A 113,306-nucleotide genomic window follows, 5' to 3' on the forward strand; every position below is an offset into this window, starting at 1 on the left:
GTCGCGGTGCATGATGCTGCCGTCGAACAGATAGCTGACAGTGGCAAGCCCGATATGCGGATGCGGGCGAACGTCCATGCCCCTGCCGGCGATGAACTGCATCGGGCCGAAATGATCGAAGAAGATGAAGGGCCCGACCATCTGCCGCTTGCCATGCGGCAGCGCGCGCCGCACCGCAAACCCGTCGCCGAGGTCGCGGGTGCGCGGCACGATGACGAGTTCGAGCGCGTCGCAGGTTTTGGGATCGCCGAGCACGGGATCTTCAGACGGTTGCCAGCTCATGGGGGACTCCTTTGTTCTTTCGACGATCATACTCTATCCGTCGTCCCGGCCAAGCGAAGCGCGAGCCGGGACCCATACTCCGTGTCCTATCGTTCAACGCAAATGGAAGATATCATTCTAACAACTAATAACTATGGCTATGGGTCCCCGCCTTCGCGGGGACGGCATGGGAGGATGTTGAAATAATGATCGCTCCACTCAGGCCCGGCGTCACGCCGGCGCACAGCCCCGTCATCGAGACCGAACGGCTGCGGTTGCGGCAATGGCAGGGCAGCGACATGGCGCCGTATACCGCGATGCTGTCCGATCCCGGCACCGCGCGCTTCATCACCGTCGACGGCAAGCCTGTGATCGACGAGATGACCGGCTGGCGTCATACGGTGGTGATGGCCGGACACTGGGTCATCCACGGCGCCGGCATGTTCGTGGTCGAGGAAAAATCGTCGGGCCAATTTGCCGGGCGAGTCGGGCCGTGGCGGCCGCCGGGCTGGCCCGGCTTTGAAGTCGGCTGGGGCATCGCCAAGGAATTTCGTGGCAAAGGTTATGCGGTGGAAGCGGCTCGGGCCTCGATCAACTGGTCGTTCGCGACCTACGACATCGACCGCATCGTTCACTGCATCGACTGCGAGAATGTCGGCTCGCAAGGCGTGGCGCGCAAGCTCGGGGCCAAAACCGAAGGCGAGATCGAATTGTTCGGTCATGTCGCCGACCTCTGGGTCACCCACCGCGCGACGTGGCAAGGTTAGCACTAAGCAGGTTGGCGCTTTAAATTGAACGTCCTGAAATTGAACGTTTTAGCGAACTGCACTAACTTCATCAGGCGCGGATGACCGCGCAACCGGACTGAGTCGATGCCGCTTGCGACCCTCGATATCGCCTTGCGCGGCGCCACGGTGGCGCTGCTGCTGGTGCTCGCCGCGTCGCTGTTTCGCGGGTTCGGCACCGTGCTCGCCGGACGGCTGGCCGCGGCGTTTGCGTTGGGCTCGGTGGCGCATGCGGTGAGCTACTCGATCGGATCGATATCGCAGGTCACGATCGCGCATGCGCCGCTGATCGCGCTGTCGACCGGCAATGTCGTGGTGTTCTGGCTGTTCACGCGCGCGCTGTTCGACGAGACCTTCAGGCTGCGCGCGTGGCATGGGCTGGTGTGGGCGGCGGTGGCGGCGTTCAGCTTCGCCAATTGCCTGTGGATCGCGCCGGCCCACGGCGGCAGCGTGCGGCTGTCGATCGTCGCGGTCAATCTGATCGCGCTCGGCTTCATCATCCTGGCCGTCGCGCAGACCATCGCCTCCTGGTCGTCGGATCTGGTCGAGCGCCGCCGTGGCGTCCGCGTCTTCATCGTCGGCGCCGCCGCGCTGTATGGCGGGCTGAATGCGATCCTGCAGATTCTCTGGTCCGGCGGCGGCTCTGAGGCCGCCAACACGGTGAATTCGGTGGCGCTGGCCGCCGTGGTTGCCGCAATCTCGTTTGCGATGATGCGCGTCGACGGCGCCGAGCTGTTTCCGGCCGCGCCTGAGGCGCAAACAGAGCCGGTCGGTGCGGATGCGGGTGCGGATCAAAAACTGGTCGATGCGCTGATGCGGCTGATGGCGGACGAGCGGATCTACCGTCATGAAAATATCAGCATCGGCACGCTGGCGACCAAACTGAAAATTCCCGAATACCGGTTGCGGCGGCTGATCAACCAGCGGCTCGGTTATCGCAATTTCAATGTGTTCCTCAATGCGCACCGGATTGCCGAGGCGAAAGCAGCACTCGCCGATCCCAGCCAGGCCGAAGTCCCCGTCATTACCATTGCGATGGACGCCGGATTCCAGTCGCTCGGGCCGTTCAACCGTGCCTTCAAGGCGACCACCGGCGTGACGCCATCGGAATATCGAAAGCTGAAGGCCAGCGCGACCTAACCTTATTTCATTGTAATTATTGAATTATTTCGGAATCGGCGAGGCGCGTCAACATTCCGGCTACGGCGATTTCCAAATCCGGCGAGCGGCCCGCCGCACTTCGTCGTCAATGGCCGGCACGCGCTGATGCGTCATGCCGGAGAGCCCCAAATGCCTCAAATGACCCGACGAAATCTCATCCTGATCCTCGCCGCCACCACGGCGCTCGGCGCGCTGGCGATGTCCGCCGCGCGGGCCCGCGATGTGCCAAAGGTCGCGACCGGCTTCATGGCCAATATCCTCTGTTCGGAAACCTTCGTGTCGGGCCTTCAGCCGGAAAAGACATTGTCGGAAACTACGGATGCGATGCCGGGCGCCAACCTCATCGCCTGGGCGATGGATTACAGGGTTGATCGCGCGCGCCGCGATGTCACGGTGAACTTGTTCGGCCTCGGCAAGAGCCACGCGGTCCATCGCGAGGGCCTCGGCTGCTATCTCGATCATGGCGATGCGGTCGCCGAAGTCTCGGTGCCTTCAGCCGATCCCAGGCAGCCGGCACTGTTGCCCGATATTGCAGGTCCAGCTGTGGTCACGCCAGCAACGCCGCAATTGGCCTCAGCGCTCGATCGCGCGTTCGCCGAGCCGGAGCAGCCGCCGCATCGCCACACCCGCGCGGTGGTGGTGCTGAAAGACGGTCACGTCGTCGCCGAACGCTATGCCGAGGGCTTTGGCATCGATACGCCGATCCTCGGCTTCTCCGCGACCAAGTCGGTGATCTCGGCGCTGACAGGCATTCTGGTGCGCAAGGGCGCGCTCACGCTCGACAAGCCTGTGCCGGTCGCGGCATGGCAGGGCGCCGCCGATCCGCGGGGCGCGATCACGGTCGATCACCTGCTGCGTCACACCGCTGGGCTCGCGATCGGCAGTTCGCTCGAGGCTTCGCTCGGTGCTGCGTTCGAGCCGGTCAATCGCATGAAGTTCATGGAATCGGACATGGCCGGTTATGCCGAGAGCCTCGATCTCGCGACGCTGCCGGGCAGCGTCTGGAATTACAATGACGGCAATTTCGTCATTCTCTCGCACCTGATCCGCAATGCGGCTGGCGGCAAGGCCGCCGATGTCATCCGCTTCGCGCGACAGGAACTGTTCACGCCGCTCGGCATGCGCAACGTCACGATCGAGTTCGACGCGTCGGGCAATCCGGAGGGGTCGAGCCAGATGCTGGCGAGCGCACGCGATTGGGCGCGCTTCGGCGCTCTGTATCTCAACGATGGTGTGGCCGGCGGCAAGCGCCTCCTGCCGGAGGGCTGGGTGAACTATTCGGCCTCGCCGACCAAAAATGCCTGGGTCGGCTACGGTGCCGGCTTCTGGACCAATCTCGGCGACAGCTTTGGTGCGTCCTACCGCGTCGAGCACGGCTGGCCGCGCGATGCCTTCTTCGCCAAGGGCACGATCGGGCAATACGTGATCATCATCCCGTCGGAGCGGCTGGTGATCGTGCGTCTCGGCCGCTCGCCGAACTGGCCGCCGGAAGCCGACGGCGTGTTCGATCTCGTGCGCGACGTCGTCGCCGCGACCGGCAACAAGCCCAGGCTGGCAGGGAGTAATTGACGGACGGCTCTATTGCCGGCCGAGCTGGGTCGCCGTCGCGACGCGGTCGAATCGCTCGAGCGAGAGGATCGCGTCGGCGAGCTGGTCGGCGCGGCCGTTCAGCACCGGGCGAGCCAGCGTGAGGAATTTCTGCTGCATCGCCTGCGCGTCCGGAAACGAATCCGGCTCGCCGGACGGGTCGGCATAGAGCCGCTCATGCACGCCGTCATCGGTGGTGATCGACACGCGCGCGCCGAACGGATGGGTGCGGCCGATCTCGAGGCGATCGTCCTGCACCACGTCGAACTTGTCGGCCAGCGCATTGACGGCGGCGTCGCCGAGCCGCTCGTAATCGTCCCAGCCGAACCGGCCCTGGTCCAGCGCCAGCGCGCCGGTGAAGAACATCGAGAACTGTCCGCCGACGATCGAGGTCGGATGGCGCTTGGTGGCCGCGTCGCCCGTCAGCGTGATGCCGTTGCGATGCAGGCCGATCTCGACGCGCTTGACTTGGTCCGGCGTCAGGTTGTGCTCCCGGCGCATCGCGATCAACGCATCGAGGGCGGCATGGGTATAGCGGCAGCTCGGATAGGGTTTTACGCCGATCCTCAGTGTCTCGTAAGTCTTGCCGAGCCCGGCGGTCGCCTTGTCGGGATGCGCGTTGTCGGTGTAGCCGACCAGCAGGCCATGCTTGCCCTCGACGGATTCGGACGAACCGACGAAATCGTTGCGCGCCAGGGTAGCGGCGATCACGCCGTTCATCGCGGCGGCGCCGACCTGGTAGCGCTTGTTCCAGGCGCCATTGACCAGAAATTGCAGCGAGCCCGCCGCCTGGCTGCCGGAAACGCCGAAGGCCGAGATGATCTGGTCCTTCGACAGGCCGAACAGCTTTCCCGCCGCCGCCGCCGCGCCATAGGTACCTGCGGTCGCGGTCGGGTGAAAACCTTTCGCATAATGCGAAGTGGGATCGAGCGCGTTGCCGAGCCGGCAGCACACTTCATAGCCCGCCACGATCGCGGTCAGCACGTCGCGGCCGGAGGCGCCGACCATTTCACCGACGGCGAAGGCCGCCGGCACCACCGGCGCGCTCGGATGCAGCGAGGAGTCGGCGTGGGTGTCGTCGAAATCAAGCGAATGGCCGAGCGCGCCGTTGAGCAAAGCGGCGACCGCGGGCGTCCAGGTCTTGCTGTCGCCGAACACGGTGGCCTCGCCCTTGCCGTCCAGCGCCAGCGCCTCGAGCATTTTCAACAGCGATTCCGTCGATTCCGCGTCGCGCCGTGCCCGGATCGTGCTGCCGAGGAAGTCGAGCGTCAGCACCTTGGCGCGCTCCAGCACCTCACGCGGGATATCGGTAAATTTCAGGTCGGCGACATAGGCTGCCAGCGTTGCGGTTTCATGGGCCATCGTGTTTCCTCGATTTTACTAAACAGGGTAGGCGGGCTGAATTGACCTTTCAAGCCGCCATTGGGCCCGGGCATCAGCTATGCTTGGGGTCGTGTACCATGGATAAGTCGGCAGGATCTGGAACGCGGCGCATGATGGCCTTCGTAAAACGCATGCTCGGATCGCTCTGGGCCCGTAAAGTGCAACTGGCGCTCGCGGTCAGGATCGCGGTGGCGGCTGTTGCCGCCTACGTGGTCGCGGTCGCATTGCATCTGATGCTGCCGCTGTGGGCGGTGCTGACATCGCTGATCGTCAGCCAGATGAGCGTCGGCCGGTCGCTGAAGGCAACCCGCGACTATATGCTCGGCACGATCGGCGGCGCGATCTATGGCGGCTCCATCGCGGTGCTGATCCCGCATTCAGGCGAGGGCAGCTTGCTGGCGCTGCTGGTGTTGGCGGTGACGCCGCTGGCCTTCATCGCCGCCATCAATCCAAGCCTGAACTCCGCGACGGTGACCGCTGTGATCGTGCTGCTGGTCCCGACCATGAACCATGCCAACCCGCTCGATTCGGCGTTCGATCGCGTCATCGAGGTCACCGTCGGCGCGCTCACCGGCTTGCTGGTGTCGTTCCTGGTGCTGCCGTCACGGGCGATCAGCCAGATCCGCGCCAACGCGGCGACGTTGCTGGACCTGCTCGCCGCTGCCTTCGCCGAATTGCTGGCGGGGCTGACGCGCGGCCTCGACAACGATGCCCTGCACCGGATTCAGGACGGCATCGGCACGGCGGTGACCGGCCTGCACGCGATGGGCACTGAAGCCGAGCGCGAGCGTGCGGCGCATCTGTCGGGCGGCCCGGACACCGGCCCGTTGCTGCGCACCATCCAGCGGCTGCGCCACGATGTCGTGATGATCGGTCGCGCCAGCGTGGTCCCGCTGCCCGCGAATGTGCAAACGCGTCTGGCGCGGCCGCTGTCCGATATCAGCACGGCGATCGTCGACTTCATGCGCGCGGTCGCCGCATCCCTGCGTAGCGGCAGTGGCAGCGGCACGGTGGAGATCCAGTCCGTCGATGACGCGCTACATGCTTACGCGGCTGAAGTCGCCGCCGTGCGCAGCGAGGGCTTGATCCGCGGCCTGCCCGGCGATGTCGCCGAACGATTCTTCGCGCTGGGATTCTCGCTGGAGCAGATGCGACAGAATCTGAACGATCTCGACCGTTGTCATGATGAGTGGTGCGGAGCACAGCTTACGAAGCAGGCCGATACGAAGAGCTAGTTCACGGCGAACGACGCTTCAGGCCCTCCAAGCGGATTAAGGATGTGTTCGGCTCAGCCGGCAACCTGGCGCAGCAAGGTCGGCGCGATCAGCCGGTGAAACGGCATGATGATGGTAAGGTAGGTCCGGCCGAACCAGTTATGGGTCTTGACCAGTGTGGTGAGGGTGACCTGCCTGACGCCTTCGGGGGCGGTCACGTCGATCACGACGCGAAAGTCGAGATGGCTGTCGTTGAAGCCGGCGATCAGACGATCCGGGGTTTCGCTCAGCACCGGAAAGATCCCGATCATGCCCCTTGGCGCCGGCGCGCCCTCGCCGGAAGGCTTCAACCCCAGCGGCGACACCACAAAATTGCGCAGCGACACCAGCGCGTCCACCCAGCGCGGCTGGCTCGCCAGCATGCGCTCCGCGGCATGCCGCGCATCCAGATTGCGGTCTCCGGTTTCGACACGGAAGGCATCGGCGAATTGCGCGCCGGCCAGCAGCGCATCGGTGTCAACTGCCGGTGTGATTTCCTGAACTGTCATTGGAAGACCAGCTTGCGCGCCAGGAAGCGAAACCGCAAGAGCAGAAGCGTGGCATAAACCGCGGTCCCGACCGACAGCCCGATCCAGACGCCGACCGCGCCCAACGGCGTGTGGAAGGCGAGCCACCAGGCGCTGGGGAAGCCGATCAGCCAATAGCTGATGGTGGCGAACACCAGCGGCAGGCGGGTGTCGTTCATGCCGCGCAGCGATCCGGCGGCAATGGTCTGGATGGCGTCGGCGACAAAGAAGGTCGATCCGACCAGCAGCAATGTCGCGGACAGCTCCGCCGTGGCGTCGGTGCTCTCGCCGAGAAAAATTGTCGCGATCCCGAACCGGCTGAGAATCACGGCCAGTGTTAGAGCTGCGCCGATGGCGATGCCGAGCCATGTCGCCACCAGCCCGGCACGGCGAACCCCGCTCGCATCGCGGCGGCTGATGGCGTGGCCGACCCGCACCGTGGCGGCAATGCTGATGCCGAACGGCACCATGAACAGGATCGCGGCGACCTGCAGCGCGATCTGATGCGCCGCCAGTGCCGTCATGCTGATCACGCCCATCAGAAGCCCAGCGGCGCCGAACAGGCCGTATTCGAGCAGGAACGAAATCGAGATCGGTGCACCGATCACGACGAGTTGCCGCATCAGGCCCCAGTCGACGCGCCAGACATGCCCGAGGGCGTGAAATTTCCGGAACGGACGGCGGCGCGCGACAAACCACAGCGCCGCCAGCAGCGTGCCGAAATTGACGATCGAGGTCGCGAGCCCTGCACCGAACAGCCCGAGGTTCGGCAGGCCGAACGCCCCGTACAGCAGCAGATAGACCAGCAGCGCATTGGCCGGGATCGCGGCCAGCGTGATCCACAGGATCGGCTCCGGCCGGTTGACCGCGCTCATGAAGCCGCGGATCGCCAGAAACCACAGGGCGGGCAGGATGCTCCATGTCAGCCCGAGCAGATATTGCTGCGCCAGATTGGCGGCCACCGGCGACTGTCCCAGCATCAGCAGGATCTGCTCGCCGCGGAACGACAGCGCCATCATCGGCAGTGCGATGAACAAAGCGGCCCACAGGCCGACGCGGAGCGAACGGCGGATGCCGTGCGGATTGCGGGCGCCGAACGCCTGCGCTGCCAGCGGCGCGACAGCGGAGACCAGCCCCATGCCAAAGGTGAAGCTGACGAAGTAGACGGTGTGCGCCAGTGACGCTGCGGCCACGGCCTCGCTGCCGAAGCGGCCGATCAGGGCAATGTCGGTCGTCATCATCGCGATCTGCCCGAGCTGCGTCAGCGCGATCGGGACGGCAAGCTTCAGCGTCTCGCCGAGTTCGGCGGCGAGATGATGGCTGCCCGTCATCGCGGCAGTCGGCGCGATCGATGCAGTTTCGATTTTGTCTGATAGGGCCATACGAAAAACACCAGCATTGTCGCGCGGTATCGCCGCGGTTCATTCCGCCGGTGCCGGTCTGTTTAACGGATAGCGCAAAGCGTGCAATCACGATTAATTGCGAAAACTAGGAAATTACAGCGGGCATTCGGACCGTCGCACGGAGACCCGTCGCGCCGGCGGAAGCGACGTTTTGAACGGTTACGACGCCACCAAGATTGTCGACGATCCGCTTGACGATCGACAAGCCCAGCCCGGAGCCTTCGCCCTGATGCCGGGTCCCGCGAAAAAACGGTTCGAAAATGCGATCGAGATCCTCCGGTGGGATTCCCGGCCCGGTGTCCTCGACCGTGAGCGTGGCGCCATCGCGGCCGCACTGTACGGAAATATCGATCTTTCCGCCCCGAGGTGTGTGCCGAAGGGCATTGTCGAGAATATTTCGGATCAGGATCTCGATCATCAGCGGCTCGGCATCAATCCGGCACGGCTGAATTTCATCGAAACCCAGATCGATTCCTTTTTCCGCCGATTCCGGCAGCAGGTCGGCGACGACGTTGCGCGCGCAGCGGTCCAGCTCGACCACAGCCGCCGGAACAGCCGGGTCGAAGTCGTGGCGCGCAAGGGTCAATAGTTGTTCGAGCAGGCGGCTGGTGCGCCGTGCCCCTTGCTTGAGCGCATCAAGGCGTTCCGCGCTCTCCTGCGACAATACGACCTGGTCCAGGTTTTCGGCCTGTAACGTCAAGGCGGTGATGGGCGTTCGCAATTCGTGCGCGGCGTCGGCCATGAAACGGCGCTGGCGCTCGACCATGACTTGAATGCGTCGCAACAGGCGGTTGATCGAGGCGATGAAGGGCCGCAACTCCTGTGGCACGCCGTCAAGCGCCAGCTCCTCGAGATCGTCCGCGCGCCGGGTGTCGAGTGTTTCCGCGATGCTGGTCATCGGGCGCAACGATTGGCGGACCAGGATGGCGGTCACCAGCAACATCAACGGGACAAGCAGCAGCAGCGGGACGACGGTATGGAAGGCGCTCGCGGTTGCAATCTCCTCGCGCACGGAAGTGGGTTGTCCGACCATGACCCGGCTGCCGTCGGCCCTGGTGCGGATCAACACCCGCCATCGCTCGCGTCCGCGCGCGACATCGCGGAGGCCGTCGTCGAGCGTCAGCAGTAGTCCGCCCGCAGCCGCATTGTCGCTGCGCCTTCCCAATTCCTCGATGACCAGCCGGTTCTCGGCGTCGACGCCGTTGCCGGGCGCCGCTGGCGTCATCTTCGTTTCAAAGCGACCGTCGATCGCCAGCGCTGCAATCTGGGTCAGCGTGGCATCCTGCATTTCGATCGCCTCGTCGAAGGCGTAGCGGAAAGCGAAGAAGCCGGCCGCGGCGCAGGTCACAGCGACCATGGCCGTCAGTCCGACAAAAAGGCGGCCACGAAGCGAGGGGGTCATGAAGGCTTGTCCACCATCCATCCGACGCCCCGGACATTCCGGATAACCTGCGGCCCAAGCTTCTTGCGGATGGCGTGGATCAGGAACTCGACGGCGTTGCTTTCGACCTCCTCGTTCCAGCCGTAGATCGTCCGTTCCAGTTCGCCGCGCGACAAGATGCTGCCGGGCCGCATCAGCAGCGCCTGGAGAAGTGCGAACTCCCGCGCCGTCAGCGCTGCCGTTTCGTCCCGGTGCGATGCCGTGTGCGTGGCGGGATCGAGCGTCGTTTCGCCGTTGCTCAGGATAGGCGAGGCGCCGCTGCCCTGCCTGCGCAGCACCGCGCGCATCCGCGCCAGCAACTCGCGGATTTCAAACGGCTTCACCAGATAATCGTCGGCGCCGAGGTCGAGCCCTTCGATTCGGTCCTCCAGTCCGTCTCGCGCCGTCACGATGATGACGGGCAGCCGTTCACGCTTCGCGCGAAATTGACGCAATACCTCGCGGCCGTCGGCGAGCGGCAGCCCGAGGTCGAGCAGCGCGACGTCGTAACTCTCGATCCCGGCAGCCTCGATTGCGGTAACGCCGTCGGTGACCCAATCGACCGCGTATGCGGCATCCTTGAGCGCCTGCACCACGGCGGCCCCGATCATCCGGTCATCTTCCACGACGAGCACGCGCATCAGGGGCCTTTCCATCAACCCGTCAGTGTCCGGCGCGACACTTAGGAGGAGCTTAGCGCCGCCTGTGGGCCGGCTCGAGCGATTTCCGGAACAAGACCGGCCGCTAAGTTGCTCCTAAGTCGCCCGCTTCAGGTTGCTCCGGCGAATGCGCAGGGTGATCCCTGAAGGAGAACGAGCGTGCCGGAACCGAAGATTTTGAGAGAGCCGATGCTGAACAAGGTTCCGGGTATCACGCTCGCATTCTGGATCATCAAGATCATGTCCACAACCGTCGGAGAAACCGGCGCGGACTATCTGGCGAAGAACGTCGGTCTCGGAACCGTGATGACGGACGCCATCATGGCGTCGCTGCTGACGGCAATGCTGGTCGTTCAATTGTTGAAGCGGAGCTATGTGCCCTGGGTCTACTGGTTGACCGTCGTCCTGGTCAGTGTGGTCGGTACGCAGATTACGGATGCGCTGACGGACGGGCTCGAAGTCAGTCTGTATCTCAGCACCACGGTGTTTGCCATGGCGCTCGCGGCCACCTTTGCGGTCTGGTACGCGAGCGAGCGGACGCTGTCGATCCATACGATTGTTACGACCCGGCGTGAGTTGTTCTACTGGGCAACGATTCTGTTCACCTTCGCGCTGGGTACCGCCGCCGGCGACCTCGCGACAGAGGCACTCGGTCTGGGGTTCAATGTCGGCGTTATCGTGTTCAGCGCCGTTATCGCCGCGCTTGCCGCCGCCTGGTACCTCGGCGCCAATCCGGTCCTGACGTTCTGGTTGGCTTATATCGTCACGCGGCCGCTGGGCGCATCGCTCGGCGATCTGCTGTCGCAGTCGCGCGAATATGGCGGACTCGGGTTCGGTACGGTCTCCACCAGCGCCATCTTTCTATCCGTCATTATCGTGCTCGTGTCGTGGATCAGCTGGCAGACGCCGGCCGTCGAGCAGCGCGGGGACGGTTATCGCGTGTGATGCTTGAACGTTTCAAAAAAGGAGAAGCCAAATGAAGAAGACCTGTCTCGTGGCCGCGACCATTATCCTGTCGATGGCGAACGTGAATTTTTCGAAGCCGCCGCTCCAGCGCGTAACCTTCATTGCGGACGTCGAAGCGGCGATGTCGTCGAAGCTCGGCGACCTGACCGCGTTCCGGACCATCGCGGTCGATACGTCCGCGCTGGTCGATAAGGGCGATCTGGCTGCCGCCAAGACCCGGGTCAAGGATCTCGAGACCAAATGGGATGACGCCGAAGCAGGGCTGAAGCCGCGTGCGGCCGCCGATTGGCACATCGTGGACAAGGCGATCGACCGGGTGCTGTCCGAACTTCGCGCCGGCACGCCCGATGCGGCGAAGTGCAAGGCGGCGATCGCCGATCTCCTGAACGTGATGGACTCGGTCGGAAAGACCTGAGCCAGCCGACGTTGAAGACCGGGTGGACAGGCCATGCAAACAAGGTAACCGATGCCATATGAAAATAGCGACACCATCGCCAAGGTCCCCGCCGTCACGCTCGGCTTCTGGATTATCAAGATCATCGCGACGACACTCGGAGAGACGGGCGGCGACGCGGTTTCGATGACGCTGAATTGGGGCTATGCGCTCAGCAGCGCCTTGTTTATCGGCCTATTCGTTGTTGCCGTCGCCGCCCAGATTGCCGCGAAGCGTTTCCATCCCTTCCTGTATTGGGCGGTGATCATCGCGACCACCACGGCGGGGACGACGATGGCGGATTTCGCCGATCGCTCGCTCGGCATCGGATATCCCGGCGGGGCGCTGATCCTGTTCGGTTGTCTGATGGCATCCCTCGGCGTCTGGTACTGGCAGGCCGGATCGATCTCGGTCGAAACGGTCGCCTCACCGAGGATCGAAATGTTCTACTGGACCGCAATCCTGTTCTCTCAGACGCTCGGTACGGCGCTCGGCGACTGGATGGCCGATACCAATGGGCTGGGATATGAACGCGGCGCGCTCGTGTTCGCGATCGGATTGATCGCCGTCGCCGTCGCATATTTCTTCACCGAGATTTCCCGCACGCTGCTGTTCTGGGCCGCCTTCATCCTGACGCGGCCACTCGGCGCCACCGTCGGCGATTTTCTCGACAAGCCGCTCGCGAACGGCGGATTAGCCTTCGGACGCTTTTATGCGTCGGCGATCCTTGCCGCGCTGATCGTGGGGTTGATTGTGCTTCTGCCGCAGCGAGCCGGAAGGCATCCGGCGACTGTTTCCGAAACTTGAACAGGTGGCGCCGGATCGCTGCTTCGGTCAACCCGCGCCGAGGGCCAAAGCGAGATGGTAGGCGAGAAACGACCCGGCATAGGCCAGCGCCAGCATGTAGCCGAAGGTGACGGCCATCCATTTCCAGCTGCCGGTCTCGCGGCGGATCACCGCGAGCGTCGACGCGCATTGCGGCGCAAATATATACCAGACCAGCAGCGACATCGCGGTGGCGAGGCTCCAGTTGTGGGCAAGGACCTCGCCGATCCGGTCGGCGGCTTCCTTGCCGCCCTCGATCGCGTAGACCGTTCCCAGCGCCGCGACCGCGACTTCGCGGGCGGCCATGCCGGGGATCAGCGCGACCGCGATCTGCCAGTTGAAGCCGAGCGGCGCCAGCGCAGGCTCGATGGCATGGCCGATGATGGCGGCGAGGCTGTAATTGATGGCAGGACCTTCCGCGCCCGCCGGCGGCTGCGGGAACGACGCCAGAAACCAGATCAGCACCATCATCGAGAAGATCGTCGTTCCCGCGCGGTACAGGAACGCCTTGGCGCGCATGTAGATGCCGAGCGCGATGCTTTTGGCGCGCGGCAATTTGTAATCCGGCAGCTCCATCATGAACGGCGAGGGCTCGTAGTCCCGTCCCATCACGAATTTGGCGACGAACGATACCGACAGCGCACTGGCGATGCCGGCGGCGTAGAGGCCGAACATCACCAGGCCCTGAAGATTGATCAGGCCAAGCACCTCGCGTTGCGGAACGAAGGCGGAAATGATCAGCGTGTAGACCGGGATCCGGGCCGAGCAGGTCATCAGCGGCGCGATCAGGATCGTGGTCAGCCGGTCGCGACGGTTGTCGATGACGCGCGCGGCCATGATTCCGGGAATCGCGCAGGCAAAGCTCGACAGCAACGGGATGAAGGCGCGGCCATGCAGCCCGGCGCCGCCCATGATGCGATCCATCAGGAACGCGGCGCGCGCCATGTAGCCGAAATCCTCCAGCATCAGGATGAAGAAGAACAGGATGATGATCTGCGGCAGGAATACGATGACACTGCCGACCCCGGATATGACGCCGTTCTGCACAAAACTCTGCAGCAAGCCGTCCGGCAGGATCGAATGCGCCAGTTGGCCGAGCCCGGCGAAGCCCTCCGACAGCGATTCCATCAGCGGCTGGGCCCAGCTGAAGACGGCCTGGAACATGACGAACAGGATCGTCAGCAGGATCAAGAGGCCGGCGACCGGCTGCAGCACCACGGAATCGATCCGGTTGGTCAGATTATCGGGCTTCGCAGGCGCCGAGACGCAGGCTGCAATAATCCGGTCGGCATCCCGTTGCAGCGCGCGGAGTTCGGACGTCGAAAGCGGCCGCCAGGTATTGGAGGTGACGCCGACGGGGGGCATTGGCGCGAAGGTGTCGAGGCGCTGCAACAGCTCGGCGGTGCCGCCCCTGCGGACCGAAACCGCTGTCGTCACGGGGATGCCGAGTTCCAACGTGAGGCGATCGGTATCGATCGTGATGCCGCGGTGGCGCGCCAGGTCGAACATGTTGAGAACCAGCAGCATCGGCCGGCCGACGCGCTTCAGCTCCAGAACCAGGCGGATGCTGAGGCGGAGATTGGTGGAGTCGGCGACACAGACGATGCAGTCGGGCGCGGCTTCGTCCCGTCTGCCGAGAACCACGTCGCGCGTGATTTCCTCGTCCGGACTGCGGCCCCGGAGCGAATAGGTGCCGGGCAGGTCGACGATCGCGACGCTGCGCCCGGCCGGCGTCACAAACGCCCCCGATTTTCGCTCGACGGTCACGCCCGGATAATTGGCGGAGCGCTGCCGGCTGCCGGTGAGGGCGTTGAACAATGCGGTCTTGCCGCTGTTCGGCGTTCCGACCAGTGAGAGATTCAGCGGTGTGAGTTGCGCGTCCATCGGATCAATCGACGAGTACAGCCATCGCCTCGCGCCGGCGGATCGCAACGGTTGCGTTATTGACGCGAACCGCGATCGGGTCGCGGCCGAACATGCCTTCGTGAAGCACCTCGACCCGCGCATCTTCCACGAAGCCCATCTCGATCAGGCGGCTTTCCAGTTCCACGGGCGCCAGCACGGAAGCGCAAGCGGCGGCGTCGATGGCGCGTATCCGGCCGATGAAGCCGCGCTGGGCCTGTCCGAGCGACAAGGTCTTGGTCATGGAGTGGGCTCGATGTCGATGGAGGATCTGGAGCGTAGATAGGCTAATTCCGGGTGCAGCGTGCGACCGCACCGGCTCCGTAATTTAGAATCCCTATAAGTTAAGACGGGAATATTCCGATGAAGCGGCATTTGGCGCGCATTTGCCGGAATCCGTGGCTGCGCTTTAATGGCTGTCGCGCGCCGGCACGCGGGTGATCCGGGCGCCCAGCGCATTGAGCCGCTCCTCGATCCGTTCATAACCGCGCTCGATCTGGTCGGCGTTGTTGATGGTCGAGGTGCCCTCTGCGGCCACGGCGGCCAGCAGCATGGCCATGCCGGCGCGGATGTCGGGCGACGTCATCAGCGCGCCGCGCAGCCGGCTCGGGCCCGCCACGATCGCCCGGTGCGGATCGCACAGCACGATGCGCGCGCCCATCGAGATCAGCTTGTCGACAAAGAACATCCGCGACTCGAACATCTTCTCGAACATCAGGATGACGCCGTCGCACTGGGTCGCGGTGACGATCGCGATCGACATCAGGTCGGCCGGGAACGCCGGCCATGGCTGATCCTCGAGCTTTGGAACATGGCCGCCGAAATCGTCGTGGATCTTCATGGTCTGGCCGGACGGCACCACGAGGTCGTCGCCTTCGACGCCGCAGACGATGCCGAGCCGCTCAAAGCCCATCCGGATCGAGCGCAGGTGCTCGACGCCGGCCCGCGCGATACGCAGCGGCGACCGCGTCACCGCCGCCAGCCCGATCAGCGAGCCGACCTCGATATGGTCGGGCTGGATCACGTAACGTGCGCCGCCGAGCTTCGCCGGGCCGTGTATGATGATGGTGTTGGTGCCGATGCCCTCGATCCTGGCGCCGAGCGCAACCAGGAAATGGGCAAGGTCCTGCACATGCGGCTCGGAGGCGGCGTTGCGCAGATGGGTGGTGCCGTGGGCGGCGACGGCGGCGATCAGTGCGTTCTCGGTGGCGGTGACGCTGGGCTCGTCGAGGAAGACGTCGGCGCCCTTGAGGCGGGTGGCGCGGAATTCAAGCCGGTGGGTCGCGGTGACGGTCGCGCCGAGCTGTTCGAAGGCGAGGAAATGCGTATCGAGGCGGCGGCGGCCGATGACGTCGCCGCCGGGCGGCGGCAGCGCCACCTCGCCGCAGCGGGCCAAGAGCGGCCCGGCCAGCAGGATCGAGGCGCGGATGCGCGCGCAAAGTTCCGGATCGAGATCGGCGGCGCGGACATCCTTGGCATGGATCTCCAGCGTATTGCGTTCCAGCCATTCGGCGGACGCGCCGACCGAGCGGATCAATTCGACCAGCGTCTCGGTATCGCGGATACGCGGAACATTCTCCAGCGTGACCTTGTGCTCGGTGAGCAGAGCCGCGGCGATGATCGGCAGCGCGGCATTCTTGTTGCCGGACGGCTCGATCGTGCCGCCAAGCCGGTGGCCGCCTTCGACGATGTATTGAACGGGCGCCACGGGTGCTCGGTGCCTCACACGTCGACGGTGGCGCTGAGCGAATTTTCCTGGATGAAGTCGCGTCGCGGCTCGACCACGTCACCCATCAGCTTGGTGAAGATGTCGTCGGCCTCGTCGACCTCCTTGATCTTGACCTGCAGCAGCGAGCGCTCGTTGGTGTCGAGCGTGGTGGTCCAGAGCTGTTCCGGGTTCATCTCGCCGAGGCCTTTGTAGCGCTGCAGCGTCACGCCCTTGCGCGCGGCGTCGGTCACCGCCTCAAACAGGCTGACCGGGCCATAAATGGCGATCTCCGCGTCTTTGCGGCGCAGAATTCCGGTCCGCGGATAAACGTCTTGCAGCGTCTTACGGTATTCATGGAGCTTACGCGCGTCGGCCGACCCAAGGAACGCATCGTCGATAAGGGCGACATCCTTGACCCCACGCACTGTGCGTTCGAATGCGAAGCCTTGCCCTTCCACGAACTGTCCTGTCCAGCCTCGTTCAACTTCATCGGCTTGGCTGTCCAATCGCGTCGCCATGTACCGCGCGGCGGCACCGGCCTTTTCCGGATCGCTGTAAATTTCCTTGCCAAACATCCCAGCGATAGCGGCCTGTTCGACCACCTTGCGATTATAACGGCTGTGCAGATTGTTCAGGATGCCACGGATGATGCGCGCATCTTCCACCAGCGACCGGAGGTCCTGGCCGGCGCGTTCCGAGCCGGTCGCCGGCCTGAAAACACAGTCGTCGAGGCCGGTCGCGATCAGGTAGTCCTCCAGCGCGCGCTCGTCCTTCAGGTACTGCTCGGACTTGCCGCGGTTGACCTTGTAGAGCGGCGGCTGGGCGATATAGAGGTGGCCGCGATCGATCAGTTCGCGCATCTGCCGGTAGAAGAAGGTCAATAGCAGCGTGCGGATATGGGCGCCGTCGACGTCGGCGTCCGTCATCACGATGATCTTGTGGTAGCGCAGCTTGTCAGCGGAGAAGTCGTCGCTGATGCCGGTACCGAGCGCCGTGATCAGCGTGCCGATCTGCTCGCTGGAGAGCATCTTGTCGGTGCGGACGCGCTCGACATTGAGGATCTTGCCGCGCAACGGCAGCACCGCCTGGAATTCGCGGTTGCGGCCCTGCTTGGCGCTGCCGCCTGCCGAGTCGCCCTCGACGATGAACAGCTCGGATTTGGCGGGATCCTTTTCCTGGCAGTCGGCGAGCTTGCCGGGCAGCGAGGTAATGCCGAGCGGGCTCTTGCGCGTCAGTTCGCGCGCCTTGCGGGCGGCTTCGCGCGCGGCGGCGGCCTGGATCACCTTGCCGACGATGACCTTGGCCTCAGACGGATGTTCCTCGAACCACGCCGCCAGCGCCTCGTTGAGGACGTTCTCGACCACCGGGCGGACTTCCGAGGAAACCAGCTTGTCTTTGGTCTGCGACGAGAATTTCGGATCCGGCACCTTCACCGAAAGCACGGCGGTGAGGCCTTCGCGGCAATCGTCACCGGTCAGCGCGATCTTTTCCTTCTTGGCATTGGCCTCGGCATAGCCGTTGACCTGGCGGGTCAGCGCGCCGCGGAAGCCGGCGAGATGGGTGCCGCCGTCACGCTGCGGGATGTTGTTGGTGAAGCACAGCACGTTCTCATGGTAGCTGTCGTTCCACCACAAAGCGGCTTCGACGCCGATGTCGTTCAGCTCCGCACGGACCATGATCGGCGCGGGCACGATCGCCTTCTTGTTGCGGTCGAGATATTTGACGAATTCCTCGACGCCGCCGACATAGAGCATCTCTTCGCGCTTCTCGACCGCGTGACGCATGTCGGACAGCAGGATCTTGACGCCGGAATTCAGGAAGGCAAGCTCACGCAGGCGATGCTCCAGCGTCGCGAAATCATATTCGACGTTGGTGAAGGTCTCGGTGGAGGCAAGGAAGGTCACCTCGGTGCCGCGCTTGCCGTTGGCGTCGCCGACCTCGACCAGCGGAGCGACCGCATCGCCATGGGCGAACTGGATGTAGTGCTCCTTGCCGTCACGCCAGACCCGCAGTTCCAGTCTGCTCGACAGCGCGTTGACGACGGAGACGCCGACGCCGTGCAGGCCGCCGGAAACCTTGTAGGAGTTCTGGTCGAATTTTCCGCCCGCATGCAACTGGGTCATGATGACCTCGGCTGCGGAAATGCCTTCGCCCTTGTGAATACCGACGGGAATGCCGCGGCCGTCGTCGCGCACGGTCACCGAGTTGTCGGCGTTGAGGATCACTTCGACGGCGCTGGCGTGGCCGGCGAGGGCTTCGTCGATGGCGTTGTCGACGACTTCGTAGACCATGTGATGCAGGCCGGAACCGTCATCGGTGTCGCCGATATACATGCCCGGTCGCTTGCGCACGGCGTCGAGACCCTTCAGCACCCGGATCGATTCCGCGCCGTACTCAACGGGAATGGGATGCTCAGTGTCGGCAGGGGTCTGCCGGGCAGGTTCTGTCATGTGAGGCCTTCGAGGGTATCCCGAATCAGCTGCGCAAGATGAGGCGCTGACGGGTCTATTTGTGCCATGAAAGGAGCATTGCGCCTAGCCCAAAGTCTCCATCCACAAGTCTTTGAATAAATAAGACTATTTTGCTGTTTTTCAAGGCGCCAAAAGGCCGATTCTGAGAGCTCCGAAAAGCCCGATTCGCGCGCTCACGCGCGGCGGCTGACCTGGCCCGATTCCACGTCGAAAATCTCGCCGGAGGCGCCGATGTCGGCAAAGGCCGCGGGGTCGGCGCCGGTCATCCAGACCTGCGCGCCGAGTTTTGTGAGCTCGTCGAACAGTGCCCTGCGCCGGTTCGGGTCGAGATGCGCCACCACTTCGTCGAGCAGCAGCAGCGGCACGATGCCGGTCATCTCGGCGACCAGCGTGGCATGGGCCAGCACCAGCCCGATCAGGAGCGCCTTCTGTTCGCCGGTCGAGGCATCGCGGGCCGGCATGTTCTTGGGCGCGTAGACCACTTCGAGATCGGTGAGGTGCGGGCCGTCCAGCGTGCGTCCGGCGGCGGCGTCGCGGGCGCGTCCGGCGCGCAAAATCTCGCGGTAACGATCCTCCACCGCGGTGGCGGGCTCGTTGACCAGTGCATTTTCCATCCAGCCGTCGAGCATGATCTGCGCCGACGGAAAGGCGGAATCCTTGCCGCGCTCGCGCAGCATCGCCGCGAGTTTCGTCACGGTCTGGCCGCGGGTGGCGGCGACCGCGACCGCAAGCTCGGCGGTTTCGCGTTCGATCGCGTCGCACCAGTGGTCGTCGTAATTGCGGACCTCGAGCAGCCGGTTGCGCGAACGCAGCGAGCGCTCCAGCGCCGACACCCGGCTGGAATGCTCAGAGTCGATCGCCAGCACCAGCCGGTCGAAGAAGCGCCGCCGCTCGGAAGCGGCCCCCATGAACAGCCCGTCCATCGCGGGCGTCAGCCAGACCATGCGCAGGTGATCGCCGAAGGCGGTCGCCGAACCCACCGGCTCGCGGTCGATGCGGCAGCGCCGGCTGGTGGAGGCCGCTTCCGCGGCCGGCGAATCGATCCCGGTGCCGAGCGTGGCGAGCCCGAGCGCGCCCTCGACCTCGGCGGATACCGCCCAGGAGCCGTCGCCCTGGTTGTCGGCGACATCCTCCAGCGTTGCACGCCGCAAGCCGCGGCCCGGCGACAGAAACGAGATCGCCTCCAGGCAATTGGTCTTGCCGGCGCCGTTCGGCCCCACCAGCGCCACGACGTCGCCCCGCGCCTGCACGCTCGCCGCCCGATAATTGCGGAAATGCGTCAGCGTCAGCTTGTGAATGCGGGAGGGGGTCATGTCACGTGTCATTGCCGGGCTTGACCCGGCAATCCATCGTCCGCGTTAGCGGACAATTTCTTCGTATAAATCTCGCCAATCGGGATTGCCCGCGACGATCAAATCGATTTTCCACTCGCGCGACCAATGCTTGATGTTTTTCTCGCGTTGAAGGGCGACGGCAATCGATTCGTGCGCTTCGAAATATACCAGCGTCTTGATGCCATATCGCTCGGTAAAGCCGTCTGCCAGACCTTCCCGGTGTTCGTAGACGCGCCGAACCAGATTGTTCGTGACACCGATATACAGCGTCCCGCCGGGCTTACTGGCAAGAATGTAGACCCAATAGCTCATTTGATTGGATGGATTGCCGGGTCAAGCCCGGCAATGACAGAAGATCACACCCGCATCGGCATCAGCACGTAGAGCGCGCCCTTGTTTTCCTTGTCCTGCACCAGCGTCGGCGAGCCGGGGTCGGCGAGGCGGAGCACGGCGACTTCGCCTTCGATCTGGGCGGCGATGTCGAGCAGGTAGCGCGAGTTGAAGCCGATATCGAGCGCGTCGGAGGCGTATTCGACCTCGAGCTCTTCGGTGGCGCTGCCGGAATCCGGGTTGGTCACCGACAGCACCAGCTTGCCGGGCGAAAGTGCCAGCTTCACGGCGCGGCCGCGTTCGCTCGAAATCGTCGAGACGCGGTCGACCGCGGCTTCGAAATCCTTCTTGTCGACGATCAGTTCCTTGTCGTTGTTCTGCGGAATGACGCGGCCGTAGTCCGGGAAAGTGCCGTCGATCAGCTTCGAGGTCAGCACCACATTGCCGATGGTGAAGCGGATCTTGCCCTGCGACAGTTCGATGGTGACTTCGGCCTCGTTGTCCTCGATCAGCCGCTGCACCTCGCCGACGGTCTTGCGCGGCACGATCACGCCGGGCATGCCGGTCGCGCCCTTGGGCAGCACCAGATCGATCTGCGCCAGACGGTGTCCGTCGGTCGCGACGCCGCGAAGCGTCGCCGCCTTGGCGCTGCCGGCGGCATGCAGATAGATGCCGTTGAGATAATAGCGGGTCTCTTCGGTGGAGATCGCAAATTGCGTGCGGTCGATCAGCCGCTTGACGTCGCTGGCTGCCAGCGCGAACGAATGCGTCATGTCGCCGGCGGCGAGATCCGGAAAGTCGCTCTCGGGCAGGGTCTGCAACGTGAAGCGCGAGCGGCCGGCCTTGATCGCCAGCACCGAACGATCGCCGTCGGCTTCCAGCACGATCTGGGCGCCGTCCGGCAGTTTGCGGACGATGTCGTAGAACATGTGCGCCGGCACCGTGGTCGAGCCGCCGGTCGCGGTCTCCGCCGCCAGCGTCTCGGTCACCTCGAGGTCGAGGTCGGTCGCCTTCAGCGACAGCTTGGCGTTTTCGGCGCGGATCAGCACGTTGCCGAGGATCGGGATGGTGTTGCGGCGCTCGACCACGCGATGGACGTGGCCCAGCGATTTCAGGAGTTGCGCGCGTTCGACGGTGACCTTCATTGCAATACCCGCCAGATACCTAAGATGGAAAAGCCGGGCGGCCCTCAAGGCACGCCGCGGCGTTGGAATCCCGGAAAACCCGATCCATGTCGGATCCGATCAAGCCTCCGGGGGACCGCAAGGTGGCGCGGATGGCCCGCCGGTGCAAGGGAGACGGAGCCCCGTTCCCCACTTTTGGGGCGGAAAACCGGCAAGGAAAACCTGCCCCGCCCCTGCCCAACTCGGCTTTACCCGAGTTGGGCAGCATAATTATCGAAGTCGGATAAATCCGACTTCGATGGGGCCGGGGCCGGAGAAGAATTCATTCCTGCAGTTGCCGCTTCAGCGACTCGACCTCTTCGGACAGCGACACATCCTTGGAAACCAAGGCCTCGATCTTGCGCACGGCGTGCAGCACCGTGGTGTGGTCGCGGCCGCCGAACCGGCGTCCGATTTCGGGCAGCGAGCGCAGTGTCAGGGTCTTGGCCAGATACATCGCGACCTGACGCGGCCGCACCACGTTCGCGGTCCGCCGGGAGGACAGCAGGTCCGAGCGGCTCACATTGTATTGCCGGGCCACCACCCGCTGGATGTCCTCGATCTTGATCCGCTTCGGCTCCTGCGGACGGACCAGGTCGCGGACCTCGCGCTCGGCCATTTCCAGGGTCACCGGCGTGGCGTTGAGCTTGGAATGGGCGAGCAGGCGGTTGATGGCGCCTTCGAGGTCGCGGCCATTATGGGTGATGGTGCGGGCGAGATAATCCAGCACCGCTTCCGGCACGTCGAAGCTCGCATGATGGGCGCGCGCCGCCGCGACGCGCGACTTCAGGATTCCGAGCCGCAGCTCTTCGCCGAGCGATCCCATCTCCACGACTAGGCCGCCGGCGAGCCGCGAGCGGACGCGGTCGTCGAGGCTTTCGAGGTCGGACGGCGGCCGGTCGGCGGCGATCACGACCTGGCGGCCGGCATCGATCAGCGCATTCAGCGTGTGGCAGAACTCGGCCTGGGTCGACTTGCCCTGCAGGAACTGCAGGTCGTCGATGACGAGCACGTCGATGCCGCGCAGTGCCTCCTTGAACGCCAGCGCTGTCTGGGTTTTGAGCGCAGCGACGAAGCCATACATGAACTTCTCGGCGGTGAGATACAGCACCTTGCGCTCGCTGCCGGAGTTGCCGGCCCAGGTCACGGCCTGCAGCAGATGGGTTTTGCCGAGGCCGACGCCGGCGTGAATGTAGAGCGGGTTGAACATCACGGCATCGCCGCGGCGCCCTTCGGCGACTTGGCGCGCCGCCGCATGGGCCAGCGTGTTGGAGCGGCCGATCACAAAACTTGCAAAGGTCAGGCGCGGATCGAGCGGCGAGCCGCCGAGCGCATCATGGCTGGCGGACACCGGCGCGGTCGCGGTCGAACGCAATTCCGGCGCAGGACGGCCGTCGGCGCGCTCGACGCGGCGCTGGTCGGATGGCGCGGGAGCCTCCTTGACGGGGGTCGCGCAGCGCATCGCGGTGCGCACGGTGAGATCGATCCGATGTACTTCCGGCATCTCGGCCTGCCAGCAGGTCAGCACGCGATCGGCGTAATGCGCCTGAATCCAGCTCTTCAGGAACCGGGTCGGAACCGACAGATGGACGCTTTCATCCTGCACCGCTTCCAGGTCCATGCGCGCAAACCAGCTCGTATAGACGTCCTCGCCGACACTCGTCCGCAGCCGTCCCTTCACGCGCGTCCAGCGATCCTGTTCCATATTTGTCATTTGCTTGAGAACTTTTCTGAAAGAGTAAAATGGTAATTGCCAAAACGCCTTGCAGGTTCCTTGCAGGGTTCCTGCCAGACATGACCTCAAGCGGGGCTGTCTCCGGACATAGATCGAGCGCTCGGCGAAATCGCCGTCGCTCAGATTTCAAGCTGGAGAAGAAGCGTCCGCTGGGTCAGCGCGTACTCGACGGTCTTTCCGGAGTTCGCGCCGGGGGCTGATTGAAAACGATGTTAGAGGATTCTGAAACGGTCTCGTTCGAAATGAGAATTTCGACTGCTGTGATGATTCCGTAAAGCATATTGCCTCCCCCTCTCGCCGCGAGAGCGCGCGACGAGTTACCAGATCGAAAGTGTTTTCAAAGTCAGTCTGCCGCCACCGAACATTCATGTCCGACGCTGCCGCCGCCGCGTAACCTCAGTCTGTCGTCTTCAACACGTTCACGAGCTACGCGTTCCCAGTCGTACCTGTTGCCGGCAGTGGCGCCATCGAGTGCCATCTTCAGAGTGGCTTATCTCTCTTGTCCGGAGCGCGCGAACCGCGCGCGCTACGCTCGAGAAATCTAGACACAGAACTGCCGTCCTCATATTGCTATGAGTTACCAACTTAGCACCGCTTGGAAAGCGTCGCTAACGCGCACACCGCCGCCGATTTGCACGTCCGCTCTTGGGTCCCAAACCGCGCTGGTCAGGAGAGCCTTGAGCGTCGCGAACGAGTAAGGAATACACCAAGCACGATTTCTGACAATCCGTGATTCGACGTTGTCGCTCGACTCTTCGCCAGTGTTGCAACGCTGCAATTGCGAGCTTCCACACCAAGTTTTTGAATCAGCGCACAGAATCGCTCATCGTCAGTCATCGTGACAATTTTCGCTGCACCCGCAAAAAATTTTAAGAAACCGTTACAATCGTGGTTACCGGGAGCGGTTTTCAAAACGCTTGAAGCTGCTATGTGGATAAGTGACTAGCGAGACGAAGTTTTTTGCGATTGTTTTTCAGGGTAACCCCTACCGCGCGTTGTTGGCCTGCAGGCAGCGAGCGCTGATCAATTGCGGCAACGGCGCGCGTAATTTTTTTGCATGTGCGCACAGCACAGCCGGTGCAGAAGATGCACCTCGTAGAAATACGGGAGCGAGAGAAATATGACACGCCACCCACGGCGCGGCAACGGAACAGTCTCTTGAAAAAAAGAAAAGCCCGGCGAAGCCGGGCTTTGACGAATGTCTATTTCTGTCAGTTTACTACGCGAGCCTGGCGATAACCTCGCCGGCGATCACTTCGCCAGCTTGGCGATCTGGTGCGTCAGGCGCGACACCTTCCGGCTGGCATTGTTCTTGTGAATGATGTTGCGCTGCGCGGCCTGCATCAGTTCCGGCTCGGCATGCTTCATGGCCTTCAGTGCTGCATCGCGGTCGCCGCTCTTGATCGCTTCCTCGACGGTGCGCACCGCGCCACGCATCTGGGTACGGCGCGACTTGTTGATGATGGTGCGGCGGGCAATCTTGCGGGTCGCCTTTTTTGCGGAGGTGGTATTGGCCATGTTCTCAACTATCCTTCGGCTGTCATCGCTCGGGTGGTCGGGCTGGAGCGCGCCGGCCGTTCAAATGGTGTGATCGACGTTGTGTTTGTTCAGGGCGTATTTGCAGCGTGTTCTTGAAGATCTGTGCGTTCTTGAGGATGCCATGCGCGGGAGCCAAAATGCTTCCCGACCGGCGCTGCTCAAAGAACAGCGGCGGCGGGATTGCGCCCGCCGCCATTGGGGGTCTTATAGAGGGCGCGTCCTGCACCGTCAACGGTTTCCGGGTTTCCCAAGCGAGCGGAAATCCGGCCGGAAACGGGGCATAAGATGCTGATGAGGTTGAATTTCTCAGGTTGTCCCGGTATTGGGCTGCAAGCCTTCCCGGCGCGACAGATATAAGGTGACGCATGATCCGCGGTTTCTTCCGGCTTATCGGCCTGCTGCTTCTGGCCGGCGGATTCATCTTCATGGTCTATGACGGGGCCCGCTTTGTGGCCGACCAGACCCTGCGTTTCACCCGGTTTGGCCAGTTCTGGAACGATATTCACCAGTCCAGCCAGCAGGCGTTCCGGACCTGGGTGGAGGGCCACGCGCCCTGGCTCTGGAACAGCGTCGTCAAGGTTCTGCTGGACCAGCCGGTTTTCGCCGTGCTGGGCGTGGTTGGTATCCTGCTGATGATCCTGTTCCGGCCCCGCAAGCCGTTGATCGGCTATTCGCGGGACTGACCGGACGTCACCAGTCTCGGGTAACGTGGCTGCCGCAACAGGCGTAAACACCTGTATAGAAGTCAGCCGGCCGGCGCGGTCGCCGCGTCCGCCGATGTCCCGCCTGGAGGTACTCCATGTTGTTCATGCGCAAGACCACCGCGTTGCCGAGCGCCGCCGAGGCGCTGCCGGGCCGGGCCGCACCGATCGCGACCGCCACCACCCACTTCGTCAATGGCCGCAGGTTGCAGCCGCCTTATCCCACAGGCCTCGAACAGGCGGTGTTCGGGCTCGGCTGTTTCTGGGGCCCGGAGCGCAAGTTCTGGGAACTCGGGGACGGCATTTATACGACGGCCGTCGGTTATGCCGGCGGTCACACCCCCAATCCGACCTATGAAGAGACGTGCTCGGGCCGCACCGGTCACACCGAAGTGGTGCTGGTCGTGTTCGATCCGAAGAAGATCTCCTACGAGCAGTTGCTGAAGACGTTTTGGGAAAATCACAACCCGACCCAGGGCATGCGCCAGGGCAACGACGTCGGCACCCAGTATCGTTCCGCGATCTACACGCTCAGTGACGCGCAGCGCAAAGCGGCTGACGCGTCGAAGGCGACCTATCAAAAGGCGCTGGCGGCCAAGGGTGTCGGCGCCATCACCACCGAGATCGCACCGTCAGGCGAATTCTATTTTGCCGAGGATTATCATCAGCAATATCTCGCCAAGAATCCGTCGGGCTATTGCGGATTGGGCGGCACCGGCGTGTCGTGCCCGATCGGTGTCGGTGTCACCGCCTGATCATTGCTGCCTGCCTCGCCGCGCAAGCGCGGGGCGAGGGAGTCCAACGCCCCCCGCGCCGCCCGCAAAAACCCTTTGTTAACCATAACCGGTGCAAGACTGGGGCGGTCTCGCTTTGAGGGATGGCTCCGGTGCGGGTTGCGCGCGCGTTTCGATTATCGATCACTGCGACCATGACCGCGCTGGCCCTGTCAGGATGCATGCGCACGGCCGGACCGGTTGCGGTCGCGCCGCAAGGCGATCTCGATTCGATGGCCTATGGCCAGCTGTACGACCCGGCGCCGCAGGCGGTCGCGATGGATTCCGGCGGTGGCGGCATCAGCGCGCTTCGCTCCGCCTTCGCCGCCACTCCGCGCGGCTTTTCGGCGCCTCCGCCCGCCCAAGTCGCCTATGTCGAGCCGATGCCGGTGGCCGCGCCGGCGCGATACGACGCGGTCTATCATCTCGATGCCGGCGATAAGCTGCGCGTCATGGTCTACGGACAGGAAGGCCTCACCAATACCTACGCGATCGACGCCGGCGGCTCGATCACGATGCCGCTGATCGGCTCGGTGCCGGCGCGTGGCCGCACCACGGCGGGACTGGCGTCGGAGATATCGGCCAAGCTGCGCCGCGGCTTCATCCGCGATCCCTCGGTCGCCGTCGAAATCGAATCCTACCGGCCGTTCTTCATCCTCGGCGAGGTGGCAGCTCCCGGGCAATATCCCTACGTGCCGAACATGACGGTCGAGAGCGCGGTGGCGATCGCCGGCGGCTTCTCGCCGCGCGCCCGCCGCGACAGCGTCACGGTGACCCACTCCGATGCATCGGGAACCGGTCGCTTCGTGGTGCCGCCCGGCACCTCGATCAGCCCCGGCGATACCGTGCTCGTCGGCGAGCGCTGGTTCTAGATTCTACGACGCTGTCATTCCGGAGCGATGCGCAGCATCGAATCCGGAATCTCGAGATTCCGGGTCTGGTCCTGCGGACCATCCCGGAATGACGACTACGTCGTCACTTCAAATGCTTCGCAAAGAATTCCAGACTGCGCGGCCAGGCGATGTCGGTGCTGGTCTTGTCGTAGCTCGCCCGTTCGTCGCAGTGAAAGCCGTGCTGCGCGCCGGGATAGATGAAGACCTCGACATCGGGCCGCTTGGTCTTGATGGTCTCGACATCGGTCAAGGGAATGCCGGCATCCTTCTCGCCGAAATGCAGTTGGGTCGGGACCTTCGGCTTGTCATCGGCGAAGCGAACGACGGCGCCGCCGTAATAGCCGACGGCGGCCGACAGGCCCGAAAGCTTGGTGGCCGCGACAAAGGCGATGCTGCCGCCGAGGCAGAAGCCGACGATGCCGACCGGCCCTATGCCCTTGACCGCGTCAATAGCCGCCTGGGTGTCGAGCAGCATGGCGGCCCAGTCCGGATTGGCGACGAACTTGCGCGCGTTCGCGACTTCGTCCGGCGTATAGCCGCTGGTGAAGTTCGGCTCGATGCGGTCGAAGATCGACGGCGCGATGGCGACATAGCCGGCGGCAGCCAGGCGATCGCACACCGAGCGGATGTGGTGATTGACGCCGAAAATCTCCTGGATTACCACGATGGCCGCCTTCGGCGCGCCTGCGGGGTCGGCGCGGTAGCCGCCCAGTTCAAATCCGTCCGAAGCCTTCAGCCTGATATCCTGTCCCACGGTTCATCCATTTGCGTTTGAGTTGCACGAAGTCGATTGCGTGTGAGGCTTTGGGGGCGGGGCTACTGCCACATCCAGTTATGACCCCAGTCGCCCTTCCAGCCGGCGAGCCTGCCTTTGCGGAATTGCAGGTAGAGCCGGTCCTTCTTGTAGAACAATCCGCTGCCGCCGATATTGCGGAACGTCAGGTAGATTTCCTCGCCCCGGCGGCCGCTGACGTAATTGAGCGGGGTGCCGAGCGCGCGGGCCGCGGTTTCCTCGTCCATGCCGAATGCCAATGGCGTGTTGTTCGACAGCGTCGCGATGAAGGGCGGCGGGTAGGGGCCACCGACCGGCGGCAATTGTTGCGCGAAAGCGGGCGCAGAGAGGCCTGAGATCAGCAACACGGCTGCGGCGGCAAACGCTCTCATGATGCGGCCTTTTCGGCGAGCTTGGCGTCGAGCCCGTCGAGGAACGGCAGCACCGCCTCGATGAAGGCCTGCGGCTGGTCGATGTTGACGGCGTGGCCGGCGGCCGGGACCACCACTTTCTGCGCGCCGGGAATCTTCGCCGCCATGTAGTCGGAGGCGGCAAGGAACGGCGTGTCGTCGGCGCCGACCACAACCAGCGACGGCACCTTGATATCCGGCAGCGATTCGATCACGCGGGCATCGCGCTGGGTCAGCATGCCGCGCGCGGCATGCGCGAGGCCGGATGCGTCGCGATGGGTGACGCTGGAACGTTCGCGGCTGGCGGATTTCAGAACCTCGAGGCCTTCCCGATCAAAACGGTCGCCGGTGTCACGGGCGCGCTTGTTCCAGACCTCGCGGGCGTCGTCCTTCTTGAAGCCGGGGCCGGTGTCGATGATCAAGAGCGCGCGCGCGCGATCGGGATGGGCGCGGTAGAACGCCAGCGACATGTAGCCGCCAAGCGAAAGCCCGCCGACGATAGCTTTTTCGGCGCCGACCTGGTCGAGCAGGGCGGCGATGTCGCCGACCGTCAGCGCTTCGCTATAGGCTGCGGGATCGCTGGGGTAATCCGACTGGCCGTGGCCGCGCATGTCCCACAACACGAGTTTGTGATGTTTCGACAAGGCCTCGATCTGGCCCTGCCACATCGCGGAGGTCGACGAATAACCATGCGTCAGCAACAGCGGCGGGCCGGAGCCGTGCACCTCGTAATAGATGTCGACCCCGTCACGGTTGAGCTTCGGCATTGCGCGTTCCCACGAATTTTTTCCGGATAATTCTGGCCATAATTCCGGCCTGCCACCATCCTAGCGCGATCCATTCGCCGTTGGGAAATGCAGAAACGGAAGACGATGCCTGCGCCGGCGGATTTGATTGACAAGCCCGTAACCAAATCTTGCCGCAGCGCACAACTCAAAATCTCAAAATTATATTCTCTTCGAACGATTCCAAATCGCATTGCCTCCCGATGGGATCGGTATCATTCTGCGCGCCAACTGGCATCGACCCGGTGGGTGCCAGCCAATACCCAAAAGTGAGTTGCCGCCGTAAGCGGCTTCCAACACCGGAAGGGGAAGCGCAAATGCCTAATCTGAATATCAACGGGCGGAATATGTCCGTCGAGGCGGCCAACGATACGCCGCTGCTCTGGGTCATCCGCGAACAATTGCAGATGACGGGCACCAAATTCGGTTGCGGCGCCGGCCTGTGTGGCGCCTGCACGGTTCACGTCAACGGCGAAGCCGTTCGTTCCTGCCAGACCTCGGTCAGCGACGCCGTCGGCAAGAAGATCACCACCATCGAAGGCCTCAGCGCCAAGGGCGATCATCCGCTGCAGAAGGCCTGGATTGCCGAGCAGGTTCCGCAATGCGGCTACTGCCAGTCCGGCCAGATCATGCAGGCGGCTTCGCTGCTCTCGAAGAATTCCAATCCGACCAAGGATGAAGTGGTTGCGCATATGGACGGCAATCTGTGCCGCTGCATGACCTATTCGCGCATTCAGAAGGCGATCATGCGCGCCGCTTCCGAAATGCGTACCGCCTCCAACGCCGGCACCGAGCGGAGGGCAACATGAATACGCACGTGAAAATCGCACAGGACAAAGTGACAAGCGAACCCGCCGATCTCAGCCGCCGTTCGTTCCTCGTCGGCTCCGCCGCTGCCGGCCTCGCGCTCGGCTATTCGGCCGTGCCCGGCCTGTTGGGCGCCGACCGGGCGCTCGCCGCCGCCAGCAATTTCGATCCCAGCGTCTGGTATTCGATAGCCCCCGACGGCATCGTCACCGTGACCTGCGGCAAGGCCGACATGGGCCAGCACATCGCCTCCACCATGGCCCAGATCGTTGCCGAGGAACTCGGGTCGAGCTGGAAGGACATGCGGGTTCAGCTCGCCTCCAACGATCCCAAGTTCAACGACCCGGTATTGGGCGCGCAGATCACCGGCGGTAGCTGGTCGACGATGATGAACTTCGATGCGATGAGCCGCGCGGGTGCCGCGGGGCAGATCGCCTTGACCGAAGCAGCGGCAGCCTCGATGGGTGTGCCGGCGAGCGAGCTCGTGGTGCGCGAATCCACGATCACGCATCCGAAGTCGAAGAAGACGATGAGCTTTGCCGACATCGTCAAGAGCGGCAAGATCACCAAGACCTTCACGCCGGACGAGTTGAAGGCAATCAAGCTGAAGACAGCAGATCAGTACACCATGATCGGCGTCTCGGTGCCGCAGCTCGACATTCCCTCCAAGACCAACGGCACAGCCAAATACGGCATCGACGTCATGCTGCCGGGCATGCTGTACGGCCGCGTGGTCACGCCGCCGGTGCGCTTCGGCGCCACCGTGAAGGCGGTCGACGACAGTGCGGCCAAGAAGGTGCCGGGCTTCGTCAAGGCGGTCACGCTCGACGACAAGACCGGAAGCACCACCGGCTGGGTAGTGGCGGTGGCCAATACCTATACCAACGCGGTCAAGGCGGCGGACGCGCTGAAGATCACCTATGACGGTGGTCCGAACGCCAAACTGTCGAGCCAGTCGCTGCTCGACGAGGCCAAACGACTCCAGGCGCTGGATGATTCCGGGCTGTTCTTCGTCAAGGACGGCGATACGGCGGCAGCGTTCGGGACGGCGGCCAAGGTGATGGAGGCGGAATACACCACCAGCATCAACATCCACGCCCCGCTGGAGCCGATGAACGCCACCGCGCAGTTACAGGGCGATATCTGGCACATCTATTCCGGCAACCAGTTCGCGACGCGCTCCGGCGCGATTGCAGCGGGGGCGGCCGGCGTCGATCCCAAGTTCGTCGTGATGCATCAGATGTGGCTGGGCGGCGGCTTCGGCCGGCGTCTCGACGCCGACATGATGGTGCCGGCGGTGCAGGCGGCGAAGGCGGTCGGCAAGCCGGTCAAGGTCATCTATTCCCGCGAAAACGACATGACCATGGACTATTCGCGGCCGCTGACGTTCCAGAAGGTCAAGGCAGGTCTCGACGCCGACGGCAATCTGATCGCGCTCAACCACGACGTGGTCAGTGCATGGCCGACCCAGCGCTGGGGCATTCCTGACTTCCTGACGCCCTCGGTCGACAAGAAGGGCGGTCTCGACGGCTTTACCGTGAACGGCGCGGACTTCTTCTACTCCGTGCCCAATCACAACGTCCGCGCGATCAAGAACGAGATGGCGCACAACGCCACCCCGTCGGGACAGCTGCGGTCGGTGGCGCCGGGCTGGACCTTCTGGGCGGTCGAAAGCATGATCGATGAGCTCGCCAATGCCGCCGGAAAAGATCCGGCGCAGTACCGCATCGCGCTGCTGGACGGCAAAGGCAAGAACGACGGCGGCGCGCAACGCCTGCGCAACACCCTGCTGGCGGCGATGGGCATGGCCGGCTACGGCACCAAGCAATTGCCGAAAGGTGAAGGCATGGGCGTGGCCTGCGTCTCGTCGCAGGAACGGGCGACCGCAAGCTGGACCGCGTGCGTGGCCCATGTTGCGGTGGCGCCTTCCGGCGAGGTCAAGGTCAAGAAGCTGACGGTTGCCACCGACGTCGGCACCCAGGTGCATCCCGACAATATCCGCGCCCAGGTCGAGGGCGCGGCGCTGTGGGGACTTTCGCTCGCTTTGTATGAAAAGGCGACGCTGAAGGATGGCGGTATCGAACAGACCAACTACGATACCTACACGCCGCTGCGGATGAGCCAGATGCCGGAAGTGGCCGTCAACGTCATCGCCAATGGCGAGAAGGCCACTGGCGTGGGCGAGCCGGCCGTCACGGTCATCGCGCCCGCGATCGGCAACGCGATCTTCAACGCCTGCGGCGCGCGCATCCGCTCGCTGCCAATCACCGCGGAAGCGGTGAAGGCGAACATGAAGGCGTAAGGCGCCGCATTATCGAACAAGGACGATCCGCCGGAGGCCCTGCTTCCGGCGGATTTTTTTGTGCCCCGGCCCGTGACGATGCCCGAGACCGTCATTGCGAGGAGCGTAGCGACGAAGCAATCCATTCTTTCTTTGCTCGGTGAGATGGATTGCTTCGCGGAGCCTGTCATCGGGCGCGCATTCGCGCGACCCGTTGGGTCGCAATGACGGGGAGGGGTAGGTGAGGTTCCCTAAAATTGTAACGACTACGCTATCCCGGCGTTGACGATGCCTCTTAAGCCGCAGGGAACCCCTTGTCGGGTAGCCTCTGCCGGTCATCACCGTGAGGCTTTGGGGTCCCATGTCAGCTCAACCCAACAAGATTCCGACCAAACGCCGGCTTCTGCTGGCCTCGGATCGGAGCGATCAAAGCAGCGAACTGGCCAGCATTCTGCAGGCGGTCGGCCAGGTCGACACCATCTCGACCTCGGCTATTCCCGAATCCCCCTCGCGCGATCTGTCCGGGATCGTGGTCGACATCAACCTGCGCTCCGCCGAGAGCGTGCAGCTCGTGCGCAACAAGCTGCGGGCCGATGCCTACCGCGAGATGCCGCGGCTGTTCGTGCTGGCGGACGCGCTTCACCACGGATCGATGCAGGCCTGGGCGCTCGGCGCCACCGATACGATCGCGCGGCCGTTCGATGCGCAGGGTATCCTGCAGCGGATCCGCGCCGCATTTCCGGACACCGAAAGCTATGACGAAACCGATCGCGGCAAGGCGCTGAATCGCGGCGTCGAGGCGGCGCATGGGGTCTTGGTCAGGATCTTCAACCGGCTTCCGGCCGGCGAACCGCTGAAATTCAGCGACATCGTTGAGGCCGAGAACAAGATCATCAAGGCGATCAAGCATTCCTCGCTGCGGGAATGGCTGACGACCGTTGGCTGCCACCACACCGACACCTACCGGCACTGCCTGTTCGTCACCGGCTTTGCGGTCGCGTTCGCGCAGCATCTCGGCATGCGCGAGGACGACCAGCGCCGTCTGGTCCGCGCCGCCCTGCTGCACGATGTCGGCAAGGCGTTCATTCCCGTTGAAATCCTCGACAAGCCGGATCCGTTGACCCTGGAAGAGATGGAAGTGATGCGCCAGCATCCGCGCCGTGGCTTCGACGCGCTGACGGCGCAGGGCGGCTTCCCGCCGGAAATGCTCGACGTGATCCTGCATCACCACGAACTCCTTGACGGCACCGGCTATCCCGACGGCCTGAGCGGCAAGGAAATCAGCGACATCGTGCGCCTGACGACGATCGTGGACATTTACGCCGCACTGGTCGAGAAGCGCGCCTACCGGCTGCAGTTCACCCACGCCAAGGCGTTCGCGATGATGGAAGAAATGGGCGACAAGCTCGACCAGCATCTGCTGCATGCGTTCCGCCCGGTGGCGTTCGGGCATTATTGAGAAGCGGGCGCTTGTTCGCGCAAGTCCCGATCAGCCGCTCAACGCAAGTATTTTGGCTTTTCACCCGGCTAGCTATCGGGGATCATCGGCGCGCATCGCGCGATGACGGACGATGGCAGGCGGGGAAGACCGATGGATACGACGGCGACCTTGAGCGGCAATGTCGACATTCCCGCTGACATCGCGGCGACCCTGGTCGATCCGGCCGCCTATGCCGATCATCGTATTCACGACAGCTACCGCTGGCTTCGCGCCAACAATCCGCTCGGGATCGCGCGGCCCGAGAAATTCGATCCGTTCTGGGTCGTCACCAAGCATGCGCATATTCAGTCGGTCAGCCGCCAGAACGAGCTGTTCCACAACGCCGATCGTCCGACCACGCTGATGACGCGGGCAGTCGAGGAGCGCGTCCGCAAGATCACCGGCGGGCCGAACCTGGTGCGCTCGCTGGTGCAGATGGACGCGCCCGATCACCCGAAATACCGCGCGCTGACCCAGGGCTGGTTCATGCCCGCCAATCTCGGAAAGTTCGAGGCGAGGGTGCGCGAGATCGCGCGTGCCACGGTGCAGCGAATGCTCGACAAAGGCAACGCTTGCGATTTCGTCGCCGACGTCGCGCTCGGCTACCCCCTGCATGTCATCATGGAGATCCTCGGCGTGCCCGAGAAGGACGAGCCGCGAATGCTCAAGCTGACGCAGGAGCTGTTCGGCCCGCAGGATCCCGATACGGCGCGGATCCGCGAAGCGCTGACGGCGGAGCAGTTCTCGGCGATGATGCAGTCCGTGGTGAACGATTTCGGCGCCTATTTCCGCGGGATTACCGAAGACCGCCGCCGCAACCCGCGCGAGGATCTCGCCACCGTCATCGCCAATGCCAAGATCGGCGGCGACTACATGCCGGATCATGACGCCACCAGCTATTACATGATCGTCGCGACCGCGGGCCACGACACCACGTCGTCCTCGACCGCCGGCGCGCTATGGGCGCTCGCCGAAGACCCCGCGCAGTTCGAGCGGGTCAAGGCCAATCCCGACCTGATCCCGGGGTTGGTCGACGAGGCGATCCGCTGGATGACACCGGTCAAGCACTTCATGCGCTCGGCGACCTCAGGTACCGAACTCGGCGGCCGCAAAATTGCAAAAGGCGACTGGCTGATGCTGTGCTACGCGTCCGGCAATCGCGACGAGGACGTGTTCGAGGAGCCCTACCGGTTCCGCTGCGACCGCAAGCCGAACCGCCACGTCGCGTTCGGATACGGCGCGCATCTCTGCCTCGGGCAATATCTGGCGAAGCTCGAGATGAAGATCCTGTTCGAGGAACTGCTGCCGCGGCTGAAATCGGTCGCGCTCGACGGCGAGGTCAAGATGACGCAGGCGTATTTCGTCAACGGCCCGAAGAAGCTGCCGATCCGGTTCGAGGTGAATTGAGTTTTGCTCCGTCATTGCGAGGAGCGTTAGCGACGATGGATTGCTTCCGCCTTCGCTCGTTGAGCTACGGCGGACAAGTCGTTGGCTCGCAATGATGGAAGGTTGTCTTGCGGGCGCGCTACCCCAGCATCTTCCGCAGTTCCGCCTTCGCCACCTTCTCCAGCGTCGAGCGCGGCATTTCATCGACAAAGCGGATCTCGCGCGGCACCTTGAAGTCTGCCAGCGATTTGCGGCAGGCGGCCATGACGGTGTCATGCAGATCCCCGGGCGCGTCCGCGACACCCGCAGCCGGAATGATGAACACGACCGGCACCTCGTCCAGCATCGGATGCTTCTTCGCCACCACCGCGGCTTCGCGCACGCCGGGCACCACCGCGATCACCTGTTCGATCTCGGACGCCGCGACGTTCTCGCCGCCGACCTTGAGCATGTCCTTGGCGCGGTCGCCGAACTTGATAAAGCCGTCGTCGAGCAGCGTGACCCGGTCGCCGGTGATGAAATAGCCGTGTTCGTCGAAGCTCTCGGTCGTGGCTTTCTCGTTGTGCAGATATTCCGCAAACAGCGACAGGCCGGGAATGCCCTTGATCAGCAGATTGCCGGTGTCGCCAAGCTGCGTCGGCTTGCCGTCGTCGTCGGTGACGCGGATCGAATATTCAGGCGCCGCGCGGCCGATCGACATCGGCGTATTGGGCTGGTCGACCTCGCCGATGATGCCGTGGGTGATGGTCTCGGTCATGCCCCACCAGCCGATGGTCTTGATGCCGAACGCGGCGAACGGCGGCGGATCGTTCACCGCCGTGCCCCAGAGCCGGAATTTGTGGTTCTTCGGAATGTCTTGCTCGAGCAGCGCCTTCATGCAGAACGGGATCGTTGAGGTCCAGGTGCAGTTGTGTTCCAGCGCCACGCCCCAGAACCGGCTGGCGGAAAACCGTGGCTGGATCACGCAGGATCCGCCGACCCACAGCGTCGCCAGCATCGAATAGGCCAGCGCGTTGGTATGAAACAGCGGCAGATAGGTCTGGTGCACGTCGGTCGCATGCAGGTCCTCATGCGCGGCGTTGATCTTGCCGCCCCACAGCGCGTTGGCATGGGTCCACAGCACCGCCTTCGGGCGCGACGTGGTGCCGGAGGTATATTGCACGCTGCACGGGGCCATCGGATCGGTGGCGCGGCGCGGCCGGTCGGCGCTGTCGGCGAACAGGGAATCGAAGCTGTCGCCGCGCGGCGCGCTGATGGAAGGCGCGCTGCCGGCGTCATGCGAGGTCACGGCGATCCAGCGCAGGCCGCGGCAATTGGCCGAGATCAGTTCGGCATAAGCAGGCTGCGTGATGGCGGCGACCGCGCCGCAATGGCTGGCGAAATACTCTATTTCCGCCGGCGCCGAGCGGGTGTTGGTGGTGACCGCGATGGCGCCGAGCTCGACGCAGGCGAACCACGACAGCATGGCCTCGATGCAGTTGTCGAGATGGATCAGCACATATTCGCCGGGCTTGACGCCGCGTTTGACCAGGCCTGCGGAAAGCCGGCCGACACGCTCGTGAAATTCGCCGTAGGACCAACTCCGCGCCGGCGCCTCGAACGGCGCCCAGATCAGAAAGGGATGGTTGCGGCGACTCTCGCTGCGCATCCGCAGCAGCCACGGCACGTCGAGCCCTGCGAATGGTCCGACGACACCCGGCGCTGGCTGTGAAATGGACATGGTTCCTCCCGTGCAGCGTTGGAGCGGCTGCCTTGGTTTTTTGCTTGGGAGTAGTTCTGCCATTGGATGGCGCGGGGAGCAAATCTGATTGGGCGCGGCCCTCTCTCCGCGTCATTGCGAGCGCCAGCGCAGCAATCCAGACAGTCTTACCGCGCGGCGGTATGGATTGCTTCGTCGCTCCGCTCCTCGCAATGACGGGGTGTCGTTCAGCCCACCCCACCCTCATACGACGAAATCTCGATCAGGCTGCCGTCGGGATCCCGGCAATAGACCGAGCGCAGCGTGCCGCGAGCGCCCTGTTTGGCGACCGGGCCTTCCTCGATCGCGACGCCATTCGCCTCCAGGTGCGCGACCACCTGGTCCGGGGTACTGGCGGTCAGAAAGCACAGGTCGTCGCTTCCGGCGGTCTCGTGGTCGGCCGTGAACCACTCGACCTTGTCGGCGCCGCGCGGCCGCACGTTGATCTTCTGGTTGCCGAACACCAGCGATGTTCGCGGGGTCTTGCCCGGGCCGGGATCGAACACCTTGACTTCCATGCCGAGGATCTTGCGATACCACTCGGCGGAGCGCGCCACGTCGGACACGTTGATCACGAGATGGTCGAGTGCGTTCACCTTGACGGACATGCCCTAATCCTTTCGTCGCGGTCGCAAGCGCATGTGTCGCACTGGCCGCGTTTGGGTTTGTTTGTTACAACGCCGCCCACGATCGATTCAATAGAACGGACCGGGCTCTGAACCCGGCTTTTAGGGAGAAAATTCATGATTTCACGCCGCGCCGCGATCTGCCTGACGGCTATCGGCCTTTCGGCATTCGCCTCCATCGGCAGCGCTACGGCCGCGGATTATCCGACGCGGCCGGTGCGCTTCGTGGTCGGCTACCCGCCCGGCGGCGCCACCGACATCATCGCGCGGCTGATCGGCCAGCGGCTGTCGGAGAAGCTTGGCCAGCAATTCGTGATCGAAAACAAGCCCGGCGCCGGCAACAACATCGGTACCGAGAGCGTCGTCAATGCCGAGCCGGATGGTTACACCGTGCTGCTGGTCAACCCGGCGAACTACATCAACGCCTCGCTGTACGCCAATCTGAAGTTCAATTTCGTTCGCGACATCGCACCGATCGCATCCTTCAATCGCGTGCCGAACGTGATGACCGTCAACAAGGACGTGACGGCCAAGAACGTTGCCGAATTCATCGCTTATGCGAAGGCCAATCCGGGCAAGGTGAACATGGCTTCCTCCGGCAACGGCACCTCGGTGCATCTGTCCGGCGAAATGTTCATGGCCATGGCCGGCATCAAGATGCAGCACGTGCCGTATCGCGGTGCTGCGCCGGCGATCACCGACATGCTCGGCGGCCAGGTACAGGTGATCTTCGACAACATGCCGTCGATCATCCAGCACGTCAGATCCGGCGCGCTGCGCGCCCTGGCGGTGACGACGACGGAGCGGTCGTCGCAACTGCCGGATACGCCGACGGTCGCCGAAACCGTTCCCGGCTACGAGGCGAGCGCGCTGTTCGGGATGGGGGCGCCGAAGAATACGCCGAAGGAAATCATCGCCAAGCTCAACACCGAGATCAACGCGATCCTGGCCGAGCCTGACATGAAAAAGCGCCTGGTCGAACTGGGCGGCGATCCGCTGATCCAGACGCCGGAGAAGTTCGGCGCCGACATCGCCGCCGAGACCGAGAAGTGGAAGAAAGTCATCGAAGGCGCCAACATCACCAAAGTGGAGTGATTTTCCCGCGGAACATTGCGATCGCCGCGGGGTTTTACGTGAAAAGCCCCGTGGCTTTCCTGCTTCAGGCAAAGGAGATCGATCATGCGCAATGCGATGGTGGCGATACTGACATTGTCCGCGGCGCTGGCCGCAACGCTCGCCGGCCCCTCGCCGGCGGTGGCGTACGATTATCCCTATTGTCTTCAGGGCCGTGGCATCGGCATTCCCGGCGAATGCGCCTATACGAGCTACGCCCAGTGCATGGCCTCGGCGTCGGGACGCGCGCTGTATTGCAGTATCAATCCGCGCGTCGCGTTCGCGCAGCAGCGGCGTGGCCGGGCCTACGGTCCCTACCGGGACTATTGATGCATGCCGGGTGCGGCTACGTGACCAGTAGCAACCGGCGCTGGTTCGGGCATCCTGTTGTCGCGGCTGAGCGCAAGCTTCGGCCGTCTAGAGAACGCTGACGGCGCAATCCGGTCCCCCTGCTGGATTGCGCCGTCGCGGGCATTTCGCGTCATTACGAAACGCCGTGGAGGAACGCCGATGTCGTATGTTGATGGCTTCATCGTCGCTGTACCGAAGAAAAGCCTCGCGGGCTACGCGCGCATGGCAAGGAAGGCCGGCAAGATCTGGCGCGAGCATGGCGCGCTGGACTACCGCGAATGGGTCGCCGAGGACGTCTAGATCGGCAAGCTCACTTCGTTCCCGCGCAGCGTCAAGCTCAAGCCGGGTGAGACCGTGGTGTTCTCCTGGATCACCTACAAGTCGCGCGCCCAGCGCGACCGGATCAATGCCAAGGTGATGGCCGACCCCAGGCTCAAGTCGATGATGGATCCGAAGGCGCTGCCGTTCGATGCCAAGCGAATGATCTATGGCGGGTTCGAAAATCTGGTGAAAGTATAATCACGGTTGCCGCGGGCTATCCGTGTGCCGTCGGGCGGAATTGCCGCGCCGCATCAAGCCTGCGGATAACTGGCCGCGGTTGCTGGACGGCGGCCCCCGCAACGCAATATATCCTGACCTTAACGACTGCGCAGAACAACAAAAAGCGTTGCAGTCCGAAGGCGTAGGCGTGAGCATACAGGTTGCTATTCTGAAGGTCTTGGCTAGTCACGGCAACGGCCGAGCCTCGCTTGCTTCCCTCAAACGGGACATTGTCATTCTGACCGCCAGTGGCAGTGACTGGAGCGCGCGGCTCAAGCGTCTGGCGGCGCGGGTTCCGGCCATCGATATTTTCGGCAGCGGCTATGTGCTTCGTGATGACGAAGGCTGGGAAATCACGGCCGCGGGGCGGGATTTCCTGCGCGCGCTCGAAGCCGTGACCCAGGATAACCGGGCGGCTGAAATCGAACTGCCGGCATCGCACCCGCCGGAAGCTGCAGGATGTCCGCCCGGTGAACTCATTGTGGTCGGTCATCGGTTCAAGAGCCGGCTGCGGCGGCACGATGCGGCGTTGGCGGCTCCGGTCACGTTTCCGGGCGCCGGCGCCGCGCGCGAGGAAAGCGTCTCAAAGCAAAAATAAAGGCTGGCTCCGACGCCGCCAGAATCCGGAAGTCATGGTAGATTTCCGCAAAATCCGGATGGCGCCCTCCGGGCCATCATGGTTTCATGCCGCCAACGTCCATGTCGAAGCTCCCGCATCCTTCCCCTGCCAAGCGAAACGCTGCTGACGCGGCGCTTGAGCGTGCGACGCTGGCGTTGCAGATGGGACGGCCCGGTGAAGCGGAACGGCTTGCCGAGGGCGTCCTGAGGGCGAACCGGAGCAGCAGTGCCGCGGCCGTCATCCTGGGCCAGGCCCTCCTGACCCAGAACCGACCTGGCGAGGCCATCACACCGCTGGAGCGGGCGGCACGTCGCAGCGACGACCCGAAAATCGAAACGCTGCTTGCTGCGGCGCTCGCCGCCGCCGGGCGCCGCGACGAGGCGCTCGACCAATTGCGCCGGACCACCGCCAGACGTCCGCCGTTTCCGCCCGCCTTTCGCGAATATGCCGATCAACTGGCGAGGGCCGGACAGTTCGACGAGGCCATTGCGGTTGCCAAAACCGGCCTTCAGCTCACGCCCGACGTCGTCGAGTTGCAGGTCGACCTCGGGCGGCTTTACCTCGGTTGTAACGACCGCGTCCGGGCCCGCAGCATGCTGTCGCAGGCGCTCGCCGCGGCGCCGGGACGACGGGACATTCAAGCGGTACTGGCGCGCGTGATGGTTTTCGACGGCGAATATGCCGCCGCAGCCGATATCTATCGGCATGCATTGGCGCTGCAGCCTGACGACGCCATGACGCGGGTCGATCTCGGGATGTGCCAACTGGAGCTGGCGGATCGGAGTGCCGGTGAAGCCAGCCTGCGCGCGGCCACGCGCGGCAGGCCGGAGACGCTGGGCCGGGCGATCAACTCGCTTGCCTCAGCGTCGCATGGCCGTTTCTTCTTTCGGCCAAGCGCCGCGGTCAAGTTCCTGGGCGGTTAGGCCCCGGAGTTTTCGGCGCCAGGGAAACGATCAAGCCCGGAACTGCCGCCGATAGAGACCCGGTTCGCGATTGATCGCCGTCGTGAGATCGTGGGCGCGCTGGGCTTCCTCCGTCGTCAACGGCGCCGTGCGTACCACGGAAGCTTCTCGCTTGATCGCCAGGCATTGCGCCACCGGGGTGCCCCTCGGCAGCACGCCGCTGAAGTTGATGTCGTGCCAATGCGCCGGAAAGTGCACCCAGTTATCGTGGTAGCGATCGCAATCGACGATGCCGGTGAGGGTGGTAAACGGCAAATCGAAACGATTGAACGGATGCGTGAACAGCACCGCATAGCCATCCGGGGCTTCGATGGTCCAGAGGTTGCTGAACTTGATCAGGGACCGGTCCGCCGCAAACAGCGGCGTCCCTTCCAGTTGGCTGGAATCATGGAACCCGATCGGCGAACGCGGATAGCTCACGGCGCCGCCTGGCGGAAAATCATTGTCCCAGGTGACCTCGCCGTTCTCGAACCTGAGATCGCAGATCAGCGGGATCAAAAACCCCAACGTCATGGCATCGACGAAGGGCGGGCAGCGCTTGACGGTGTTCTCTTCGCGGCCATTGATGGCGTTGAAGGCCTGGGCCGGCATCGTCTTGAGCCAGCCGGGAACGCCTGATGACGCCGGTATTGGCCGCGGAATCAAACCCTCGAGTTCCGCGGGACAGCGGAACGTCAGGGTGACCGGTCCCGTATTCGTATCTTCGGTGTGATCTGACACGCGCTTGCTCGTGGTTGGAGCCGTATTGCTCCGTCTCGGTTGCGCGAAAGTTAGCACGCGGATCGTTGGAGATGCACGCGATTTGGATCGTCGGCGTTTTCAAGGCGGCGTAGAACCCATCAGGTGAGGAGCAGGGCCATCCCCGGATCGCCCTTTTCCATCGCCCGCCGGTAGGCCGGGCGGGCGCCGATGCGCGCGAGATAGCCGAGGATATTGCGGCAGCGCGCCAGGTCGTAGGGCAGGAAGTAGCGCATGGTGGTGAGCGAGAAGCCCATCATGATGTCGGCCGCCGTGAATTCGCTGCCGGCAAGATATTCCGCCTCGCGCGTTCGCGCATCGATCAGATCGAAGGCGCGGTCGACCCGCGCTTTGGTGGCGGCGAGGATCGGATTGTCGGCCGCGAGGTTCAGCCGGTTCAGGATCATGTTGCGTCCCATGTTCGCCTGCAGCGTGCCGTTGGCGAAGTGAAACCAGTACAGATATGCCGCGAAGTCGGGGTGATCTGCGTTCAAGGCGAGGCGGCCATGGCCGTATTTCGCGATGATGTAGTCGACCACGGCGCCGGATTCGGCCAGCACCAGATCGCCGTCGGTGATAACAGGCGCGGCGCCGATCGGATGCAGCGCCTTGTAATCGGCCGGGGCCAGCATCGTCACCGGATCGCGCGCGTAGCGCTTCAATTCATAGGGAATCTCCAGCTCCTCACACAGCCAGACGATCCGCTCGGATTGCGATTTGCCGAGGTGATGGACGGTGAGCATTCGATTCCCCTTTGCCGGCATCGAGCGGCGCGGACCGCAGCGTTCGCGTCAGTTCGGCTGCGCCTGCGCCTCAAGATGCCGGCTGTAGCGCGACATGGCAAAGCAAAAGACGAAATAGATCAGCGCGACGAACAGATACACCTCGACGCTGAAGGGTTGCCAGGCGGGATCGATAATGGAGGTCTTGGCCGTCGTCAGCAGATCGAAGATGCCGATGATCAGAACCAGGCTGGTATCCTTGAAGAAGGCGATGAACGTATTCACCAGCGGCGGGATGACGTGGCGAATGGCCTGCGGCAGGATGATCAGACCGTTCTTCTTCCAGTACGAGAGCCCGAGCGCGTCGGCAGCGTCGTGCTGCCCTCGCGGCACCGCCTGCAGCCCGCCGCGGATCACTTCGGCCAGATAGGCGCCGGCAAACAGCACGAAGGCGATTTGCGCCCGGAGCAGTTTGTCGATGTTGACGCCGTCGGGCAGGAACAGCGGAAACATCACGCTGGCCATGAACAGCAGGCTGATCAGGGGAACGCCGCGGATCAACTCGACATAGAGTATGCAAAGCGAGCGGATCGCCGGAAGTTTTGAGCGGCGCCCGAGCGCCACCAAAATTCCGAGCGGAAAGCCGAAGGCGAGCCCGAAGGTGGCGAGGATCAGCGTCACCGGCAGGCCACCCCAGCGGTCCTGGGAAACAAAGGGCAGCCCGGGGACGCCGCCCCACATCAACAGGCCGATCACGACCAGCGCGGCCGCCCACACCAGCACCAGCTCCTTGCGCCAGAAGCTGCGCCGGCTCGACACAAGGAACAGCGCGATGAATGTCAGCGTCGCCAGCGCCGGGCGCCATTGCTGATCGAACGGGTAGGTGCCGAACAGAATGAATCGATATTTTTCCGGGATCACCGCCCAGCAGGCGCCGAGGCCACGGATCGAGCGGCAAGCGGCGGTCTGGTCGCCGGGCACGGTAAAGACCGCATTCCAGAAGCCCCATTGCACGAGGCTTACGAGCGCCTTTGCCAGCAGGCCAATCAACAACAGGGAGACGATGGTCGAGGCGATCGAGCCGAACAGATTGGCGCGTAACCAGAAGATGATCGGGCCTCCGGGCGGCGGCCTGCGGGTGCGCGGCCGGTCGACGGGCAGCGAGCTTTGCGGAATATCCGTTACCGAGGTCATGGGATCAGCGCTCCACCAGCGCGATGCGCGCATTGTACCAGTTCATGAAGAAGCTGATGCCGAGGCTGATGGTCAGGAACACCATCATGATCAGCGCGATCGCCTCGATGGCCTGGCCGGTCTGGTTCAGCGTGGTGTTGGCGATCGACACCACGTCCTGGTATCCGACCGCGACCGCCAGCGACGAGTTCTTGGTCAGGTTCAGGTACTGGCTTGTCATCGGCGGAATGATGACGCGCAACGCCTGCGGCAACACGATGCGCTGAAGCACGAAGCTCTTCTTCAGGCCGAGCGCGTTGGCGGCATCCCACTGCCCCCTCGGCACGGCCTGGATGCCGCTGCGCACGATCTCGGCGATGAAGGCCGAGGTATAGGTGACGAGCGCGATCAGAAGCGCGAAATATTCCGGCGCCAGGGTCAGTCCGCCGACGAAATTGAAGCCGCGCAGTTCCGGCATCGTGATGGTCCAGGATGCGCCCAGCGCAAACGACAGCAGCGCCGGCCATCCCGCGACCAGCGCGAGCGCGTAGGGCCAGAGGTGGCGGGGCTTGCCGTCGGCGAGCTGCCGCGCAATCAATTGCCGCCGCACCAGATGGAGTACAATCAGGCCGGCCACGGCGGCGGCGATCACCCAGAGGTTCGCTTCGTCGATCGGAATCGAGGGCAGCACCAGGCCCCGGTTGGAAAGGAAGATGCCTTCGATCGGCTTCCAGGCAGCGCGCGCCGCCGGAAGCCCCTGCATCAGGACGTACCAGAACAACAGTTGCAGCAGCAGCGGAATGTCGCGGAGCATCTCGACATAGACCGCGGCCAACCGCGACAACAGCCAGTTCCTCGACAGCCGCGCGATCCCGATCATGGTGCCGAGCACGGTCGCCAGCACGATGCCGATGACGGCGACGCGCAGCGTGTTGACGATGCCGACGAGGAAGGCGCGCAGATAGGTATTCTTCGGGCTGTAGGCGAGCCAGGAATCCGCAATCGGCATTCCCGCCTCGCGGCCGAGAAAGGCAAATCCGGTCGAGATCCGGCGTACCGACAGGTTATGAAGGGCGTTCGACCAGAGCCAGGCAATGACCGCGACGGCGATCCCGACCACCACGATCTGCCAGACCAGCCCGGTGACCTGCTGACGGTTCAGCGATAGGCGCAGCGCGCGGCGGCGAGGGAATTCGGGCGTGGAGGTCGTCACAGCACAAGGATCCTTCTTGAATGCAGCGATCTTCGGCCATGCGCTTTTTGGCGCGCGTTTCATATGTTGCACCAAAACGGGATTTGTGCAACATATGTTTCATGGCGCAGCCGCTTCCGAAATCCTCGCCTTTGACCGAATTATGCAGCGCGCTGCCGTCGCTGCCAATGCGGCTGCAGCAGGTCGGGCGGTTTGTCGCCGCCAATGACTATGACGCGACCACGCGCTCGATGCGCGATTTGGCCGCCGAGGCAGGCGCCGATCCCGCCTCCTTCACCCGCCTGGCCAAGGCGCTGGGCTATTCGGGCTGGGACGAATTACGCGCGGCGCTCACCGAGGCGCGCCGGCCCGCGCAACCTTCGCCGTTTTCCGCGCGGACCCGGGACCGGCGGCGCGGCCCCCATTCCGATATCTCCTTGATCACCGGCAAGCTCGATGCAGAGGCGGCGGGACTTTCGCGCATCTCGGCCGGCTCCGTCGCCAATGCCGCCAAGGCTCTGCACGCCGCGCGCCGGATCTGGATCGCCGGCTTTCGCAGCTGCCGCAGCGTTGCCGAACTGCTCAACTATCAGCTTCGGCTGTTTCGCGCCGACGAGGTGCAGCTGGTCGGCGGCTCCGGTCCGGAAGATCTCGACCTCGGCGCCTTCCGCGCCGGCGACGCGGTCGTGGTGATTGGTTTCGCGCCCTATTCCACCGCAAGCGTGCTGTCGGCGCGCGCCGCGCATGGTTCTGGAGCCACTTTGATTGCGATCGCCGATACGATCGCGGCGCCCATGGCGGAGGGGGCCGATCATCTGCTGCTGTACGAGGCGGCCTCGTCGCCGGGGTTCTTCCCCAGCCTGACCGGCGCGGTCGCCATTGCGCAGTCGCTCGCCGCCGTCACCTTCATGCTGGGCGGTACGGGTGCCAAACGGCGTCTCGAAGAGACCGAAGGCCGGCTGGCTGCGATGTCGCAATATGTTGCGGAGAAAGGTTGATCATCATGGGCGCCGCCAAGAGCCGGGTGCTGCACCGAAGTCTGCGCGAAACCCCGCCGAAGGCCGTCGGCGGCGACGGCGTCTGGCTGATTGCCGAGGACGGCAAACGCGTTCTCGATGCCTCCGGCGGCGCCGCCGTGTCCTGTCTCGGCCATCAGCATCCGCGGGTGCTCGAGGCGCTGTCGCGGCAGGCCTCGAAGCTGGCCTATGCCCATACCGGCTTTTTCTCGTCGGAGCCGGCCGAGGCGCTGGCCGAGAAGATCGTCGGCGATGAGCCTGGTGGATTAGCTTACGCCTATTTCGTCAGCGGCGGCTCTGAAGCGATCGAAGCCGGCATCAAGCTGGCGCGGCAATATTTCATCGAGAGCGGTCAGCCGCAGCGCCAGCGCTTCATCGCGCGACGCCAGAGCTATCATGGCAATACGCTGGGCGCGCTCAGCGCCGGCGGAAACGCCTGGCGGCGCGAGCCCTATGCACCGCTGTTGTCGCAGGCGTTCAGCCATGTGACACCGGCTTTCGCCTATCGTGAAAAGCGCGACAGCGAGTCCGAGACGGATTTCGTGGCCCGGCTGGCGGCGGAACTGGAGGCGGAATTCCAGCGGCTCGGTCCCGATACCGTAGCGGCGTTTATCGCGGAGCCGGTGGTGGGTGCGACCGCCGGATGCGCGCCGGCGCCGGAGGGATATTTCCGTGCCGTTCGCGACATCTGCAATCGGCACGGAGCGCTCCTGATTCTCGACGAAGTGATGTGCGGCATGGGCCGCACCGGCACGCGCCATGCGTGGGAGCAGGAAGGCATTGCGCCCGATATCCAGGCCATCGCCAAGGGCCTCGGCGGCGGCTATCAGCCGATCGGCGCGATGCTCGCCAGCGATCGCATCATCGACACCATCCGGCAGGGTTCGGGTTCGTTCCAGCACGGCCACACCTATCTGGCGCATCCGCTGGCCTGCGCGGCGGCGCTGGAAGTGCAGCGCGTGATCGATGACGAAAACTTGCTCGACCGGGTCAAGGATCTCGGCGGCCAGCTCGAGCGGCGGCTGACCGAACGCTTCGGCAATCACCGGCATGTCGGCGATATCCGCGGACGCGGCCTGTTCCAGGCCATCGAACTGGTGGCCGATCGCGCCAGCCGTGAACCGTTCGATCCCGCGCTCAAGCTCAACGCGCGGATCAAGGCCGCCGCCTTCGAGCGTGGCCTTGCCTGTTACCCCGCGGGCGGAACGGCGGACGGCCGCCGCGGCGACCACGTGTTGCTGGCGCCGCCTTATATCTCGACATCTGACGACATCGACATGATCGTCGACCGGCTGGGCCAGGCCGTCGACGCTGCGTTGAAAAGCATTGGTCACTAGGAGGAGCAGAATGAAGAGAATTGTCATCGCTACAGGTTTGCTCGCCGCGTGCAGTTTCGCAGCGTCGGCGGCAACGCTCGATACGATCAAGCAGCGCGGCACGCTGGTGTGCGGCGTCAGCGCCGGCTTCGCCGGATTTTCCACGCCGGACTCGCAGGGCAATTACAAGGGGCTCGACGTCGATTACTGCCGCGCTTTGGCTGCCGGCGTGCTCGGCGACGCCAGCAAGGTGCGTTATGTCGCACTGACGGCGCAGAACCGCTTCACGGCGTTGCAGTCCGGCGAAATCGACGTGCTCTACCGCAATTCCACACAGACCTATCTGCGCGGCGTCACGCTCGGCCTGCGGCAGGGACCGGTCAATTTCTATGACGGCCAGGGTTTCGTCGTCAGGGCCGACAGCGGCGTCAAGGATCTCAAGGGGCTGAACGGCGCCACCGTGTGCGTCGCGCAGGGCACCACCCACGAGGTCACGCTCGGCGATTACGGCCGCGCCAACGGGATCGAGTGGAAGCCGCTGGTGTTCGATCGCACCGACACGATGCTGCAGACCTTCTTTGGCGGGCGCTGCGATGCCATGACCCAGGATGCTTCGGCGCTCGCCGGCTCGGTCACGACCCAGGCTTCGAATCCGGCCGACTACACCGTGCTGCCGCAGACCATCAGCAAGGAACCGCTTGGGCCATTCACCCGCAGTGGCGACGACGTCTGGACCGACATCATCGCCTGGCTGCATTACGGCCTGATCGAGGCCGAGGAACTTGGCGTCACCGCCGCCAATGCGGACGAAATGACAAAGTCCACGACACCCGCGATCCAGCGCCTGCTCGGCGCCGCCGGCGATCTCGGATCGCGGCTTGGCCTCGACAACAAATGGATGCTGCAGGCGATCAAGGCCGGCGGCAATTACGGCGAGATGTTCGAGCGCAATGTGGGCAAGGCGAGCCCGCTGAAGCTCGACCGCGGCCTGAATGCGACCTGGACCAAGGGCGGTTTGATGTACGCGCTCCCGTTCAAGTGAGGTGACGGGCTGAGAAGCCCGTCATTCCGGGGCGCGAAGCGAACCCGGAATCTCGAGATTCCGGGTCTGGTCCTTCGGACCATCCCGGAATGACGAGCCCATTAATAGCGCAACGGGTTGACTCCCGCTGCGCCGCCGCCATTACATGCCCGACATGCGCATCACCCTCGTTCACGCCCTGAAACATTCGATTGTGCCGATCGAGGCCTCGTTCGCGAAACTTTGGCCGGATGCCCGGCTGATGAACCTGATGGACGACAGCCTGTCTGCCGATCTCGCACGCGACGGCGGGCTTTCCGACGCCATGACCGAGCGCTTCCTCGGGCTCGGGCGCTACGCGGCCGGCACCGGTTCGGACGCTATACTGTTCACCTGTTCCGCCTTCGGCCCCTGCATCGAGGCCGTCGCCCGCGCCCACGCGCCGATGCCGGTGCTCAAGCCCAACGAAGCCATGATCGAGCAGGCCGCCGCCAAGGGCCGCAGGATCGGCCTGTTGTCGTCGTTCCCGCCGACGCTGGCGTCGATGCCGCGGGAGTTTCCGTCTTCGATCCAGATCGTGCCGAAGCTCGTGGAAGGCGCCATGGCAGCGCTCGACCGCGGCGACCGCGCGACGCATGATCGGCTGGTCGTGGAAGCCTCAAAGGACCTGCGCGACTGCGACCTGATCGCGCTTGCCCAATACAGCATGGCGCCCGCCGCCGAGCAGGTCGCCGCGGCAACCGGACGCCCGGTGCTGACAACGCCCGACAGCGCGGTGATGAAGCTGAAGGAAATGCTTTCCGTCAGCTAGAGGGGAACGCGAATGACAGTGCGGCTCAGCCGGCGCGACACGCTGTTGTTCACGGGAGCCTTTGCCGCTGCCGGCGCAATCCCCGGCCTGTCCGCTCCGGCCATCGCCGCACCGCTCCGCAGCAGCGACATCGACGCCATGCTGAAGGCGCGGGTCGATGCCGCCGAGGTGCCGGGCGTCGTCGCCATGGCCGCGACGAAAGATGCTGTGATCTACCAGGGCGCCTTCGGCACGCGCGCCATCGGTACGAAAGTCTTGGGCGCGCCTGCCGCGATGTCGCTCGATACCGTCTTCAGTATCGCGTCGATGACCAAACTGTTGACCTCCGTCGCCGCCATGCAGCTGGTCGAACGCGGCAAGCTCACGCTGGACGAACCGGCGGCACGGATCGATCCGACGCTGGAATCGCCGCAGGTGCTCGACGGCTTCGATGCCAAAGGCATCCCGCAACTGCGCACCTCGCGAAAGCCGATCACGCTGCGCCATCTGCTGACGCACACCTCCGGATTCAGCTATCAATTGTGGGATGCGAATGTTCTTCGCTACGGCAAGGCCGCCCGCGGCAATCCGGCGCTGCCGCGCACGCCGCTGATGTTCGATCCGGACACCAGATGGGCCTATGGCGGCAGTCTCGATCGGGTCGGCCGTCTGGTGGAAATCGTCAGCGGACAAACGCTGGATCGCTATGTCCTCGATAACATCACGGGTCCGCTCGGCATGCATGACACGGCCTACGCGATCACGGACAAGCAGCGTGCGCGGCAGGCGAGCCTGCACGTGCGCAAACCGGATGGAACACTCGCGGCGCAGCCTTTGGTGAAGCAGGCTGAGCTGAAAGAGTTTTCCGGCGGCGGTGGTATCAAGTCGACAGCGCCGGATTACCTGACATTGCTGCAGGCGATTTTGAATGGTGGCGGGCTTCCTGGAAAAAGAATCCTTCGGCTGCAGACGGTGGAACAGATGTCCACCAATCAGATCGGCGATATCGATGCTGGCATCCTCAAGACGACAAATCCGGCATTGTCCAATGACGTCGACTTCTTTCCCGGCGTCCGCCTGCGCTGGGGGCTCGCAGATATGATCAACACCGATCCGGTGCCGCGGGGCCGTGCGGCAGGCAGCCAGACCTGGGCCGGTCTGTACAATACCTATTACTGGATCGATCCGGCGTCGCGGATCGCGGGTGTGATCATGATGCAGATCCTCCCCTTCGCCGACCGGCGTGCGCTCGATGTCTATCGCCAGTTCGAGCGCGGCATTTACCGCAGCACCAAGCCGGCCTGAACGGTGCGCGAGAAGCGCGACCTCAGGCGGCTTTTTTCTTGGCAGGCTTTTTCGCCGGCTTCTTCGCGGCGGCCGCCGCCTCTTCCTCTGCGTTCTTGATCGCCCGGGCGTAGCTGTCGGCAGTGTTTTCCGCCGAGATTTGCAGCCGCTTGGCCGCGGCGGCGCCGAGCAGCATCGTGCTCCTGGCGACCAGCCGGAATTGATCCCGGGCTTCCTTGGTCTTGGCCTTGGCCGCGCGGGCCATGATCTGATCGCGCCGCTTCTTGGCGGCGGCCATCAGGCTCTTGTTCTGCGCCTTCGCGATTTGCCGGATGACGACGTCGAGATCGGCTTCAGCCATTGTTACTCACTCCTTGCCGCACCATGCAAAGGGGGCATGAATTACTGCCGTGCCACGTTCGGCGGAAATGGGCAATATTGCCGCATCGCTTCGGCGCCGCGCGCGCTGCGCGGCATCGGCTCCCGGCGGGATAAAACAAGAACGGCCGTGTGATTGTACTACCCGTCAATTTACGATAAACGCGGCCGCTTGCCCGAAGGGGCCGCACCCTCGTGACGTTCTGGCACTGTCTGTGGAAGAGAGATCATGGCGCGCAACATTCTGATCCTTGGGGCCTCGTACGGCTCATTGCTGGCAACCAAGCTATTGATGGCGGGTCACAACGTCTCGCTGGTTTGCCGCAACAAGACCGCCGAACTCATCAACCGCGACGGCACCGAAGTTCGCATCAAGCTGCGTGACGAGGCCGTGCACCGGGCGATCTTCTCGCGCGACCTGCCCGGCAAACTGGACGCGGTCACGCCCGGCGACGTCGACGTTTCCCGTTACGATCTGGTTTGTCTGGCGATGCAGGAGCCGCAATACGCCAATCACACCGTGCGCGTGCTGATGGTCAAGATCGCGGAGGCAAAGCTGCCTTGTCTGTCGATCATGAACATGCCGCCGTTGCCCTATCTCAAGCGAATCCCGGCGCTGGCCGGAATGGATCTCGAAGAGGCCTATACCAACGCCCAGGTGTGGGAGCGTTTCAAGCCGGGGCTGGTGTCGCTCTGCTCGCCCGATCCGCAGGCCTTTCGCCCGCCGGAAGAGGCGGCGAACGTGCTTCACGTCGGCCTGCCGACCAACTTCAAGGCTTCGATTTTCGAGGACGAGGCGCATAACCGGGTGCTGCGCGAACTGGAAGCCGACATCGACGCGGTGCGGCTGGACGGCCACGACGTTCCGGTCAAGCTCAAGGTGTTCGATTCGCTGTTCGTCCCGCTGGCGAAGTGGTCGATGCTGCTGACCGGCAACTACCGCTGCATCACGCCGCACGAGCCGCAGTCGATCCGCGACGCGGTGCATGGCGATCTGAAACTCTCGCAGTCGATCTACGACCACGTCGATACGGTCGCCCGGCGTCTGGGCGCCGACCCGCAGGACCAGGTGCCGTTCGCGAAATACGCCAAGGCGGCGGAAAGCCTGCTCAAGCCGTCGTCGGCGGCCCGCGCCGTCGCCAGCGGCGCGCCCTTCATCGAGCGTGTCGACCTCTTGGTGAAGCTGATTTCGCACCAGCTCGGCGCAGCCAGTGCAGAGATCGACCGCACGGTCGAGATCGTCGATCAAAAGCTGAACGAGAAGATCGTGGTGGGCGGTTCCAGCGCGGTGTGAGGGGGCGGCGTCCTTGTCTCATCGCCAAGCGGGTGCGTGGAATCCTTCCGCGACTGCTTGCCAAACCGGCAGCGCGGTAGCCGTTCCCATTTTGCGATAATTGAAAAGTGCAGCTGATTTGCCCGACGGGTCGCGTGTCGGCTCAAATCGCCGGTTCCGGCGGCCGCCGGCTACTTTGCATGGTGTTGTTTTCGATATTTTTGGGCGAGAGCTACGGCGTCACAGTGAGACACCCCGCGTGAAGGCGCATAGGCCGGCGAGGCCGCCGCAACAAAATGGCGCACCACGGCCGATGAAGATGGGCACTATTGTTTTGCCGTAGCCCTATGATGCAGCGTCCTGGTTGCGCGCTCCAAATCGCCAGGACTGCGATAGACTGCGATCTGGCACTTCGCCCTCGCGGGCAGCTTTTGCCTCGGACGGGGCGGTCACGAGCATTGCCAGGGTCATGATCGGGTTTCATACTCTGGCATGAGCCGGAGGCGCACCTCGACCAGCCAACCTGACGGTGCGACCAACCCGAACAAATGCAAGAGACAATACCGGGCTACTGGAAAGCGGAGAGACGGCGATGCTGTTTCGTCTCGCATTTGCTCTTGTGTCGATGACGGCGCTGCTGGTCAATCCGATTGACGCCGTGTCGCAGGACATGCTGCGCAGCGTCGATCTCAACAGTCCCGAAATGTCGACATCGGAGATGACGCGCGCCGAGGTCGAGGCGCTTCTCAAGGCGGCGCCTCAAGACGCTGCGGGCCAACGCTCTGCAGATTTGCAAGGAAAGCGGCTCTCGCACCTCGATCTCTCGGGCCTCGACTTCTCCGGCGGCAATCTTCGCCTCGCAAAGTTCATCGGGACCAGCCTTAAAGGCGCGCGCTTCGATCGGGCCATCCTGAACCAGGCTTGGCTGATCGACGCCGATTTGACGGATGCGTCTCTCGCAAAGGCATCGCTGCTCGGCACACAGATGCAGCGCGCCAGGCTTGGCGGCGCCGATTTGAGCGGCGCTCGCATAACCGCAGATCTTTCCGGTGCCAGCCTGATCGGGGCCAAGCTTGCGGGCGCCGATTTGAGCGCTGACATGCGCAACCAATCGATGGGCCTGATGCGTGGCGTACTCAGATCCGCCGATCTTAGGAATGCGGATCTGAACGGCGCCAATCTCTCGCGCGCCGATCTCGAATTCGCGAAGCTGCAGAACGCGAATTTGGCGAATTGCGATCTCAACCACGCTGACCTTGCGGGAGCCGACTTATCCGACGCCAATCTCGCCGGCGCCGATTTCACCGGGACCGACCTTGCGTCGGCCCTCTTGCCGAGCGCGGCCGCGCTGGCCCAGACCCGCAATCTAGACAGGGCCCGGAACTTGAACTTGGCGCGGCGCCCACGGTAGCGATTGGGGAATTACGGTGAATTACGGTGACAGTGCACCAAACTATTGTGAATCACGGCTCGACGACGAGCCGCCGCCCGCCTTTCACCTGCTGGCTGCCTTCAATTTCCATCGGCAGCTCGTCCTCAACGGTGTACCCACGCGGAATAGGATCGCATCGATGAATTGAGGCTGTCACGATGCAGCGTCCGATCATCGGTGAGGGAGTTTCGCCTGACGCCACACCAAACAGCGGGCGTTGCGCCCCGCGGTCGTTTGAACGGATTTTGGGATGGTGAAGCCGTGCAGCTGATTTGCCCGACGTGTCAAGTATCGGCTCAAAGCGTCGGTTCCGGCGACCGCCGGCTACTTTGCATGGGGTTGTTTTCGATATTTTTGGGCGGGAGCCACGGCGTCCCGGCGTCACAGTGAGACGCCCCGCGTGAAGGCGCATCGGCCGGCGAGGCCTTCGCCGCAACAAAATGGCGCACCCGACACGATTCGAACGTGTGACCTTTGCCTTCGGAGGGCAACGCTCTATCCAGCTGAGCTACGGGTGCAACAGGGCTTCATTTAGCCGATTGGCCGGGCAGGGGCAACGGCCCTGCGGGGCTGATTTGGGAGGAGCAAGGCTCCAAAAGGCAAAGGTCACACGTTCGAATCGTGTCGGGTGCGCCATTTCACGACGGGGCACGCCACCACGCCCTTCCCGCGGCGGCGCCCGGGTCACGAATGATTCCGGCGTCGTGCGGCTCGCCAGGGCGTGAGCCGCGGAATCCAGCGCGGGACGTTGGCCCGGAAATCCTCGTACTCCGTTCCGAACCTGCGAACGAGCGCCGGCTCCTCGTACCCCACGACAAACGCGTGGAAGGCGAGCCACACCAACACACCGTACGCAAGAAGGCGCTGGTCGCCGAACAAGGCCGCTTGGCCAAGAATGACGGCGACAAGGGCAACGTAAATAGGATTGCGCACGTAGCGATAGAGACCCGTCACCACGAGGTTCTGCGTCGGTGCGATCGGCGCCGGCGTGCCCAATCCTTGCAGCGCAAAGCGTGCAAACGAGTCGACAAGCCCGGGTAGACCGGCGACGATCAACAGGATCCCGACGGCGCGCGTCGCGTCGAGATCGAAGAAGGGCGGCCGAAACTCCCAACGCGTAATCCACCATGGAACGAGCCCCGCCACCGAACTGGGCGCAACTGCAAAGAAGAGGGCAGAGCCCAATACCGCGATCGTTTTCGGCACGGCGCCTCCTTCCCGTCCTGTCGCAAGGTTAAAGGCCGCCATGTCCGGGCAGCGCATTCAACGGAAGTAGGCGGTGGCCCCATCCAAAATCCGGGTGATCATCATAGCAGCATTGGTGGCTCACGTACGCCCTCGGCAGCAGTCGAGCAAAATTGATCGTTGCATCATAGCGCTACGGCGGAGCAATAGTGCCCATCTTCATCGGCCGCGGCGTGCCAGGAAAGCATGTGCCGGGGGTGCCGGGACTGTGGCGCGGGGGATTCCGCCCGCCTCGCTTGAAAAAGGTCAATGAACTTGCAGGGGCGCGAAATGCTCCCGCGGCCACTCGTGCGTCTTGTAATTTAATTCGTTCGGTGCAGGCGCCAGTCGGCTTCTCAATGCGGCCCACACAGTCCTATGGAGACAAGGCTGGGGATTAGAAAGCGGCGTCTCGGAGGCGGCGGTGGTGTTTCGCGATCCATGTTGCACCGCTTCCATAAGATGCATCGCAGCGGCGGACTGGCGCACCGCCCCCTTTACTGCTCGCGGTGGGGGCCGCCCGGCGCTAACATCGGGCCGCACAATCGAACTGGTGTCGCCAATGAGTGGAGCGACCGCGACATTTGCCTGGGGAAACGTGTCGGAGGACTTCGCTCTGTTCAGAACGCTCAGTTCGGAACAGCGGCTGAAGGCGCTCAACGCAATGGTCCGTCTGGATCTCGTGCGCGGGCAAATGCTCGTTGCACAAGGAGGCCCCTCGGACTCATTATTTATGGTGCTGCATGGTGCGCTCGCTGTGTGCAGAAACGGCGACATCGAACCTATCGCCGAACTTCGCGCCGGCGAAATAGTGGGCGAAATCGGTTTCTTCGCAAATGTCCCACGCACCGCCAATGTGATTGCTATTCGGGACACGAGCGTGCTTGCGCTGACGCGCGCAGCCTACCAGGAACTTGCCAAAGACGCCCCGGCCATCGTCGAGGTGCTGCTTGGGGCCCTCGCGCGCCGTTTCGCCAAGGAGACTGCGCGCCTCACACCGCCTCGCGCATCGCCGAGGGCGCGAACCGTGGCGCTGATCGACGGTGGACGCGAGCCGTTGCCAAGCGCCTTTGATCGTCGAATGCGTGATGGGCTCGCTGCTACCGACGCCGAGATCGTCGATCCCGCTCGTGTCTACGCCATGTTTCCCGGGCGAGCGTTGGACGCACCCGAAGTCACCGACTGGCTCAACAAACTTGAACACGCCGCGCCGCTGGTGGTTTATCTCGGGGCGCGCGAGGCTTCTGCGTGGGCGCGCAAGGCGATCCGCCAGGCCGACATAGTTGTGTTCGCGTGCCGTGGAGATGCGCCCGCGGGAGCCTTGACGGACGTCGAAGCGTTCGCTTGCGAGGTTCATCCGCTGTCGGCGCGACGCCTCGTTCGCGTTCATGACCGACGGAGCAGTCAAGTCAGTGGAACCGCGGCTTGGCTTGCTCGGCTACCCTCCTTCATGCATCACCATGTTGCTCTGGAAGATCAGGTTGATATCGACAGTCTGATCCGTTTTCTGTCCGGTCGCGCGATTGGATTCGTGGCCGCTGGCGGCGGTAGCTTCGGAACCGCACATGTAGGTATCTACAAAGCCTTTCGTGAGCTCGGCGTGATGTTCGATATCTTTGTCGGCACCAGTGTCGGCTCGGCGATGGTGGCCGGATTTGCCAAGAATTTTGAGGCTGAGGATCTTGAGCGCGGCACACACGATATCTTCGTCAGAAGTCGCAGCTTCCGGCGGCCAACCTGGCCGCGTTACGCCTTGCTGGATCACAAGGCTTTCGATCGTGCACTCGCCGATCAATACGGCCGCGACTGCCGGATCGAGGATTGCTGGCGGCCTTTCGCGGCGGTCGCAACCAATCTTTCGACCCACAATCTGGAATTGATCCGGTCGGGACTGCTGTGGCAGGCGGTGCGTGCATCGAGTGCAATTCCTGGACTACTGCCGCCATTCTATACGGCTGAAGGCGCGATGCTTGTCGATGGATGCCTCATCGACAATGTGCCGCTGGCGCCGATGCATCAACTAAAGAGCGGTCCCAATCTGGTCGTGCATTTCGGCGAGCCGGCGGCCGAGATGTTTGACGTCGCGTATGAGGCGCTGCCTGGACGGATCGAGCTCTTTGCAGCAATGCTGATGCCGTTCCGTAAGAAGATACTTCCCGCCGCGCCGAGTGCGGTCAACGTGCTGTGGCGAAGTCTCGTGGCGCATCAGCGTTACGATACTCTGCCGACCGCGCCGCTCGATATGGTAATGCGGCCACCCTGTCCGCCCGGGATTGATGTGACGGATTTCGACCGCCACACGGAGATTTTTCGCGCGTCTTACCTTTGGGCTCGACAGGCCATCGTTGCGCTGGAGGCAGAGGGCAACGCGGCAGTCGCCGCCATCCTCGCCGCCGGCAAGCCGGCAACAAAACGACCTCGCCCTCCCGTCGAACTTGCCGGCAACGCTCTATCCAGCTGAGCTATGGGCGCAACAGGGCCTCATTTAGCCGATTGGCCCGGCAGGGCAACGGCCCTTCCGGGGGTGGGGACGACTAAGGTGGCACGGTTCGGACTGCATTCCCTGCCAAAAAACTGATCCGTTCCGGCCAATTGGTGCTAGGCTCGGGTCGTTGATCTTCTCACCATCGATGGGGACGTCCGATGTATAAGAAGGTTCTTCTGGCTTATGACGGATCCGTTGAAGGACGGCGTGCGCTGCGCGAGGGTGCGAAGCTCGCCCAGCTCTGCCGTGCCGAGGTGTTTTTGCTGGCTGTCGTCGAGGTTTCCTCGATCATGACGCCCGAGGCCGGGCTGACGATACCGATCGAGCTGCAGACCGAGGATTACCGGACCATCCTGAACGAAGGCGTGGAACGCCTGAAGGCGCTGGGCTTCACGCCCACCGCGCGTCTGGAGGTCGGGGACGCCGGCCAGAAAATAGCCGAAGTCGCCGAAGAAATCGGGGCGCATCTCGTTGTCGTCGGTCATCGCCCGCAAGGGCCGCTGGCGCGCTGGTTCGGCTCGATCGGCAGCTATCTGGTCAAGCGGCTGCGCTGCAGCGTGCTGGTCGGGCAGACCGAGATCAGCGACGATGAATTCGAGCGGCTGAAGCCGCCGGAAAAGGCCGCCTCGGCTGGGTCTCCCATTTAAATCACGCGGGAACGATGACCTTGCCGATCGGCCACAGCGCGATGCCGGCAAGTTTCAGATGCGCCCACGCAAAGGGAATGCCGACAATGGTCACGGCCAGCACGACCGCCGTGACGACATGCGCCAGCGCCAGCCACCATCCCGCCAGCACCAGCCAGATGATGTTGCCGATGACGCCGAGCGGGCCGGTGCCGACATCCTCCTGTCCGGTATAGGCCGCGCGCGACACCGCCCGGGAGCCGAACGGGAACAGGGTGTAGGCCGCGATATTGAACGCGGCCCGCGCCCAGGGAATCCCGACGATCGTGATCGCCATGATGACGGCAGCGACCAGCCAGCCGAACGCCATCCACGCGCCGCCGAGGACGATCCAGAGAACGTTCAGGAGCAATGAGACCGGTGACATGGCTCTAATCTCTATTTGGCGGGTCCACGATGGAAACGAGGATACGCTGCCGATGACATTGATACAAATCAGAACTGCGCGGGATCTCGAACCGGATTGCCGCGGCCGGAACAGGCGCTAAACTGTTCCCCGGAACCTGTTATCGACGCGATCAGACAACAGGCACGCAGGGGGAGAAGCGTCAATGCGTCCGCTCGAATTCGGCTGGTATCTGCCCACGCACGGCGACACCACCGCTTATGGCCTGATGGAGGCGCAGATTGCCGGCTCTCCGGAACTGTGCGATCGCGTGGTGCAGGCTGCGGAAAAGGCCGGCTTCGAATATCTGCTGATCCCGGTCGGCTCGACCTGCTGGGAGGCCTGGATCTCGGGCGCCTTCATGGCGGCGCGTTCGTCGACCATCAAGCCGCTGATTGCGGCGCGGCCCGGCTACATCAATCCGGTGCTGCTGGCGAAGATGATCTCGACCTTCGACCAGATGTCGGGCGGACGGATCTGCGTCAACCTGATCGCCGGCCAGAACGAAAGCGAAGTCGAAGGCGAGGGCGTGCGCTATCCCAAGGAGGAGCGCTACGCTTTGATGGAGGAGGAAGTCTCGATCCTCAAGGCGCTGTGGACCACGCGCGGGCCGCTCAACTTCGAGGGCAAGTTTCACAAGCTGTCCGGCGCCCACATCCGGCCGCGCCCGTTGCAGCAGCCGTTTCCGAAATTCTATCTCGGCGGCGGCTCGCGCCAGGCCTGGGAATTGTCGGCCAAACATTCCGATGTGCATCTGTTCTGGGGCGACCTGCCGGAAAAGATCGCGTCCAATATCGCCGAGATCCGGCAGATGGCGCGCCCGCATGGCCGCGAAAACGACATCGGCTTCGGCATGCGGTTGCAGGTGATATGCCGTGAGAACGAAGCGGACGCCTGGGAGGCCGCGGACCAGCTGGTGCGCCACGCCACCGAGCGTCAGAAGCAGGAAATGAAGACGCTCTATAACAAGTCCGAGGCGAACCAGCGCGTGCAGCAGCTCGCCCGCGAACACGGCGACCTCTTGCTGCCGCATCTATGGACCGGCATCACCAAGGTCCGCCCCGGTGCCGGCATTGCCGTGGTCGGCAATCCCGCCCAATGCGCCGAAACGCTGCAGCAATTCATCGATGCCGGCTGCCATTCGTTCTGCCTGTCCGGCTATCTGCACGACGAGGAAGCCGAGCGGTTCGGGCGGCTGGTCAGACCGATTCTCGCCGAGAACAACCGCGGCCGCTGGGCGGCGTAAGCGATAGCCGAGCGCGTCAGACCGAAGCGCGCGTCTTTTCGCTGCAAACGCCGAGCAGCGGGCGGATCTCGCTGGCAGGCCTCGGCCGGCTGAACAGGTAGCCCTGCATCTGGGTACACCCGAGCTTGCGCAACACCTCGCGCTGCGCTTCGGTTTCGACGCCCTCGGCCGTGGTGGTCATGTTGCGTGCGGCGGCGATGTTCACCACCGCCTGCACGATCGCCGCCGAGCCGTCGACCTCGATATCGCTGACGAAGCAGCGGTCGATCTTGATCTTGTCGAACGGGAACCGCTTCAGGTAGCTCAATGACGAGAACCCGGTGCCGAAATCGTCGAGTGCGATGCGTACGCCGAGCGCGCGGAGCTGGTGCAGGATCGCGAGCGCGGTTTCGTCGTCATGAATCAGCACGGCCTCGGTAATTTCGATCTCCAGCCGGTCCGGCGATAGCCCGGAGGCGGCGAGCGCGTGGGCGATCCGCAACGCCAAGGTGGGGGACTTCAACTGCACCGGCGAGACGTTGACCGCGAGCCGGATCCGGGACGGCCATGCGGCCGCTTCGGCGCAGGCGGTCTGCATCACCCAATCGCCGAGTTCGTTGATCAGGCCGGTATCTTCGGCGAGCGGGATGAATTCGGCCGGCGACACCATGCCGCGTTCGGGATGCCGCCAGCGCAGCAGCGCCTCGCAGCCGCTCACCTCGTCGTTGCGGAGATCGACCAGCGGCTGGTAGTGGATCTCGAAGCCGCCATCAATCATCGCCTGGCGAAGATCCTGCTCCATGGTGAGCCGGGCCTTGGCGCGGGCGTCCATGTCAGGCTCGAAGAAGCGGTGAGTGCGGCGTCCTTCGGCCTTGGCGCCGTACATCGCCAGATCGGCGCTCTTGATCAACTGATCGAGGTCGGTGCCGTCCTGCGGCGCCAGCGCGATGCCGATGCTGGCGTCGGTCGACAGATGATGGCCGAGGCACTGAAAGGGCTGGCGGATCGCGTCGTGAATCCGCGTTACGAATTCCACCACATCGGTGCGGTCGCCGACGGCGGTCTGGATCACGGCAAATTCGTCGCCGCCGAGGCGCGCGATCAGATCGGTCGGCTTGAGGCAGCCCCTGATGCGGGCCGCGACCGCTTTCAGCAATTCGTCGCCGACATGATGCCCCAGCGAGTCGTTGATGCCCTTGAATTCGTCGATGTCGATATAGAGCAGGGCGAACTGTTCGCCCCGAATGGCGTTTTGAAGTTCACGCTCGATCTGCTCACGGAACAGTACCCGGTTCGGCAGGTCGGTGAGCGCATCGTAATGCGCGAGATGCGCGATCTTTTCGTTGGCGATCCGGCGTTCGGTGACGTCGTCGACGACAGTGACGATGTAGCTCGGCGCGCCCGCGGTGTCGCGGATGACGAGGCGCTTGGAGGTGATGTAGCTCTTGCCCTTCGCCTGACTTTCCCAGACGTGCTCGTCCATGAACAGGCCGGCGCCGGGGGATTGCAGCGCCTTCTCTTCGTCGGCCAGGATCCTGTCGGCGCCGGCCTTCGGAAACACGTCGAACGCGGTCTTGCCGACGATGAGGTCGCGCGAAATGCCGAATTGGGCCTCGGCCACGCGGTTGACCAGCAGATAGCGGCGATCGTGCACGCCCTTCACCGTGATCTGCGAAGGAATGTGGTCGATGATCTCGCGCAGGAAGGTCTGGTTGCGGTCGAGTTCCTGCTCGAGCTTGCAGCGTTCGGTGATGTCCTCCATCGTGGCGACCCAGCCGCCATGCGCCAGCGGTCTGCTGATCGCCAGGAAGGTGCGTCCGTCGGCGCATTGCATGCTGCTCTGGTCGATCCTGCCGCTTGCGATGTTCTGTGTGATTCTGGAACAGAATTCGTCAACATCTCCGGAGAAGGACCCGGTGTCCGTGCGATGCTGCATCAGGTCGCGCAAATGCGCGCCCGGCTTCACGATCTCGGTCGACAGCCCGTACATGTCGATGTAGCGCCGGTTGAAGGTGACGACGCGTCCGGAAGCGTCGTACATCACCAGACCCTGGATCATGTTGTTCAGCGCGGTGTCGAGCTGGCGCCGCTCCGCCTCCAGCCGTTGCTGCGCGTCGCGGCTCTGCCGGGTGATCTGCCGGATGATCAGGAACAGAATAAGTGCGACCACCATCGCCGACAGTGCGGCGGCGACGACCAGGAATCTGGTTTGCTCGCGCCAGTCTGCCAGTGCGGCGGAGACCGTATTGGTCGCGATCACGACGCCCGGAAAATGTTCCAGGGGCGCCGCGGAGCCGAGCCGGTCGGCACCATCGATCGGACTGAGCGTGCGGAGCGTCTGGGCGCCGCCGCGGGTCAGGACGCGCTGCAGCAATGGTGCGTTCTTGAACTTCTGCCCGATCATCGAGTCGACGCGCGGATAGCGGGTCAGCAACGTTCCATCGTTGTGAAACATGGAAAGGGTGGCGCCGCTTCCGAGCGCGATGGTTGCAAAGAATTTCTCGTAGTTGGCGGGATTGATGCGTCGCGTCATGACGCCGAGAAAGACCCCGTTGGCTCCGGTCAGTCGATGCGCAATCACGGTGTTCAGACTGCCGTTGACCAGGCTCGGAACCGCCTCGGTCAGGATCGCCGGCGCCTGCGGGTCGGATTTGAAAGTCTGAAAGTAGGCGCGGCCGGAAATGTTGAGCGCAGGCAGGGGTGACGGCCTCGACCAGTTGATGATCGCGCCATCGGCGTCGAAAATCGAAATGTCGCCCAGATACGACAGCGCGACGCCTTTGGACCTCAGGATTTCCTGGGCATCGAGACTCGCGACCCGGTATCTGAACATCACGGGCGACTCGATATCGGAGACGCGCAGCCGCACGATGGTGTCGGCCGCAATCGCGTCGGAGTCCTCGAATTGCTGGTCGAAGTGGCGGGCGAGCAGCTGGACGGTGTTCTCCAGTTCGCGCTCGCTATTGAGCAGCGCGCGCTCGCGGAATTCGGCGGTCATCATGATCGTGCCGACGAAGATCGCCGCGACCAGAAGTCCGCCGCAAAAGGTCAGCCACAGCACCGGCCCCCGGATCGTCGCGGCCAGATGCCGTCCGACCGCCCGGGCCCGGGCGCTGATGCCCCGCACGTAATGAAAGAGATCGCGCATTCCCCCTTCTCCCGGGGATAGGCATACAATGCGCGGATATCATAAGCGGTTAGGAAAACCGGTTACCCAAGGCTTAACCGGGCGCTCCCTGGACGAAGTAACGTAGGTCGTCATGCCCGGGCATGACGGCGGTGGTCGAGTTCAGCGCCGATAGCCGCCGCTGCGCGAATAAGCGGGGCGGTTTTCCTGGGCGGGGCGGCTGGTGAGGCTGGCGCGCGCTTCGCTGGCGAGCGGGGTCGCCGGCTTGAGGTCTTCTAGGAAAATCGGCTTCGAGAAGTAAAAGCCCTGCGCGTACCGGATCCTGGTCGCGGCCTGCAGATAGGCCAGCTCCTCGTAGGTTTCGATGCCTTCGGCAATCACGGTCATGCCGAGCGCTTCGCTCAGGGATTCGATCGCCCGCAAGATGCCCTGGCTGCGCGGGCGTTTATGGATGTCGGTGATGAAGGAGCGGTCGATCTTGATCTCGTCGGCGGTAATGTCGGCCAGCGCCGACAGCGACGAATAGCCGATGCCGAAATCGTCGATCGAAATGCCGACGCCGAGCTTGCGGAAGATCGGCAGGATCTCGTCCTGGAAATGGGTCTTGGTGACGAAGGCGTCTTCCGTCACCTCGACCATGAAGCGCTTCGGAAATCCGGTGGCCTCCAGCGCCTGCGCGAACGGCCGCATGAATTCGGGATTGCCGGCCTGCTTGGCCGCGACGTTGATGCTGATCGTGGTGTCGTGGCCGAAGGTCTCGTTGATCAGGTCGATCGACTTGACGATCTCCGCAAGCACCAGATGGGTCAGTTCGTCGATCAGGCCGAGCTCGACGGCCAGATTGATGAAGGTGCCGGGCGCCTGAATCACGCCCTCGTCGTCCTTCAGCCGCACCAGCGCCTCGATACCCTTGACCTCCCTGGTCCTGATATCGACCTTGGGCTGGAAGGCGCAGCAGAAGCGCTTTTCCAGGATGGCCAGTCGCAGCGATTGCTCGACCTTGGTTCGCGCCTGCGCCTCCCGTTCCATGCTGGAATCGAAGAAGACGGCGGCTCCCCTGCCGCTGTTCTTGACGCGGTACATCGCGATATCGGCGTTCTGGCGCAGCACTTCGTAGCTGCGCCCGTGTTCGGGATAAAGGCTGACGCCGATCGAGGTGGAGGCGAAGATTTCGGAATCGTCGATGAAGAACGGCGCCTTCATCCGCTGCAGGATGAAGTCGATGAACTCCGCGACCTCGCTCTCGTTCTGGATCGGGTTCAACAGCAGCATGAATTCGTCGCCGCTGATCCGTGACAGGATATCGGATTCGCGAAGATCGAGCCCGAGCCGCTTCGCCATCTCCACCAGCAGCGCGTCGCCGATCGCGTGGCCGTAATAGTCGTTGATGTGCTTGAAATTGTCGACGTCGAGAAAGGCCAGCGCGAAATGACCCTGACCGTTGTCGTGCTGCAGAAGACTGTTGACGCGATGTTCGATCACGCGGCGGGTCGCCAGGCCGGTCAGTTCGTCGTAATAGGCCGAGCGGAACAGCTGATCCTCGAATGCCTTCTGCTCGGTAATGTCGGCGGAACTCGACAGCAGGAAGTTGCGATCGGCGATCCGCACCGGCCGGTGCGACGTCAGAAACACCTGTTTGGTCTCGTCGCTGGTGACAGCTTCCTCCAGAACCGCCGCGCGGCCGGAACGAAGCAATTCAAGGCAGGTCTCGCGACGGTCGTCGGCTTGCGAAGATGACGATGCGGCGGCCGTCATTCGCAGCAAGGCCATGGCGGCTTCGTTCGCCAGCAGAAATTCGCCGCGCTCATCCTGGACCGTGACGCCGGCCGGAAGCAACCTGAAGACATCCCGCAGGATGTTCAATTCGGAATCGATGGCGCTTTCATTTCCGGCCGGAATCGGGGCCGCCTGAAAGTGGTGTTTATAGGGATTGTGCATGGTGCCGGAGTCTCGCAAAGCCCCTTCTAGGTTTGGTTAAGTGGTACTGTGAAAAGCCGTGACAGTGGTAAGAGTCGACGCTTTCCGGCGCGGTCGCGGCGATCGTCATTAACAGAACCTCAATGCCGCTCACCTTGGGCTTGCGATCACGGTTGCAGTTCGCGGGATAAGTGTAGCGATTCGAACCAGCGCAACAGTTGCGCTCAGTTCGCCGGGATATGGCACTGCATCGTGCAGTGGACGCCGGTCTTCAGGAAACGGATCTCGGTCTTGCCGTCGAACGCGCGCAGTGCCGACTGCAACAGCTTGGTGCCGAAGCCGGCTGCCCCGATTTTTTCGATCGAAGGCCCCTCGGTCTCGTCCCAAGTCACGTTGAGGCGGTCGCCCGACATCGACCAGGACACCTGCAGCAGCCCGCGTGGGGAGGAAAATGCGCCGTATTTTCCGGCATTGGTGGCCAATTCGTGAAAGATCAGCGCCAGGCTGACCGCCAGCTTGGCCGGAAGAAACAGCGGATCGCCGTTCAGATTGAACCGGACATGGCCGTAAGGTCCGAGCTCCGAGCGCAGCAAGTCGTTGATATCGCAGCCGCTGCCGTCGACCCGCGTGATCAGGTCGTCGGTCGCCGACAGCGCGCGGATGCGGTGATCGATGCTGTCCCAGATCTGCGGCTGGTCCTGCAGCACCTGATGCAGCACGGCGTGGATCGTCGAAGTCTTGTTTTTCAGCCGGTGCTGCAACTCGTCGACGACGAGCTTGCGGTATGCCTCCTCCTCGATCAGGCGTTTCGAGATTTCCCGTTGCTGGGCCACGATGGTCCGGTAGTGCTCGACACCCCAGATGGTGAGGACGCATACCGCCCAGAAGATCAGCAACAGGGCGAACCTGGCGGAATCGGCCAAAGCGCCGCTGAAATTGATGATGACGCCGAGCATCCCACTGGCGATGGCGGCTCCGATGCCGATCCGCGAGCCGCCGACCGCGGTCGCAAAGAATACCGCCGGGAAGTACGGCGTGAAGAAGACATCGGGGCGGATCTGGGCCAATCCCCACCGCGCCACGGTCGCCAGCGCCAGGCAGACGACCGCAAAGCCCATGCTGAAAAGCGGCGAGGGCTGGGAAATTCCCTGCCAGCCGCGCCTGAACTCGTCGATCAATTTGGTCATCGTTGTTGTCACTTCACGTGATCAGCGAATCCAAAATAAGGCCGACCCTGACGGAAATCCGGGATTTCTCCGTGATCGGGCGCGGCAAGCCGGTTGGCGGCGGACGATCCGGCGGGAACCGGTGCGCTTGCGTTGTTGCCGGCGGACGGGAATATTGGCTTCAACGATCAACGGGAGATAACGACATGGGACGGCTGGACGGCAAGGTTGCGGTAATCACCGGCGCGACCAGCGGTATCGGATTGCATACCGCGGAAATCTTCGTCGCCGAGGGCGCGAAAATCGTGATCGCCGGGCGCCGCGCGCCCGAGGGCGAGGCGCTGGCAAAGAAGCTCGGCGCCAATTGCGTCTTTCGCCAGACCGACGTCACGGTGGAAGCGCAGATGCAGGCGTTGATTGCGCTGTCGGTCGAAAGATTCGGCCGCATCGATTGCCTATTCAACAATGCCGGCGGTCCGGCGCAGACCGGCGGCATCGAGGGGCTCGATGTCGACCGCTTCGACGCTGCGATGGCAACGCTGGTGCGTAGCGTGATGCTCGGCATGAAACACGCCGCCCCCTACATGCGCACGCAGGGTTTTGGCAGCATCATCAACAACGGCAGCATCGCCGGCCGGCTGGCCGGCTTTTCGTCGTCGATGGTTTATGGTGCGGCGAAGGCGGCGGTGATCCATCTCACCAAATGCGTGGCGATGGAACTCGGCGAGTCCAACGTTCGCGTCAATTCGATCTCACCCGGCGCGATCGCGACCGGCATCTTTGGCAAGGCGCTGGGCCTGTCGGTGGAGGCCGCCGAAAAGACCCCGGCGGTGATGCGCGAGGTCTACAAATCAGCGCAGCCGATTCCGCGCGCCGGTTTGCCCGAGGATATCGCGCACGCCGCGGTGTTTCTCGCCAGCGACGAATCCTCCTTCATCAACGGTCACGATCTTGTCGTCGATGGCGCGATCACTGGCGGCCGCAACTGGAGCCAGCAGCAGCAGGGCTATGTCGCTCTGCGCAAGGCGTTCGATCAGGGCGCGGGGTAGATTCTCGCAACATCATTACGAGCCAACGGGTCGCGCGAATGCGCGCCCGATGACAGGCTCGGCGAAGCAATCCATCTTGCCACGCAAAGAAAGAATGGATTGCTTCGTCGCTTCGCTCCTCGCAATGACGGTGGGGCTTTGAGCTAGGCCAGGGAGAAAAAAATGTCAGCAACGTTTCGACCGGCATCGACAGCCGATTTCCGTCCGTTCTATCTCGCCGTCATCGCCGGTCTCGCCTGCGCTCTTGTCATCGGCAAGGCGTTGCCGTCGACGATGGACGCGATCTCGGCGATCGTCGAACCGCTCTGCGCCAGCAGCGATCCCGCCGGCTCGACGCTCGATACCGTCGAGCCGATCGCTTCCCATGCGCTGCCGAACGTGCCGGGCAAGCGCGTGACGATCGTGCGCGTGTTCTACGGCCCCGGCGGGTTTACCCGCGCGCACCGGCATGCCGGCTCGGTCACCGCCTACATCACCAAGGGCGAAATCCGCTCCCAACTCGCCGGCGGCCCGGTCGAAACCTTCAAGGTCGGCCAGTCGTTCTTCGAGCCGCCCGGCGCCACGCATCTGGTCTCGGCCAACGCCAGCAACACCGAGCCGGCGGAGCTGATCGCGGTATTCGTCGCTGACGAGGGCGCGCAGCTCACGACATTTGTCGAATAGCGATACGCCTCGCCCCCGCGGCTCATGGAACCGACCGGCGGCGTCCGGTAGGGTCGTTCGACGATAGCGCGGAGCGACAGGCATGGACGCAAGGCTCGAAGGAAAACTGCGGTTGCTCGCCATCGTCGTTGCGGGCGGTGCAATCGCAGGGCTCGTCTTCAACGCCCCTCAGTGGAACGCGGCTCTTGTCGGAATGGCCTACGGGATGCTGATGAGCGGAACGCTCGGGGGAATGGAGTTGTTCGTTCTGGGCGGGCCATTCCGTGCATGGCTCAGCGGTCTGTCCTTTACCGTGAATTTGATCACGCGCAGTGCTATCTACGTTGCGATTATCGCGTTTCTGCAATGGCTGCAGCTTGGCGAGTTCGTTGTCGGGATACCCGCCGAAACGTCCGTCAAGACGTTCTGGTACGGCTTTGCCTATTCGGCGATTCTGTCGATCTTGTTCAATCTGGTTTTCAGTATCACCAACCTTATCGGCGGCCGGACGTTCGTGAACTTCATTACCGGGCGTTATCATGCGCCGGTCGAGGAAAACCGCTTCGTGCTGTTTGTGGACATCGCGGGATCAACCGGACTGGCTGAACGGCTGGGCGGGATTGGCATCCATCGCTTTCTCGATCGCACCTTTCGGCTGCTCACAATTCCGGTGGTGGACTATCGCGGCGAGGTCCTCAACTATGTCGGCGACGAAGTCATCGTGACCTGGCCGGAACGCGTCGGCGCGCTCGATTGCCGTCCGCTACGGTGTTTTTTGGCCATGCGGGATGAACTGTCGCGGGCTGCCAGCCAATTCGATCGCGAATTTGGTGCGGTGCCCAGGATTCGCGGCAGCCTGCATTTCGGGCCGGTGATCGTCGGCGAGATCGGCGACGTCCGACGCGCGATCGTCTTCAATGGCGATGTGATGAATACCGCAGCGCGGCTGGAAGAACTCAGCCGAAACGTCGATGGCGGCTTTCTCGCGTCCCGCGCGGCGATGGAGCAGTTCGGTTCGGCGCCGCCCGTTTCCCGTTCGCGAATTGGGGCAGCTTCCGATTCGCGGACGGGCCGACGGAATCGACGTGGTCGGTATCGATGCGCCGGTCCCGGCGCAGCTCACACCGGCTTGATCACCACGCGCAGTCCGTCGCGCGGCTTCGGGATCGGCCAGATCTGCCAGTCGGGCTTGTAGCCGGGCTCCAGCGAGACGCTGAGATTCTGCAGGAAATGCCGCGTGAAGCATTTGGCCTGCATATAGGCGAAGTGCAGGCCGAGGCACATATGCGCGCCGCCGCCATACGGCACCCAGGCAAAGCGATGGCGGTTGCGCTGCGCCTCGTCGGTGAAGCGAAGCGGATCGAATTTTTCGGGCTCGGGCCAGATGTCAGGCATGTGGTGGGTGAACAGCGGATTGATGCCGACCATCGTGCCGGCCGGAATCGCGTAGCCCTTGAAGGTGAAATCGCGAATCGCGCGGCGCGGCATCGAGGGGACCGGCGGTTTCAGCCGCAACGCTTCCTTGAAGGCCATCTCGGTCAGCGGCATGGCTTCGAGATTGTCAAAACTCGTCGGCGCATCCGCGGCGACGCCGAGGCTTGAAACCTCGTCGCGCAGCTTTTGCTGCCACTCCGGATGGGCGGCCAGTTCGCCGACAAACGACGTCAGCGACGAGGTCAGCGTGTCGTGCGCCGCCATCATCAGGAAACTCATGTGATCGACGATGTCCTGCGTCGTCAGCAGTGCGCCGTCTTCGTGGGTGGCATGGCAAAGCTGCGAGAACAGGTCGTCGCCGCCACCCTTGGCGCGGCGGATCGGGATCTGTTCGGAGAAATAGGCGACGATGCGCTTGCGGCCCCTGACGCCGCGCGCCATCGGCGTTCCCGGCAGCGGTTTGCGGATCACCGCGACTGAGGCGGCCACCATGTCGACAAAGGCATTGGTGATTTCGTCCACCTCAGGGCCGATGCCGGCGCCGAGAAAGGACGTTGCCGCGAGATCGAGCGTGAGCTGCTTCATCGCAGGGTAAAACAGCATCGGTCCCGGCTTCGCCTTCCACTGCGCCACCCGCGCTGCGATGCCGGTGTCGAGCTCGCCGAGATAGGATTTCATCGGACCGGACTTGAAGGCCACCGACAGCGCGCGCCGGTGCAGGCGATGCTCCTCGAAATCGAGCAGCATCAGGCCGCGCGGAAACAACAGCCCGAGAATGCGGCCCCAGCCGAGCGTCGAGGAAAACTGCTTGGTCTGGTCGAACAGCACCAGCTCATTGGCGTCGGGGCCGAGCAGGACGAGGCTGGTCTCGCCGAACAGATGGCTGCGATAGACCAGGCCATATTTGGCGGATTGCCGCTCGACCTGCCCCTTGGGGTCGGCCAGCACATCCAGCGTCTTGCCGATCAGCGGCCAGCCCTCGTCACCTGGAATATGGGTCAGCGAATTGCGCCGCGGCGGGGTGAACGTATAGACGGGGGAGGCCACAGACTGCATCGACATGGCAATTGCTCCGGTTGAACCTCGGGCCGCGAAATATTATCCACCGGGACGGCGGCTTTGTCGCGGCTGAATATTGCCGCGCCGGCCCGTGATAGCCCGGTCAGGTAAATAACTCTTTGTTTCCTTGCCGCAAACAACGGGTGTGCGGGCGGGCCGGCCCCGCAAATCGCGTCACAAAGTCGCGAGGTCGTGATAGGGTGCCCAAAAAATAGAACTGGTCAGGGAGAGCGGAAATGATGGGAATATTTCGGATGCTGGCGGTTGCGATGGTCGCGATCGCAGCGGGATCAACGGCGCAGGCGCAGACCAAGCCGATCGTGACGAGCCTGGGGCCCGATTTCCCCAAGGCCGAAATGTTCATCGGCAACAGCTTCTTTTATTACAATAACGGTCTTCCCGGCCATGTCTCGCTGCTGGAAAAGGCCGCCGATCCCGAGCACAAGCAGGACTACCGCGCCATCATGGTCACGATCGGCGGTTCCGGCTTCGACTGGCACGACGTCGAGAATTATTTCCGGCCCAATGCCATCGGCTACTACGCTTTCGACGAGCAGAACAACGTCGTCTTCTCCAATCGCGACAAGCTTGTTGACGCTGCGGTGTTGATGGATTGCAGCCAGTGCCCGATCCATCCCAAGCTGAAATCGGTCTTCACCGAATATGCGAAGAAGAACAGCGAAATCGTGCGCGCCCATGGCGCGAAGCCGATCTTCTTCATGTCCTGGGCCTATGCCGACAAGCCCGAGATGACGGCGCAACTGGCCGAGGCCTATACGGTCGCCGGCAACGCCAACAACGCGCTGGTGATTCCGGCCGGTCTCGCCTTCGCGCGCGCGATCGCGAAACAGCCCGAGCTCAATCTCTATGTCGCCGACAAGCGTCATCCGAGCCTGGCCGGAACCTATCTGGCGTCATGTGTGACGTTTGCCGCGTTGACCGGCCGCTCGCCGGTCGGAAATAGCTATCTCGCCGGCATCGACCCGCCGACGGCGGCATTCCTGCAGACGGTCGCCTGGGAGACGGTGCAGGATTATTACGGGAAATAAGCTCTAAGACGCTCCACGAAATGAAAACGGCGCGGAGTGCATCCGCGCCGTTCTCTTTTGTCTGAATGCCTTCTCGCTCAAGCCTTCTGTTTCGCCGCCGCCTTCTGCAGGTCCGGCGCGTTGATGGTGGGGATCGCCACCCGGCCGGGGCCGGTGAGCGGCAGCGCTGCGGCGGCTTTTTCGTTTTCCATGATCTTCGCCATCACGGCCTGACCCGCGCGCTCGAACACGGCGCGGTTCTCGATCAGGAAGGTCTGCGACTCCCGCAGCTTCCTGACATAGCCGTTGATCTCCGGGACCACGTAGCGCGCGACCATGTCCCAGCTACGGCGGGTGTTTTCCGGATTGGCCCAGTCATGCACGAAACCGATGATGGTGCCGACGCCGCCGGACACGTCGATCAGGTTCTTGATGGTTTTGACGAGATCGTCGGGCGTGCCGATGGTGGAGGCGGCGTTGGGGCCGCCGGCGGTCTTCTCGACGGCGTCTTCCGGTGAGGAGAACGGTTCGACGCCCGGCCGCTGCAGCGTGCGGACGGTATATTCGTTGTGCCAGCGCATCAGCCCGGGGCCGGCCTCGCGCTCTGCCTGTTCGCGGGTTTCGGCAATGTGCCAGGAGAGCAGCACGCGCCAGTCGGCGCGGCTCACGGTGGTGCCGGCCTTCTTCGCCGCGTCCTCGGCAAAGCCCCACTGCGTCGGCAGCGCCATCAGGCCCTGCGTCGACATCGAGCCGAGCGAGATGATGCCGATGCCGTATTTGCCGGCCAGCGTCATGCCCGACGGCGAGATCTGCGACGCCACCACGCAGGGCATGTCTTCCTGCAGCGGCAGAAGCTGAAGCGCTGCGTCGTTCATGGTGAACCAGTCGCTCTTGGCGGTGACGCGCTCGCCCTTGAACAGGCGGCGGATGATGCCGAGCGCTTCGTCCTGGCGGTCGCGCTGCGTCATCGGATCGATGCCGAGCGTATGCGCATCGGAGGCCAGCGCGCCCGGACCGGAGCCGAACAGCGCACGGCCGCCGGTCATGTGGTCGAGCTGCACCATGCGCTGGGCAACGTTGAAGGGATGATGATAGGGCAGCGAGATCACGCCGGTGCCGAGCTTGATGCGCTTGGTGCGTTCGCCGGCGGCGGCGAGGAACATTTCCGGCGAGGCGATCATTTCCCAGCCCGAGGAATGATGCTCGCCGCACCAGAACTCGTCGAAGCCGAGCGCGTCGATCTGCTCGACGAAATCGAGGTCGCGGCGGAATTGCAGCATCGGATGCTCGCCGATCGGATGATGCGGGGCGAGGAAGGCTCCGAATTTGAGGCGCGCCATGGGGTTTCTCTCCGGATTTATTGTTCTTTGAAAGAGCTCGGGGCCAAACTACGGGGTAGGGGAGAGCAAGGCAATCCTCGAAGCCCGCGGCCCGCGCATGGTTGTCGCGCGAAGGCGGGTGACTTACCGTCGTCCGGAATTCCCCGCGGCGCAGGTCGGGCAAGAGGCAGCATATGAAACTGGCAAAACCCCGCATCGATATCGGCTTTGCGACCAACCACGCGCCGGCGGCGCTGGCGTTCTGGCAGAACGAGATCGGCCTGCCGTTCGACCACACCCAGCCGATCCGTCGCGGCTACAAGCAGCATCGCCACGACCTCTGCGGCTCGATCCTGAAAATCAATCAGGTCTATGAGCCGCTGCCGGATAACCCGCCATCGGGCTATCTCGAACTGCTGATCGCGCGCGACGGCATCACCGCGGCGGAACCGATGATGGACCCGGAAGGCAATCGCGTTGCGCTGGTGCCGAAAGGCCTGTTCGGGATCGAGCGCATCGGAATCCGTCTCGGCGTTCGCGACGTCGAGGCGCATCGCCGCTTCTACACGCAAGCGCTTGGATTGAAGGAGGGCAGGCCTGCCGGGGCCGGTGGTGCGATGACATTCCTGGCGGGCGATACGGTGCTGATCGTCGAGCCCGCCGCGGATGCGCCCGACGATGCCGCCTTCGAGGGCAAGGGCTGGCGCTACATCACCTTCCAGGTCTTCGAGGTCGATCGCGAGCACGCCCATGTGCTGGCCCATGGCGGCCGCGAGGCGCGGGCGCCGGTGACGCTCGGAACGACGGCCCGGATCTCGATGGTGCGCGACCCTGATGGCAACTGGATCGAGCTGTCGCAGCGCGCTTCGCTGACCGGTTCGCTGGAGCCGGTCGCGTCGTAGAGCGTTTTCCGAGATTCCGGGTTCGCGCTTTGCGCGCCCCGGAATGACGCCGGCATTTAGTCACCGCGCCATCCGATTCCACGCATCCAGCCCGGCGATCTTGTAGGCCCCTTACCTCTCGGGTAATCGCCGGGATGACCGAAACCTGTACTTGATGCGTGCGACAGATTTCGGACAAGGCCCTCATCCATGCATCAGATCGTTTCAGCTCCGGTCGATTCCTCGCGCCGCTGGTGGGTGCTCGCGACCGTCGTCGCGGCGCAGTTCATGTTCGGGGTCGATGCCTTCATCGTCAATGTGGCGATCCCGACCATTGCGGCCGAGCTGCACGCCAGCGCGGCGCAGATCGAGGCGGTCATCGCCATCTACCTGATCGCCTATGCCACGCTGGTGGTCACCGGCGGACGGCTCGGTGACATCTACGGCACCCGCAACGTGTTCGTCGCCGGTGTCGCGGGCTTCACCGTCACCTCGCTGTGGTGCGGGCTGGCGCAGTCGGGTCCGGAATTGATTGTTGCGCGGCTGGCGCAGGGCGCTACCGCGGCGTTGATGGTGCCGCAGGTGCTGGCCACGATTCATCTGTTGTTCGCGGACGCCTCGCGCGCCCGTGCCTTCGGCATCTACGGCATCGTGCTGGGACTGGCCGGCGCCGCCGGCTTCCTGCTCGGCGGCGTTCTGGTGACGCTGGATCTTGCCGGGCTCGGCTGGCGCGCGGTGTTTTTCGTCAACGTGCCGTTCGGTGCTGTTATCATCGCAGCAGCCCTGAGGATCATGCCGATGGCGCCGCGCCGCGCCGGCACCCGGCTGGATATTCCAGGCTCCATCGTATTGTTTCTCGGATTGTTGTGCCTGATCGGCCCGCTGCTGTTCGGCCATGACGTGGACTGGTCGATCTGGGTCTGGCTGGCGATGGCGGCGGGCGTCGCGATCCTGTTTGCCTTCGTGAAGCTGGAACGCGCGGTTGCCTTCCGTGGCGGCATGCCGTTGATCGATCTCTCGCTGCTGTCGGATGCCGCCTTCATGCGCGGTCTCGCCGCCGTATTCTGTTTCTTCTTCGCCAACCTGTCGTTCTATCTTGTCATGACAATGTTCATGCAGCGGGCGCTGCATATTCCGCCGTTGCAGGCAGGTCTCGTCTTCGTGCCGCTGGCGCTGACCTTCGTGATCGCATCACGTCACAGCAGCGCGCGCGCGCGTCATCGCGGCACGCTGGTTCTGATCGAAGGCTGCTGCGTGCAGATCGCCGGTCTTGCGGCACTGGTGGCGATGGTCGAATCGAGCGGTGCGCCTTCGGCAACGGCGCTTGCACTGGTGCTGACGATCTTCGGTTACGGCCAGGGGCTGGTGATGGCGCCGTTGTCGAGCGCCGTGCTGTCGACCGTGAAACCGGTAAGCGCCGGCGCCGGCTCCGGCATGTACGGTACCACCGCACAGATCGCCAACGCCGCAGGCGTTGCGGCGATCGGCGCGGTGTTCTTTGCGGTTGAATCCGGTCAGTCGGCCCGACTGGCGTTATTGGCCGCATCCGTGCTGTTTGCGCTGTCGATCATCACCTCTGCCGCATTTTTGACCTGGATGCGACGCGCGACCGTGGCAAATTAACGTCAATGGCAAAAAGATGATTCAGTGGAATGACAGCACACGGCCTTTTCATTTTGCAGTGCAGCAACTATCTGGTTTGAGTGACGTTACCAGAGCGGTCACCCCCGTAGGAGCTGCAGCAATTGTCCCTCGCCCAAAACGTCGAATTCATGCGGCAATTTTCGAAGCTAAGCGGCTTCAATGGCTTGGGAGCCTATGGACGCAGCGCGTCCGCCGTCCCGAGTCCGCTGGTCGAAATCGGCCAATTCGGCACCAATCCCGGCGCGCTTCGGATGTTTTCGTTCGTACCGGAGCACCTTCAGCGCGCGCCTGCCTTGGTCGTCGTGCTGCATGGCTGCGGCCAGACCGCGGCCGGTTACGATCTCGGCGCTGGATGGTCGACGCTCGCGAAGCGTTACGGCTTCGCGCTGCTGATGCCCGAACAGCAGGCGTCGAATAACGGCAATACCTGCTTCAACTGGTTCGACCCGGGCGATACCACGCGCGGTCGTGGCGAAGCGGCCTCGATCCGGCAGATGATCGCGCGGATGGTCGTCGAGCACAAAATCGATTCGCGTCGCATCTACGTGACCGGACTTTCCGCCGGCGGCGCCATGGCGTCGGCGATGCTCGCGACCTATCCGGATGTGTTCGCGGGCGGCGCCGTCATCGCCGGCCTGCCGTACGGCATCGCCAGCAATGTGCGGGAAGCGCTCAACGGCATGATGCAGTCGGCGTCGCGTCCCGCGCGCGAACTCGGCGATCTCGTGCGCAAGGCCTCGAAGCACAAGGGCCCGTGGCCGAAATTGTCGGTGTGGCACGGGAGCGCCGACCGCACCGTCAATCCGGCCAACGCCAATGAAATTGTAAAGCAATGGCTCGACGTGCACGGGTTGCCGTCGGCGCCGATGTCGACCGCCGATGTCGACGGCTATCCGCGCGATGTCTGGTGGAATGAAGAGGGTGAGACCGTGGTCGAATCCTACACCATCACCGACATGGCGCACGGCACCCCGCTCGGGCTCGCCGGCGGCAGTGACGAAAGCTATGGCGCCGCAGGCGCGTTCATGATCGAGGCCGGGATTTCGTCGTCCTATCACATCGCGAATTTCTTCGGCCTGACCGAACGCGTCAGCCAGCCCAACGAAGTCGTGAAACCGGACACGAAGAGCGTCGCCAGGCCGGCGCCAAAGCCGGCGGCGCCGGTCGTTCCCTCGGCCGCCACCGCATCTCTGCAGTCACCCGAACTCGCTGCCACGCTGTGGCCGCGGACGACGTTAATTCGTCACGCAAAGCCGCCGCGCACGCCGAAGCGCAACAACATCGACGTCGGCGCCGTCATCACGCGCGCGCTGACGGCTGCGGGATTGATGAAGTAACCACGCGCGGTCGCAGCGTTCAGGCCGCGGCCGTCTCGGCGATCCATTCGATCGGTGTTACCGCGACGTCGCCGCCCTCGGCGGCCTGCCGCGTCTTTTCCGTGTAATGCTTGAAAAAGTCGCGCTGCTGCAGCGTCTTGACCGCCTGGTCGTCGGCGGCCGAAGCGAGGTGGAAATAGCTCGCATCGTCGCGCTGTTTCAGACAGCGGTAGACGATCCGCCCCTTCAGTTCCGGGTCGTTGTCGAGCGCTGTAATGAAGCGGGCAATTTCAGCGTGCCACGCCTCGGTGGTGCCGTTGGCGAACCGGTATCTGATCATGAAATGCTTCACCGATGCCTCCTTTGGTTCTGTCAGGCTGCATCGAACATCTCTGCGCTTGTGCGCATCGGCGCAAGTACGGACAAAAATGTCAGTATGGACATTCTTTCCACGGCTCCTATCCTGATCCCATAAATTGCTCAGGGGAGGCCCGCGATGGCGAAGGCAAGGACGGTGCCGGCCTGTGGTTGTCCGGTCGCGGCATTTCAGAAACTGATCAGCGGCAAATACAAGCTGCGCATCGTCTGGGATCTGAAGGACGGCCCGCGGCGCTATGGCGAAATCCGCACCGGCCTGCTGCGCGGCATGCCCGGCAGCGCCGAGATCGCGCCGCGCGTGCTGAGCCGTGAATTGAAGGCGCTGACCGAGAGCGGATTGATCGATCGCAAGGATTTTGGCGTGGTGCCGCCGAAGGTCGAATACCGCCTGACCCGCAAGGGCAGGACGTTCGTACCGGTCGTCGCCGCGATCAAGGACTGGGGAACGCGGCACCTCGCAGAGGCGCGCGCGCCCGAGATGGTTGCGGCGGAGTAGCGGAACATATTTCTCGTCATCGCGAGGAGCAAAGCGACGAAGCGATCCATTCTTTCTTTGTGCGGCAAGATGGATTGCTTCGTCGCTTCGCTCCTCGCAATGACGCGGAACCTTTCACATCTCGCCTGTCAGGAACGGGTTGGTTAGCCGCTCCTGGCCGATGCTGGAGCCGGCGCCGTGGCCACAGATGAAGCCGACATCGTCGCCGAGCGGCAGCAGCTTTTCCTTGATCGAGTTGATCAGCGTGGCGTGGCTGCCGCCGGGCAGGTCGGTGCGCCCGACCGAGCCGTTGAACAAGACGTCGCCGACATGGGCGAAGCGCAATTCCTTGTTGAAGAACACCACGCTGCCCGGCGAATGGCCGGGGCAATGCAGGACGTCGAAGGTGAGGTCGCCGATCGAGACCTGTTCGCCCTCGTCGAGCCAGCGGTCGGGCCCGAAATTGCGCACGCCGGTCATGCCAAAACGCTCGCCGCTCGAGACCACATTGTCGAGCAGGTACTTGTCGGCGATGTGCGGGCCCTCGATCTTGACCTGCAGCGCATCGCGCAATTCGGCGGCGCCGCCGACATGGTCGATATGGCCGTGGGTCAGCCAGATCTTTTCGACGGTGACACCGGTCTGCTTGATCGCTTCCAGAATCTTGGGAACGTCGCCGCCGGGGTCGATCACCACGGCCTTCTTGGAGGGCTCGTCCCAGATAATGGTGCAGTTCTGCTCGAACAGCGTCACCGGCACGATGATCGCGCCGGCCTTCGGCTGGGTCTCGGTGGATGTCTCGGTGTGCTGTGTCATGGCGGCAGATTGCCGATTTTTGGCGTCCCGCCAAGCGGAGAATCTCGCTTTTGGCGCGGAACTGGGCTGCGAACTGCCATGGCCGCGTTCCAAGGGGTGAACCTGCGAGGCGCTTGGGCGTTGCCTCGCGCAACCGTTTTAAGGGCAATTCCGGGATGGATCACGGTAACAAGGACTGGTGGCGGCACGGCATTTTCTATCAGATCTATCCGCGCTCGTTTCAGGACTCCGATGGCGACGGGGTCGGCGATATCAATGGCGTGATCGCACGCCTGCCCTATTTGAAGGCGCTCGGCATCGATGCGGTCTGGCTGTCGCCGATCTTTCCTTCGCCGATGGCGGATTTCGGCTACGACATTTCCGATTACACCGGCATCGATCCGCTGTTCGGCACCATGGCGGATTTCGATGTGCTGGCGACGGCCGTGCACGAAAGCGGCCTCAGGATCATCCTCGATCTCGTGCCGAACCACACCTCCGACCAGCATCCCTGGTTTGCCGAGGCGCGGAGCGGGCGCGACAACCCGAAACGCGACTGGTACGTCTGGCGCGATCCGGCGCCGGACGGCGGGCCGCCCAACAACTGGCTGTCGGAATTCGGCGGCAGCGCCTGGCAGTACGACGAAGCCACCGGGCAATATTACTACCACGCCTTCCTCGCCGCGCAGCCCGACCTGAACTGGCGCAATCCCGAGGTACGCGAAGCGATCTACGACGTCATGCGGTTCTGGCTGCGCAAAGGCGTCGACGGGTTTCGCGTCGACGTGATCTGGCACCTGATCAAGGATTCCCAGTTTCGCGACAATCCGCCCAATCCGCATTTCGTTGAGGGGCGGCCGCCGCACGAGAAGATCCTGACGCAATATTCGACCGATCAGCCCGAGGTGCACGAGGTGATCGAGGAGATGCGGCGCGTGATCGACGAATTCGACGACCGCGTTCTGATCGGAGAGGTCTATCTGCCGCTGCAGCGCCTTGTCGCCTATTACGGCAACAACCTCGCCGGCGCCCAGATGCCGTTCAATTTCGCGCTGCTATCGACGCTATGGAGCGCGCGCTCGATCGAGCGCATCATCGCCGACTACGAGCACGCCTTGCCGCCTGGCGCCTGGCCGAACTGGGTGCTCGGCAATCACGATCGCCCGCGGATCGCGAGCCGGGTCGGGCAGGATCAGGCGCGGGTCGCCGCCATGCTGTTGCTCACGCTGCGGGGCACGCCGACGCTCTATTACGGTGACGAGATCGGGATGCATCAGGTCGCCATTACCCCCGATCAGGTGCGCGACCCCTTTGAGAAGAACGATGCCGGGCATCGGGGTCGGCCGCGACGGTTGCCGCACGCCGATGCAGTGGGACGCGAGCCCGCATGCCGGATTTTCGACGTCGAGCACGTGGTTGCCGGTAGCCGACGATTACGTCCACGAGAATGTGGTTAATCTCGAATCCGATACCGGTTCGATCCTCAATTTCTACAAGGCGCTGATTGTACTACGCAAGCAACTGCCGCAACTGGTGACGGGCAGCTACGAGCCGGTCGCGGCGCAGGGCGACATTCTGCTGTATCGCCGCGTTGGTGAGGGCGGCGCTGTTGTCGTCGCGCTCAATCTCGGCGCCGAACCGGTTTCGATTTCGTCGAGTTCGATCGGCTTTGGCCGCGAAATCCTGCTCTCGACCTTCTTGGATCGGCACGGCGAGCGGGTCGAAGGCGCGCTCGATCTGCGCGCCAACGAAGGCACAATTCTGGGGCCGCCGGCTCACGCCGGGTGACCGGCTTTCCCGCTGGCGTCAACATCGATGTCGCTGCGTTTCAGGAGGTAATCGAGGCCGCCGACGCGGTACCAGCGGTAACCATAGGCTTCGAGCAGAAGGGTGTGCCGATCCTTGTCGTTGGCACGGCTGTGATCTTCCGTCAGCAGATTGACCAGAAGCCGGCCGGCCTCGCCGGGAAGCCCGACCGAGAATGAGACTTCCCGCGGCTTTTCGTCGAGATTGTGCACGAACAGCACCGAATTGTTGCGCCAGTCGTAGCGGAGGACGAGCACCGCGGGATCGCGCGTCGCGATCACCTTGAAATCGCCCCAGCCGACCTCAGGGACTTCCTTGCGCATCCGGATGATGCGTTCGGTCCAGTTCAGCATCGAGTTCGGATCACGCCGCTGCTTCGCGGCGTTGACGTGCTCGTAGCCGTACGGTCCCTTGTCGATGACGGGTGAACAGGGCTTGTCGCTTTCGGTAAATCCGGCGTGCGGCTCCGTCGACCACTGCATTGGCGTCCGTGCGCAATTTCGTTCCGGCAGGTCGAGATTGTCGCCCATCCCAATCTCGTCGCCGTAGCGAATCACCGGCGTGCCCGGCAGCGTGCACATCAGGCTGTAGGCCAGTTCGAGCCGCCGGCGGTCGCCGCCGAGCATCGGGGCGAGCCTGCGGCGGATGCCGCGGTTGTAGAGCTGCATGTTCTTGTCGGGGCCGAACGCCCCGAACACGGCCTCTCGTTGCGGCTTGGTCAGCCGCCCGAGATCGAGCTCGTCATGGTTGCGCAGGAACAGCCCCCATTGCGCGGTCGCAGGCCGCGGCCTCGTCGCGGCCAACGCCTTGGCCAGCGGCCGGGTGTCGGCGGAAGCCAGCGCGTAGAACAAATTCTGATTGACGTGGAAATTGAACATCATGTGCATGCGGTCGCCGTCGCGGCCGAAATATTCCATGTCGGTTTCCGGCAACACATTGGCTTCGGCCAGAATGATGGCGTCGCCTTGCCGCCATTGCAGGAATTCGCGAAACGCCCGCAGCATGTCGTATTGCTCGACCGGTTTGCGAACCTTGGCGCCCTTGGTCGCGATCACGAACGGCACGGCGTCCATGCGGAATCCGGAGACGCCGAGCTGGATCCAGAATCCCATGATCTTCAGGATTTCAGCCTGCACATGCGGGTTCGAGGTATTGAGGTCGGGCTGGAAATCGTAGAAGCGATGGAAGAACCAGGCGCCGGCTTCCTTATTCCGGGTCCAGGTCGATTTCTGCACGCCGGGAAACACCATGCCGGTGTTGGCGTTGGCAGGCCGTTTGTCGGACCAGACATACCAGTCGCGATAGGGCGAGTCCTTCGATTTGCAGGCGTCCTTGAACCAGGCGTGCTGGTCGGAGGTATGGTTGACGACGAGATCGATGATGATCCTGATGCCGCGCTGCTTGCAGCCATGGGCGAACTCGACAAAGTCGCCGAGCGTGCCGTAGCGCGGATCGACGCCGTAATAATCCGCGATATCGTAGCCGTCGTCCTTGCCGGGCGACGGTTGAAACGGCATCAGCCAGATGGCGGTGATGCCGAGCCCGTGCAGATAATCCAGCCGCCGCAGCAAGCCCTTGAAATCGCCGACGCCGTCGCCGTTGGCGTCCATATAGGTGCCGACGGAAAGGCAGTAGATGACGCCGTTCTTGTACCAGAGATCGTCGATCACCAGGCAGCCCTCATCGATCCGCCATTCCCGGCGGCCGTTGGGATAATAAGCGAGGGTGCGTCGGGTTCCGCCGGCTTGCCGTTGTCGTCACGGCCAGAACAGCGCCGGCCATGACGACGGGAGCGAGATTGGCCTACCGCTTGATCTGTGCCTTCAGCGTATCCTCGACGACGCGGTCGAACGATGACGCCTTGGGCGACGCTTTGGCGCGCTGTTCGGCAACGTATGTGTCGCGCTGGGCCACCAACGCGCCGAGCTTGTCGTTGAGCGCCTTGCGCTGGCTCATCTGCCTGTTGACCTCGTCGAGGCGTTGCTCGGGTTTCATCGCCCGTAGATTGTCGGGCAGGTCGTCGTCCTTGATCGCGGAAAGGCTGTTGCGGCCGGCGCCGATGTCGGCGACGAGATCGCCGCCGCCGGTGACGGCTTCCGAGGTCGATCGCGCGCGCTTGTTGATATAGCTCGCCATCTCCGACGCCTGTGACGGGGCCGCGGCCGCCACCTTCGACAATTGCTGGGTCTGGTCTTCGGTGCGCTTCTGCAAGGCGCGCGGGCCGTAGGGGATCACGGTGCCGTTGATCTCCCGCTGCAGGATGATGATGTCCTGGTCGAACGGTGTCTCGATCACCACGATCTGTCCGCCGTCCTGCGGGATCGGAATGAAGCGGCCGTTGCCGTTCCGGGCGATGTCGCGCCATACCCGCTCGGTATCGGCGGCGTTGCCGGCGAGCACCGCGTTGACGATGATGTCCTTCTGTTTCGCCACCGACAGCGTCACCGGATATTTGGTGTCCTGCGCGTAGTCCATGTGCGGCGGCGCGTCGCCGACCAGGAACACGATCCGCCTGGTGTCGCCGCCCTGGGTCCATTGCAGTTTGTTGACGGCGACGTCGAGCGCCTCGTTGACGCTTTCCGGCCAGTCGCCGCCGCCGTGCGCCTTGAGCTCCAGCAGATTGGCATAGAGATCCTGGATGTCGGTGGTCAGCTCGACCTTCCTTGTGACGTAGTCGTCGCCGACGTCGCGATAGGCGACGAGGCCCATGCGGATATCGGCATCAGGATTGGAGTCGACGATGGCGGTCGCGATCGACCAGATCTTGCGCTTGGCGCCTTCGATCAGCCCGCCCATCGAACCCGTTGTGTCGAGCACGAACGCGACTTCGACCGTGGGTTTGGCTGATGCGGCCGACAGCCCGGCGGACAGGGGAAGGGCCGCAAGGGCGATTGCGAGTGAGCGAAGCGTGGTGGATGACGTCATGGTCCTCCTCCAGTGTTTCGTCCCCTGGAACCGAAGGTCCCCCGGCTTCACGGTGGCGTGTGGTCCAAAACAAGGCGGGCCGAGGTCGGATTTGTGGCTGGCTGACGCGTGATCCGGCGCCGGTTTTCCGAAAGTTCAGGCGCAACGAGCGGCCGTGGACGGCTGTCGGACGGTCCGGAATCGGTTAAGGTTCGAGCGCATGGAATCGCCCGCCCGCCAGATCGGCCTCGTGCCGCCGCCGGATGGCCGCCAGTCGGAAACGGCGCTGGCGGTCGCGCGCGGCACGGCGCGGCTGTTACGGTCGTTGGGCTTTTCCTGCATCAGCGAATTGCCGCTGCCGTCCGGCCGGCGCGCCGACTTGGTGGCGCTGAACGACCGCGGTGAGATCTGGATCGTCGAGATCAAGTCATCGGTGGAGGATCTGCGCGCCGACCAGAAGTGGCAGGACTACCGGATGCATTGCGACCGGCTGTTCTTTGCCTTCACGCAGGATCTGCCGTGCGAGATCTTTCCTCAAGACACCGGCCTGATCATCGCCGACGCCTATGGCGCGCATCTGCATTGCGAGGCGCCCGAGCACCGGCTGCCGGCGCCGACCCGCAAGCTGATGACGGTGCGCTTCGCGATGGCCGCGGCGCAACGGATCAACCGGCTAGTCGATCCGCAGGGGCATGGGGAGTTTTAGGGTAAGGTTCGTTACCTTGTCATGGCCGGGCTTGTCCCGGCCGTCCACGTCTTTGTCTGCAAACGCGAGAACGTGGATGCCCGGGACAAGCCCGGGCATGACGGAGAGATATTCGGCAGATGAAACCGATCAGCGCGGCGCGCGCTTGGCCAGGATGCGCTGCAGGGTGCGACGGTGCATGTTGAGCCGCCGCGCGGTTTCAGAGACGTTGCGGTTGCACATCTCGTAGATGCGCTGGATGTGTTCCCAGCGCACGCGGTCCGCCGACATCGGATTCGACGGCAGTTCGGATTTTTCGGTGCCGCTGGCGAGCAGGGCCGCGACGACGTCGTCGGCGTCCGCGGGCTTCGAGAGATAATCCACCGCGCCCATCTTCACGGCCGTGACCGCGGTGGCGATGTTGCCGTAACCGGTCAGCACGATCGCGCGCGCCTCGGGGCGCTTGCGCTTCAGCGCCGACACCACGTCGAGGCCGTTGCCGTCGCCAAGCCGCAGATCCACCACGGCAAAGGCCGGTGCGGCGCGGCCGATCTGGGCGAGACCGTCGGATACGGTGTCGCAAGACGTCACCGCGAAGCCACGGGTCTCCATCGCGCGCGACAGGCGCTCCAGAAACGGCTTATCATCCTCGACGATCAGGAGCGTGCGGTCGGTGTGATCGTTCAGTTCGGCGATGGCGTTCAAGGTCTGGTATCCCTGTGTTGCGGACCACTAAGATATGGCGTGGCAAGGTGGCGCTGCCAAGGCCGCCTATAGTCGGACGGCGGTGCCATCCCCGATGCCAGGAACGATTCAAGTACGGTTTCAGGAACGGTTCTAGGTCTCGGTTCCGCCCGCTGCTTCATCCGCCTCGAAGCGATCTCGCGGCCAGGCGATCTGCACCACGGCGCCGTGATCGGGAAAGATCCGGTTGGTAAACGACACCTTGGCGCCGGTGCGCTCAAGCAGCGTGCGGGCGATGAACACGCCGAGTCCAAGCCCGGAATGCCCGTTTTGGGCCTCATCCGCGCTCGGGCGCCGCGATAAATAGGGCTCGCCGATCCGTTTCAGCATGTCGGGCGCGATACCCGGCCCGTCGTCGGAGATCACGATCTCGACGCTGTCGGCATTCCACCACGCGTTCACCTCCACCGTGGTCCGGGCAAAATCGACGGCATTTTCCAGGATGTTGCCGACGCCATAGAGGATCGCCGGGTTTCGCGCACCGACCGGCTCGCGCGCGGCTGCGACAGCAAGCCGCACCTTGATCGCAACGCCGAAATCGCGATGCGGCGCCACCGTTTCCTCGATCAGCGTCGACAGCGGCATGCGGTCGAACGGCGCGCCGGAGGAGGAAAGCTGGGTGATCTTGGCCAGAATGTCGCGGCAGCGCTGCGCCTGCTCGCGCAGGGTTTTCAGGTCGGCGGCAAGATGATCGTTGTCTTGAACGGTCTTCTCCAGCTCGCGCGAAATCAGGAAGATCGTCGACAGCGGAGTGCCGAGTTCATGCGCGGCGGCGGCGGCCAGGCCGTCGAGCTGGGTCAGATGCTGCTCGCGCGTGAGGACCAGTTCGGTCGCCGCCAGCGCGTCGGAAAGCTTGCGGGCCTCCTCGGTGACCTGGAACGCATAGAGACTGGTGACGCCGATGGCGAGCAGGATCGAGAGCCAGACGCCGAGCAGATAGATCGGCGGCAGCACCAGCGGGTCGTCGCTGTCCCATGGCAAGGGCAGATGGAAGAATACCAGCGCCGAGGCGCAGGCGACCGCGAGGATGCCGAGCGCAATCGTCAGCCGGATCGGCAACGCCGTCGCCGAAATCAGGACAGGCGCCAGGAACAGGAATGAAAACGGGTTCTGCAGCCCACCGGTGAAGAACAGCAGTCCGGCGAGTTCAACGATGTTGAGCGCGAGCAGGGCTGCGGCGTAAACCGGTTCCAGCCGCTGCATCGGGTTGAACACGATCTGCAGCGCCAGGTTGAGCAGCGCCGAGAGGCCGACAATGGCGACACAGGGAATGACGGGGACGTCGAATTCCAGCCCCTGCGCGACAATGAAAATGGCGGCGAGCTGGCCGAGTGCGGCGAGCCAGCGCAACCGCAATATCGTATCCAGACGGACATAGCGGTGTGGATTTCGGAAGTCGGAGGCGGCAACGTCGGTCATTACGCGAGTTTACCTGCGCGGGGGCACGATCACAAATTCGCGGGATAGGGCAGTGTGTCACGCCGGGCTGTTGTCCACGTCTTGCGCTGGCCGCCGCGATGCCGCAATGAACGAGCCGAAATGGTCAATAGCGACGCAGTAACAGCATCATCGCCCACTGCCGCTCCACCCGAGACGGCCGCGATCGACGTCGCGCATCTGGTCAAGCTCTACAAGACCACCAGGGCGGTGGACGGTGTCACGTTCAGGATCGGCCCCGGCAGCATCACCGGCCTGCTCGGCGGCAACGGCGCCGGCAAGACCACGACGATCGCCATGATCATGGGGCTGGTGCTGCCGACATCGGGCCGAATCCAGGTGCTCGGCCATCCGATGCCGGAAGCGAGCGCCGAGGTGCTCGGCCGGATGAATTTCGAAAGCCCCTATGTCGACATGCCGATGCGGCTGACGGTCCGGCAGAACCTCACCATTTTCGGCCGGCTCTATGCGGTCGAGAATCTGCGCGAGCGGATCGAGCAACTCGCCGCCGACCTCGATCTCAACGACTTCCTCGACCGCGCCAATGGCAAGCTCTCGGCCGGGCAGAAGACCCGCGTCGCGCTGGCGAAGGCGTTGATCAACCAGCCGGAGCTGTTGCTGCTCGACGAGCCGACGGCTTCCCTCGACCCCGACACGGCCGACTGGGTGCGTCAGCATCTCGCCAACTACCGCAAGACCCATAACGCCACCATTCTGCTGGCGTCGCACAACATGCTGGAGGTGGAACGGCTGTGCGACCGCGTCATCATCATGAAGCGCGGCCGGATCGAGGATGACGACAGCCCCGATCAGATCATGGCGCGCTACAACCGCGCCACGCTGGAGGAAGTGTTTCTCGACGTCGCCCGCGGGCGGGTGGCGGAGGGCGCGCCATGAGCGAGATCACCACGCATCGCGGGATTTCGCCGCACCGCATCCATGCGATGGTGCTGCGCTATTGGTATCTGCTGATGTCGTCCTGGCCGCGGCTCCTGGAACTGGTCTACTGGCCGGCGCTGCAGATCATCACCTGGGGCTTTCTGCAGAACTATATCTCGCAGACGTCGGGGTTTTTCGCGCGCGCCGGCGGCTCGCTGATCGGCGCGGTGATCCTGTGGGACATCCTGTTTCGCGGTCAGCTCGGTTTTTCGATCTCGTTTCTCGAGGAAATGTGGGCGCGCAATCTCGGCAACCTGATGATGAGCCCGCTGAAGCCGATCGAATTCCTGATCTCGCTGATGATCATGAGCCTGATCCGGCTTGCGATTGGCGTGATCCCGATGACGCTGCTGGCGCTGTTCTTCTTCCAGTTCAACTTCTTTGCGATCGGGGTGCCGCTGATCGCCTTCTTCTGCAATCTGATCTTCACCAGCTGGTCGGTCGGGATCTTTGTGTCGGGCCTCGTTCTTCGCAACGGGCTGGGGGCCGAGAGCATCGTCTGGACGCTGATGTTCGGGATCATGCCACTCGCCTGCATCTACTATCCCGTCGCGGTGCTGCCGGGCTGGCTGCAATATGTCGCCTGGGCGTTGCCGCCGACCTACGTGTTCGAGGGCATGCGGGCGCTGCTGATCGATCACGTGTTTCGGGCCGACCTGATGGTCACTTCGCTGGCCATCAACGTCGCGTTGTTCGCTGCCTCCTTTGCGATCTTTCTTGCCCTTTTGCGCAGCGCCAAGCGCCACGGTTCGCTGCTAAGCGGGGGTGAATAAGTTCCGCTTTCCCGTGAATTTCCGGGGTTTTCGGCCCTTTGGCCATGTAGAACTACCGATCTGTGCATTGACGCTTAATTACGCATTCGGCAGTATGCTGCGGCGCAAAACAGGGGTCTGAAATCAATGCCGATTGGTGAGTTTGGCGGAGCACCGCCACTGGTGGCCGAAGTCAGTCCGGCGCTTACGACGCCGATGTACTGGATGTACGAAATGGGCCACGCGTCGCTCAATCCTGCACGCGCCGTGACTGACGCCACGAAGATCCTGTTTCAGAACCCGCTCAATCCGTGGTCGCACACCGAGTTCGGCAAATCGATCGCCGCGGCCTGCGAATTGTTCGAACGGACCACGCGCCGTTACGGCAAGCCCGAATGGGGTCTCGACACCACCGAAGTGAACGGCGTGCGGACGGCGGTCGAAGTCCGCTCGATCTGGGAAAAGCCGTTCTGCCGTCTGCTGTACTTCGATCGCAAGCTGACCCGGCCGCTGCGCTCGCCGCAGCCGCGGGTGCTGATCGTGGCGCCGATGTCAGGCCATTACGCGACGCTGCTGCGCGGCACGGTCGAAGCCTTCCTGCCGACGCACGAGGTCTACATCACCGACTGGTCGGACGCGCGGATGGTGCCGCTGACGGAAGGCCGTTTCGACCTCGACGATTATGTCGACTACGTCATCGAGATGCTGCACGTGCTCGGCGGCAACATGCACGTCATCGCGGTGTGCCAGCCGTCGGTGCCCGTGGTGGCGGCGGTCTCGGTCATGGAAGCCGCCAACGATCCCTTCGTGCCGCTGTCGATGACGCTGATGGGCGGCCCGATCGATACCCGCCGCAACCCGACCTCGGTCAACAATCTCGCGGCCGAGCGCGGCATCGAGTGGTTCCGCAACAATGTCATCACCAAGGTGCCGTTCCCGCATCCCGGCGTGATGCGCGACGTCTATCCGGGCTTCCTGCAGCTCTCGGGCTTCATCACCATGAACCTCGATCGCCATACCGACGCCCACAAGGCGCTGTTCAGCAATCTGGTGAAGGGCGACGGCGACCTGGTCGACAAGCACCGCGAATTCTATGACGAATATCTCGCGGTGATGGATCTGACCGCCGAATATTACCTGCAGACCGTCGACGTCGTGTTCGTCAAGCATGCGTTGCCAAAAGGCGAGATGATGCATCGTGGCAAGCCGGTCGATCCGTCGAAAATCCGCCGCGTGGCGCTGATGACGGTCGAAGGCGAGAACGACGACATCTCGGGCATCGGCCAGACCGAAGCCACGCACGCGCTGTGCACCGCGATTCCCGATCATCGCCGCGTGCACTACGTGCAAAAGGGCGTCGGGCACTACGGCGTGTTCAACGGTTCGCGGTTCCGCTCCGAAATCGTGCCGCGGATTTCCGATTTCATGCTGTCGGCGGCCGATACCAAGCCGAAACTGGTCGCTGCCGCTGCTGAATAGCAGCGGTTCGACTGCGTTTTCGTGCGAAGTCGATGTGATCAGCGTCAAAAATCGCGTCCGAACAACAAGCCGCGCGTGTTTTCGGGCGAAGCGGACGTCGTTTCGCGTTGAGAGGACGCGTTCACACCGAAATCAGTATTCGCTCCGATTCAAAGAAGAATCGCAGGATTCCGGCAATCGAATCTGGCTGGTGTCCAAGCCCCTGAATTGATTAAAAGAATCAGGATTCGCAGACGAATCAAGGAATGAGTGTGACCTCAGTGTTTGAGGGTATCCGGCGGTGCCGGTTCCCCCTAAAATTTTTGGTTCCAGCCCCTGCCGGTAGAGGCGGTTTAACCACCAGCCCCTGTATATTGGGCAAATGATTTGTTTTTGCGCCGAGCGATTTCAATGGCGGCGGATATGGCAGAATCCGGGCGATCTCCTGCCCCCCGGACTGTCAGACATGGCTACTCGCGCGCTTCTCTATCGGCGGCCCGCCGAACCCGCGACTCTTATGGTCAAGCATGGCTCGCAATTCTTTGCGATCCGGCTGCGCCGGCACCGCCGCGCGCGGCGCTACACCTTGCGAATACACCCGACCGACCGCGAAGCCATCCTGACCATGCCGCCGCGCGGCAATCTGGTCGAGGCGAGGGAGTTTGCGCAGCTTCACGGCGGCTGGATCGCCGCTCGTCTCGGCCGTTTGCCGAAGGCGGCGCCGTTTCAGGCCGGCACGCTGGTGCCGCTACGCGGGGTGCCGCACCGGTTGGTGCATCGCGCCGGCGAGCGCGGCACGGTGTGGACGGAAACCCGTGACTCCGGCGAGAGGATCCTTTGCGTGGCCGGCGGCGCCGAACACATGGACCGGCGGGTCCATGATTTTCTCAAGCGCGAAGCGCGCAAGGACGTGCACAAGGCCTCGCTGGCTTATGCCGAAGCGCTCGGCGTCAAGGTCAAGCGGGTGTCGCTGCGCGATCAATCGAGCCGCTGGGGTTCGTGCACCTCGGCCGGCTCGCTGTCGTTTTCGTGGCGGCTGATCCTCGCGCCGCCCTACGTGCTGGACTATCTCGCGGCCCATGAAGTCGCGCATCTCGTCGAGATGAACCACTCGGCGCGGTTCTGGAAGGTCGTTGCCAGAATTTGCAATCACGTCGAGCGCGCCAAGAGCTGGCTCGATACCCACGGCAACGACCTGCACCGCTACGGCATCCAGGACTGAGCGAAGCCTGTCGCGAATATAGCTGTCGTCGCCCGGCTCGACCGGGCAATCCAGTATTCCAGAGACGTTCGGGTAGAATCGAGAAGCCGCGGCGTACTGGATACCCCGCTTTCGCGGGGTATGACGTTCAGTGCTGAACAATAGTCCTATCGGCTACCGATTGCCGCCGAACACCCGCTCCATCAGCCAGCCATCCAGTCCAGCCGCGGCTTCCGGGCGTGCGGAGGGATTCGGCGGCGCCGAGGTCCGTACCGGCTGCGGTTGCCGGTAGCCGCCGCCTGATGGCAACGGCACCGGCGGCATCGGCGCCTGGGACTGCATCTGCGGTTGAGGTGCTGACGGCGGCGAGGGCAAGCTCACTTGCGAGGCGGCCTGCAACAGGTTCGAGAGCGGGTTGCCCAGTTGCGCGTTCGGCAGGCTTGCGACCGGTACGCCCTGATGGGCGGTTCGCATGAAACGGGTCCAGACTTCCACCGGCAAGCCGCCGCCGGTCGCCTTCCTGGTCGGCGAGTTGTCGTCGTTGCCGAGCCAGATGCCGGTGACGAGGTTCGCGGTGTAGCCGATGAACCAGGCGTCGCGGTAATCCTGGCTGGTGCCGGTCTTGCCGGCCGCGGTCCAGCCCGGAATTTCGGCCTTGCGCGCGGTGCCTGAGATCAGGGTTTCCTGCATCATCGTGTTCATCATGGCGACGCTGCGCGGTTCGATCACCTGGCCCAGCGCATCGGCGGGCCGCGTGTACAGCACCTTGCCTTCATTGGTGCGGATCCGGGTCACGACATGCGGGGAGACGCCGAGCCCGCCATTGGCGAACGGCGCATAGGCGCCGACCAGCTCGATGACAGAGACTTCGGAAGTGCCGAGCGCGATCGAGGCGTTGGCATCGAGCTTCGACGAAATGCCGAGCCGGTGCGCGGTCCGCACCACGTTCCTGGGGCCGACTTCGAGGCCGACGCGTATCGCAACCGTGTTGAGCGACATCGCCAGCGCCTGCGTCAGCGTCACCGAGCCGAAATATTCGTGGGTGTAGTTCTCCGGCTTCCAGCCCTTGACGTCGATCGGCGCGTCCTGCCGGATCGTCTCCGGCGTCAGCCCGGCCTCGATCGCGGTGAGATAGACGAATGGCTTGAACGCCGAGCCGGGCTGGCGCTTGGCGGTGACGGCGCGGTTATACTGGCTCTCGGCATAGTTGCGGCCGCCGACCATGGCGCGCACCGCGCCGTCGGGCGTCATCGCCACCAGCGCACCCTGGCTGACATTGAATTTGACGCTCTTCGCCGCCAGTTCGTCGATGATGGCGGCTTCCGCCACGCTCTGCAGTTTCGGATCGATGGTGGTTTCGACCACGATGCTCTGGTCGATCTGGCCGACGAGGTCGTCGAGCACTTCGCCGATCCAGTCGGCGACATAATTGACGGTGCCGGCGCCGACCGGCTTCACATTGTAGGAAGGATGGCCGATCGAGGCCTGCGCCTGCGCGTCGGTGATGAATTTTGCGTCCGCCATCGCGGCTAGAACAGTTTTGGCGCGCTGTTCGGCGCCTTCGGGGTTGCGGTTCGGCGCCAGCCGCGACGGCGACTTGACGAGGCCAGCCAGCATCGCGGCCTCCGCGATGGTGACGTTCTTGGCCGGCTTGCCGAAATAGCGCTGGGCCGCGGCCTCGACGCCATAGGCGCCGGAACCGAAATAGACCCGGTTGAGGTAGAGTTCGAGGATCTCCGACTTGGAATGCTTGCGCTCCAGCCACAGCGCGAGCTCCACTTCCTGCAGCTTGCGCGCCATGGTGCGTTCCTGGGTCAGGAACAGGTTCTTCGCGAGCTGCTGGGTCAGCGTCGAGCCGCCCTGCGAGACGCCGCGATGCAGGACGTTGGTGACCGCGGCACGCAGGATACCGATCGGATCGACGCCGTAATGCGAATAGAAGCGGCGGTCCTCGATGGCGATGAACGCCTTCGGCAGATAGGGCGGCAGATCCTTCAGCGAGACATTGGCGCCGGGCATTTCGCCGCGCGAGGCCAGCACGCTGCCGTCGAGGCCTGTGATCTGGATGGTCGGCGGGCGTTTTGGAATTTCCAGCGACTGGATCGGCGGCAGGTGGGCGCCGACATAGATCACCACGCCGACCACCGCGATCACGCCCCACAGGCCGAGCACCGCGGTCCAGTAGAACAGCCGGCCGATCGAGAGGCGGCCGCGCGATTTCGACCGCCGCTTGCTGCCGCCGCGGCTGGCGCGTGGCTTGCGCTCGCGCGGCGGTTCGTCGTCGTCGTCCATCCTGGGCTTGGATGATTTCTTCGGCCGGTCCTCGGCGTCAGGGACGCGATCTTCCGGCGAGAGGCGCAGATCCGCGAGCGCGGCCGGAAGCCCGAATAGCGGCTCCTTGCGTCCGCCGCTCTTTTTTCGCCCCAACGCCATACGCAAACGCCGCTCACACCGGTCCCGCCGCAGGCTACCGGGCGCAGTTTAAGGGCCGGTTACCGAGAGGTTAACGCGGGATTAGGAGGTGCGGCGGTGCGTGCTAAAACATCCTCAGATGGGAACAAGGAGAGCCGAATGGGCCACATCGATCCGACCAAGGAAGTGTTCGCGCAGTTCAAGGCCAACGACCGGCCGGGACCGATCCACATGCTCAATCTGGTCCGGCTGCGGGCGCAGGCCGCCTATCCCGACGGCCGCAAGGCGACCGGCGCGGAAGCCTATGCCGCCTATGGAAGGGAAAGCGGGCCGGTGTTCGAACGGCTCGGCGGCAAGATCGTCTGGCAGGGGCGGTTCGAACTGATGCTGATCGGGCCGCCAGAAGAGCGCTGGGATCACGCCTTCATCGCCGAATATCCTTCCGTGGCGGCGTTCGCCGAAATGATCCGCGACCCCGTCTACCGGGAAGCCGTCAAACACCGCCAGGCCGGGGTCGAGGATTCCCGCCTGATCCGCCACGCGGTGCTGCCGGTCGGGAAGACCTTTGGGGAAATTCCGAAGTAGGATGTCTTCTCCCTCGCCCAGCACTTGCGGGGAGAGGGTCGGGGTGAGGGGCTTTCTCCGCAAGCACCGACCGTCTCGATAGTCCCCCTCACCCGGCGCTACGCGCCGACCTCTCCCCGCAAGCGGGGCGAGGTTGGCTGTGCGTCCTTCGGCGTAACCTCAAAACAAATCGGCGGCCCCGAGAGGCCGCCGATCATTCGAAGCGAACCGAAATCGATGACTAGCCCGCCGGACCTGCGTCCTCGAGGATCGGGCCGAACAGTTCCCAGCGCTCGCCGTTGAACTTCATCATCTGCAACTGCTTGTTGACGCGATAATCGGTCGGCGAGGTGTTGGCGAGAATGCCCGGCAGCGCCAGATCGAGCACGACGTTCTTCAGGCTGGTGGCCTGCTTCATGACGTTCTCGCGGGTCAGGTCATCGCCGCACATCTTGAGCACATGGACCATCAACTGCGAGGTCGAGTAGCCGTAGGAGTTGAAGCTCGAATCCTTGTCGCCGTCCGGATAGTACTTCGCCATGAACTCGAAATACTTCTTCATGCCGGCGTCGTCCTTCCAGGTCGGATCGAGCGGATCCTTGCCGTAGTTGACGCTGATCACGCCCTTGGAAGCTTCCAGCCCCGCCGGCTTCATCACCGCGCCGACCGAGGTGGCGTTGATGTCGAGGATTTGCACCGGATGCCAGGCGAGTTCGGCGATCTTCTTGATCGCCTGCGCCGCCTGCTTCGGCGTCGTGGCCGAGAAGAACAGGTCCGCGCCGCTGTCCTTGATCTTGAGGATCTGCGAATCGATGGTCGGGTCGGAGACTTCGTAGGAAGACTCGGCCACGATCATGCCGGCCGCCTTGTCGCCGAGACCGGCCTTGATGCCGTTCAGGTAATCCTTACCGAGATCGTCGTTCTGGTAGAGGATGCCGATCTTGGCATTCGGATAGGTCTTGATGATGTACTGGCCGTAGATGCGCCCCTCGACGAAGTAGTTCGGGTTGAAGCCCATCGTCCACGGGAAGTTCTTCGGGTCGGTGAACTTCGAGGCGCCGGTGGCGGCGAACAGCTGCGGCACCTTCTTCGAGTTGAGGTACTTCTGGACCGCCGCGTTCGAGGGCGTGCCGAGGAGCTGGAAGGTGAGCAGCACTTCGTCGCTCTCGACCAGCTTGCGCACCTGCTCGACCGCCTTCGGCGGCGAATAGGCGTCGTCATACTGGATCAGGTTGATCTTGCGGCCGTTCACGCCGCCCTGATCGTTGATCATCTTCATATAGGCGGCCTGGGTCTTGCCGATGGTGGCATAGGCCGAGGCTGGTCCGGAGAATGGATTGGTCTGGCCGATCTTGATCTCGGTGTCGGTCGCACCGGTATCGTATTTCTTCTGCGCGGAAGCCGCGGAGACCGACAGCGCCATCGCAAGCGCCGTGCCGGTGACCAGATGGAGAATACCCTTCCTCATATCGCTTATTTCCTCATGTGTTGTGATTGTGCCGATGATCTCGTCCGGTTGTGGCCGGCTGCCATCGCTGCGCCGGATACTGGCGGAACCGATGCTGCAATGCAAGGTGGCGGCGTGCTGAAAAGTTGAACGATTTCAGGATGTCAGGGCCAGACTAAAGTCTGACCGGAGTGCGCCATCAAAGATGCCGTCATGCCCGGGCTTGTCCCGGCCATCCACGTCTTCCTTGGCTCGTCATGTCTCTTGCCTCGTCATGTCTAAAAACGTGGATGCCCGGGACAAGCCCGGGCATGACGAAAGTAAGTGACAAGAAGGCGCCCTGAGGACTAACCCGCCGGACCTGCGTCCTCGAGGATCGGACCGAACAGTTCCCAGCGCTCGCCGTTGAACTTCATCATCTGCAACTGCTTGTTGACGCGGTAATCGTCGGGTCCGGTGTTGATCTTCAGGCCAGGCAGAGCGAGGTCAAGCTCGACGTTCTTCAGCGAGGCTGCCTGCTTCATGATGTTCTCGCGGGTCAGGTCGTCGCCGCATTGCTTGAGGATCTGCACCAGAAGTTGGGCTGCCGAATAGCCGTAGGTATTGACCGTGTTCATCTTGTCGCCTTCAGGGAAATACTTCGTCATGAAGTCGAGGTATTTCTGCAGGCCAGGGTCGCCCTTCCAGGTCGGATCGGCCGGATCCTTGCCGTATTGGACGCTGATCACGCCCTTGGACGCTTCGAGACCGGCCGGTTGCAGCGTGGCGCTGACCGGGCTGGCGTTGATGTCGATGATGTGCACGGGATGCCAGTCGAGCTCATGGAGCTTGCGGATCGCCTGCGCCGCCTGCTTCGGCGTCGACGCGCTATAGAACAGGTCCGCGCCGGCGTCCTTGATCTTCAGCACCTGTGAGTCGATGGTGGGATCGGACACTTCGTAGGATGCTTCGGCCACGATCATTTTCGCAGCCTTGTCGCCAAGGCCGGCTTTCAGCCCGGCGATGTAGTCTTTGCCGAGATCGTCGTTCTGATAGAGGATGCCGATCTTGGCGTTCGGGTGCTCCTTCATAATGTACTTGCCGTAGATGCGACCCTCGACGAAGTAGTTGGGGTTGTAGGCCATGGTCCAGGGGAAGTTCTTCGGATCGGTGAACTTCGCCGCGCCGGTCGACGCCAACAGCTGCGGTATCTTCTTGGCGTTGAGATATTTCTGCACGGCTGAGTTCGCCGCGGTGCCGATGATCTGGAACGTCAACAGGACCTCATCGCCTTCCACGAGCTTGCGGATCTGCTCGACCGTCTTCGGCGGCGAATAGGCGTCGTCATACTGGATCAGGTTAACCTTGCGGCCGTTGATGCCGCCCTGTTCGTTGATCATCTTGAGGTAGGCAGCCTCTGTCTTGCCGATATTGGCGTAGACCGAGTAGGCGCCCGAGAACGGAACGGTCTGGCCGATCTTGATTTCGGTATCGGTCGCGCCGGTGTCGTATTTCTTCTGCGCCTGGGCTGATGATGCCGACAATGCCACCGCAACCGTGGCGCCTGCGACGACCAGACGGAAAAGTTCGTTTCGCATTCGTTGCCTCCCTGTGTTTGCCGATGATCTCGCCGTGCAATTTCGTTGGATTGCCGGACGTCATCGTTACAGAGAGTGTGGTGCAACGGTTACGGCATTGCAAGGCAATGCCGTTAGCGCGCTACGCCAGCCAGAGCAGGATCAGTGCGAGTGCCGCAGGGGCCGCCTGCACATAAAGAATCCGGCGGCTGACGGTTGCAGCGCCATAAACCCCGGCGACGATCACGCACAGCAGAAAGAACGTCTTGATCTGGAACGCGAAGCCCGGATTGGAATGGAACAGGCCCCAGACCAGGCCGGCGGCGAGGAAGCCGTTGTAAAGCCCCTGATTGGCGGCCAGCACCGCCGATTCCGTCGCCTTTTCGATGGTGTTGCGAAACGTCTTCAGGCCGAGCGGCTTGGTCCAGAGAAACATCTCCAGCACCAGAAAGTAGACATGCAGCGCCGCGACGATCGCGACCAGGATGTTGGCGACAAAGGTCATGATGCGGTCCCCCAACCATTCTCGGAAATCGGGTGGACGCTAGCATGCGCGAAGTGAAAAGTGCGCACGCGCGCGGATATTTTCGCGGCAACCGATGAGCCATGCCCGGCCGATCGGTGGATCGCAGCAACAGGAAACGAAACAGATGTCAGGCCGCACCACCCCCAGGACATACGGGACCGTCAGCGCCGACCGGAAGAAGGAAATGAGCGGCCTGGAATTCGTCCAGGGCCTCGCTGACGGAACACTGCCGCTCAATACGATCGCGCAAACCCTGGGCTATGATGTCACGGAAGCCGCGAACGGGCGCGTCGTCGTCACCGCGGAGCCCGGCGGCAATCATCTCAACCCGGCCGGCACCGTGCATGGCGGTTTAGCCGCCACACTGCTCGATAGCTGTATGGGCCTGGCCGTCCAGTCGACGCTTGAAAAGGGTGTCAGCCAGACCACGCTGGAGTTCAAGATTTCGCTGGTGCGGCCGATTACATCCGAGACCGGAGAGATCCGGGCGGAAGGCGTCGTGTTGACCTCTGGCCGACGGGTCGGTACCGCCGAAGGGCGAATCACCGATCGCAACGGGCGGCTGCTTGCCCATGGCACGACGACGTGCCTGATTTTTCCAAGCTGATCTGGTCGCCATGCGTGCAAGCCGCGAGACATGCCGCCAGCAATCGGGGATGATCGCCTGATGAATATGGATCGCGCCAGGCTGCCTGAAACATTTGGCCTCGATCGGCTGGAAACGCCGATCGGCGTGGCGCTGCTGGTCAGCGACGATGACGGCGTGCTGCGCGCGCTGGACTGGGAGGATTACGAGCCGCGCATGAAGGAGTTGCTGCGGCTGCAATATGGCGCGGTGATCCTGAAAGAGGCGAGGGCGCCGCGCGATCTCAGGACGGCGCTGGCGGGCTATTTCAAGGGCGACCTCGAGCGCCTGCGGCAGATCAAGTGGCGCGTCGCCGGCACGCGGTTTCAGCAGAAGGTCTGGAAAGCGCTGCCGAAGATTGCGGCGGGCACCACGATGAGCTACGGCGCATTGGCGGCGAAGATCGGCCTGCCCAAAGCCGTCCGCGCCGTCGGCCACGCCAACGGCTCCAATCCGATCAGCGTGGTCGTGCCCTGTCACCGCCTGATCGGCGCCAACGGTTCGCTGATCAAATATGGCGGCGGACTGGAACGGAAGCGCTGGCTGCTGCAGCATGAGGGCGTGGAGGTTTGAACTCGTCATTCCGGGCTCGCGCTGCGCGCGCCCCGGAATGACGAGTTCAGAGAGAAGCGGGCAAAAGCCTCGATTACCCGAACAGCCAGGACCTGGGATTGGCGATCAGCTTGTGCTCGTTGACCGATGTGATGCCCTTGACGATACGTATCAGCGACCACACGAACCACCAGGCTAGAATGGGGATGCCGATAAGGACGACGCTGAGCAGAATGCCGATCGTGATGTACAGAAATCCAATCCAGAAGGTCCGGATCTGGAACTGGTAGTGCGACCGTAGCACCGGGTCAGCATCTTCGACCTTCACGTACGCGATGACGACGCCAGCCAGCGCCGGAATCACGAAAAAATATCCGGCGCCGTACAGCAGGTAGATAATGAGAGCGAGGCTATCGTCGGAGACGATGGGTCGCTGTGTCTGGGAAACAAGTGCCATGCCCGCCTCCATTGCGACGGGAATCGTCGGCTCTGCGAACGCCCATTGGTCGTTCCGGCCACGTCCCGGGTTCAACAGACCGACACCTACGAAGGTTCAGACGCCGCTTCCGTGAGGGGGATCACGATGCGCCCGGCCGTGTATCGACCGGGCCGCGGGCTCATGCCGCGGCGACGTTGTCTTCGCTGGCCAGCAGATGGATCAGCGCGCTCTTGATCGCGGCCTGGCGGGTCGGCGCGTTGATCTGGGCGCCGAGCAGGTCAGTGACATAGAAGACGTCGCGGGCGCGTTCGCCGAAGGTCGAGACATGGGCGGAGGCGATGTTGAGGTTGAGCTTCGAGATCGCCGTCGTCAGCTGATACAGCAAACCGGGGCGGTCGAGGCCGGAGACCTCGATCACGGTGTAGCGGTCCGACCACTGGTTGTTGATGGTGACTTCCGGTTCCACCACGAACGGTCGGACCTTGCCGCGGCCGGCGGCCTTGCGCGCCACCACCTCGGGCAGCCGCAATTTGCCTTCCAGCACCTGCTCGATCATCTCGCCAATGCGGGTGGCGCGGCGGCCCTCGTCCTCGTCGCGGTCGTATTCCCGTGAGATCGCGATGGTGTCGAGCGCGCGGCCGTCGGTGGTGGTGTAGATCTGGGCGTCGACGATGTTGGCGCCGGCCGACGCACAGGCGCCGGCGATGATCGACAGCAGCCAGGGATGGTCGGTGGCGAGGATCGTCAGTTCGGTGACGCCGCGCGCCTCGTCGAAGCCGACATTGATCGCGAGCTTGTGGCCGGCCTGTTCGCTGGCCCGCAGGAAGCGCGCATGGCGGATCTTGCGCGGCAGTTCGACCTTGAGCCAATAGGCCGGATACTGCCGGGCGATATAGGCGTTGAGTTCCGCTTCCGGCCATTCGGTGAAGGCGGCGCGGAATTCGGATTGCGCCACCGCGATGCGCTGGGCGCGGTTGACTTCCGAGAAGCCGCCGGTCAGCACCGGTTCGGTCTCGTAATACAGCGTGCGCAGCAATTGCGCCTTCCAGCCGTTCCACACGCCGGGGCCGACGCCGCGGATATCGGCGGTGGTGAGAATGGTCAAGAGCTTCATCTGCTCGACCGACTGCACCACGGCGGCGAAATTCTCGATCGTCTTGCGGTCGGAGAGGTCGCGCGACTGCGCCACCGTGGACATCGTCAGATGCTGTTCGATCAGCCACGCGATCAATTCGGTATCGGCGGTGTTGAAGCCGAGCCGCGGGCACAGCCGCCGTGCCACCTTGGCGCCGGCGATCGAGTGATCCTCGGGCCGGCCCTTGGCGATGTCGTGCAGCAGCGTGGTGATGTAGATCACCGCGCGATGCTCGGGACGGATTTTCCGGAACAGGTCGCTGGCGACGGTGAACTCGTCGTTGCCGCCGCGTTCGATCTCCTGCAGGAAGCCGACGCAGCGCAACAGATGCTCGTCCACCGTATAGTGGTGGTACATGTTGAACTGCATCATCGATACGATCTTGCCGAAGGCGCGAATGAAATGACCGAGCACGCCGGTCTCGTTCATTCGCCGCAGCACGATCTCGGCGTTGTCAGAGGTCAGGATCTCCATGAACAACCGGTTGGCTTCCGGATTTTCCCGTAGCTGGGTGTTGATCAGCTTCAGCGAGCGCGTCACCGTGCGCATCGCATCGGGATGGAAGGCGAGGTTGTTCTTCTGCGCCAGCCGGAAGATCCGGATCAGGTTGACCGGGTCGTGCTTGAAGATGTCGGGCGTGACGAGATTGATGCGGTTGTTGTCGATGATGAAGTCGTCGCTGTCGGGCACCCGCCGCCGCGTCGCGCCGCCCGGCCGCAACCGCGCCACCACCCGGCTCAGCACCGGCGCCGGCTTGGCCTGCTCCTCTTCGAGTTTGGCGCAGAGGATCGCGGTCAGGTCGCCGACGTCCTTGGCGATCAGGAAGTAGTGCTTCATGAAGCGTTCGACATCCTGCATGCCGGGATGCGAGGTATAGCCGAGCCGGACCGCGATCTCGCGCTGCATGTCGAACGACAGCCGCTCTTCGGCGCGGCCGGACACGAAATGCAGATTGCAGCGCACCGACCAGAGGAAGTCGGCGCAGCGCCGGAAGGTGCGGTATTCCTGCGCGTCGAACACGCCGCGTTCGACCAACTCGTCGGTCTCGCGCACGCGGTAGACATATTTCGCGATCCAGAACAGCGTGTGCAGGTCGCGCAACCCGCCCTTGCCGTCCTTGACGTTGGGTTCGACCAGATAGCGCGATTGCCCGCCGCGGCGGTGCCGCTCCTCGCGTTCGGCGAGTTTTGCGGTGACGAATTCGGCCGCCGTGCCCTGCACCACTTCCTTGTCGAAGCGCGCGACCAGCTCGTCATACAGCGGCTGGTCGCCGGTCAGGAACCGGGTCTCGAGGATCGCGGTGCGGATCGTCATGTCGCCGCGCGCCTGCCGGATCGATTCGTCGACCGAGCGCGTGGCGTGGCCGACCTTCAGTCCCATGTCCCAAAGGCAATAGAGAATGGCTTCCGCGACCTGCTCGCCCCAGGCGGTCTGCTTGTAGGGCAGGATGAACAACAGATCGATGTCGGATTCCGGCGCCATCAGGCCGCGGCCGTAACCGCCGGTCGCCACGACAGCCATGCGTTCGGCGCCGGACGGGATATGCGAGCGATAGAGATGACGCGTCGCCGCGGCATAGAGGATGCGGATGATTTCATCCTGCATGAAGCAGAGCCGTTCGGCGCAGCGGCGGCCGTGACGGTCCGTCAGCAGCACGGCCTGCGCGGTGGCGCGCGCGACGATCATTTCGCCTTTCAGCAATTGCGCCAGCGCCGAGCGAAACACGTCCTCGCGGCCGGCATGCTTTTCGGCGAGGGCATCGACCGCCGCGGTGATCCGCGCGGTATCGAAACGTTCATCCGCCTCAGGGCGGGCCTCTGTCACGACGCTGTCCATGCCCTAACCCGATATCGGACGGCGCCGACGCTGTCACTGATGATTGTAAGGCCGCAGCAATTCTATGCTGGATTCCGCTTGCTTTCGACTGAGTTGTGCTCGCGAGCCTAGATTGGCGGCATGTATTTTCTCGTTGACCTCAGGGATTAACTCATTGAAATAACGAGATGTTTTTAAGGTGAGGGGAGGTCGGACCATGTCTGGATTTACACGGCGCGCGATGGCTGCGGTGATCGCGGTTTCGGCCTTGCTGCCGGGAGCTGCCTTCGCGGCCGACGCACTCAAGGAAATTCACATCGACTGGGCGACCTACAACCCGGTGTCGATGATCCTCAAGCAAAAGGGATTGCTGGAGAAGGAATTCGCGAAAGACGGCATCAGCGTCGTCTGGGTGCAGTCGGCCGGTTCCAACAAGGCGCTTGAATTCCTCAACGCCGGCTCGATCGATTTCGGTTCCACCGCGGGCTCGGCGGCGCTGGTTGCCAGGATCAACGGCAACCCGATCAAGTCGATCTATGTCTATTCGCGTCCCGAATGGACCGCGCTGGTGACATCAAAGGATTCAAAGATCGCCTCGGTCGCGGATCTCAAGGGCAAGCGCGTCGCGGTGACGCGCGGCACCGATCCGCACATCTTCCTGGTGCGCGCGCTGCTCGGCGCCGGACTGACCGAAAAGGACATCACGCCGGTGCTGCTGCAGCACGCCGACGGCAAGACCGCGCTGATCCGCGGCGACGTCGACGCCTGGGCCGGTCTCGACCCGATGATGGCGCAGGCCGAGGTCGAGGACGGCGCCAAACTGTTTTACCGCAAGGCCGACGCCAATACCTGGGGCATCCTCAATGTGCGCGAGCAGTTTTTGAAGGACTATCCGGACGTGGTCCGCCGCGTGCTCGCGGTGTACGAGGAAGCCCGCAAATATTCGCTGGCCAATTACGACGACCTGAAGAAGACCTTCATCGCCGTCACCAAGCTGCCGGAGACCGTGGTCGACAAGCAGCTCAAGGAACGCACCGAGCTGACCCACAGCCGCATCGGCAGCTCCCAGCGCGAGTCCATCCTCGCCGCCGGTGTCGCCCTGCAGCAGGCCGGCGTCATCGACGCCAAGGTCGACGTCAAGGCGACGCTCGACGCGTTGATTGACGATCAGGTTCCGCTGCCGACGAACTAAGTTTCTTTACCCTCCCCTGGAGGGGGAGGGTCGACGCTCATGAAATGAGCGGCGGGGTGGGGTGAAGGTCTCTCCTCGCGAACGGTATCCAAGTTGATAGACCGTCACCCCACCCCGTCTCACATTTCGCTGCGCTCCATGTGAGCTTACCCTCCCCCTCCAGGGGAGGGTAAGCGCCCATCTTGCAATCCCCTTCGAGAAGCGTTCTTGCTATGGCCATGACCGTTGAACTGCCAGCGCTCGAACAGACCGACGCACGGACCGATGCGATGACACCGCCGGCGTCGTCGGCGCGGCTTGCGCGTTATGCGCGGCCGGCGCTGGGGCTGTTGCTGCCGGTTGGCATTGCGATCGTCTGGGAAATCGTGGTCTGGCTCGGCCTCTCCAGCGGCCGGCTGGTGCCGCCGCCGACGAAGATCTTCGCCACCATCATGGAACTGGCGAAAAGCGGCGAACTGTCGCGCCATATCATCGCAACGCTGAGCCGGGTCGGCGTCGGCTTCGGCCTCGGCGTCGTCGCCGGCACTTTGCTCGGCGCCGTCTCCGGCTATTGGGATCTGGCGCGGCGGCTGCTCGATCCGACCGTGCAGGCGCTGCGCGCGATCCCGTCGCTGGCCTGGGTGCCGCTGTTCATCCTGTGGCTCGGCATTTTCGAAACCTCGAAGGTGGCGCTGATCGCGGCCGGCGTGTTCTTCCCGGTCTATCTCGGCGTGATGGGCGCGATCCTCTCGGTCGACCGCAAGATCGTCGAGGTCGGCCGCACCTTTCGTCTGAGCGGCCCGGCGATGATCCGCCGCATCCTGCTGCCGGCGGCGTTGCCGGCCTATGTGGTCGCGCTGCGCGTCGGCCTTGGGCTGGGCTGGATGTTCGTCGTCGCCGCCGAATTGATGGGCGCCTCCGAAGGGCTCGGCTATCTCCTGCTCGACGGTCAGCAGCTCGGCAAGCCGGCGCAGATTTTGGCGGCGATCGTCATCTTCGCGATCCTCGGCAAGGCCACCGACTGGCTGATCGAAATCGCGACTGCGCCCTTGCTGCGCTGGCAGGACGCGTTCGGCCGCCAAAGCGGGGGTAGCTGATGCTCGCGCTCGACCGCGTCGGCAAGACCTATCCCAACGGGGTACACGCGTTGGAGCGCTTTTCCGCCGATATCGGGCTTGGCGAAATCATCGCCATCATCGGCGGCTCCGGTTGCGGCAAGTCGACATTGTTGCGCGCCATCGCCGGCCTCGATCGCGCCTCCACCGGCACGGTGAGGCTCGACGCGGAAGCGATCACCTCGCCGCATGCCAAAATCGGAATCATCTTTCAGGAGCCGCGGCTGCTGCCCTGGCTCAGCGTCGCCGACAATATCGGCTTCGGCCTGTCGGAATTGCCGGCAACGGTGCGGCGCGAGAAGGTCGCCGCCGCGCTGGCGCGGGTCGGTCTTGCGGACAAGGCCAATGCCTGGCCGCGCGAACTCTCCGGCGGGCAGGCGCAGCGGGTCGCGATTGCCCGCGCGCTGGTGCCGCAGCCGGAAGTGCTGCTGCTGGACGAGCCGTTCTCCGCGCTCGACGCCTTCACGCGGCGCGATTTGCAGGACCATCTGCTCGACCTCTGGGCCGACACGCGGCCGACCCTCGTGCTGGTCACCCACGATGTCGACGAGGCCGTGGTGCTGGCGGATCGCGTCCTTGTGATGCGCCCGCGCCCGGGACGGCTGTTCGAGGAGATCAAGATCAACCTGGCGCGGCCGCGCGATCGCCAGTCGCCGCACTTCGACAATTTCAAGCGCCGGGTGCTGACCGCGCTCGACCGCTCGCTCGACCGCAACGTGCCGGATGCCGATCCCAAATCGACCGCCGGCGAGGCGATGTGGTGGTGACACGGCCGCGATTTCGCACTAAATCGGCGTGAACAACCATTCGGGAGAAGAACAATGGACGCCGCCGAACTCCGCGCGATGCAGGCCCCGATCAAGGAACGCTACAAGTCGGATCCTTCGGCAGCGGTCATCACCCTGAAGGCCAAAGGCTCGATCGACAATGACGGCATCGCCTGCAAGGTCGAGACCGGCCGCGCGCTGGCGATGGCCGGCCTGCATCCGGCCACCGGCGGCTCCGGGCTGGAATTGTGCTCCGGCGACATGCTGCTGGAAGCGCTCGTCGCCTGCGCCGGCGTGACGCTGAAGTCGGTCGCGACCGCGGTCGAGATTCCCTTGAAGTCCGGCAACGTCACCGCCGAAGGCGATCTGGATTTTCGCGGCACCCTTGGCGTCGACAAGGAAGCGCCGGTTGGATTCGCCGAGATTCGTTTGCGCTTCGACGTCGAGACCGACGCACCGCAGGATAAGCTCGATCTGCTCCTGAAACTCACCGAGCGCTATTGCGTGGTCTATCAGACCATCAAGAACGGCCCGAAGGTTTCGGTGTCGATGCAGCGGATGTGATCTTCACCCTCCCCTGGAGGGGTCCGAGACGAGCGAAGCTCGCTCGTAGGTCGACGAGCATCGCAAGATGCTCGGCGGGGTGGGGTGAAGGTCTCTCCTCGCGAACGGTGTCCGAGTTGAGAGATCACCCCACCCCGTCTCGCATTTCGCTACGCTCCATGCGAGCCGACCCTCCCCCTCCAGGGGAGGGTAAGAGAGCGCCGCCATGTCCCCCGAACTCGCCTTCCTGCTGACCCTCGCACTGCGCATGGCGATCACGGCTGCGTTCGTGGTGACGTCTTCCATCATCACCGAAAAATCCGGCCCCGTCATCGGTGCGCTGGTGGCGACCTTGCCGATTTCGGCGGGGCCGTCCTACGTGTTCCTCGCGCTCGACCATGATGCGGCGTTCATCGCCGAGGGCGCGCTGGCGAGCCTGCCGGTCAACGCCGCGACGATCCTCTTGGGGCTCACTTACGTCGTGCTGGCGCAACGGCACAGCGTGCTGCTGAGTGCCGGCGCCGCGATCGCGGTCTGGATCGGGCTCGCGTCGATCATCCGTCAGTTTCACTGGTCGCTGATATCAGGCCTGATCGTCAATGCGGTGACGTTCGCGATCTGCATTCCGCTGTTGGCGCGCTACCGCCACGTCCGAATGCCGCCGATCACGCGCCGCTGGTTCGACATTCCGCTACGGGCCTCGCTGGTCGCGACCCTGGTTGCAACCGTCGTCACGCTGTCGGGCTGGGTCGGCCCCAGCATCAGCGGCATGCTGGCGCTGTTTCCGATCGTGTTCACGTCGATGATGCTGATCCTGCATCCGCGCATCGGCGGCCCGCCGACCGCGGCCGTAATCGCCAACGGCGCCTGGGGCCTGATGGGCTTTGGTCTGGCGATCGCTGTGCTGCATGTCGGGGCGCTGCAGTTCGGTTCGGTGATCGGTCTCAGCCTTGGGCTCGCGACCTGCATCTGCTGGAATCTGACGCTGTGGTGGAACGGACGACGGAAGGCGGCGGTGGGGTAATTCCCGTAGCCCGGATGAGCGAAGCGATATCCGGGGTCTTTCCGCGCTTGGGTCCCGGATGTCGCTTCGCTCATCCGGGCTACGATTTCGCTACCCCTTTGGCAACTTCGCCCTCAGCGCATACAGCGCCTCCAGCGCTTCGCGCGGCGACATTTCGTCGGGGTGCAGCGACTTCACCGCTTCCAGCAGCAACTCGGCCTCGGTCGGCGGCGCCGGTTCGGCGGCGGCGCGGGAGGGCACGGCGAACAGCGGCAGATCGTCGGCGAGGGCGCGCGCGGTCTGGCCGCGGTCCTGCGCTTCGAGTTTGGCCAGCACCGATTTGGCGCGGGCGATCACGGCCGGCGGCAGGCCGGCGAGCTTCGCGACCTGGATGCCATAGGAGCGGTCGGCGGAGCCCGGCAGCACCTCGTGCAGGAACACGACGTCGCCCTGCCATTCCTTGACGCGCACGGTGGCGTTGAACATCCGCGGCAGCTTGGCCGAGAGCGCGGTCAGCTCGTGATAATGCGTCGCAAACAGCGAGCGGCAGCGGTTGGCTTCGTGCAGATGTTCGATCGCGGCCCAGGCGATCGACAGACCATCGAAGGTCGCGGTGCCGCGGCCGATCTCATCCAAAATCACCAGTGAGCGTTCGCTGGCCTGGTTGAGGATCACGGCGGTCTCGACCATTTCCACCATGAAGGTGGAACGCCCGCGCGCGAGATCGTCGGCCGCGCCGACACGTGAAAACAGCCGGTCGATGACGCCGATCCGCGCGCGCGACGCCGGCACGTAGGAGCCGATCTGCGCCATCAGCGCGATCAGCGCGTTCTGGCGCAGGAAGGTCGATTTGCCGGCCATGTTGGGGCCGGTGATCAGCCAGATCTGGCCAGACTTCTGTCCCGGTCCCGGCGACAGATCGCAGGCGTTGGCAATGAACGGCTGGCCGTCGCGCTTGAGCGCCGCTTCGACCACCGGATGGCGGCCGCCTTCGACCGCGAAGCCGAGCGAGCCGTCGACGTCGGGCCGCACGTAATTGTCGTCGACCGCCAGTTTCGCCAGCGCGGTCGCGACGTCGAGCAGCGCGAAGGCGTGGGCGGCGGCGCGCAAATCGTCGCTGGCCGCCAGCGCCATGGCGCAAAGCCGCTCGAAGATTTCCAGTTCCAGCCCGAGCGCGCGGTCGCCGGCGTTGGCAATCTTGGCCTCGATCTGGCCGAGTTCTGACGTGGTGAAGCGAACCTGGCCGGCCAGCGTCTGGCGGTGGATGAAGGTCGCGTTCAGCGGCGGCGCCATCAGCCGGTCGCCGTGCTGCGCGGTGACCTCGACGAAATAACCGAGCACGTTGTTGTGCCGGATTTTCAGCGCCTTGATGCCGGTGTCGTCGGCGTAGCGCGCCTGCATCGCGGCGACCACGAGGCGCGAGGCGTCGCGCAGGCTGCGGGTCTCGTCCAGCGCGGGCTCATAGCCCTCGCGCACAAAACCGCCGTCGCGTTTGATCAGCGGCAGTTGCTCCGCCAGCGCACGCTCGAATTCGCTCGCGAGATCGCGCGACGGGCGGCGCAACGCCTCCATCACGGCCGCGATTTCCGGCGGCGGCGCTTCCAGTTGTCCCAGCCGCGCCAGCGCCTGATCGGCGGCGAGGATGCCGTCGCGCAGTCCGGCGAGGTCGCGCGGGCCGCCGCGTCCGACCGAGAGCCGCGCCAAAGCGCGCGACATGTCGGGAGCCGCTTTCAGCGTGGTGCGGAGTTCGTCGCGCGCCGCGGTGTTAGCGACAAAGACCGCGATCGCATCCAGCCGCCGCGCAATCGCGGCGCTGTCGGTGAGCGGCGCCGCGAGCCGCTGGGCCAGCAGCCGCGATCCGGCCGAGGTGACGGTGCAGTCGATCGCATCGAGCAGCGATCCGCGGCGTTCGCCCGCCAGCGTCCGCGTCAGTTCGAGGTTGGCGCGGGTCGCCGGGTCGATCGCCATGGTGGTGCCGGCCGCCTCCCGCGAGGGCGGCGCCAGCGGCGGACGCTTCCCGACCTGGGTGCGGTCGATATAGGTGACGGCAGCGGCAGCGGCCGTTGCTTCCAGCCGCGACATCGCACTGAGGCCGTCCATGGTCGCGACCGCGAAATAATCGCACAGCCGACGTTCGGCCGTGGCGCCATCGAACACGTCGCGGGTCAGCGGCGTTACGGCCTGCAGTTCGCGCAGCAGCGGCCCCAGATCAGGATCGCCATAGAGCGCGTCGGTGACGATGACTTCATTCGGATTGATGCGCGCCAACGTAGCCGCAAGTTCTGCGGTCGCGCATTCCGTGACCATGAATTCGGACGTGGAAATATCGATCCAGGCGAGCCCGATGCGGTCGCCCCCGGCTGACGCCCGGGCGCGCGCGATCGCCAGCAGGTAATTATTGGTGCGGGCATCCAGCAGCGTGTCTTCGGTCAGCGTGCCCGGCGTCACCAGCCGCACCACGCCGCGCCGGACCACGCTCTTGTTGCCGCGGGCGCGCGCCTCGGCCGGGTTCTCGGTTTGCTCGCACACCGCCACGCGATGTCCGGCATTGATCAGCCGGTGCAGGTAATCCTCGGAGCGCTCCACCGGTACGCCGCACATCGGGATATCCATGCCCTGATGCTTGCCGCGCTTGGTCAGGACGATGCCGAGCGTTTTGGAGGCGATCTCGGCGTCCTCGAAGAACAGCTCGTAGAAATCGCCCATCCGGTAGAACAGCAGCAGCCCGGGATGGCCGGCCTTTATTTCGAGGTACTGTTCCATCATCGGCGTGACGCGCGCGTTGGCGTCAGCGGCCGCAGTGGCTTCCGGAGTTGGCGTCGCCTCGGGGGGCAAGGGAATGGATTGCTGGATCGTCATTGCGGCGCAAACTACAAAATTTTGCCGCTGGGTCCTATCGGTTTGCCCGGTTTGTCCGGGTTTTCCACGCCCGGTCGCCCCCTATTTCATCACGCCTGCCATGGCGGCATGACGGACCCGACGCGAAAGCGCCGCCCCTCAATTGACCTGCCGCGAGTGCGCTCCTAAAACTCGCCATCAATTCAAGCGGGTCCATGCCCGAAACGCGGCATTCAGGGAGAGATTCAATGGGTGATGTATTTATTTGCGATGCCGTCCGGACCCCGATCGGCCGTTTCGGCGGCTCGCTCGCCAAGGTGCGCGCCGACGATCTGGGCGCAGCACCGATCAAGGCGCTGATGGCGAAGCATCCCGGTCTCGACTGGTCCCAGGTCGATGAGGTGTTTTTCGGCTGCGCCAATCAGGCCGGCGAAGACAACCGCAACGTCGCGCGCATGGCGCTGTTGCTGGCGGGCATGCCTGATACGGTTCCCGGCCAGACCCTGAATCGTCTCTGTGCCTCCGGTCTCGATGCGGTTGGCGCCGCCGGCCGCGCCATCCGTGCCGGCGAGATCGATTTCGCGATTGCCGGTGGCGTCGAATCGATGACGCGGGCGCCGTTCGTGATGGGCAAGGCGCCGGAAGCGTTCGCGCGCTCGGCCGAGATCTACGACACCACGATCGGCTGGCGCTTCATCAATCCCTTGATGAAGGCGCAATACGGCGTCGATGCGATGCCGGAAACCGGCGAGAACGTCGCCGAGGAATTCCAGGTGTCGCGCGCCGACCAGGACGCGTTCGCGATCCGCTCGCAGCAGCGCGCGGGGGCCGCGATCGCGTCGGGTTATTTCGCCGAGGAAATCACCCCGGTATCGGTGCCCGGCGGCAAGGCCGGCCCGATCACCGTCGACAAGGACGAGCATCCGCGCCCCGAGACCACGCTGGAAGGCCTGTCGAAACTGAAGCCGATCGTGCGCAATCCCGGCACCGTGACCGCGGGCAACGCGTCCGGCGTCAATGACGGTGCGGCCGCGATGATCCTGGCTTCCGAAGCCGCCGTGAAGAAGCACGGACTGACGCCGCGGGCGCGCATTCTCGGCCTCGCCTCGGCCGCGGTGCCGCCGCGCATCATGGGCATCGGCCCGGTGCCGGCGACCCGCAAGCTGATGGAGCGGCTGGGCCTGAAGATATCCGACTTCGATTTGATCGAGCTCAACGAGGCCTTCGCCTCGCAGGGCATAGCCTGTCTCAGGCAACTCGGCGTCAAGGACGATGCCGACTTCGTCAATCCGCATGGCGGCGCGATCGCGCTCGGTCATCCCCTCGGCATGAGCGGCGCGCGGCTGGCGATGACGGCGGTGCACGGCATGGAGAAGCGCGGCGGTAAGCTCGCGCTCGCCACCATGTGCGTCGGCGTCGGCCAGGGCGTCGCGATCGCGATCGAGAAGCTGAACTGACGGATATTTAGTCCGTCATTCCGGGATGGTGCGTAAGCACCAGACCCGGAATCTCGAGATTCCGGGTTCGATGCTTCGCATCGCCCCGGAATGACCCAAAAGACCGCTTTTCCGGATTAGTTATATCATATAATGATCGGCGCAGGGCTCACCGGCAGGGCAAAGCCTGGGAGGAATTCGTCATGACACTGGTCTATCCCGTCAGCAGTCTTTCAGCGCATCCGCCGCGGCTCTCCCCCGGCTACAAGAGCACTGTAAAACGTTCGCCCACAAAACCGCTGATCCCGATGCGGCATACGCTGTCGGAACTGACCGGGCCGGTCTACGGCCACGAGACGGTGCGCGAGAACGATCACGACCTCACCGTGCAGGGCAAGGGCGAGCCGCTCGGCGAACGCATCATCGTGCACGGCCATGTGCTCGACGAAGACGGCCGCGGTGTCGCGAATACGCTGGTCGAACTGTGGCAGGCCAATGCCTGCGGTCGCTATGTGCACGTCGTCGACCAGCATCCGGCGCCGCTCGATCCGAATTTCACCGGCGCCGGCCGCGCGCAGTCGGACTCGGAAGGCTATTACCGCTTCGTCACCATCAAGCCCGGCGCCTATCCCTGGGGCAATCACCACAACGCCTGGCGTCCGGCCCACATCCACTTCTCGGTGTTCGGCCATTCCTTCGTCTCGCGGCTGGTGACGCAGATGTATTTCCCCGGCGATCCCCTGTTTCCGTTCGATCCGATCTTCAACTCGGTCACCGACGCGAAGGCGCGCGACCGCATGGTGTCCTCGTTCGATCTGGAGAACACCAAGCCGGATTGGGCGCTGTGCTATCGCTTCAACATTGTGCTGCGCGGGCGCAACGCCACGCCGATGGAGACCAGGTAAGTGCCGTCAACCAAGCCTGAGGGAGTAACCCCGTCGCAGACGGTAGGCCCGTATTTCGCCTACGGCCTGACCTCGAACGGCAAGTACGACTGGAACGACGCGTTCAGCAACAACCTCGTCACGCCTGATACGTCGGGCGAACGCATTCGCGTCGAGGGCCGGGTGTTCGACGGCGACGGGGCGCCGATGGCGGATTGCATGCTGGAGATCTGGCAGGCCGATGCGCAAGGGCGCTTCAGCGATCCGCAGGACAACCGCGCGCTGCCGAATTCGTCGTTCAAGGGGTTTGGCCGCATCGGCACCGACGCCAATGGCGGCTATGCCTTCGACACCATCAAGCCCGGCCAGGTCGCCGATCCCGACGGCAAGCTGCAGGCGCCGCATCTCGTGCTCGCGGTGTTCGCGCGCGGCATGCTGCTGCATCTCTATTCGCGGATCTATTTCGACGGCGAAGCCTCTAATGCCGCCGATCCCGTGCTGGCGCTGGTGCCGGCCGATCGCCGCGCGACGTTGATCGCGACGCGCCAGCCCGGCTCGGGCAGGGCGGTCTATCGCCTCGATATCCACATGCAGGGCGACAACGAGACGGTGTTCTTCGACGTCTGAAGGGGACGCCGTTGCTCCATTCGGGACTTGCCGACGTAGCACCTGGCTATGATGTCGTCGTCATCGGCGCCGGTGCTGCCGGCCTATCGGCGGCGCTGTTTGCGGCCATTCGCGGCGCCAAATGGAGTGGGGAGGCAAAATGACCACCAAGATCATGATCCTGAACGGCCCGAATTTGAATTTCCTCGGCATTCGGGAGCCGCATATCTACGGCTCGACGACGTTGAAGGAAATCGAAGTGAGCTGCGAGGCGCTGGCGAAATATCTCGGGATCGAGATTTCGTTTCACCAGTCCAATCTGGAAGGCGAACTCGTCAACTGGATCCAGTCGGCGCACGGCACGGCCGACGCCATCATCATGAACCCTGCGGCCTATTCGTTCACCTCGATTGCGCTGATCGACGCCCTGAAAATCTTCGAGGGGCCGAAGATCGAGGTCCACATCTCCAACATCCACGCGCGTGACGAGCTGCACCGGCACTCGATCACATCGAGCGCGTCGACCGCGGTGATCTGCGGCCTCGGGCCTTACGGCTACCTCGCCGCCATGCTCGCCGTCGTGCAGCGGTTGGGCAAGTTGCCGGATACAGTGCCGGCGTCGCTGCATGGCCTCAAGGCCTAGCGACGGGAGATCGCGATGCGTGGCGCAGGCCTTAAAGTCATGCCGCGGCAAGACCATGAGCGGGCATGAGCAGCATGACTGATGGTCCATCCCGGGATCGCCGGCGATTTCTGACCGGGCTGATCGGCGCGCCGATCGCACAGTCGGCGTCACCTGCCATGCACGAACGGGCCGCCGACGCGCTCGGTGTCCGCTGCCACTATCACCTGATCGAGGTCGCGGGCGCCGATCGGGCCGGCTTGCGGGCATTGCTCGATGGCGTGAAAAACGTCGGCTTCGCCGGCGTCAACATCACCTTTCCCTACAAGGAAGCCGTGGTCCCGTTGCTCGACGACTTGTCGGATGATGCGCGCGCGATCGGCGCGGTCAACACCGTGGTCGTGCGCCAGGGTAAACTGATCGGATACAACACCGACACCACGGGCTTCGAGCGCGCGATTACAAATCTCGTGACCGCTTCGCGCCGCGGACCTGTGGCGCTGATCGGCGCGGGCGGCGTCGGCAAGGCGATCGCTTTCGCGCTGGCCAACCTTGGCGTCGCCGAACTCGCAATCTTCGACGCGGACCAGGCCAAGGCGGCGCAACTGGCGGCGCAATTGCGTGGCCGTCTGCCGGTGCGGATCGCGGAAACTGTCGAGGATGCGTTGCTGCGCGCCGTCGGCGTCATCAATGCAACGCCGGTCGGCATGCTGCCGGATCGCGGCACGCCGATTCCGGATGGATTGCTTCATCGGGATTTGTGGGTGGCCGATGCGGTCTATTCGCCGCTGTGGACGCCGCTCTTGAATGCCGCCCGGGCCAAAGGCGCCGTGGTCATGACCGGGCGCGACCTCGCGGTCTATCAGGCCGCGGATGCCTTCGAACTGTTTACCGGGCTGAAGCCGCCGACCGCCGAGATGGGACGTGCTTTCGATGCCGTCCTCGCGTCCCGGGCCGATCGAAGGGTCTGATACCGGCGATATCAGCCGTGAACCTCCTGCAAAAATGCCTCCCGAAGGAGATTGACAATCAGCACCTAGTTATATAATAAATTAGTTATATAACGGAGTTGATATGTCGAACCTCAATGCCTCCTTTGCCGCGCTGGCGGACCCGACTCGCCGGGCGATTCTGGCCCGGCTCGCACTCGGCGAGGCGACGGTCAATGAGCTGGTCGAGCCGTTCGAAATGACGCAGCCGGCGATATCGCGTCACCTCAAGGTCCTCGAAGGTGCCGGCCTGATCATCCGCCGCGTCGAAGGCACCAAGCGGCCGTGCCGGTTGGCGCCGACAGCCATGGCCGAGATCGATCAATGGCTCGGGATGCTGCGGCAAGCGCTGGCCGCGAATTACAACCGGCTGGACGATGTCCTCGCCGCGATGAAAACCGAAACCTGAAAGGCAAACCTGTGAGCAAGATGACGCTGAAGACCGAAGGCGATACGCATGTTGTTGTCACGCGCAAATTCGCCGCGCCGCCCGAGGCCGTGTACCGCGCGCACACCGAGCCTGCGCTGATCCAGAAGTGGCTGCTCGGACCGGAGGGCTGGACCATGCCGGTCTGCATCAACGAGGCGCGCCCCGGCGGCAAGATCAGATACGAGTGGTCGAACGGCCAAGGCGGCGGCTTCTACGTGACCGGTGAATTTGTCGAATTGGTGCCATTCAGCCG

103 protein-coding genes, 1 tRNA gene and 2 pseudogenes (2 of these 106 cut by a window edge) are annotated in these 113,306 nt (G+C 63.7%); 60 read left to right on the forward strand and 46 right to left on the reverse strand.

Translation table 11 applies throughout. From position 1 onward, the window contains the following. Window positions 1-282: the start of a pirin family protein gene (locus BLR13_RS18720; protein WP_074820718.1), read on the reverse strand. It extends 636 nt beyond the left edge of the window; 282 of the gene's 918 nt are visible here — the first part of the coding sequence; it begins with the start codon at window positions 280-282; the stop codon falls past the left edge of the window. A gap of 185 nt (window positions 283-467) precedes the next feature. Here BLR13_RS18720 and BLR13_RS18725 point away from each other — a divergent pair, with 185 nt between their 5' ends. From BLR13_RS18725 to BLR13_RS18735, 3 genes are all read left to right on the forward strand, one after another. Continuing rightward, complete coding sequence (locus tag BLR13_RS18725) at window positions 468-1,028, forward strand: GNAT family N-acetyltransferase (protein ID WP_074820716.1); 561 nt, start codon at window positions 468-470, stop codon at window positions 1,026-1,028. A 105-nt stretch (window positions 1,029-1,133) separates the two neighbouring features. Further along, the gene (locus BLR13_RS18730; RefSeq protein WP_074820714.1) at window positions 1,134-2,186 is read left to right on the forward strand and encodes a helix-turn-helix domain-containing protein; all 1,053 of its coding nucleotides are present in this window, start codon (window positions 1,134-1,136) and stop codon (window positions 2,184-2,186) included. A gap of 159 nt (window positions 2,187-2,345) precedes the next feature. Further along, window positions 2,346-3,776: a serine hydrolase domain-containing protein gene (locus tag BLR13_RS18735; protein ID WP_074820713.1), complete on the forward strand. Its 1,431-nt coding sequence runs from the start codon at window positions 2,346-2,348 to the stop codon at window positions 3,774-3,776. Window positions 3,777-3,785: 9 nt separating this feature from the next. Here the strand turns inward: BLR13_RS18735 and BLR13_RS18740 are convergent, their stop codons facing one another. Beyond that, window positions 3,786-5,156 (reverse strand): MmgE/PrpD family protein, encoded by a 1,371-nt coding sequence (locus BLR13_RS18740; RefSeq protein WP_074820712.1) that lies wholly within the window; start codon window positions 5,154-5,156, stop codon window positions 3,786-3,788. A 134-nt stretch (window positions 5,157-5,290) separates the two neighbouring features. On the opposite strand from BLR13_RS18740, the gene BLR13_RS18745 reads away from it, so the two are divergent. Further along, on the forward strand, window positions 5,291-6,412 hold the full coding sequence (locus BLR13_RS18745; protein WP_074831354.1) for an FUSC family protein: 1,122 nt from the start codon (window positions 5,291-5,293) through the stop codon (window positions 6,410-6,412). A 53-nt stretch (window positions 6,413-6,465) separates the two neighbouring features. Here BLR13_RS18745 and BLR13_RS18750 read toward each other — a convergent pair whose 3' ends face one another. The 3 genes from BLR13_RS18750 to BLR13_RS18760 form a co-directional block, all read right to left on the reverse strand. Further along, on the reverse strand, window positions 6,466-6,939 hold the full coding sequence (locus BLR13_RS18750; protein ID WP_074820710.1) for a DUF2867 domain-containing protein: 474 nt from the start codon (window positions 6,937-6,939) through the stop codon (window positions 6,466-6,468). Then, entirely contained in the window at window positions 6,936-8,339 is a 1,404-nt protein-coding gene (locus BLR13_RS18755) for an MATE family efflux transporter (protein ID WP_074820707.1), read from the reverse strand. The genes BLR13_RS18750 and BLR13_RS18755 overlap by 4 nt, the downstream gene beginning before the upstream one ends. A 106-nt stretch (window positions 8,340-8,445) precedes the next feature. Beyond that, window positions 8,446-9,393, reverse strand: a complete 948-nt coding sequence (locus BLR13_RS18760) for a sensor histidine kinase (protein ID WP_244525206.1) — start codon at window positions 9,391-9,393, stop codon at window positions 8,446-8,448. Between BLR13_RS18760 and BLR13_RS41760 the strand changes: the two genes are divergently transcribed. Continuing rightward, entirely contained in the window at window positions 9,392-9,673 is a 282-nt protein-coding gene (locus BLR13_RS41760) for a hypothetical protein (protein WP_244525207.1), read from the forward strand. The two genes, BLR13_RS18760 and BLR13_RS41760, sit on opposite strands and share 2 nt — an antisense overlap. An 85-nt stretch (window positions 9,674-9,758) precedes the next feature. Here the strand turns inward: BLR13_RS41760 and BLR13_RS18765 are convergent, their stop codons facing one another. Beyond that, window positions 9,759-10,421 (reverse strand): response regulator transcription factor, encoded by a 663-nt coding sequence (locus BLR13_RS18765; protein WP_074820703.1) that lies wholly within the window; start codon window positions 10,419-10,421, stop codon window positions 9,759-9,761. 207 nt (window positions 10,422-10,628) lie between these two features. On the opposite strand from BLR13_RS18765, the gene BLR13_RS18770 reads away from it, so the two are divergent. Genes BLR13_RS18770 through BLR13_RS18780 form a run of 3 tightly spaced genes read left to right on the forward strand, consistent with a single transcriptional unit; the run spans window position 10,629 to window position 12,645 of the window. Continuing rightward, window positions 10,629-11,384, forward strand: a complete 756-nt coding sequence (locus BLR13_RS18770) for a COG4705 family protein (RefSeq protein ID WP_074820701.1) — start codon at window positions 10,629-10,631, stop codon at window positions 11,382-11,384. Between the two features lie 31 nt (window positions 11,385-11,415). Beyond that, window positions 11,416-11,820 carry a hypothetical protein gene (locus tag BLR13_RS18775; RefSeq protein ID WP_074820699.1) on the forward strand — a complete coding sequence of 135 codons (405 nt, stop codon included), beginning with the start codon at window positions 11,416-11,418 and terminating at the stop codon, window positions 11,818-11,820. 51 nt (window positions 11,821-11,871) lie between these two features. Next, on the forward strand, window positions 11,872-12,645 hold the full coding sequence (locus tag BLR13_RS18780; protein ID WP_074820697.1) for a COG4705 family protein: 774 nt from the start codon (window positions 11,872-11,874) through the stop codon (window positions 12,643-12,645). 27 nt (window positions 12,646-12,672) lie between these two features. On the opposite strand, the gene feoB is transcribed toward BLR13_RS18780, so the two are convergent. The 9 genes from feoB to rpsT form a co-directional block, all read right to left on the reverse strand. After that, window positions 12,673-14,547: a ferrous iron transporter B gene (gene feoB, locus BLR13_RS18785; protein WP_074820695.1), complete on the reverse strand. Its 1,875-nt coding sequence runs from the start codon at window positions 14,545-14,547 to the stop codon at window positions 12,673-12,675. 4 nt (window positions 14,548-14,551) lie between these two features. Next, complete coding sequence (locus tag BLR13_RS18790; RefSeq protein ID WP_074820692.1) at window positions 14,552-14,809, reverse strand: FeoA family protein; 258 nt, start codon at window positions 14,807-14,809, stop codon at window positions 14,552-14,554. 165 nt (window positions 14,810-14,974) lie between these two features. Next, a complete protein-coding gene (murA, locus tag BLR13_RS18795; RefSeq protein WP_074831352.1) occupies window positions 14,975-16,273 on the reverse strand; it encodes a UDP-N-acetylglucosamine 1-carboxyvinyltransferase in 1,299 nt (432 codons plus the stop codon). 14 nt (window positions 16,274-16,287) lie between these two features. Continuing rightward, window positions 16,288-18,723, reverse strand: a complete 2,436-nt coding sequence (gene gyrB / locus BLR13_RS18800) for a DNA topoisomerase (ATP-hydrolyzing) subunit B (RefSeq protein WP_074820691.1) — start codon at window positions 18,721-18,723, stop codon at window positions 16,288-16,290. Window positions 18,724-18,917: 194 nt separating this feature from the next. Continuing rightward, window positions 18,918-20,057: a DNA replication/repair protein RecF gene (recF, locus tag BLR13_RS18805; RefSeq protein ID WP_074820689.1), complete on the reverse strand. Its 1,140-nt coding sequence runs from the start codon at window positions 20,055-20,057 to the stop codon at window positions 18,918-18,920. Between the two features lie 45 nt (window positions 20,058-20,102). Then, the gene (locus BLR13_RS18810; protein ID WP_074820687.1) at window positions 20,103-20,390 is read right to left on the reverse strand and encodes a GIY-YIG nuclease family protein; all 288 of its coding nucleotides are present in this window, start codon (window positions 20,388-20,390) and stop codon (window positions 20,103-20,105) included. Window positions 20,391-20,434: 44 nt separating this feature from the next. Continuing rightward, the gene (gene dnaN, locus BLR13_RS18815; RefSeq protein WP_074820686.1) at window positions 20,435-21,553 is read right to left on the reverse strand and encodes a DNA polymerase III subunit beta; all 1,119 of its coding nucleotides are present in this window, start codon (window positions 21,551-21,553) and stop codon (window positions 20,435-20,437) included. Window positions 21,554-21,854: 301 nt separating this feature from the next. After that, complete coding sequence (gene dnaA, locus BLR13_RS18820; protein WP_074820684.1) at window positions 21,855-23,285, reverse strand: chromosomal replication initiator protein DnaA; 1,431 nt, start codon at window positions 23,283-23,285, stop codon at window positions 21,855-21,857. A gap of 1,272 nt (window positions 23,286-24,557) precedes the next feature. Next, window positions 24,558-24,824, reverse strand: a complete 267-nt coding sequence (rpsT, locus tag BLR13_RS18825; protein ID WP_027538164.1) for a 30S ribosomal protein S20 — start codon at window positions 24,822-24,824, stop codon at window positions 24,558-24,560. Between the two features lie 386 nt (window positions 24,825-25,210). Here rpsT and BLR13_RS18830 point away from each other — a divergent pair, with 386 nt between their 5' ends. The 3 genes from BLR13_RS18830 (at window position 25,211) to BLR13_RS18840 (ending at window position 27,191) form a co-directional block, all read left to right on the forward strand. Continuing rightward, window positions 25,211-25,528, forward strand: coding sequence for a hypothetical protein (locus tag BLR13_RS18830; protein ID WP_074820682.1), 318 nt, complete (start codon window positions 25,211-25,213; stop codon window positions 25,526-25,528). 116 nt (window positions 25,529-25,644) lie between these two features. Continuing rightward, on the forward strand, window positions 25,645-26,301 hold the full coding sequence (gene msrA, locus BLR13_RS18835; RefSeq protein ID WP_074820681.1) for a peptide-methionine (S)-S-oxide reductase MsrA: 657 nt from the start codon (window positions 25,645-25,647) through the stop codon (window positions 26,299-26,301). Window positions 26,302-26,474: 173 nt separating this feature from the next. After that, a complete protein-coding gene (locus tag BLR13_RS18840) occupies window positions 26,475-27,191 on the forward strand; it encodes a polysaccharide biosynthesis/export family protein (RefSeq protein WP_079586159.1) in 717 nt (238 codons plus the stop codon). A gap of 103 nt (window positions 27,192-27,294) precedes the next feature. Here BLR13_RS18840 and BLR13_RS18845 read toward each other — a convergent pair whose 3' ends face one another. The 3 genes from BLR13_RS18845 to BLR13_RS18855 form a co-directional block, all read right to left on the reverse strand. Next, window positions 27,295-27,966: a dienelactone hydrolase family protein gene (locus tag BLR13_RS18845; RefSeq protein ID WP_074820678.1), complete on the reverse strand. Its 672-nt coding sequence runs from the start codon at window positions 27,964-27,966 to the stop codon at window positions 27,295-27,297. 62 nt (window positions 27,967-28,028) lie between these two features. Further along, window positions 28,029-28,376: a hypothetical protein gene (locus tag BLR13_RS18850; protein ID WP_074820676.1), complete on the reverse strand. Its 348-nt coding sequence runs from the start codon at window positions 28,374-28,376 to the stop codon at window positions 28,029-28,031. Beyond that, window positions 28,373-29,161 carry an alpha/beta fold hydrolase gene (locus BLR13_RS18855; protein WP_074820674.1) on the reverse strand — a complete coding sequence of 263 codons (789 nt, stop codon included), beginning with the start codon at window positions 29,159-29,161 and terminating at the stop codon, window positions 28,373-28,375. The genes BLR13_RS18850 and BLR13_RS18855 overlap by 4 nt, the downstream gene beginning before the upstream one ends. A 335-nt stretch (window positions 29,162-29,496) precedes the next feature. Between BLR13_RS18855 and BLR13_RS18860 the strand changes: the two genes are divergently transcribed. The 4 genes from BLR13_RS18860 (at window position 29,497) to BLR13_RS18875 (ending at window position 35,154) form a co-directional block, all read left to right on the forward strand. Further along, window positions 29,497-29,988, forward strand: a complete 492-nt coding sequence (locus BLR13_RS18860; RefSeq protein ID WP_074820672.1) for a (2Fe-2S)-binding protein — start codon at window positions 29,497-29,499, stop codon at window positions 29,986-29,988. After that, window positions 29,985-32,288, forward strand: a complete 2,304-nt coding sequence (locus tag BLR13_RS18865; protein ID WP_074820669.1) for a xanthine dehydrogenase family protein molybdopterin-binding subunit — start codon at window positions 29,985-29,987, stop codon at window positions 32,286-32,288. Before BLR13_RS18860 ends, BLR13_RS18865 begins: the two co-directional genes overlap by 4 nt. 340 nt (window positions 32,289-32,628) lie before the next feature. Continuing rightward, a complete protein-coding gene (locus tag BLR13_RS18870) occupies window positions 32,629-33,726 on the forward strand; it encodes an HD-GYP domain-containing protein (RefSeq protein ID WP_074820667.1) in 1,098 nt (365 codons plus the stop codon). 132 nt (window positions 33,727-33,858) lie between these two features. Further along, window positions 33,859-35,154, forward strand: a complete 1,296-nt coding sequence (locus tag BLR13_RS18875) for a cytochrome P450 (protein WP_074820665.1) — start codon at window positions 33,859-33,861, stop codon at window positions 35,152-35,154. Between the two features lie 118 nt (window positions 35,155-35,272). Here BLR13_RS18875 and BLR13_RS18880 read toward each other — a convergent pair whose 3' ends face one another. Then, a complete protein-coding gene (locus BLR13_RS18880) occupies window positions 35,273-36,853 on the reverse strand; it encodes an AMP-binding protein (protein WP_074820664.1) in 1,581 nt (526 codons plus the stop codon). 206 nt (window positions 36,854-37,059) lie between these two features. After that, complete coding sequence (locus tag BLR13_RS18885; RefSeq protein WP_074820662.1) at window positions 37,060-37,479, reverse strand: VOC family protein; 420 nt, start codon at window positions 37,477-37,479, stop codon at window positions 37,060-37,062. A 135-nt stretch (window positions 37,480-37,614) separates the two neighbouring features. On the opposite strand from BLR13_RS18885, the gene BLR13_RS18890 reads away from it, so the two are divergent. From BLR13_RS18890 to BLR13_RS18910, 5 genes and pseudogenes are all read left to right on the forward strand, one after another. Further along, on the forward strand, window positions 37,615-38,592 hold the full coding sequence (locus BLR13_RS18890) for a Bug family tripartite tricarboxylate transporter substrate binding protein (RefSeq protein ID WP_074820660.1): 978 nt from the start codon (window positions 37,615-37,617) through the stop codon (window positions 38,590-38,592). Window positions 38,593-38,676: 84 nt separating this feature from the next. Further along, window positions 38,677-38,940, forward strand: coding sequence for a DUF3551 domain-containing protein (locus BLR13_RS18895; protein WP_074820658.1), 264 nt, complete (start codon window positions 38,677-38,679; stop codon window positions 38,938-38,940). Between the two features lie 180 nt (window positions 38,941-39,120). Continuing rightward, window positions 39,121-39,480: pseudogene (locus BLR13_RS18900) on the forward strand (DUF1428 domain-containing protein). 40 nt (window positions 39,481-39,520) lie between these two features. Then, window positions 39,521-40,099, forward strand: a complete 579-nt coding sequence (locus BLR13_RS41365; RefSeq protein ID WP_197679554.1) for a hypothetical protein — start codon at window positions 39,521-39,523, stop codon at window positions 40,097-40,099. 101 nt (window positions 40,100-40,200) lie between these two features. Next, window positions 40,201-41,043 carry a tetratricopeptide repeat protein gene (locus BLR13_RS18910; protein WP_079587865.1) on the forward strand — a complete coding sequence of 281 codons (843 nt, stop codon included), beginning with the start codon at window positions 40,201-40,203 and terminating at the stop codon, window positions 41,041-41,043. Between the two features lie 30 nt (window positions 41,044-41,073). Here BLR13_RS18910 and BLR13_RS18915 read toward each other — a convergent pair whose 3' ends face one another. The 4 genes from BLR13_RS18915 to BLR13_RS18930 form a co-directional block, all read right to left on the reverse strand. Next, a complete protein-coding gene (locus tag BLR13_RS18915) occupies window positions 41,074-41,802 on the reverse strand; it encodes a hypothetical protein (RefSeq protein WP_074820653.1) in 729 nt (242 codons plus the stop codon). 119 nt (window positions 41,803-41,921) lie between these two features. Further along, on the reverse strand, window positions 41,922-42,563 hold the full coding sequence (locus tag BLR13_RS18920) for a glutathione S-transferase family protein (protein ID WP_074820651.1): 642 nt from the start codon (window positions 42,561-42,563) through the stop codon (window positions 41,922-41,924). A 48-nt stretch (window positions 42,564-42,611) separates the two neighbouring features. After that, window positions 42,612-43,736: an amino acid ABC transporter permease gene (locus BLR13_RS18925; protein ID WP_074831349.1), complete on the reverse strand. Its 1,125-nt coding sequence runs from the start codon at window positions 43,734-43,736 to the stop codon at window positions 42,612-42,614. A 4-nt stretch (window positions 43,737-43,740) separates the two neighbouring features. Next, window positions 43,741-44,928: an amino acid ABC transporter permease gene (locus BLR13_RS18930; RefSeq protein ID WP_074831348.1), complete on the reverse strand. Its 1,188-nt coding sequence runs from the start codon at window positions 44,926-44,928 to the stop codon at window positions 43,741-43,743. A 101-nt stretch (window positions 44,929-45,029) separates the two neighbouring features. Here BLR13_RS18930 and BLR13_RS18935 point away from each other — a divergent pair, with 101 nt between their 5' ends. The 5 genes from BLR13_RS18935 (at window position 45,030) to BLR13_RS18955 (ending at window position 50,355) form a co-directional block, all read left to right on the forward strand. Further along, complete coding sequence (locus BLR13_RS18935; protein WP_074820649.1) at window positions 45,030-45,905, forward strand: MurR/RpiR family transcriptional regulator; 876 nt, start codon at window positions 45,030-45,032, stop codon at window positions 45,903-45,905. 5 nt (window positions 45,906-45,910) lie between these two features. Further along, window positions 45,911-47,260, forward strand: coding sequence for an aspartate aminotransferase family protein (locus tag BLR13_RS18940; protein ID WP_074831346.1), 1,350 nt, complete (start codon window positions 45,911-45,913; stop codon window positions 47,258-47,260). 10 nt (window positions 47,261-47,270) lie between these two features. Continuing rightward, window positions 47,271-48,281 (forward strand): amino acid ABC transporter substrate-binding protein, encoded by a 1,011-nt coding sequence (locus BLR13_RS18945; protein WP_074820648.1) that lies wholly within the window; start codon window positions 47,271-47,273, stop codon window positions 48,279-48,281. A gap of 154 nt (window positions 48,282-48,435) precedes the next feature. Then, window positions 48,436-49,071 (forward strand): aspartate/glutamate racemase family protein, encoded by a 636-nt coding sequence (locus BLR13_RS18950; RefSeq protein WP_091977545.1) that lies wholly within the window; start codon window positions 48,436-48,438, stop codon window positions 49,069-49,071. A 12-nt stretch (window positions 49,072-49,083) separates the two neighbouring features. Beyond that, entirely contained in the window at window positions 49,084-50,355 is a 1,272-nt protein-coding gene (locus tag BLR13_RS18955) for a serine hydrolase domain-containing protein (RefSeq protein WP_083387598.1), read from the forward strand. 22 nt (window positions 50,356-50,377) lie between these two features. Here the strand turns inward: BLR13_RS18955 and BLR13_RS18960 are convergent, their stop codons facing one another. Next, window positions 50,378-50,695 (reverse strand): hypothetical protein, encoded by a 318-nt coding sequence (locus BLR13_RS18960; protein WP_074820644.1) that lies wholly within the window; start codon window positions 50,693-50,695, stop codon window positions 50,378-50,380. A gap of 246 nt (window positions 50,696-50,941) precedes the next feature. On the opposite strand from BLR13_RS18960, the gene BLR13_RS18965 reads away from it, so the two are divergent. Beyond that, complete coding sequence (locus BLR13_RS18965; protein WP_074820643.1) at window positions 50,942-52,006, forward strand: ketopantoate reductase family protein; 1,065 nt, start codon at window positions 50,942-50,944, stop codon at window positions 52,004-52,006. A 571-nt stretch (window positions 52,007-52,577) separates the two neighbouring features. Then, window positions 52,578-53,396 (forward strand): pentapeptide repeat-containing protein, encoded by an 819-nt coding sequence (locus BLR13_RS18970; RefSeq protein ID WP_074820640.1) that lies wholly within the window; start codon window positions 52,578-52,580, stop codon window positions 53,394-53,396. A 462-nt stretch (window positions 53,397-53,858) separates the two neighbouring features. On the opposite strand, the gene BLR13_RS18975 is transcribed toward BLR13_RS18970, so the two are convergent. Then, window positions 53,859-53,935 (reverse strand) — tRNA-Arg (locus BLR13_RS18975). Between the two features lie 166 nt (window positions 53,936-54,101). Beyond that, entirely contained in the window at window positions 54,102-54,665 is a 564-nt protein-coding gene (locus BLR13_RS18980) for a methyltransferase family protein (RefSeq protein WP_091977548.1), read from the reverse strand. A 538-nt stretch (window positions 54,666-55,203) separates the two neighbouring features. On the opposite strand from BLR13_RS18980, the gene BLR13_RS18985 reads away from it, so the two are divergent. Further along, on the forward strand, window positions 55,204-57,102 hold the full coding sequence (locus tag BLR13_RS18985) for a patatin-like phospholipase family protein (protein WP_074820639.1): 1,899 nt from the start codon (window positions 55,204-55,206) through the stop codon (window positions 57,100-57,102). A gap of 182 nt (window positions 57,103-57,284) precedes the next feature. Continuing rightward, window positions 57,285-57,773, forward strand: coding sequence for a universal stress protein (locus tag BLR13_RS18990; protein ID WP_074820638.1), 489 nt, complete (start codon window positions 57,285-57,287; stop codon window positions 57,771-57,773). A 1-nt stretch (window position 57,774) separates the two neighbouring features. Here the strand turns inward: BLR13_RS18990 and BLR13_RS18995 are convergent, their stop codons facing one another. Beyond that, a complete protein-coding gene (locus tag BLR13_RS18995; protein WP_074820636.1) occupies window positions 57,775-58,179 on the reverse strand; it encodes a YccF domain-containing protein in 405 nt (134 codons plus the stop codon). A 184-nt stretch (window positions 58,180-58,363) separates the two neighbouring features. Between BLR13_RS18995 and BLR13_RS19000 the strand changes: the two genes are divergently transcribed. Continuing rightward, complete coding sequence (locus tag BLR13_RS19000) at window positions 58,364-59,443, forward strand: LLM class flavin-dependent oxidoreductase (protein ID WP_074820634.1); 1,080 nt, start codon at window positions 58,364-58,366, stop codon at window positions 59,441-59,443. A 16-nt stretch (window positions 59,444-59,459) separates the two neighbouring features. On the opposite strand, the gene BLR13_RS19005 is transcribed toward BLR13_RS19000, so the two are convergent. From BLR13_RS19005 to BLR13_RS19015, 3 genes are all read right to left on the reverse strand, one after another. After that, a complete protein-coding gene (locus tag BLR13_RS19005) occupies window positions 59,460-62,570 on the reverse strand; it encodes an EAL domain-containing protein (protein WP_074820633.1) in 3,111 nt (1,036 codons plus the stop codon). Between the two features lie 141 nt (window positions 62,571-62,711). Continuing rightward, a complete protein-coding gene (locus BLR13_RS19010; RefSeq protein ID WP_074820631.1) occupies window positions 62,712-64,487 on the reverse strand; it encodes a putative bifunctional diguanylate cyclase/phosphodiesterase in 1,776 nt (591 codons plus the stop codon). A gap of 203 nt (window positions 64,488-64,690) precedes the next feature. Continuing rightward, window positions 64,691-65,653, reverse strand: coding sequence for a sensor histidine kinase (locus BLR13_RS19015; protein ID WP_074820629.1), 963 nt, complete (start codon window positions 65,651-65,653; stop codon window positions 64,691-64,693). 185 nt (window positions 65,654-65,838) lie between these two features. Here BLR13_RS19015 and BLR13_RS19020 point away from each other — a divergent pair, with 185 nt between their 5' ends. From BLR13_RS19020 to BLR13_RS19030, 3 genes are all read left to right on the forward strand, one after another. Continuing rightward, the gene (locus BLR13_RS19020) at window positions 65,839-66,681 is read left to right on the forward strand and encodes an SDR family NAD(P)-dependent oxidoreductase (RefSeq protein ID WP_074820627.1); all 843 of its coding nucleotides are present in this window, start codon (window positions 65,839-65,841) and stop codon (window positions 66,679-66,681) included. 162 nt (window positions 66,682-66,843) lie between these two features. Then, entirely contained in the window at window positions 66,844-67,344 is a 501-nt protein-coding gene (locus BLR13_RS19025; protein WP_074820625.1) for a cupin domain-containing protein, read from the forward strand. 112 nt (window positions 67,345-67,456) lie between these two features. Further along, window positions 67,457-68,518, forward strand: a complete 1,062-nt coding sequence (locus BLR13_RS19030; RefSeq protein ID WP_244525208.1) for an adenylate/guanylate cyclase domain-containing protein — start codon at window positions 67,457-67,459, stop codon at window positions 68,516-68,518. Here BLR13_RS19030 and BLR13_RS19035 read toward each other — a convergent pair. Then, window positions 68,443-69,819: a cytochrome P450 gene (locus tag BLR13_RS19035; protein WP_074820622.1), complete on the reverse strand. Its 1,377-nt coding sequence runs from the start codon at window positions 69,817-69,819 to the stop codon at window positions 68,443-68,445. The genes BLR13_RS19030 and BLR13_RS19035 overlap by 76 nt on opposite strands. A gap of 233 nt (window positions 69,820-70,052) precedes the next feature. Between BLR13_RS19035 and BLR13_RS19040 the strand changes: the two genes are divergently transcribed. Beyond that, a complete protein-coding gene (locus tag BLR13_RS19040; RefSeq protein WP_074820620.1) occupies window positions 70,053-70,865 on the forward strand; it encodes a DUF4886 domain-containing protein in 813 nt (270 codons plus the stop codon). Window positions 70,866-70,942: 77 nt separating this feature from the next. On the opposite strand, the gene BLR13_RS19045 is transcribed toward BLR13_RS19040, so the two are convergent. Beyond that, window positions 70,943-72,184, reverse strand: coding sequence for an LLM class flavin-dependent oxidoreductase (locus BLR13_RS19045; protein WP_074820618.1), 1,242 nt, complete (start codon window positions 72,182-72,184; stop codon window positions 70,943-70,945). 173 nt (window positions 72,185-72,357) lie between these two features. Between BLR13_RS19045 and BLR13_RS19050 the strand changes: the two genes are divergently transcribed. The 3 genes from BLR13_RS19050 to BLR13_RS19060 all read left to right on the forward strand — a co-directional run bounded on the left by BLR13_RS19050 (window position 72,358) and on the right by BLR13_RS19060 (window position 76,025). Next, complete coding sequence (locus BLR13_RS19050) at window positions 72,358-73,065, forward strand: VOC family protein (protein WP_074820616.1); 708 nt, start codon at window positions 72,358-72,360, stop codon at window positions 73,063-73,065. Between the two features lie 189 nt (window positions 73,066-73,254). Further along, window positions 73,255-74,667, forward strand: coding sequence for an MFS transporter (locus BLR13_RS19055; RefSeq protein WP_074820615.1), 1,413 nt, complete (start codon window positions 73,255-73,257; stop codon window positions 74,665-74,667). 122 nt (window positions 74,668-74,789) lie between these two features. After that, window positions 74,790-76,025, forward strand: a complete 1,236-nt coding sequence (locus BLR13_RS19060) for an extracellular catalytic domain type 1 short-chain-length polyhydroxyalkanoate depolymerase (protein ID WP_074820613.1) — start codon at window positions 74,790-74,792, stop codon at window positions 76,023-76,025. Window positions 76,026-76,044: 19 nt separating this feature from the next. Here BLR13_RS19060 and BLR13_RS19065 read toward each other — a convergent pair whose 3' ends face one another. After that, window positions 76,045-76,356 (reverse strand): hypothetical protein, encoded by a 312-nt coding sequence (locus BLR13_RS19065; protein ID WP_074820611.1) that lies wholly within the window; start codon window positions 76,354-76,356, stop codon window positions 76,045-76,047. 144 nt (window positions 76,357-76,500) lie between these two features. Between BLR13_RS19065 and BLR13_RS19070 the strand changes: the two genes are divergently transcribed. Next, a complete protein-coding gene (locus BLR13_RS19070) occupies window positions 76,501-76,878 on the forward strand; it encodes a winged helix-turn-helix transcriptional regulator (protein ID WP_074820608.1) in 378 nt (125 codons plus the stop codon). A gap of 114 nt (window positions 76,879-76,992) precedes the next feature. On the opposite strand, the gene BLR13_RS19075 is transcribed toward BLR13_RS19070, so the two are convergent. Then, complete coding sequence (locus BLR13_RS19075; RefSeq protein ID WP_074820606.1) at window positions 76,993-77,673, reverse strand: MBL fold metallo-hydrolase; 681 nt, start codon at window positions 77,671-77,673, stop codon at window positions 76,993-76,995. A 155-nt stretch (window positions 77,674-77,828) separates the two neighbouring features. Here BLR13_RS19075 and BLR13_RS19080 point away from each other — a divergent pair. After that, window positions 77,829-79,440 (forward strand): annotated as a pseudogene (locus BLR13_RS19080) (alpha-amylase family glycosyl hydrolase). Here the strand turns inward: BLR13_RS19080 and BLR13_RS19090 are convergent. Together BLR13_RS19090 and BLR13_RS19095 are read right to left on the reverse strand one after the other, a co-directional pair. Next, entirely contained in the window at window positions 79,428-81,128 is a 1,701-nt protein-coding gene (locus BLR13_RS19090) for an alpha-amylase family protein (protein WP_074820605.1), read from the reverse strand. The pseudogene BLR13_RS19080 and the gene BLR13_RS19090 sit on opposite strands and share 13 nt — an antisense overlap. Window positions 81,129-81,261: 133 nt before the next feature. Then, on the reverse strand, window positions 81,262-82,383 hold the full coding sequence (locus BLR13_RS19095; protein WP_074820603.1) for a vWA domain-containing protein: 1,122 nt from the start codon (window positions 82,381-82,383) through the stop codon (window positions 81,262-81,264). 199 nt (window positions 82,384-82,582) lie between these two features. Here BLR13_RS19095 and BLR13_RS19100 point away from each other — a divergent pair, with 199 nt between their 5' ends. After that, window positions 82,583-83,068 carry an MmcB family DNA repair protein gene (locus tag BLR13_RS19100; protein WP_074820599.1) on the forward strand — a complete coding sequence of 162 codons (486 nt, stop codon included), beginning with the start codon at window positions 82,583-82,585 and terminating at the stop codon, window positions 83,066-83,068. A gap of 129 nt (window positions 83,069-83,197) precedes the next feature. On the opposite strand, the gene BLR13_RS19105 is transcribed toward BLR13_RS19100, so the two are convergent. Both BLR13_RS19105 and BLR13_RS19110 read right to left on the reverse strand, forming a co-directional pair. Then, window positions 83,198-83,752, reverse strand: a complete 555-nt coding sequence (locus BLR13_RS19105) for an ActR/PrrA/RegA family redox response regulator transcription factor (RefSeq protein ID WP_074820597.1) — start codon at window positions 83,750-83,752, stop codon at window positions 83,198-83,200. A 132-nt stretch (window positions 83,753-83,884) separates the two neighbouring features. Continuing rightward, complete coding sequence (locus BLR13_RS19110; protein ID WP_074820596.1) at window positions 83,885-85,210, reverse strand: ActS/PrrB/RegB family redox-sensitive histidine kinase; 1,326 nt, start codon at window positions 85,208-85,210, stop codon at window positions 83,885-83,887. Between the two features lie 120 nt (window positions 85,211-85,330). Between BLR13_RS19110 and BLR13_RS19115 the strand changes: the two genes are divergently transcribed. From BLR13_RS19115 to BLR13_RS19130, 4 genes are all read left to right on the forward strand, one after another. After that, the gene (locus BLR13_RS19115; RefSeq protein WP_074820593.1) at window positions 85,331-86,125 is read left to right on the forward strand and encodes an ABC transporter ATP-binding protein; all 795 of its coding nucleotides are present in this window, start codon (window positions 85,331-85,333) and stop codon (window positions 86,123-86,125) included. Continuing rightward, window positions 86,122-86,940 carry an ABC transporter permease gene (locus tag BLR13_RS19120; RefSeq protein WP_074820591.1) on the forward strand — a complete coding sequence of 273 codons (819 nt, stop codon included), beginning with the start codon at window positions 86,122-86,124 and terminating at the stop codon, window positions 86,938-86,940. The genes BLR13_RS19115 and BLR13_RS19120 overlap by 4 nt, the downstream gene beginning before the upstream one ends. Before the next feature lie 126 nt (window positions 86,941-87,066). Next, window positions 87,067-88,398 carry a polyhydroxyalkanoate depolymerase gene (locus tag BLR13_RS19125; protein WP_074820590.1) on the forward strand — a complete coding sequence of 444 codons (1,332 nt, stop codon included), beginning with the start codon at window positions 87,067-87,069 and terminating at the stop codon, window positions 88,396-88,398. Between the two features lie 361 nt (window positions 88,399-88,759). Continuing rightward, window positions 88,760-89,599, forward strand: a complete 840-nt coding sequence (locus BLR13_RS19130) for a M48 family metallopeptidase (RefSeq protein WP_074820589.1) — start codon at window positions 88,760-88,762, stop codon at window positions 89,597-89,599. A gap of 153 nt (window positions 89,600-89,752) precedes the next feature. Here the strand turns inward: BLR13_RS19130 and BLR13_RS19135 are convergent, their stop codons facing one another. Continuing rightward, the gene (locus tag BLR13_RS19135; protein ID WP_074820588.1) at window positions 89,753-92,011 is read right to left on the reverse strand and encodes a transglycosylase domain-containing protein; all 2,259 of its coding nucleotides are present in this window, start codon (window positions 92,009-92,011) and stop codon (window positions 89,753-89,755) included. Window positions 92,012-92,149: 138 nt separating this feature from the next. Between BLR13_RS19135 and BLR13_RS19140 the strand changes: the two genes are divergently transcribed. Then, window positions 92,150-92,575, forward strand: coding sequence for a DUF1330 domain-containing protein (locus BLR13_RS19140; RefSeq protein ID WP_074820587.1), 426 nt, complete (start codon window positions 92,150-92,152; stop codon window positions 92,573-92,575). A gap of 220 nt (window positions 92,576-92,795) precedes the next feature. Here the strand turns inward: BLR13_RS19140 and BLR13_RS19145 are convergent, their stop codons facing one another. The 3 genes from BLR13_RS19145 to BLR13_RS19155 form a co-directional block, all read right to left on the reverse strand. After that, complete coding sequence (locus BLR13_RS19145) at window positions 92,796-94,022, reverse strand: ABC transporter substrate-binding protein (RefSeq protein ID WP_074820585.1); 1,227 nt, start codon at window positions 94,020-94,022, stop codon at window positions 92,796-92,798. Between the two features lie 326 nt (window positions 94,023-94,348). After that, window positions 94,349-95,578 (reverse strand): ABC transporter substrate-binding protein, encoded by a 1,230-nt coding sequence (locus BLR13_RS19150; RefSeq protein WP_074820583.1) that lies wholly within the window; start codon window positions 95,576-95,578, stop codon window positions 94,349-94,351. 121 nt (window positions 95,579-95,699) lie between these two features. Further along, a complete protein-coding gene (locus BLR13_RS19155; RefSeq protein WP_074820581.1) occupies window positions 95,700-96,062 on the reverse strand; it encodes a DUF1304 domain-containing protein in 363 nt (120 codons plus the stop codon). Between the two features lie 145 nt (window positions 96,063-96,207). Here BLR13_RS19155 and BLR13_RS19160 point away from each other — a divergent pair, with 145 nt between their 5' ends. Both BLR13_RS19160 and BLR13_RS19165 read left to right on the forward strand, forming a co-directional pair. Continuing rightward, window positions 96,208-96,690 (forward strand): PaaI family thioesterase, encoded by a 483-nt coding sequence (locus BLR13_RS19160; RefSeq protein ID WP_074831342.1) that lies wholly within the window; start codon window positions 96,208-96,210, stop codon window positions 96,688-96,690. 60 nt (window positions 96,691-96,750) lie between these two features. Continuing rightward, window positions 96,751-97,281, forward strand: coding sequence for a methylated-DNA--[protein]-cysteine S-methyltransferase (locus BLR13_RS19165; protein ID WP_074820574.1), 531 nt, complete (start codon window positions 96,751-96,753; stop codon window positions 97,279-97,281). Window positions 97,282-97,354: 73 nt separating this feature from the next. Here BLR13_RS19165 and BLR13_RS19170 read toward each other — a convergent pair whose 3' ends face one another. Both BLR13_RS19170 and BLR13_RS19175 read right to left on the reverse strand, forming a co-directional pair. Then, the gene (locus BLR13_RS19170) at window positions 97,355-97,717 is read right to left on the reverse strand and encodes a DUF4870 family protein (protein ID WP_074831340.1); all 363 of its coding nucleotides are present in this window, start codon (window positions 97,715-97,717) and stop codon (window positions 97,355-97,357) included. Window positions 97,718-97,877: 160 nt separating this feature from the next. Next, window positions 97,878-100,670, reverse strand: a complete 2,793-nt coding sequence (locus BLR13_RS19175; RefSeq protein ID WP_074820572.1) for a [protein-PII] uridylyltransferase — start codon at window positions 100,668-100,670, stop codon at window positions 97,878-97,880. 196 nt (window positions 100,671-100,866) lie between these two features. Between BLR13_RS19175 and BLR13_RS19180 the strand changes: the two genes are divergently transcribed. The 5 genes from BLR13_RS19180 (at window position 100,867) to BLR13_RS19200 (ending at window position 105,269) form a co-directional block, all read left to right on the forward strand. Continuing rightward, window positions 100,867-101,841: an aliphatic sulfonate ABC transporter substrate-binding protein gene (locus BLR13_RS19180; RefSeq protein WP_074820570.1), complete on the forward strand. Its 975-nt coding sequence runs from the start codon at window positions 100,867-100,869 to the stop codon at window positions 101,839-101,841. A 212-nt stretch (window positions 101,842-102,053) separates the two neighbouring features. Further along, window positions 102,054-102,917 carry an ABC transporter permease gene (locus tag BLR13_RS19185; protein ID WP_433994271.1) on the forward strand — a complete coding sequence of 288 codons (864 nt, stop codon included), beginning with the start codon at window positions 102,054-102,056 and terminating at the stop codon, window positions 102,915-102,917. Next, on the forward strand, window positions 102,917-103,702 hold the full coding sequence (locus BLR13_RS19190; RefSeq protein ID WP_074820568.1) for an ABC transporter ATP-binding protein: 786 nt from the start codon (window positions 102,917-102,919) through the stop codon (window positions 103,700-103,702). The genes BLR13_RS19185 and BLR13_RS19190 overlap by 1 nt, the downstream gene beginning before the upstream one ends. Window positions 103,703-103,756: 54 nt before the next feature. Continuing rightward, the gene (locus BLR13_RS19195; protein WP_074820566.1) at window positions 103,757-104,266 is read left to right on the forward strand and encodes an OsmC family protein; all 510 of its coding nucleotides are present in this window, start codon (window positions 103,757-103,759) and stop codon (window positions 104,264-104,266) included. Window positions 104,267-104,471: 205 nt separating this feature from the next. Next, window positions 104,472-105,269: a hypothetical protein gene (locus BLR13_RS19200; protein ID WP_074820561.1), complete on the forward strand. Its 798-nt coding sequence runs from the start codon at window positions 104,472-104,474 to the stop codon at window positions 105,267-105,269. A 90-nt stretch (window positions 105,270-105,359) separates the two neighbouring features. On the opposite strand, the gene mutS is transcribed toward BLR13_RS19200, so the two are convergent. Further along, on the reverse strand, window positions 105,360-108,107 hold the full coding sequence (mutS, locus tag BLR13_RS19205; RefSeq protein WP_074820559.1) for a DNA mismatch repair protein MutS: 2,748 nt from the start codon (window positions 108,105-108,107) through the stop codon (window positions 105,360-105,362). A 227-nt stretch (window positions 108,108-108,334) separates the two neighbouring features. On the opposite strand from mutS, the gene pcaF reads away from it, so the two are divergent. The 8 genes from pcaF to BLR13_RS19240 form a co-directional block, all read left to right on the forward strand. Further along, entirely contained in the window at window positions 108,335-109,543 is a 1,209-nt protein-coding gene (gene pcaF / locus BLR13_RS19210; protein ID WP_074820557.1) for a 3-oxoadipyl-CoA thiolase, read from the forward strand. Window positions 109,544-109,725: 182 nt separating this feature from the next. Next, window positions 109,726-110,427: a protocatechuate 3,4-dioxygenase subunit beta gene (gene pcaH / locus BLR13_RS19215; protein ID WP_074820555.1), complete on the forward strand. Its 702-nt coding sequence runs from the start codon at window positions 109,726-109,728 to the stop codon at window positions 110,425-110,427. After that, the gene (gene pcaG, locus BLR13_RS19220; RefSeq protein ID WP_074820553.1) at window positions 110,428-111,033 is read left to right on the forward strand and encodes a protocatechuate 3,4-dioxygenase subunit alpha; all 606 of its coding nucleotides are present in this window, start codon (window positions 110,428-110,430) and stop codon (window positions 111,031-111,033) included. It begins immediately after the preceding gene. Between the two features lie 11 nt (window positions 111,034-111,044). Then, window positions 111,045-111,176 carry an FAD-binding protein gene (locus BLR13_RS40225; RefSeq protein WP_197679555.1) on the forward strand — a complete coding sequence of 44 codons (132 nt, stop codon included), beginning with the start codon at window positions 111,045-111,047 and terminating at the stop codon, window positions 111,174-111,176. Further along, window positions 111,173-111,655, forward strand: coding sequence for a type II 3-dehydroquinate dehydratase (gene aroQ / locus BLR13_RS19225; RefSeq protein ID WP_074820551.1), 483 nt, complete (start codon window positions 111,173-111,175; stop codon window positions 111,653-111,655). The genes BLR13_RS40225 and aroQ overlap by 4 nt, the downstream gene beginning before the upstream one ends. A 74-nt stretch (window positions 111,656-111,729) precedes the next feature. After that, complete coding sequence (locus tag BLR13_RS19230) at window positions 111,730-112,605, forward strand: shikimate dehydrogenase (RefSeq protein WP_074831337.1); 876 nt, start codon at window positions 111,730-111,732, stop codon at window positions 112,603-112,605. 103 nt (window positions 112,606-112,708) lie between these two features. Further along, window positions 112,709-113,032: an ArsR/SmtB family transcription factor gene (locus BLR13_RS19235; protein ID WP_074820549.1), complete on the forward strand. Its 324-nt coding sequence runs from the start codon at window positions 112,709-112,711 to the stop codon at window positions 113,030-113,032. 20 nt (window positions 113,033-113,052) lie between these two features. Further along, on the forward strand, window positions 113,053-113,306 hold the 5' portion of the coding sequence (locus BLR13_RS19240; protein ID WP_244525260.1) for an SRPBCC domain-containing protein. The gene runs 220 nt beyond the window's last position; only the first 254 of its 474 coding nucleotides appear in the window; it begins with the start codon at window positions 113,053-113,055; the stop codon falls past the right edge of the window.

Origin of the sequence: Bradyrhizobium ottawaense (genome assembly GCF_900099825.1) — a bacterium.
Classification (GTDB): domain Bacteria; phylum Pseudomonadota; class Alphaproteobacteria; order Rhizobiales; family Xanthobacteraceae; genus Bradyrhizobium; species Bradyrhizobium ottawaense_A.

Excerpts from the sequence above, each read along its gene's own strand:
- BLR13_RS18725 (WP_074820716.1), top strand. The coding sequence starts at position 468 with ATGATCGCTCCACTCAGGCCCGGCGTCACGCCGGCGCACAGCCCCGTC.
- BLR13_RS18730 (WP_074820714.1), top strand. The coding sequence starts at position 1,134 with ATGCCGCTTGCGACCCTCGATATCGCCTTGCGCGGCGCCACGGTGGCG.
- BLR13_RS18735 (WP_074820713.1), top strand. The coding sequence starts at position 2,346 with ATGACCCGACGAAATCTCATCCTGATCCTCGCCGCCACCACGGCGCTC.
- BLR13_RS18740 (WP_074820712.1), bottom strand. The coding sequence starts at position 5,156 with ATGGCCCATGAAACCGCAACGCTGGCAGCCTATGTCGCCGACCTGAAA.
- BLR13_RS18745 (WP_074831354.1), top strand. The coding sequence starts at position 5,291 with ATGGCCTTCGTAAAACGCATGCTCGGATCGCTCTGGGCCCGTAAAGTG.
- BLR13_RS18750 (WP_074820710.1), bottom strand. The coding sequence starts at position 6,939 with ATGACAGTTCAGGAAATCACACCGGCAGTTGACACCGATGCGCTGCTG.
- BLR13_RS18755 (WP_074820707.1), bottom strand. The coding sequence starts at position 8,339 with ATGGCCCTATCAGACAAAATCGAAACTGCATCGATCGCGCCGACTGCC.
- BLR13_RS41760 (WP_244525207.1), top strand. The coding sequence starts at position 9,392 with ATGACCCGGCTGCCGTCGGCCCTGGTGCGGATCAACACCCGCCATCGC.
- BLR13_RS18760 (WP_244525206.1), bottom strand. The coding sequence starts at position 9,393 with ATGGTCGGACAACCCACTTCCGTGCGCGAGGAGATTGCAACCGCGAGC.
- BLR13_RS18765 (WP_074820703.1), bottom strand. The coding sequence starts at position 10,421 with ATGCGCGTGCTCGTCGTGGAAGATGACCGGATGATCGGGGCCGCCGTG.
- BLR13_RS18770 (WP_074820701.1), top strand. The coding sequence starts at position 10,629 with ATGCTGAACAAGGTTCCGGGTATCACGCTCGCATTCTGGATCATCAAG.
- BLR13_RS18775 (WP_074820699.1), top strand. The coding sequence starts at position 11,416 with ATGAAGAAGACCTGTCTCGTGGCCGCGACCATTATCCTGTCGATGGCG.
- BLR13_RS18780 (WP_074820697.1), top strand. The coding sequence starts at position 11,872 with ATGCCATATGAAAATAGCGACACCATCGCCAAGGTCCCCGCCGTCACG.
- feoB (WP_074820695.1), bottom strand. The coding sequence starts at position 14,547 with ATGGACGCGCAACTCACACCGCTGAATCTCTCACTGGTCGGAACGCCG.
- BLR13_RS18790 (WP_074820692.1), bottom strand. The coding sequence starts at position 14,809 with ATGACCAAGACCTTGTCGCTCGGACAGGCCCAGCGCGGCTTCATCGGC.
- gyrB (WP_074820691.1), bottom strand. The coding sequence starts at position 18,723 with ATGACAGAACCTGCCCGGCAGACCCCTGCCGACACTGAGCATCCCATT.
- recF (WP_074820689.1), bottom strand. The coding sequence starts at position 20,057 with ATGACCCCCTCCCGCATTCACAAGCTGACGCTGACGCATTTCCGCAAT.
- BLR13_RS18810 (WP_074820687.1), bottom strand. The coding sequence starts at position 20,390 with ATGAGCTATTGGGTCTACATTCTTGCCAGTAAGCCCGGCGGGACGCTG.
- dnaN (WP_074820686.1), bottom strand. The coding sequence starts at position 21,553 with ATGAAGGTCACCGTCGAACGCGCGCAACTCCTGAAATCGCTGGGCCAC.
- dnaA (WP_074820684.1), bottom strand. The coding sequence starts at position 23,285 with ATGACAAATATGGAACAGGATCGCTGGACGCGCGTGAAGGGACGGCTG.
- rpsT (WP_027538164.1), bottom strand. The coding sequence starts at position 24,824 with ATGGCCAATACCACCTCCGCAAAAAAGGCGACCCGCAAGATTGCCCGC.
- BLR13_RS18830 (WP_074820682.1), top strand. The coding sequence starts at position 25,211 with ATGATCCGCGGTTTCTTCCGGCTTATCGGCCTGCTGCTTCTGGCCGGC.
- msrA (WP_074820681.1), top strand. The coding sequence starts at position 25,645 with ATGTTGTTCATGCGCAAGACCACCGCGTTGCCGAGCGCCGCCGAGGCG.
- BLR13_RS18840 (WP_079586159.1), top strand. The coding sequence starts at position 26,475 with ATGACCGCGCTGGCCCTGTCAGGATGCATGCGCACGGCCGGACCGGTT.
- BLR13_RS18850 (WP_074820676.1), bottom strand. The coding sequence starts at position 28,376 with ATGAGAGCGTTTGCCGCCGCAGCCGTGTTGCTGATCTCAGGCCTCTCT.
- BLR13_RS18855 (WP_074820674.1), bottom strand. The coding sequence starts at position 29,161 with ATGCCGAAGCTCAACCGTGACGGGGTCGACATCTATTACGAGGTGCAC.
- BLR13_RS18860 (WP_074820672.1), top strand. The coding sequence starts at position 29,497 with ATGCCTAATCTGAATATCAACGGGCGGAATATGTCCGTCGAGGCGGCC.
- BLR13_RS18865 (WP_074820669.1), top strand. The coding sequence starts at position 29,985 with ATGAATACGCACGTGAAAATCGCACAGGACAAAGTGACAAGCGAACCC.
- BLR13_RS18870 (WP_074820667.1), top strand. The coding sequence starts at position 32,629 with ATGTCAGCTCAACCCAACAAGATTCCGACCAAACGCCGGCTTCTGCTG.
- BLR13_RS18875 (WP_074820665.1), top strand. The coding sequence starts at position 33,859 with ATGGATACGACGGCGACCTTGAGCGGCAATGTCGACATTCCCGCTGAC.
- BLR13_RS18880 (WP_074820664.1), bottom strand. The coding sequence starts at position 36,853 with ATGTCCATTTCACAGCCAGCGCCGGGTGTCGTCGGACCATTCGCAGGG.
- BLR13_RS18885 (WP_074820662.1), bottom strand. The coding sequence starts at position 37,479 with ATGTCCGTCAAGGTGAACGCACTCGACCATCTCGTGATCAACGTGTCC.
- BLR13_RS18890 (WP_074820660.1), top strand. The coding sequence starts at position 37,615 with ATGATTTCACGCCGCGCCGCGATCTGCCTGACGGCTATCGGCCTTTCG.
- BLR13_RS18895 (WP_074820658.1), top strand. The coding sequence starts at position 38,677 with ATGCGCAATGCGATGGTGGCGATACTGACATTGTCCGCGGCGCTGGCC.
- BLR13_RS18910 (WP_079587865.1), top strand. The coding sequence starts at position 40,201 with ATGTCGAAGCTCCCGCATCCTTCCCCTGCCAAGCGAAACGCTGCTGAC.
- BLR13_RS18920 (WP_074820651.1), bottom strand. The coding sequence starts at position 42,563 with ATGCTCACCGTCCATCACCTCGGCAAATCGCAATCCGAGCGGATCGTC.
- BLR13_RS18925 (WP_074831349.1), bottom strand. The coding sequence starts at position 43,736 with ATGACCTCGGTAACGGATATTCCGCAAAGCTCGCTGCCCGTCGACCGG.
- BLR13_RS18935 (WP_074820649.1), top strand. The coding sequence starts at position 45,030 with ATGGCGCAGCCGCTTCCGAAATCCTCGCCTTTGACCGAATTATGCAGC.
- BLR13_RS18940 (WP_074831346.1), top strand. The coding sequence starts at position 45,911 with ATGGGCGCCGCCAAGAGCCGGGTGCTGCACCGAAGTCTGCGCGAAACC.
- BLR13_RS18945 (WP_074820648.1), top strand. The coding sequence starts at position 47,271 with ATGAAGAGAATTGTCATCGCTACAGGTTTGCTCGCCGCGTGCAGTTTC.
- BLR13_RS18950 (WP_091977545.1), top strand. The coding sequence starts at position 48,436 with ATGCGCATCACCCTCGTTCACGCCCTGAAACATTCGATTGTGCCGATC.
- BLR13_RS18955 (WP_083387598.1), top strand. The coding sequence starts at position 49,084 with ATGACAGTGCGGCTCAGCCGGCGCGACACGCTGTTGTTCACGGGAGCC.
- BLR13_RS18960 (WP_074820644.1), bottom strand. The coding sequence starts at position 50,695 with ATGGCTGAAGCCGATCTCGACGTCGTCATCCGGCAAATCGCGAAGGCG.
- BLR13_RS18965 (WP_074820643.1), top strand. The coding sequence starts at position 50,942 with ATGGCGCGCAACATTCTGATCCTTGGGGCCTCGTACGGCTCATTGCTG.
- BLR13_RS18970 (WP_074820640.1), top strand. The coding sequence starts at position 52,578 with ATGCTGTTTCGTCTCGCATTTGCTCTTGTGTCGATGACGGCGCTGCTG.
- BLR13_RS18980 (WP_091977548.1), bottom strand. The coding sequence starts at position 54,665 with ATGGCGGCCTTTAACCTTGCGACAGGACGGGAAGGAGGCGCCGTGCCG.
- BLR13_RS18985 (WP_074820639.1), top strand. The coding sequence starts at position 55,204 with ATGAGTGGAGCGACCGCGACATTTGCCTGGGGAAACGTGTCGGAGGAC.
- BLR13_RS18990 (WP_074820638.1), top strand. The coding sequence starts at position 57,285 with ATGTATAAGAAGGTTCTTCTGGCTTATGACGGATCCGTTGAAGGACGG.
- BLR13_RS18995 (WP_074820636.1), bottom strand. The coding sequence starts at position 58,179 with ATGTCACCGGTCTCATTGCTCCTGAACGTTCTCTGGATCGTCCTCGGC.
- BLR13_RS19000 (WP_074820634.1), top strand. The coding sequence starts at position 58,364 with ATGCGTCCGCTCGAATTCGGCTGGTATCTGCCCACGCACGGCGACACC.
- BLR13_RS19005 (WP_074820633.1), bottom strand. The coding sequence starts at position 62,570 with ATGCGCGATCTCTTTCATTACGTGCGGGGCATCAGCGCCCGGGCCCGG.
- BLR13_RS19010 (WP_074820631.1), bottom strand. The coding sequence starts at position 64,487 with ATGCACAATCCCTATAAACACCACTTTCAGGCGGCCCCGATTCCGGCC.
- BLR13_RS19015 (WP_074820629.1), bottom strand. The coding sequence starts at position 65,653 with ATGACCAAATTGATCGACGAGTTCAGGCGCGGCTGGCAGGGAATTTCC.
- BLR13_RS19020 (WP_074820627.1), top strand. The coding sequence starts at position 65,839 with ATGGGACGGCTGGACGGCAAGGTTGCGGTAATCACCGGCGCGACCAGC.
- BLR13_RS19025 (WP_074820625.1), top strand. The coding sequence starts at position 66,844 with ATGTCAGCAACGTTTCGACCGGCATCGACAGCCGATTTCCGTCCGTTC.
- BLR13_RS19035 (WP_074820622.1), bottom strand. The coding sequence starts at position 69,819 with ATGTCGATGCAGTCTGTGGCCTCCCCCGTCTATACGTTCACCCCGCCG.
- BLR13_RS19040 (WP_074820620.1), top strand. The coding sequence starts at position 70,053 with ATGATGGGAATATTTCGGATGCTGGCGGTTGCGATGGTCGCGATCGCA.
- BLR13_RS19045 (WP_074820618.1), bottom strand. The coding sequence starts at position 72,184 with ATGGCGCGCCTCAAATTCGGAGCCTTCCTCGCCCCGCATCATCCGATC.
- BLR13_RS19050 (WP_074820616.1), top strand. The coding sequence starts at position 72,358 with ATGAAACTGGCAAAACCCCGCATCGATATCGGCTTTGCGACCAACCAC.
- BLR13_RS19055 (WP_074820615.1), top strand. The coding sequence starts at position 73,255 with ATGCATCAGATCGTTTCAGCTCCGGTCGATTCCTCGCGCCGCTGGTGG.
- BLR13_RS19070 (WP_074820608.1), top strand. The coding sequence starts at position 76,501 with ATGGCGAAGGCAAGGACGGTGCCGGCCTGTGGTTGTCCGGTCGCGGCA.
- BLR13_RS19075 (WP_074820606.1), bottom strand. The coding sequence starts at position 77,673 with ATGACACAGCACACCGAGACATCCACCGAGACCCAGCCGAAGGCCGGC.
- BLR13_RS19095 (WP_074820603.1), bottom strand. The coding sequence starts at position 82,383 with ATGACGTCATCCACCACGCTTCGCTCACTCGCAATCGCCCTTGCGGCC.
- BLR13_RS19100 (WP_074820599.1), top strand. The coding sequence starts at position 82,583 with ATGGAATCGCCCGCCCGCCAGATCGGCCTCGTGCCGCCGCCGGATGGC.
- BLR13_RS19110 (WP_074820596.1), bottom strand. The coding sequence starts at position 85,210 with ATGACCGACGTTGCCGCCTCCGACTTCCGAAATCCACACCGCTATGTC.
- BLR13_RS19115 (WP_074820593.1), top strand. The coding sequence starts at position 85,331 with ATGGTCAATAGCGACGCAGTAACAGCATCATCGCCCACTGCCGCTCCA.
- BLR13_RS19120 (WP_074820591.1), top strand. The coding sequence starts at position 86,122 with ATGAGCGAGATCACCACGCATCGCGGGATTTCGCCGCACCGCATCCAT.
- BLR13_RS19125 (WP_074820590.1), top strand. The coding sequence starts at position 87,067 with ATGCCGATTGGTGAGTTTGGCGGAGCACCGCCACTGGTGGCCGAAGTC.
- BLR13_RS19130 (WP_074820589.1), top strand. The coding sequence starts at position 88,760 with ATGATTTGTTTTTGCGCCGAGCGATTTCAATGGCGGCGGATATGGCAG.
- BLR13_RS19135 (WP_074820588.1), bottom strand. The coding sequence starts at position 92,011 with ATGGCGTTGGGGCGAAAAAAGAGCGGCGGACGCAAGGAGCCGCTATTC.
- BLR13_RS19140 (WP_074820587.1), top strand. The coding sequence starts at position 92,150 with ATGGGCCACATCGATCCGACCAAGGAAGTGTTCGCGCAGTTCAAGGCC.
- BLR13_RS19145 (WP_074820585.1), bottom strand. The coding sequence starts at position 94,022 with ATGAGGAAGGGTATTCTCCATCTGGTCACCGGCACGGCGCTTGCGATG.
- BLR13_RS19150 (WP_074820583.1), bottom strand. The coding sequence starts at position 95,578 with ATGCGAAACGAACTTTTCCGTCTGGTCGTCGCAGGCGCCACGGTTGCG.
- BLR13_RS19155 (WP_074820581.1), bottom strand. The coding sequence starts at position 96,062 with ATGACCTTTGTCGCCAACATCCTGGTCGCGATCGTCGCGGCGCTGCAT.
- BLR13_RS19160 (WP_074831342.1), top strand. The coding sequence starts at position 96,208 with ATGTCAGGCCGCACCACCCCCAGGACATACGGGACCGTCAGCGCCGAC.
- BLR13_RS19165 (WP_074820574.1), top strand. The coding sequence starts at position 96,751 with ATGAATATGGATCGCGCCAGGCTGCCTGAAACATTTGGCCTCGATCGG.
- BLR13_RS19170 (WP_074831340.1), bottom strand. The coding sequence starts at position 97,717 with ATGGCACTTGTTTCCCAGACACAGCGACCCATCGTCTCCGACGATAGC.
- BLR13_RS19175 (WP_074820572.1), bottom strand. The coding sequence starts at position 100,670 with ATGGACAGCGTCGTGACAGAGGCCCGCCCTGAGGCGGATGAACGTTTC.
- BLR13_RS19180 (WP_074820570.1), top strand. The coding sequence starts at position 100,867 with ATGTCTGGATTTACACGGCGCGCGATGGCTGCGGTGATCGCGGTTTCG.
- BLR13_RS19185 (WP_433994271.1), top strand. The coding sequence starts at position 102,054 with ATGGCCATGACCGTTGAACTGCCAGCGCTCGAACAGACCGACGCACGG.
- BLR13_RS19190 (WP_074820568.1), top strand. The coding sequence starts at position 102,917 with ATGCTCGCGCTCGACCGCGTCGGCAAGACCTATCCCAACGGGGTACAC.
- BLR13_RS19195 (WP_074820566.1), top strand. The coding sequence starts at position 103,757 with ATGGACGCCGCCGAACTCCGCGCGATGCAGGCCCCGATCAAGGAACGC.
- BLR13_RS19200 (WP_074820561.1), top strand. The coding sequence starts at position 104,472 with ATGTCCCCCGAACTCGCCTTCCTGCTGACCCTCGCACTGCGCATGGCG.
- mutS (WP_074820559.1), bottom strand. The coding sequence starts at position 108,107 with ATGACGATCCAGCAATCCATTCCCTTGCCCCCCGAGGCGACGCCAACT.
- pcaF (WP_074820557.1), top strand. The coding sequence starts at position 108,335 with ATGGGTGATGTATTTATTTGCGATGCCGTCCGGACCCCGATCGGCCGT.
- pcaH (WP_074820555.1), top strand. The coding sequence starts at position 109,726 with ATGACACTGGTCTATCCCGTCAGCAGTCTTTCAGCGCATCCGCCGCGG.
- aroQ (WP_074820551.1), top strand. The coding sequence starts at position 111,173 with ATGACCACCAAGATCATGATCCTGAACGGCCCGAATTTGAATTTCCTC.
- BLR13_RS19230 (WP_074831337.1), top strand. The coding sequence starts at position 111,730 with ATGACTGATGGTCCATCCCGGGATCGCCGGCGATTTCTGACCGGGCTG.
- BLR13_RS19235 (WP_074820549.1), top strand. The coding sequence starts at position 112,709 with ATGTCGAACCTCAATGCCTCCTTTGCCGCGCTGGCGGACCCGACTCGC.